The sequence below is a fragment of the Holophaga foetida DSM 6591 genome, assembly GCF_000242615.2.
Taxonomy (GTDB): Bacteria; Acidobacteriota; Holophagae; order Holophagales; family Holophagaceae; genus Holophaga; species Holophaga foetida.
Genome location: NZ_KI912269.1, coordinates 230,566 through 341,087, shown reverse-complemented (window position 1 = coordinate 341,087; position 110,522 = coordinate 230,566). Strand labels below are relative to the sequence as shown.

At 64.5% G+C, this 110,522-nt stretch carries 102 protein-coding genes, 1 tRNA gene and 1 riboswitch (1 of these 104 running past the window's edge); of the genes, 39 read left to right on the top strand and 64 right to left on the bottom strand.

What is annotated here, in order from left to right; genetic code table 11:
- Both HOLFODRAFT_RS0216950 and HOLFODRAFT_RS0216945 read left to right on the top strand, forming a co-directional pair.
- On the top strand, window positions 1-203 hold the 3' end of the coding sequence (locus HOLFODRAFT_RS0216950) for a protein-glutamate methylesterase/protein-glutamine glutaminase (protein WP_005033460.1). It extends 898 nt beyond the left edge of the window; only the last 203 of its 1,101 coding nucleotides appear in the window; its start codon lies off the left edge, out of view; the stop codon is at window positions 201-203.
- Entirely contained in the window at window positions 204-2,030 is a 1,827-nt protein-coding gene (locus tag HOLFODRAFT_RS0216945) for a hypothetical protein (protein ID WP_005033461.1), read from the top strand.
- Here the strand turns inward: HOLFODRAFT_RS0216945 and HOLFODRAFT_RS0216940 are convergent.
- Window positions 2,027-2,803: a class I SAM-dependent methyltransferase gene (locus HOLFODRAFT_RS0216940; protein ID WP_005033463.1), complete on the bottom strand. Its 777-nt coding sequence runs from the start codon at window positions 2,801-2,803 to the stop codon at window positions 2,027-2,029. The two genes, HOLFODRAFT_RS0216945 and HOLFODRAFT_RS0216940, sit on opposite strands and share 4 nt — an antisense overlap.
- Before the next feature lie 32 nt (window positions 2,804-2,835).
- On the opposite strand from HOLFODRAFT_RS0216940, the gene gluQRS reads away from it, so the two are divergent.
- The 5 genes from gluQRS to ccsB all read left to right on the top strand — a co-directional run bounded on the left by gluQRS (window position 2,836) and on the right by ccsB (window position 7,009).
- A complete protein-coding gene (gene gluQRS, locus HOLFODRAFT_RS0216935; RefSeq protein ID WP_005033465.1) occupies window positions 2,836-3,762 on the top strand; it encodes a tRNA glutamyl-Q(34) synthetase GluQRS in 927 nt (308 codons plus the stop codon).
- A gap of 168 nt (window positions 3,763-3,930) precedes the next feature.
- Window positions 3,931-4,197: a hypothetical protein gene (locus tag HOLFODRAFT_RS0216930; RefSeq protein WP_005033467.1), complete on the top strand. Its 267-nt coding sequence runs from the start codon at window positions 3,931-3,933 to the stop codon at window positions 4,195-4,197.
- 111 nt (window positions 4,198-4,308) lie between these two features.
- A complete protein-coding gene (locus tag HOLFODRAFT_RS0216925; RefSeq protein WP_005033468.1) occupies window positions 4,309-4,803 on the top strand; it encodes a DUF2155 domain-containing protein in 495 nt (164 codons plus the stop codon).
- Window positions 4,800-6,161, top strand: a complete 1,362-nt coding sequence (gene resB / locus HOLFODRAFT_RS0216920) for a cytochrome c biogenesis protein ResB (RefSeq protein WP_005033470.1) — start codon at window positions 4,800-4,802, stop codon at window positions 6,159-6,161. Before HOLFODRAFT_RS0216925 ends, resB begins: the two co-directional genes overlap by 4 nt.
- Window positions 6,158-7,009 (top strand): c-type cytochrome biogenesis protein CcsB, encoded by an 852-nt coding sequence (gene ccsB / locus HOLFODRAFT_RS0216915; protein WP_005033472.1) that lies wholly within the window; start codon window positions 6,158-6,160, stop codon window positions 7,007-7,009. Before resB ends, ccsB begins: the two co-directional genes overlap by 4 nt.
- A 64-nt stretch (window positions 7,010-7,073) precedes the next feature.
- Here ccsB and HOLFODRAFT_RS0216910 read toward each other — a convergent pair whose 3' ends face one another.
- The 16 genes from HOLFODRAFT_RS0216910 to HOLFODRAFT_RS0216835 all read right to left on the bottom strand — a co-directional run bounded on the left by HOLFODRAFT_RS0216910 (window position 7,074) and on the right by HOLFODRAFT_RS0216835 (window position 22,600).
- Window positions 7,074-7,688, bottom strand: a complete 615-nt coding sequence (locus tag HOLFODRAFT_RS0216910; RefSeq protein WP_005033474.1) for a hypothetical protein — start codon at window positions 7,686-7,688, stop codon at window positions 7,074-7,076.
- Window positions 7,689-7,701: 13 nt separating this feature from the next.
- On the bottom strand, window positions 7,702-9,414 hold the full coding sequence (locus HOLFODRAFT_RS0216905) for a cytochrome b/b6 domain-containing protein (protein ID WP_005033477.1): 1,713 nt from the start codon (window positions 9,412-9,414) through the stop codon (window positions 7,702-7,704).
- A 106-nt stretch (window positions 9,415-9,520) separates the two neighbouring features.
- A complete protein-coding gene (locus HOLFODRAFT_RS0216900) occupies window positions 9,521-10,246 on the bottom strand; it encodes a LytR/AlgR family response regulator transcription factor (RefSeq protein ID WP_005033479.1) in 726 nt (241 codons plus the stop codon).
- Window positions 10,243-11,316 (bottom strand): sensor histidine kinase, encoded by a 1,074-nt coding sequence (locus HOLFODRAFT_RS23560; protein WP_005033481.1) that lies wholly within the window; start codon window positions 11,314-11,316, stop codon window positions 10,243-10,245. Before HOLFODRAFT_RS23560 ends, HOLFODRAFT_RS0216900 begins: the two co-directional genes overlap by 4 nt.
- Window positions 11,317-11,346: 30 nt before the next feature.
- On the bottom strand, window positions 11,347-12,165 hold the full coding sequence (locus HOLFODRAFT_RS0216890; protein WP_005033483.1) for a MipA/OmpV family protein: 819 nt from the start codon (window positions 12,163-12,165) through the stop codon (window positions 11,347-11,349).
- Window positions 12,162-13,556 (bottom strand): efflux transporter outer membrane subunit, encoded by a 1,395-nt coding sequence (locus HOLFODRAFT_RS0216885; protein WP_005033486.1) that lies wholly within the window; start codon window positions 13,554-13,556, stop codon window positions 12,162-12,164. Before HOLFODRAFT_RS0216885 ends, HOLFODRAFT_RS0216890 begins: the two co-directional genes overlap by 4 nt.
- Complete coding sequence (locus HOLFODRAFT_RS0216880; RefSeq protein WP_005033488.1) at window positions 13,553-14,494, bottom strand: efflux RND transporter periplasmic adaptor subunit; 942 nt, start codon at window positions 14,492-14,494, stop codon at window positions 13,553-13,555. The genes HOLFODRAFT_RS0216885 and HOLFODRAFT_RS0216880 overlap by 4 nt, the downstream gene beginning before the upstream one ends.
- A gap of 193 nt (window positions 14,495-14,687) precedes the next feature.
- Window positions 14,688-15,395, bottom strand: coding sequence for an ABC transporter ATP-binding protein (locus HOLFODRAFT_RS0216875; RefSeq protein ID WP_005033490.1), 708 nt, complete (start codon window positions 15,393-15,395; stop codon window positions 14,688-14,690).
- A gap of 3 nt (window positions 15,396-15,398) precedes the next feature.
- Window positions 15,399-16,562: an ABC transporter permease gene (locus tag HOLFODRAFT_RS0216870; protein ID WP_005033492.1), complete on the bottom strand. Its 1,164-nt coding sequence runs from the start codon at window positions 16,560-16,562 to the stop codon at window positions 15,399-15,401.
- 160 nt (window positions 16,563-16,722) lie between these two features.
- A complete protein-coding gene (locus tag HOLFODRAFT_RS25140; RefSeq protein ID WP_005033494.1) occupies window positions 16,723-17,454 on the bottom strand; it encodes a hypothetical protein in 732 nt (243 codons plus the stop codon).
- 132 nt (window positions 17,455-17,586) lie between these two features.
- On the bottom strand, window positions 17,587-18,540 hold the full coding sequence (locus tag HOLFODRAFT_RS0216860; protein ID WP_005033496.1) for a PstS family phosphate ABC transporter substrate-binding protein: 954 nt from the start codon (window positions 18,538-18,540) through the stop codon (window positions 17,587-17,589).
- 78 nt (window positions 18,541-18,618) lie between these two features.
- Window positions 18,619-19,296 (bottom strand): leucyl/phenylalanyl-tRNA--protein transferase, encoded by a 678-nt coding sequence (gene aat / locus HOLFODRAFT_RS0216855; protein WP_005033499.1) that lies wholly within the window; start codon window positions 19,294-19,296, stop codon window positions 18,619-18,621.
- Between the two features lie 11 nt (window positions 19,297-19,307).
- Complete coding sequence (locus tag HOLFODRAFT_RS21985; RefSeq protein ID WP_005033503.1) at window positions 19,308-20,270, bottom strand: PstS family phosphate ABC transporter substrate-binding protein; 963 nt, start codon at window positions 20,268-20,270, stop codon at window positions 19,308-19,310.
- Window positions 20,271-20,356: 86 nt separating this feature from the next.
- A complete protein-coding gene (gene cobT, locus HOLFODRAFT_RS0216845; RefSeq protein ID WP_005033506.1) occupies window positions 20,357-21,394 on the bottom strand; it encodes a nicotinate-nucleotide--dimethylbenzimidazole phosphoribosyltransferase in 1,038 nt (345 codons plus the stop codon).
- A gap of 38 nt (window positions 21,395-21,432) precedes the next feature.
- A riboswitch (cobalamin riboswitch) is annotated at window positions 21,433-21,600 on the bottom strand.
- 34 nt (window positions 21,601-21,634) lie between these two features.
- Window positions 21,635-22,246, bottom strand: a complete 612-nt coding sequence (locus HOLFODRAFT_RS0216840) for a hypothetical protein (protein WP_148300522.1) — start codon at window positions 22,244-22,246, stop codon at window positions 21,635-21,637.
- Window positions 22,247-22,366: 120 nt separating this feature from the next.
- Window positions 22,367-22,600, bottom strand: coding sequence for a zinc finger Ran-binding domain-containing protein (locus HOLFODRAFT_RS0216835; protein WP_005033511.1), 234 nt, complete (start codon window positions 22,598-22,600; stop codon window positions 22,367-22,369).
- Between the two features lie 95 nt (window positions 22,601-22,695).
- Between HOLFODRAFT_RS0216835 and HOLFODRAFT_RS0216830 the strand changes: the two genes are divergently transcribed.
- A complete protein-coding gene (locus HOLFODRAFT_RS0216830; RefSeq protein ID WP_005033514.1) occupies window positions 22,696-23,940 on the top strand; it encodes a nucleoside recognition domain-containing protein in 1,245 nt (414 codons plus the stop codon).
- A 391-nt stretch (window positions 23,941-24,331) separates the two neighbouring features.
- Here HOLFODRAFT_RS0216830 and lepA read toward each other — a convergent pair whose 3' ends face one another.
- Window positions 24,332-26,152 carry a translation elongation factor 4 gene (gene lepA, locus HOLFODRAFT_RS0216825; protein ID WP_005033516.1) on the bottom strand — a complete coding sequence of 607 codons (1,821 nt, stop codon included), beginning with the start codon at window positions 26,150-26,152 and terminating at the stop codon, window positions 24,332-24,334.
- Between the two features lie 135 nt (window positions 26,153-26,287).
- Here lepA and HOLFODRAFT_RS0216820 point away from each other — a divergent pair, with 135 nt between their 5' ends.
- Both HOLFODRAFT_RS0216820 and HOLFODRAFT_RS0216815 read left to right on the top strand, forming a co-directional pair.
- The gene (locus HOLFODRAFT_RS0216820; protein WP_026939429.1) at window positions 26,288-27,091 is read left to right on the top strand and encodes a response regulator; all 804 of its coding nucleotides are present in this window, start codon (window positions 26,288-26,290) and stop codon (window positions 27,089-27,091) included.
- Window positions 27,091-28,563 carry a carboxypeptidase-like regulatory domain-containing protein gene (locus HOLFODRAFT_RS0216815; RefSeq protein WP_005033519.1) on the top strand — a complete coding sequence of 491 codons (1,473 nt, stop codon included), beginning with the start codon at window positions 27,091-27,093 and terminating at the stop codon, window positions 28,561-28,563. The genes HOLFODRAFT_RS0216820 and HOLFODRAFT_RS0216815 overlap by 1 nt, the downstream gene beginning before the upstream one ends.
- Before the next feature lie 58 nt (window positions 28,564-28,621).
- Here HOLFODRAFT_RS0216815 and HOLFODRAFT_RS0216810 read toward each other — a convergent pair whose 3' ends face one another.
- Window positions 28,622-29,314 (bottom strand): tetratricopeptide repeat protein, encoded by a 693-nt coding sequence (locus HOLFODRAFT_RS0216810; RefSeq protein WP_005033522.1) that lies wholly within the window; start codon window positions 29,312-29,314, stop codon window positions 28,622-28,624.
- 180 nt (window positions 29,315-29,494) lie between these two features.
- On the opposite strand from HOLFODRAFT_RS0216810, the gene HOLFODRAFT_RS0216805 reads away from it, so the two are divergent.
- Together HOLFODRAFT_RS0216805 and HOLFODRAFT_RS0216800 are read left to right on the top strand one after the other, a co-directional pair.
- Window positions 29,495-30,850, top strand: coding sequence for an aminotransferase class I/II-fold pyridoxal phosphate-dependent enzyme (locus HOLFODRAFT_RS0216805; protein ID WP_005033524.1), 1,356 nt, complete (start codon window positions 29,495-29,497; stop codon window positions 30,848-30,850).
- Between the two features lie 25 nt (window positions 30,851-30,875).
- Window positions 30,876-31,628: a hypothetical protein gene (locus tag HOLFODRAFT_RS0216800; protein WP_005033526.1), complete on the top strand. Its 753-nt coding sequence runs from the start codon at window positions 30,876-30,878 to the stop codon at window positions 31,626-31,628.
- A 6-nt stretch (window positions 31,629-31,634) separates the two neighbouring features.
- Here the strand turns inward: HOLFODRAFT_RS0216800 and aroF are convergent, their stop codons facing one another.
- The 14 genes from aroF to ppdK all read right to left on the bottom strand — a co-directional run bounded on the left by aroF (window position 31,635) and on the right by ppdK (window position 46,984).
- Window positions 31,635-32,651, bottom strand: a complete 1,017-nt coding sequence (gene aroF, locus HOLFODRAFT_RS0216795) for a 3-deoxy-7-phosphoheptulonate synthase (RefSeq protein WP_005033528.1) — start codon at window positions 32,649-32,651, stop codon at window positions 31,635-31,637.
- Between the two features lie 119 nt (window positions 32,652-32,770).
- Window positions 32,771-33,556, bottom strand: coding sequence for a tryptophan synthase subunit alpha (gene trpA, locus HOLFODRAFT_RS0216790; RefSeq protein ID WP_005033531.1), 786 nt, complete (start codon window positions 33,554-33,556; stop codon window positions 32,771-32,773).
- Window positions 33,557-33,558: 2 nt separating this feature from the next.
- On the bottom strand, window positions 33,559-34,749 hold the full coding sequence (gene trpB / locus HOLFODRAFT_RS0216785; RefSeq protein WP_005033533.1) for a tryptophan synthase subunit beta: 1,191 nt from the start codon (window positions 34,747-34,749) through the stop codon (window positions 33,559-33,561).
- Window positions 34,750-35,094: 345 nt separating this feature from the next.
- Window positions 35,095-35,739: a phosphoribosylanthranilate isomerase gene (locus HOLFODRAFT_RS21980; protein WP_005033536.1), complete on the bottom strand. Its 645-nt coding sequence runs from the start codon at window positions 35,737-35,739 to the stop codon at window positions 35,095-35,097.
- On the bottom strand, window positions 35,726-36,520 hold the full coding sequence (locus tag HOLFODRAFT_RS0216775) for an indole-3-glycerol phosphate synthase TrpC (RefSeq protein ID WP_005033538.1): 795 nt from the start codon (window positions 36,518-36,520) through the stop codon (window positions 35,726-35,728). Before HOLFODRAFT_RS0216775 ends, HOLFODRAFT_RS21980 begins: the two co-directional genes overlap by 14 nt.
- 2 nt (window positions 36,521-36,522) lie before the next feature.
- Entirely contained in the window at window positions 36,523-37,533 is a 1,011-nt protein-coding gene (gene trpD, locus HOLFODRAFT_RS0216770) for an anthranilate phosphoribosyltransferase (protein ID WP_005033540.1), read from the bottom strand.
- Window positions 37,530-38,117 carry an anthranilate synthase component II gene (locus tag HOLFODRAFT_RS0216765; protein ID WP_005033542.1) on the bottom strand — a complete coding sequence of 196 codons (588 nt, stop codon included), beginning with the start codon at window positions 38,115-38,117 and terminating at the stop codon, window positions 37,530-37,532. The genes trpD and HOLFODRAFT_RS0216765 overlap by 4 nt, the downstream gene beginning before the upstream one ends.
- 156 nt (window positions 38,118-38,273) lie before the next feature.
- Complete coding sequence (locus tag HOLFODRAFT_RS21975; RefSeq protein WP_005033545.1) at window positions 38,274-39,695, bottom strand: anthranilate synthase component I family protein; 1,422 nt, start codon at window positions 39,693-39,695, stop codon at window positions 38,274-38,276.
- 272 nt (window positions 39,696-39,967) lie between these two features.
- Window positions 39,968-40,324, bottom strand: a complete 357-nt coding sequence (locus HOLFODRAFT_RS0216755) for a BrnA antitoxin family protein (RefSeq protein ID WP_244432683.1) — start codon at window positions 40,322-40,324, stop codon at window positions 39,968-39,970.
- Window positions 40,218-40,451 carry a BrnT family toxin gene (locus HOLFODRAFT_RS25855; protein WP_425280016.1) on the bottom strand — a complete coding sequence of 78 codons (234 nt, stop codon included), beginning with the start codon at window positions 40,449-40,451 and terminating at the stop codon, window positions 40,218-40,220. Before HOLFODRAFT_RS25855 ends, HOLFODRAFT_RS0216755 begins: the two co-directional genes overlap by 107 nt.
- A gap of 137 nt (window positions 40,452-40,588) precedes the next feature.
- On the bottom strand, window positions 40,589-41,155 hold the full coding sequence (locus tag HOLFODRAFT_RS0216745; protein ID WP_005033550.1) for a DUF4136 domain-containing protein: 567 nt from the start codon (window positions 41,153-41,155) through the stop codon (window positions 40,589-40,591).
- Entirely contained in the window at window positions 41,152-43,209 is a 2,058-nt protein-coding gene (locus HOLFODRAFT_RS0216740) for a molybdopterin-containing oxidoreductase family protein (protein WP_005033553.1), read from the bottom strand. The genes HOLFODRAFT_RS0216745 and HOLFODRAFT_RS0216740 overlap by 4 nt, the downstream gene beginning before the upstream one ends.
- Window positions 43,210-43,217: 8 nt before the next feature.
- On the bottom strand, window positions 43,218-44,177 hold the full coding sequence (locus HOLFODRAFT_RS0216735) for a hypothetical protein (protein ID WP_005033555.1): 960 nt from the start codon (window positions 44,175-44,177) through the stop codon (window positions 43,218-43,220).
- Window positions 44,178-44,257: 80 nt separating this feature from the next.
- Window positions 44,258-46,984: a pyruvate, phosphate dikinase gene (gene ppdK, locus HOLFODRAFT_RS0216730; protein ID WP_005033557.1), complete on the bottom strand. Its 2,727-nt coding sequence runs from the start codon at window positions 46,982-46,984 to the stop codon at window positions 44,258-44,260.
- A gap of 192 nt (window positions 46,985-47,176) precedes the next feature.
- Between ppdK and HOLFODRAFT_RS0216725 the strand changes: the two genes are divergently transcribed.
- Window positions 47,177-48,166 (top strand): pseudouridine synthase, encoded by a 990-nt coding sequence (locus HOLFODRAFT_RS0216725; protein WP_005033559.1) that lies wholly within the window; start codon window positions 47,177-47,179, stop codon window positions 48,164-48,166.
- 103 nt (window positions 48,167-48,269) lie between these two features.
- On the opposite strand, the gene nuoB is transcribed toward HOLFODRAFT_RS0216725, so the two are convergent.
- Genes nuoB through HOLFODRAFT_RS0216690 form a run of 7 tightly spaced genes read right to left on the bottom strand, consistent with a single transcriptional unit; the run spans window position 48,270 to window position 57,456 of the window.
- Window positions 48,270-49,034, bottom strand: coding sequence for an NADH-quinone oxidoreductase subunit NuoB (nuoB, locus tag HOLFODRAFT_RS0216720; RefSeq protein ID WP_005033561.1), 765 nt, complete (start codon window positions 49,032-49,034; stop codon window positions 48,270-48,272).
- A 7-nt stretch (window positions 49,035-49,041) separates the two neighbouring features.
- Window positions 49,042-50,556 carry a hydrogenase large subunit gene (locus HOLFODRAFT_RS0216715; protein ID WP_005033563.1) on the bottom strand — a complete coding sequence of 505 codons (1,515 nt, stop codon included), beginning with the start codon at window positions 50,554-50,556 and terminating at the stop codon, window positions 49,042-49,044.
- Complete coding sequence (locus HOLFODRAFT_RS25610) at window positions 50,553-51,986, bottom strand: proton-conducting transporter transmembrane domain-containing protein (protein WP_005033565.1); 1,434 nt, start codon at window positions 51,984-51,986, stop codon at window positions 50,553-50,555. The genes HOLFODRAFT_RS0216715 and HOLFODRAFT_RS25610 overlap by 4 nt, the downstream gene beginning before the upstream one ends.
- A gap of 2 nt (window positions 51,987-51,988) precedes the next feature.
- Window positions 51,989-52,624 (bottom strand): hypothetical protein, encoded by a 636-nt coding sequence (locus tag HOLFODRAFT_RS0216705; protein ID WP_005033567.1) that lies wholly within the window; start codon window positions 52,622-52,624, stop codon window positions 51,989-51,991.
- 9 nt (window positions 52,625-52,633) lie between these two features.
- The gene (locus HOLFODRAFT_RS0216700) at window positions 52,634-53,560 is read right to left on the bottom strand and encodes a respiratory chain complex I subunit 1 family protein (protein ID WP_005033569.1); all 927 of its coding nucleotides are present in this window, start codon (window positions 53,558-53,560) and stop codon (window positions 52,634-52,636) included.
- A 3-nt stretch (window positions 53,561-53,563) separates the two neighbouring features.
- Entirely contained in the window at window positions 53,564-55,504 is a 1,941-nt protein-coding gene (locus tag HOLFODRAFT_RS0216695) for a proton-conducting transporter transmembrane domain-containing protein (protein ID WP_005033571.1), read from the bottom strand.
- Window positions 55,501-57,456: a proton-conducting transporter transmembrane domain-containing protein gene (locus HOLFODRAFT_RS0216690; RefSeq protein ID WP_005033573.1), complete on the bottom strand. Its 1,956-nt coding sequence runs from the start codon at window positions 57,454-57,456 to the stop codon at window positions 55,501-55,503. The genes HOLFODRAFT_RS0216695 and HOLFODRAFT_RS0216690 overlap by 4 nt, the downstream gene beginning before the upstream one ends.
- Before the next feature lie 525 nt (window positions 57,457-57,981).
- Here HOLFODRAFT_RS0216690 and HOLFODRAFT_RS0216685 point away from each other — a divergent pair.
- From HOLFODRAFT_RS0216685 to HOLFODRAFT_RS23545, 4 genes are all read left to right on the top strand, one after another.
- On the top strand, window positions 57,982-58,608 hold the full coding sequence (locus HOLFODRAFT_RS0216685) for an MBL fold metallo-hydrolase (protein ID WP_005033575.1): 627 nt from the start codon (window positions 57,982-57,984) through the stop codon (window positions 58,606-58,608).
- A 23-nt stretch (window positions 58,609-58,631) separates the two neighbouring features.
- The gene (locus HOLFODRAFT_RS0216680) at window positions 58,632-59,057 is read left to right on the top strand and encodes an ExbD/TolR family protein (protein ID WP_005033577.1); all 426 of its coding nucleotides are present in this window, start codon (window positions 58,632-58,634) and stop codon (window positions 59,055-59,057) included.
- Window positions 59,054-59,863 carry an energy transducer TonB gene (locus tag HOLFODRAFT_RS23550; RefSeq protein WP_005033579.1) on the top strand — a complete coding sequence of 270 codons (810 nt, stop codon included), beginning with the start codon at window positions 59,054-59,056 and terminating at the stop codon, window positions 59,861-59,863. Before HOLFODRAFT_RS0216680 ends, HOLFODRAFT_RS23550 begins: the two co-directional genes overlap by 4 nt.
- 63 nt (window positions 59,864-59,926) lie before the next feature.
- Entirely contained in the window at window positions 59,927-60,352 is a 426-nt protein-coding gene (locus HOLFODRAFT_RS23545; protein ID WP_005033580.1) for a universal stress protein, read from the top strand.
- Here HOLFODRAFT_RS23545 and HOLFODRAFT_RS0216665 read toward each other — a convergent pair.
- Window positions 60,333-60,776: a hypothetical protein gene (locus HOLFODRAFT_RS0216665; protein WP_005033582.1), complete on the bottom strand. Its 444-nt coding sequence runs from the start codon at window positions 60,774-60,776 to the stop codon at window positions 60,333-60,335. The two genes, HOLFODRAFT_RS23545 and HOLFODRAFT_RS0216665, sit on opposite strands and share 20 nt — an antisense overlap.
- A gap of 74 nt (window positions 60,777-60,850) precedes the next feature.
- Between HOLFODRAFT_RS0216665 and HOLFODRAFT_RS0216660 the strand changes: the two genes are divergently transcribed.
- Window positions 60,851-62,041 (top strand): class I SAM-dependent rRNA methyltransferase, encoded by a 1,191-nt coding sequence (locus HOLFODRAFT_RS0216660; protein ID WP_005033584.1) that lies wholly within the window; start codon window positions 60,851-60,853, stop codon window positions 62,039-62,041.
- Window positions 62,042-62,096: 55 nt separating this feature from the next.
- Here HOLFODRAFT_RS0216660 and HOLFODRAFT_RS0216655 read toward each other — a convergent pair whose 3' ends face one another.
- The 5 genes from HOLFODRAFT_RS0216655 to gatA all read right to left on the bottom strand — a co-directional run bounded on the left by HOLFODRAFT_RS0216655 (window position 62,097) and on the right by gatA (window position 65,538).
- Complete coding sequence (locus tag HOLFODRAFT_RS0216655) at window positions 62,097-62,615, bottom strand: L,D-transpeptidase family protein (RefSeq protein ID WP_005033586.1); 519 nt, start codon at window positions 62,613-62,615, stop codon at window positions 62,097-62,099.
- Complete coding sequence (locus HOLFODRAFT_RS0216650; protein ID WP_005033588.1) at window positions 62,612-63,322, bottom strand: methyltransferase; 711 nt, start codon at window positions 63,320-63,322, stop codon at window positions 62,612-62,614. Before HOLFODRAFT_RS0216650 ends, HOLFODRAFT_RS0216655 begins: the two co-directional genes overlap by 4 nt.
- Window positions 63,323-63,394: 72 nt before the next feature.
- Complete coding sequence (locus HOLFODRAFT_RS0216645; RefSeq protein WP_005033590.1) at window positions 63,395-63,583, bottom strand: hypothetical protein; 189 nt, start codon at window positions 63,581-63,583, stop codon at window positions 63,395-63,397.
- A gap of 42 nt (window positions 63,584-63,625) precedes the next feature.
- Window positions 63,626-63,976, bottom strand: coding sequence for a zinc ribbon domain-containing protein YjdM (locus HOLFODRAFT_RS0216640; RefSeq protein WP_005033593.1), 351 nt, complete (start codon window positions 63,974-63,976; stop codon window positions 63,626-63,628).
- 119 nt (window positions 63,977-64,095) lie between these two features.
- Complete coding sequence (gene gatA, locus HOLFODRAFT_RS0216635) at window positions 64,096-65,538, bottom strand: Asp-tRNA(Asn)/Glu-tRNA(Gln) amidotransferase subunit GatA (protein ID WP_005033595.1); 1,443 nt, start codon at window positions 65,536-65,538, stop codon at window positions 64,096-64,098.
- Between the two features lie 119 nt (window positions 65,539-65,657).
- Between gatA and HOLFODRAFT_RS23540 the strand changes: the two genes are divergently transcribed.
- From HOLFODRAFT_RS23540 to HOLFODRAFT_RS0216620, 3 genes are all read left to right on the top strand, one after another.
- Window positions 65,658-67,004: a GGDEF domain-containing protein gene (locus HOLFODRAFT_RS23540; protein ID WP_005033596.1), complete on the top strand. Its 1,347-nt coding sequence runs from the start codon at window positions 65,658-65,660 to the stop codon at window positions 67,002-67,004.
- A gap of 294 nt (window positions 67,005-67,298) precedes the next feature.
- Window positions 67,299-67,532 (top strand): 4Fe-4S dicluster domain-containing protein, encoded by a 234-nt coding sequence (locus HOLFODRAFT_RS21950; RefSeq protein WP_005033598.1) that lies wholly within the window; start codon window positions 67,299-67,301, stop codon window positions 67,530-67,532.
- Window positions 67,533-67,551: 19 nt separating this feature from the next.
- The gene (locus tag HOLFODRAFT_RS0216620) at window positions 67,552-69,291 is read left to right on the top strand and encodes an FAD-dependent oxidoreductase (RefSeq protein ID WP_005033600.1); all 1,740 of its coding nucleotides are present in this window, start codon (window positions 67,552-67,554) and stop codon (window positions 69,289-69,291) included.
- A gap of 83 nt (window positions 69,292-69,374) precedes the next feature.
- On the opposite strand, the gene bshB1 is transcribed toward HOLFODRAFT_RS0216620, so the two are convergent.
- Window positions 69,375-70,097 (bottom strand): bacillithiol biosynthesis deacetylase BshB1, encoded by a 723-nt coding sequence (gene bshB1, locus HOLFODRAFT_RS21945; RefSeq protein WP_005033602.1) that lies wholly within the window; start codon window positions 70,095-70,097, stop codon window positions 69,375-69,377.
- 31 nt (window positions 70,098-70,128) lie between these two features.
- Window positions 70,129-71,310, bottom strand: coding sequence for a bacillithiol biosynthesis protein BshC (gene bshC, locus HOLFODRAFT_RS25605; protein WP_005033605.1), 1,182 nt, complete (start codon window positions 71,308-71,310; stop codon window positions 70,129-70,131).
- Window positions 71,311-71,363: 53 nt separating this feature from the next.
- Between bshC and HOLFODRAFT_RS0216605 the strand changes: the two genes are divergently transcribed.
- On the top strand, window positions 71,364-72,611 hold the full coding sequence (locus HOLFODRAFT_RS0216605) for a YhjD/YihY/BrkB family envelope integrity protein (protein ID WP_005033607.1): 1,248 nt from the start codon (window positions 71,364-71,366) through the stop codon (window positions 72,609-72,611).
- Here the strand turns inward: HOLFODRAFT_RS0216605 and HOLFODRAFT_RS0216600 are convergent.
- The 3 genes from HOLFODRAFT_RS0216600 to HOLFODRAFT_RS21940 form a co-directional block, all read right to left on the bottom strand.
- Window positions 72,553-74,961 carry a HEAT repeat domain-containing protein gene (locus HOLFODRAFT_RS0216600; protein ID WP_005033609.1) on the bottom strand — a complete coding sequence of 803 codons (2,409 nt, stop codon included), beginning with the start codon at window positions 74,959-74,961 and terminating at the stop codon, window positions 72,553-72,555. The two genes, HOLFODRAFT_RS0216605 and HOLFODRAFT_RS0216600, sit on opposite strands and share 59 nt — an antisense overlap.
- A 115-nt stretch (window positions 74,962-75,076) precedes the next feature.
- Entirely contained in the window at window positions 75,077-76,072 is a 996-nt protein-coding gene (gap, locus tag HOLFODRAFT_RS0216595; protein WP_005033611.1) for a type I glyceraldehyde-3-phosphate dehydrogenase, read from the bottom strand.
- 81 nt (window positions 76,073-76,153) lie between these two features.
- The gene (locus HOLFODRAFT_RS21940) at window positions 76,154-76,381 is read right to left on the bottom strand and encodes a helix-turn-helix domain-containing protein (protein WP_005033613.1); all 228 of its coding nucleotides are present in this window, start codon (window positions 76,379-76,381) and stop codon (window positions 76,154-76,156) included.
- A 137-nt stretch (window positions 76,382-76,518) separates the two neighbouring features.
- On the opposite strand from HOLFODRAFT_RS21940, the gene pyk reads away from it, so the two are divergent.
- From pyk to murB, 12 genes are all read left to right on the top strand, one after another.
- Entirely contained in the window at window positions 76,519-77,940 is a 1,422-nt protein-coding gene (gene pyk / locus HOLFODRAFT_RS0216585; protein WP_005033616.1) for a pyruvate kinase, read from the top strand.
- Window positions 77,940-78,101 carry a hypothetical protein gene (locus tag HOLFODRAFT_RS24940; RefSeq protein WP_005033618.1) on the top strand — a complete coding sequence of 54 codons (162 nt, stop codon included), beginning with the start codon at window positions 77,940-77,942 and terminating at the stop codon, window positions 78,099-78,101. Before pyk ends, HOLFODRAFT_RS24940 begins: the two co-directional genes overlap by 1 nt.
- Complete coding sequence (sfsA, locus tag HOLFODRAFT_RS0216575; RefSeq protein ID WP_005033619.1) at window positions 78,098-78,841, top strand: DNA/RNA nuclease SfsA; 744 nt, start codon at window positions 78,098-78,100, stop codon at window positions 78,839-78,841. The genes HOLFODRAFT_RS24940 and sfsA overlap by 4 nt, the downstream gene beginning before the upstream one ends.
- A 171-nt stretch (window positions 78,842-79,012) precedes the next feature.
- The gene (gcvT, locus tag HOLFODRAFT_RS0216570) at window positions 79,013-80,104 is read left to right on the top strand and encodes a glycine cleavage system aminomethyltransferase GcvT (protein ID WP_005033621.1); all 1,092 of its coding nucleotides are present in this window, start codon (window positions 79,013-79,015) and stop codon (window positions 80,102-80,104) included.
- 25 nt (window positions 80,105-80,129) lie between these two features.
- A complete protein-coding gene (gene gcvH, locus HOLFODRAFT_RS0216565; protein ID WP_005033623.1) occupies window positions 80,130-80,516 on the top strand; it encodes a glycine cleavage system protein GcvH in 387 nt (128 codons plus the stop codon).
- 3 nt (window positions 80,517-80,519) lie between these two features.
- Window positions 80,520-82,247, top strand: a complete 1,728-nt coding sequence (locus HOLFODRAFT_RS21935; protein ID WP_005033625.1) for a LysM peptidoglycan-binding domain-containing protein — start codon at window positions 80,520-80,522, stop codon at window positions 82,245-82,247.
- A gap of 61 nt (window positions 82,248-82,308) precedes the next feature.
- Window positions 82,309-82,384: transfer RNA gene (locus HOLFODRAFT_RS0216555), tRNA-Ala, on the top strand.
- 128 nt (window positions 82,385-82,512) lie between these two features.
- Window positions 82,513-84,459 (top strand): ATP-binding cassette domain-containing protein, encoded by a 1,947-nt coding sequence (locus HOLFODRAFT_RS24935; protein WP_005033627.1) that lies wholly within the window; start codon window positions 82,513-82,515, stop codon window positions 84,457-84,459.
- A gap of 23 nt (window positions 84,460-84,482) precedes the next feature.
- The gene (locus HOLFODRAFT_RS0216545) at window positions 84,483-85,634 is read left to right on the top strand and encodes an iron-containing alcohol dehydrogenase (RefSeq protein ID WP_005033629.1); all 1,152 of its coding nucleotides are present in this window, start codon (window positions 84,483-84,485) and stop codon (window positions 85,632-85,634) included.
- Between the two features lie 388 nt (window positions 85,635-86,022).
- Window positions 86,023-87,231 (top strand): type IV pilus twitching motility protein PilT, encoded by a 1,209-nt coding sequence (locus tag HOLFODRAFT_RS0216540; protein ID WP_005033631.1) that lies wholly within the window; start codon window positions 86,023-86,025, stop codon window positions 87,229-87,231.
- A gap of 79 nt (window positions 87,232-87,310) precedes the next feature.
- Window positions 87,311-88,627 (top strand): phosphoribosylamine--glycine ligase, encoded by a 1,317-nt coding sequence (gene purD, locus HOLFODRAFT_RS21930; protein WP_084053828.1) that lies wholly within the window; start codon window positions 87,311-87,313, stop codon window positions 88,625-88,627.
- Between the two features lie 6 nt (window positions 88,628-88,633).
- The gene (gene murB, locus HOLFODRAFT_RS0216530) at window positions 88,634-89,647 is read left to right on the top strand and encodes a UDP-N-acetylmuramate dehydrogenase (RefSeq protein WP_005033634.1); all 1,014 of its coding nucleotides are present in this window, start codon (window positions 88,634-88,636) and stop codon (window positions 89,645-89,647) included.
- A 129-nt stretch (window positions 89,648-89,776) separates the two neighbouring features.
- On the opposite strand, the gene HOLFODRAFT_RS0216525 is transcribed toward murB, so the two are convergent.
- The 6 genes from HOLFODRAFT_RS0216525 to HOLFODRAFT_RS0216500 all read right to left on the bottom strand — a co-directional run bounded on the left by HOLFODRAFT_RS0216525 (window position 89,777) and on the right by HOLFODRAFT_RS0216500 (window position 96,694).
- Window positions 89,777-90,697: an AEC family transporter gene (locus tag HOLFODRAFT_RS0216525; protein ID WP_005033638.1), complete on the bottom strand. Its 921-nt coding sequence runs from the start codon at window positions 90,695-90,697 to the stop codon at window positions 89,777-89,779.
- 83 nt (window positions 90,698-90,780) lie between these two features.
- The gene (locus tag HOLFODRAFT_RS0216520; RefSeq protein WP_005033640.1) at window positions 90,781-92,055 is read right to left on the bottom strand and encodes an MFS transporter; all 1,275 of its coding nucleotides are present in this window, start codon (window positions 92,053-92,055) and stop codon (window positions 90,781-90,783) included.
- Window positions 92,056-92,096: 41 nt separating this feature from the next.
- Complete coding sequence (locus HOLFODRAFT_RS21925) at window positions 92,097-93,371, bottom strand: (Fe-S)-binding protein (protein ID WP_005033642.1); 1,275 nt, start codon at window positions 93,369-93,371, stop codon at window positions 92,097-92,099.
- A 2-nt stretch (window positions 93,372-93,373) separates the two neighbouring features.
- Entirely contained in the window at window positions 93,374-94,762 is a 1,389-nt protein-coding gene (locus HOLFODRAFT_RS0216510; protein WP_005033644.1) for an FAD-binding oxidoreductase, read from the bottom strand.
- Between the two features lie 309 nt (window positions 94,763-95,071).
- The gene (locus HOLFODRAFT_RS23535) at window positions 95,072-95,779 is read right to left on the bottom strand and encodes a DUF4339 domain-containing protein (RefSeq protein ID WP_005033647.1); all 708 of its coding nucleotides are present in this window, start codon (window positions 95,777-95,779) and stop codon (window positions 95,072-95,074) included.
- Window positions 95,780-95,806: 27 nt separating this feature from the next.
- Window positions 95,807-96,694, bottom strand: a complete 888-nt coding sequence (locus HOLFODRAFT_RS0216500) for a LysR family transcriptional regulator (RefSeq protein ID WP_005033648.1) — start codon at window positions 96,692-96,694, stop codon at window positions 95,807-95,809.
- A 200-nt stretch (window positions 96,695-96,894) separates the two neighbouring features.
- On the opposite strand from HOLFODRAFT_RS0216500, the gene HOLFODRAFT_RS0216495 reads away from it, so the two are divergent.
- On the top strand, window positions 96,895-97,680 hold the full coding sequence (locus tag HOLFODRAFT_RS0216495; RefSeq protein ID WP_005033650.1) for a hypothetical protein: 786 nt from the start codon (window positions 96,895-96,897) through the stop codon (window positions 97,678-97,680).
- 107 nt (window positions 97,681-97,787) lie between these two features.
- Entirely contained in the window at window positions 97,788-99,071 is a 1,284-nt protein-coding gene (locus HOLFODRAFT_RS0216490; protein WP_005033653.1) for an MFS transporter, read from the top strand.
- A 145-nt stretch (window positions 99,072-99,216) separates the two neighbouring features.
- On the opposite strand, the gene HOLFODRAFT_RS23530 is transcribed toward HOLFODRAFT_RS0216490, so the two are convergent.
- The 5 genes from HOLFODRAFT_RS23530 to metG form a co-directional block, all read right to left on the bottom strand.
- Window positions 99,217-100,212 carry an AraC family transcriptional regulator gene (locus HOLFODRAFT_RS23530; RefSeq protein ID WP_005033655.1) on the bottom strand — a complete coding sequence of 332 codons (996 nt, stop codon included), beginning with the start codon at window positions 100,210-100,212 and terminating at the stop codon, window positions 99,217-99,219.
- Window positions 100,213-100,259: 47 nt separating this feature from the next.
- Window positions 100,260-101,036: an exodeoxyribonuclease III gene (locus HOLFODRAFT_RS0216480; RefSeq protein ID WP_005033658.1), complete on the bottom strand. Its 777-nt coding sequence runs from the start codon at window positions 101,034-101,036 to the stop codon at window positions 100,260-100,262.
- Window positions 101,033-101,380 (bottom strand): hypothetical protein, encoded by a 348-nt coding sequence (locus HOLFODRAFT_RS24665; RefSeq protein WP_005033660.1) that lies wholly within the window; start codon window positions 101,378-101,380, stop codon window positions 101,033-101,035. Before HOLFODRAFT_RS24665 ends, HOLFODRAFT_RS0216480 begins: the two co-directional genes overlap by 4 nt.
- A 40-nt stretch (window positions 101,381-101,420) precedes the next feature.
- Window positions 101,421-102,344, bottom strand: a complete 924-nt coding sequence (locus HOLFODRAFT_RS0216470; RefSeq protein WP_005033662.1) for a DMT family transporter — start codon at window positions 102,342-102,344, stop codon at window positions 101,421-101,423.
- 140 nt (window positions 102,345-102,484) lie between these two features.
- Window positions 102,485-104,464 carry a methionine--tRNA ligase gene (gene metG / locus HOLFODRAFT_RS0216465; RefSeq protein WP_005033664.1) on the bottom strand — a complete coding sequence of 660 codons (1,980 nt, stop codon included), beginning with the start codon at window positions 104,462-104,464 and terminating at the stop codon, window positions 102,485-102,487.
- A gap of 185 nt (window positions 104,465-104,649) precedes the next feature.
- On the opposite strand from metG, the gene HOLFODRAFT_RS23525 reads away from it, so the two are divergent.
- Complete coding sequence (locus HOLFODRAFT_RS23525) at window positions 104,650-105,045, top strand: bacteriohemerythrin (RefSeq protein WP_005033666.1); 396 nt, start codon at window positions 104,650-104,652, stop codon at window positions 105,043-105,045.
- 50 nt (window positions 105,046-105,095) lie between these two features.
- Here the strand turns inward: HOLFODRAFT_RS23525 and adhE are convergent, their stop codons facing one another.
- Together adhE and HOLFODRAFT_RS0216450 are read right to left on the bottom strand one after the other, a co-directional pair.
- On the bottom strand, window positions 105,096-107,729 hold the full coding sequence (gene adhE / locus HOLFODRAFT_RS0216455) for a bifunctional acetaldehyde-CoA/alcohol dehydrogenase (RefSeq protein ID WP_005033668.1): 2,634 nt from the start codon (window positions 107,727-107,729) through the stop codon (window positions 105,096-105,098).
- Window positions 107,730-107,808: 79 nt separating this feature from the next.
- Window positions 107,809-108,477 carry a redox-sensing transcriptional repressor Rex gene (locus HOLFODRAFT_RS0216450; RefSeq protein ID WP_005033669.1) on the bottom strand — a complete coding sequence of 223 codons (669 nt, stop codon included), beginning with the start codon at window positions 108,475-108,477 and terminating at the stop codon, window positions 107,809-107,811.
- Between the two features lie 116 nt (window positions 108,478-108,593).
- On the opposite strand from HOLFODRAFT_RS0216450, the gene HOLFODRAFT_RS21905 reads away from it, so the two are divergent.
- The gene (locus tag HOLFODRAFT_RS21905; RefSeq protein ID WP_005033672.1) at window positions 108,594-109,241 is read left to right on the top strand and encodes an RNA polymerase sigma factor; all 648 of its coding nucleotides are present in this window, start codon (window positions 108,594-108,596) and stop codon (window positions 109,239-109,241) included.
- Entirely contained in the window at window positions 109,238-110,143 is a 906-nt protein-coding gene (locus HOLFODRAFT_RS0216440) for a hypothetical protein (RefSeq protein ID WP_005033674.1), read from the top strand. Before HOLFODRAFT_RS21905 ends, HOLFODRAFT_RS0216440 begins: the two co-directional genes overlap by 4 nt.
- The last annotated feature ends 379 nt before the right edge of the window (window positions 110,144-110,522 follow it).

Genomic DNA, 110,522 nt, shown 5'->3' with positions numbered 1-110,522 from the left:
CCATGATCCTCACGGGCATGGGTGCGGATGGCGCCAAGGGCATGGAAATGCTGAAGGCCAGGGGGGCCCACACCCTGTCCGAGGCCGAGGAATCCTGTGTGGTCTACGGCATGCCCCGGGCGGCCTTCGAGCGGGGCTGTGTCGATCAGGTCGCCCCCCTTCCGGAAATGGCGGCCATCCTCCGTCGGCACTTCCAGATCTGAATGGACGCCGCACCCCTCACTGCCCTTGTGCAGCCCCAGGCGGTGCGGGCTCTTCTCGCCCAGGTCGGGGCGGGGACCCAGCAGAATCTTCTCGCCCTCATGGGGCAGAGCCTGGAAATGACCTTCCAGGGTATGGGTCCCCAGGGGGCCCAACTGGTCCTGCCCAGCGGTCAGGTCTTGGTGGCCCAGGGGGAACTCCCCTTCGCCCAGGGAACTCAGTTGATGGTCAGAGTCCTTTCGGAAGTCGAAGGGGCGGTGCGTCTCCAGATCCAGGAAGCGAAACCTCCGGCTTCTCCGGCGCTGTTGCAGCCTCTCCTCACGGGGGAGGCCCAGCCCCTTCTGAGCCGCCTCATGGGGGATGAGCACGCTGAAAGCTTGGCACCTACGGTTCGCATGCTTCAGCAGGTACTGGCGTCCGTGACATCCACGGTTCCATCCCGGTCTCTGGCCCTGCCCCTGCCCCTGACCCAGATCGAGGAGGCCGTGGCGGCCCTGCCCGCGGAACTCGCCCAGCCCTTGCGGCAGGCCCTGGGGCTTCCCTCAGGGCAAGCCCTTGGCCAAGCCCTGAAGACCTGGATCGAGAGCCCGGCGGCCCTGCCGAAGCCTGGGGCCGGAATGCCGGATGGCAGTCCTGTGGGCCAGTCGACTCCAGCAACTCAGGCGTCCTCCGCGGCGCTTCCCGATGCGAGTCAGGTTCTGGCTGTTGTGGTGCAGGCGTTCACCGGGATGATGCATCAGGCTTCGACGGTGCCTGAAGCCCAGCAGGACTTCCTGTCTGCTTGGTTCCGGGGACTTCTTTCCAAGGCCGGGGGGCAGATGGTGCCGTCTTCTGAGTTCGCCGCGCCCTCGATGGCCTCTCCTGTGGCAGTCCAGTCCCCGGTTCCCCTTCCTTCGGCACTCCTCGCCAAGCTCCCGGAGGCGGTAGCCTCCCTGCCGCCGAAGATGGCCGAATTCCTCCGCCAGGCCCTGAACATCCCTGAAGGGCAGCCCTTGGCTTTGGGGCTGAGGTCCTGGATGGAGTCCACCTTCTCCGAAGCCCTGGCGGTGCCCCAGGAGCTCCCTGATCCAAGGCTTCGGGAGGCCGGTTCGGTGACCCTCGAACTGGCTCAGCGTTTCGAGGCCCTGGTCCGTCAGGCTCCGGACTTCCCCAAGTCCCAGCGGGCCCTGCTCACATCTTGGTTCCGGGATTTGCTGGTCAGGGCCGGTGGGGGGGAATCCACTGCCCGGGCTTCTGGTTCTGAGGCGTCGCGATCCCTCGTTCGGTCCTCTGCCGCCGCCCAGGATGCGCCGAGCCCCGCGATCATCCAGCGTGCCGTGGAAGGGTCAAGCCCAGGGGCGGCATCGGCTGCCCAAGCTCCCCTGGAGGAGCCAGCCTTCTGGAATAAATGGATTCGGGGCACGGTCGAGGCCCTGGCGGATCCCCAGGTCTCACCTCGGGAAGCCCCTTTTCACGCCCTCCAGGCCAAGGAGGGGACGGCCTATTTCGAACTTCCAGCCCCCTGGCTGCCCCAGGGGGTGGTGCAGCTCTGGGTGGAGTCCGACGCCCCTGATGAGGGGCGCCCTGAGGACGAGACCCGGCGGGTATTCATGGGGCTCCATCTCTCCAATCTGGGAGATACCCGCCTGGGCCTGGAACTCTCCGGGACGAATCTTCGCGCGAGGGTCTGGACTGAGCATCCCGAGCGCCTGGCGACCCAGGAGGAGGCCCTGGCCAAGGAGCTGGAGGAGACAGGCTGCCAAGTAAGCCTGCGTATCCTTCCCCTGGGAGCGGGCACCGCTGGCCTGCGCTCCATGGTGGTCGGCAACTCGTGGCAAGGGTTAGGTTAGCCCATCCGGTAGACCAGCAGGCAAGCCCCGGGCCTGCCGGGCAGGGGGATGCTGCGCTCGGGCCGCAACTCCGGGATGGGGAAGGTGTGGCTTAGCAGGAGGGAGCCCGGGGCCATCTCCGCGAGGGCCTTGCGCCCCAGCTCTGGCATGGGGGCTGGGGAGAGGAAGGCGTAGACCACTTCGAAAGCCCCCAGGTCCTCCTTCCAGAGGCTGCCCAGGCGCATGGTGCAGTTGGCGCGCACGGGACGGGTTCGGAGCCAGGCCAAGAGCCATACCAGGGGCGAGGCTTCCACCCCCAGGAAGCGGGCTTCGGGGCGATGCTCTGCCAGGAAACGCAGGGGGCCCCCGAGTCCTGCCCCGAGATCGACCATCCGCAAGGGCTCGCCTTCTGGAAGGAGGGCGAGCAGGGCCTCCCACGCCGCCCGATTGGAGTTGTAGAGGGGAACCCGGGTCAGAAGTCCTCCGCCATAGACGAGGAAGAGGAGGGCCAGGGCGGCTGGATAGAACCAGGGGGAAACCTGATGCATGGCCTGCCAGCTCAGGGCGAAGGGCAAGAGCAGCTGGAAGGCTCTCCACCAGGGGCCAAGGCCCCAGAATAGCCCGAGGGCGGCGGCCCCTCCGCCCTGAGCGAGAAGCCAGACCCAGGCGGGCAGGGCCCGGAGGGGCGGGAAGAGCCGACTCAGCGACAAGAGGGCGAGGAAGACCAGGGCCTGGGCGCCCAGGGCCCGCACGACAGGGGGGCTTTCTGTCCAGATGCGCTGCAGACGTGGCATTGCAGAGGGTCTCCGAAGACTACTATAGACCCATGCCTTCCTCCTCCCCTTCCCGCCGCCCCACGGGTCGCTTCGCCCCCTCCCCCACGGGCATCCTCCACCTCGGGAACCTCCGTACGGCCCTGGCATCCTGGCTTTCGGTGCGCTCCCGAGGGGGCACCTGGATTCTCCGCATGGAGGATGTGGATACCACACGTTCCCGCAGGGCATTGGGGGAGGCCCAGATACGGGATCTTGCGGCTCTAGGGATGGAGAGCGATGTGCCGGTGCTCTGGCAGTCCGACAGGGTTGAGCTCTACCGGATGGCATTGGCGCGTCTGGAGAGGGCTGGCCTGCTCTATCCCTGTCAGTGCTCCAGGAAGGACCTGGCCCTCCTGGCTGCTGCGCCCCATGAGGGGGATGGGCTCCGCCCCTATCCAGGGCGCTGCCGTGGCGCAGAACTGAGGGGCGGCGAGGGTGCGGCTCTGCGCTTCATGCTTCCGCCGGGGCAGGTGGCCTGGGTTGACCTCCTGCTGGGCTCCCAGCTGGACGACCCGATGGGACTGACGGGGGATCCCCTCCTCTTCCGGCGGGATGGCTGTTATGCCTACCATCTGACGGTGGTGGTGGACGATGGTGACCAGGGGGTGTCCGAGGTGGTCCGGGGGGCCGATCTCCGCTCGGTTACCGCCACTCAGATCCGCCTCCAGGAAGCCCTGGACCTGCCCCGACCCGGCTATGCCCATCTGGGGCTGGTGACTTCGCCCGATGGCTCCCGTCTGGGCAAGCGGGAAGGGGCCTTAGGGGTCCGAGCCCTGGTGGAGCGGGGCGTTGGAGTGCGGGAGCTCCTGGGGTGGCTGGGTTGGAGTCTGGGGTGCCTGGATTCCCCGGTGCCGTGCCTCGCCGAAGAACTCATTCCCGGCTTTTCATGGGGGCGAGTGCCTACCGGACCTGTGGCCATCCCCATGTCCTGGCGTTGAGGGCTGAATTGCCGCGTTCTGCAACAGGTTTGCCGACGTCTGTTGTTTTCTGCCTCGGATTATCTGGTCATATGGTGCGATCTTTCTTGAAAAATGGGTCGCCAAGCGGGGGCCAGGTGTGGCACTGTATATGCGTTCCCATCCCCTGACTCTATTGGAGGGTTTTCTATGCGCGCCCTGCGTTTCCCCCTTATTGCTGTGGCCGTCCTGGCCTTTTCCGTCGCTGCCCAGGCCAAGGCGCCATGGACTGCCAAGGGCAAGGCCGTCGATGCCGGTGTGAAGACCTGTGCTTCCTGCCACGTCACCGGTGCCAAGGCCAAGAAGGGCGACCCCCTGACCGAGCGTGGCAACTGGCTCGTGGCTGAGAAGGGCAAGAAGAAGGCCGCCGAAGTCGATCCCTCCTGGTTGGCGAATTACCCCAAGAAGGGGAAGTGAGCCAGGTTTATTGAATGGTTTTGCAGCTCTGCGTGAACGTGAAAGGGGCAGTGGATCTCGTATCCGCCGCCCCTTCGTGTGTTTAGGGGGGTAGGCCCCGTAGGAGGTTGTGTGAAGGCTCGGATCGGATTCCTGGTGTTGGCGGGTCTGCTGCTTGTCGGCTGTCGTCGGCGCGAGGAAAAGCCCGCTGCCCCAGCGGGAGGCATGCCCGCGGGCCATGGCAGCATGGCCTCCCGGAAACCTTCGGTGGTCCAGGTTCCCGATGCCATCAAGGAGCGGTGGAAGGCCGGGCGCTTCTCCGTGCTGGATACCTCCACCAAGAAGACTGCGACCTTCACGGCCAAGCTCGGGCAGGATACGCCGGTCCCCGGCACTGGCCTGAGCCTCAAGCTGGAGGCCCTGCTTCCGGACTTCACCATGGGGGATGGAGTCATCACCAGCAAGAGTGACAAGCTGGCCAATCCCGCTGCGAAGGCCTCCATTTCCGATGGGAAAGCGGAATGCTTCAACGGTTGGCTCTTCTCCATGTTCCCCGAGGCCCATCCCTTTGAGCACCCCAGGTATCAGATCCGGCTCGTGGAATTCGTCTCTGAGGGTGCCCATTGAGCCGCAGAACGCCCAAGCCGGAAGCCCTCTCTGTCTGGCAGCTCTTTTGTTCCGTCAAGCTGACCCTCTTCCTGCTCTTCCTTATCGCAGCTGGCTCCGTTGCCGGAACCCTGATCCAGCAGAACCTGCCCAAGGAGGATTATTTCCGCGTATGGGAGCCCGGGACAGCTAACTTCTTCCTTCGCTCGGGCCTCACGGATGTATACCACTCCTGGTGGTTCCTGGGGCTCATGGGGCTTCTGGCCTTCAATCTCATTGCCTGCTCGGTGGACCGCTTCCCGGCCATTCTGGCGGCCTACCGGGGCCAGCCGAACCCAGCCTCCGAGATCCTGAAGGCCCAGGCTTTCCACCGCAGCTTCGTCCTGCCTGGAACCCTCGTGGAGGCGCGGGAGTTGGCCCGGAAGGCCCTCGGCCACGGGGCCGTGGATGGGAAGCTGCTCTACCTCAGCAGGGGGGCCTACGCCCGCTGGGGGGTCTTCGTCGTCCACTCCAGTCTCCTGGTGATCTTCCTGGGGGTCATGATCGGCTCCCTGTGGGGTTTCAAGGGCTTCATCAACATCGTCGAGGGCACCTCGACCCGCGAGGTGGTGCTCCGGGGCGGGGCCGATGACGAGCACGAGCATCGCAAGGCCATCCCCTTCGAACTCCACGTGGACAGCTTCAAGGTCTCCCGCTACGAAACGGGTCAGCCCAGTGACTTCGTCAGCCACGTGCGGGTCTTGGAGAATGGCCAGACGGTCAAAGAGAAGGATCTGCGGGTGAATGATCCCCTCTCCTACCGTGGGCTCACCTTCTACCAGTCCAGCTACGGTCCGGCACCCGAGGCCACCTTCCTGCTGCAGAACGCCAAGACCGGGGCGCTCATCCAGGTCCCCATGGCCCTGAATGAGGTCCGGATGCTGGAGGGTGGCATCGCCCTGGCCTTCGATGCCTTCGCCGAGGACCACAATCGCATGGGACCAGCCTTCCAGTTGCGGATGCAGGTGCCTGGACAGGAAGCCCAGGAACTCATGCTCTTCCAGCGCCTGCCGGATTACGACCGCCAGCGGGGGGATGTGTGGACCCTGAAGGTGGGAGATCTGCGTCTCAAGCAATACACCGGGCTCCAGGTTGCCAAGGATCCTGGGGTGCCCTGGGTCTGGGCTGGCTGCGCCTTGATGATCCTGGGCATGATGGGGGCCTTCTTCTGCTCCCACCGCCAGATATGGATCCGCCTGGAAGAGCGCAAGGATGGGGTTGCCTGGACCGTGGCGGGCGCCACAAGCCGCAATCGCCTGGCTTTCGAAAAGGAATTCCAGGTCCTGCTGGAACGGATCGGGGCCCCTGAGGCGTCCAAGAGCAAAGAGGGCAAGGCATGAACAGCGTGATGGTATTCAATATCTCCCTGGGGATCTTCGTTCTTGCGGAACTGTTCTATATCCTCTATCTGGCCAAGCGGACCGAGGGGGTTGGCCGGATTGCCACGGTGGTGGCCTGGGTGGGATTCGGCGTGGAAACGGTGGCCTTCCTCCTGCGGACCTTCGAGTTCATGCTGGCCAAGCAGATGCGTCTGCCACTGACCAATCTCTACGAATCCCTGCTCTTTTTCGCTTGGTCCATGGCCCTGGTCTACCTCCTCTATGAGCGGAAATACAAGCTCAGGGCCTTGGGGGCTTTCATCCTGCCCCTGGCCATTCTGGCCCTGGCGGCGCCCTATTACATCCCCGGGGTGACCACCACCATCCCCAAGCTGCCCCCGGCCCTTCAGAGTGCCTGGCTGGAGTGGCACGTCATGACCTGCTTCCTGGGGTACGGCGCCTTCGGTGTAGGGGCGATCCTCAGCCTCCTCTATCTGGTGAAGGCTCCCCGAGAGGCCAGGGGCGGGATGGGGGCCGTGATGCGCATGCTCCCCTCCGCCGATATGCTCGACGAGATCTGCTACCGCGTGATCCTGGTGGGCGTGCCCCTGCTCACCGCAGGGATCGTCCTGGGCGCGGTCTGGGCCAACCAGGCCTGGGGCACCTACTGGAGTTGGGACCCCAAGGAAACCTGGGCTCTCATCGTCTGGATCATCTACGCCGCCTATCTCCATGCCCGCATCACACGCGGCTGGCGGGGCCGCAAGGCTGCCTACCTGGCCCTTCTGGGCTTCGCTGCGACCCTCTTCTGCTACCTGGGCGTGAACCTGCTGCTGTCGGGACTGCACAGCTACGGGGGGCGGGGGTAGTTTCACGCTGACGTAGAAAGGGGCCGGAATCCGGCCCCTTTCTACGTCATACGACTGCTGGTGGTCACTCCTTTGCCATTCCGCGCTCCACTGAGAGCGCGAAGTAGTAGTCCCTTGATGCCACCGAGCTTGAGATCGTATGCTGCACGATCCGATGGGAGCCCGGGGTCCTGGGGATCTCCACCGTAGCCGCCTGGGTGCCTGTGATCTCGACACGGAGGGGGGACTCACCCCCGGGATCCCTCACCGCCAGACAGAGCTTCCCGAAGTGCCTGGAGTCGTGGATGGTCAGGGGTTCCCTGCCCAGGGTGATCCACTGGGAGCTGGGGGTTCCCACGCCCTGGGGGATCTGCATGGCCTTCATGGCCTGACGGATCCATTCCTCCTCGGGGGCACTGCCTCCGTCCGGGGTCATCACCTTGACCTTGACCATCACAGAACCTGTGGATGGGAGGTGCTTGCGGCACTGCTCACACTCCCTGAGGCGCTCCGAGCAGGCCTTGCAGAGCTGGAACTGGCCGCTTGAGGTCATGCTCTTGCAGAGCGTGCAGGTTCCGATGTCCTTGGTATGGGATTGCTGTCGGCGCTCCGGGCACAGCTCCGCGAAAGCTGGGGCTGCGCTGCCGAGGCAGAGAACCAGGGCCATGGCAGTCATCGAGAAGGGGTTTCGGACTGCCATGGCCGCTCCTTGATCAGTGTCCCGTTTCCTCTGAGCCCTTCTTCGGATCGATCACCTCGGGGTGCTCGTCCAGGCCGTGCTCGTGTTCGTAGTGCTCAGGCGTGGTCCGGCCGTCGAGGAAGGTGAGGTTCACGGGATAGACCTCTGGATCGAAGATCACGAAGTAGAAGTGCCAGACGATGATGGCCAGGGTGGCCAGGATGGCTTCGTAGAGGTGGATCGTGGTGGCGATGTCCACGATCCAGCGGGGGAACCAGGCCGAGAAGAAGATCTTGAACCAGATCAGAAGGCCGGTGACGGCCATGACCGCCGTGCCCCAGACCAGGGCCCAGTACTCGGCCTTCTCGGCGTAGGTGAAGCGGGCGAACTTGGGACGGGGACTATCCTTGCGGACGAGGTGGAGGAGATTGCGCAGGGCGTCCAGGGCATCCTGGGGCTTGGGGAAGATGTCTGCCAGCACCTTGCGTCCCTCACGGGTGAAGGCCACATAGAGGATGTGGTAGGCCGAAGCGCCCATCATGACCACGGCGGCGATCCGGTGGACCAGGCGGCGGATGGCCTCATTGGCGCCGAAGATGGCCCCAACCCAGGAATCCGGGTATTTGAGGGCGAAGCCCGTCAAGGCCAGGATGATGAAGCTGAGGGCGAAGCAGCCGTGCTGGATCCGCTGGCCCAGCTTCATGCGGAGGACCGTGCGTCCGCGGTCCTTGTATATGCGGCGGATCTTCTTGAACCAATCCAGGAGGTTGTGTCCGCCCATGGCGACGATGGTGAGGACGATCAGGACGATGTAGATGCGACGGACCCAGTGGTTGATCCTGGCACCCAGGGTGGAGGTGTCCTCGTAGTCCGTATGGATCTTGCCTGTGATGAACTTGTCGTTTGAACCGGCATGGCACTTGCCGCAGGTCTTCACCAGATTCGCCTGGTTGACCTGGGATTCAGGGTCGGAGGAGGGGAGGATCTTGTGGGCGCCGTGGCAGCTGGCACAGTTGGCGGCGGACTTGTCCCCCAGCTTGGCGGCGAGGCCATGGTAGCTCTGGTAGAAGCTGCTGATGCGATTGGCGGGGTTGTCGAACTTGGCGTTGAAACGGGCATCCCCGTGGCACTTGGCGCAGACGTTGGCCGCCGCCATGGTGGACTGGCTCGGCTTCAGGCCCGTGATCACGTGCTCACCGTGGCAGTCCGTGCAGGTGGGGGCCTCATGCACACCCTTGGCCATGGCGGCTCCGTGGGTGCTGGCCTTGTAGTCCTGCATCTGCTGGGTGTGGCAGGTCCCGCAGGTGTCCTCCACCTTGCTGCGCAGCAGAGGGGAAGCGGGGTCGGTCATGGGGGTGATATCGTGCTTGCCGTGGCAGTCGCCGCAGGAGGCTGCCCCCGCCTTGCCCGCGCGCTTGGCAATGGCATGATGGCTGGCGTTGTAACTGGCGTCGGCCTTCTCGTGGCAGGTGACGCAGGCGGCAGGCTTGACAGGGGTTCCGGGGTGGGAGGCCAGATCGACATCGGCGTGGCAGCTCTCGCAGCCATTCCCGCCGTGGATGGAAGCACCGAACTTCTTGGCGTCCACGAATAGGGAGATCTCCTTGCCGTCCGGGGCCTGCTTGGTCATGCCCGCCTGGCCGTGGCACCCAAGGCAATCCTTGTCCTCCGCCCGCAAATCCAGGGATGTGCCCATCAAGAGCGTGAACAAGGTCAGAAGGATGGCGCGGGGCCTCAGGGCAAGCATGGACAACTCCGGATGGGCTGTTGAGCACAAAACCGGCCAGCAATTGACTGGTCAGACCAGGGAAGGGATCAGGCCCATCATAGCAATCCTTGGAATCGAATCACCATCATTCGATTCTCAGGGCTGCCTTGAGCTTGGGGGTTGCCCCTCGGCTGGCTTCCAATTCTACACCGCCGATCATGCGGACCATAACCCGGCTGCCGCCTCCGGATGAGCGGATGCCCAGGACCGCCTCGGGGCGGATCAGGAGGTGGCGATGGATCCGAAGGAGCCCTGCGTCCGGGAAGAATGCCTCGACCTCTCCCAGGGTCTTCCACTTGGTGCGGAAACGCTCTCCGGCAAAGGCCCAGACCACCTGCTCCTCCACCTCGAAGTAGGCGGTTCTGGACAGTTCCATGAACACGACCCCGGTGCCTGCGTTCACCGGATAGCGGGTGACCGGGGCGCTGCGCCCACCGTCGCGGCGTTGGCCCAGGGCCCGGCGGATCTTGGCCAGGGATTTCACCAGGCGATCCGTGGTGACGGGTTTCAGGAGGAAGTCCACCGCGTCGAGGCTGAAGGCCTCCACGGCGTGTTCAGCGTAGGCCGTGACGAAGACCACCGGAAGATCTGGATCGATGGAGGCCCTGAGGCTCATGCCATCCAGGCCGGGCATCTGGATGTCCAGGAAGAGGGCGTCCACCTCCGGGTTGGTGCCCAGCCACTCCTCCACCTCCAGGCCGTTGCCGAAGGTGGCCACCACCTCGCAACCGCATTCCTGGAGCAGGCGCAGCAGGCGCCGCTGGTTCATGGGCTCGTCCTCGGCCACCGCGACGCGCAGGGGGTTCGTCATGCGGGCCACCTCCAGGCCAAGGCTAGCTGCGCCACCACCCAGGCCCCCTCCTGGGCCAGGGTGAGGGTCGGTCTATAGGTCGGCATCAGGGTGAGCCGCTCCCGCAGGTTCCCGAGCCCGGTGCCCTCCCGGTAGTCGGCCCTGAGGGGCTTGCCTGTGTTGGCCACTCTCAGGACGAGGCTGTCCGGGGTGCGGTGGATCTCCACCCGGAGGGTTCCTCCTTCCGGGGCGGTCGAGATGCCGTGCTTGATGGCGTTCTCCACCAGGGGCTGGAGCAGGAGGGGGGGGAGTTCCAGGGCGTCCGCCCAATCCGGCCAGGCCCACTCGACCTTCAGGCGTTCGCCCAACCGGATCGCTTCGATGCCCAGGTAGCGCTTCAGGAGCGCCCGCTCCTGCTTCAAGGGATCCCGCAGGGTGGTGCCGTGCTTCATCAGGTCCCGGTACATCTCCACGAGCCCTACCAGGGCCTCCTCGGCCGCATCGGGATCCTCATGAACCAGTTCGGTGAGGCCTCCGAGCACGTTGAAGAGGACATGGGGGTTGAGCTGGGCCTGGAGGGCCTGGGCCCGGGTGCGGTCAGCCAGGATCTGGAGCTCCCGTTCCGACGCCTCTGCCCGTTCCTTGTCCGCCAGGAACCAGCCCAGGATGAGGGCGAAGGGGTAGTTGAAGAAAAAGAGGCCCCACTCCGGGCGGAGTACAAAATGCCGCCCCAGGAGGAAGAGATGGAGGTTCTGTTGCTGGCCCAGTGGCATGGGGGCCATCTGGATGAGCAACCAGGTGAGGCCCAGCAGCCAGATGGCATTCCATGGGAGGCACTGCAGGAATCCCCGGAGGGGAGGGGCCTGTTTACGGGTATCGCCTGTCCAGAGCCAGGGCAGGGGCGCCAGGGCGACGTTTCCCCCAAGCAGGAGGAACGGCACGAGGATTTCCGTCCCCAGGGAGAGCCCCCTGGGCAGGTCCGTCATGAATCGCAGCGCCGTCCAGAACAAGCCGTAGGCGAAGATCGCACCCCAGGTGGAGGGGGTGCGGAACTTTCGCAGGGTAACGGTTGGGAAGTCTTGGAGTCTCATGGCGCTTTGCGGATGCCTCTGGTCAGTGACCTAGAAATGGTAGTTGATGCCCATACCTGCGGATACGGTGTTCTGCTTCCGGACCAGAGGGCTGTCTGCCGCGTTTTTCATTAGGTGACTCGCATTGACCGTGCCCATCAAGCCCCATCCTCGGCCCAGCTGGTAGCCCAGCATCAATCCCAATCCCGCATCGCGGAGCCCGCCACCGGGGTGGTATTCCCTTCCCTCATCCCCCCTCAGGCGGGTATCGCCAGCGGCGATCATGGCCTGGCGTTTGGCGGCCTGGGTGGAGTCCACGCCGAATTCGTAAGCCATTCCCTTGCTGTCGGAAATTCCGAGCGAGGCCTGTGCGCCCATCAGCCAACGCGGGCCCAAGGGCAGATGGCTGCCCAGGTTGAGCTTGAAGCGGTTGCCTGCCTCCCCATAGAGGCCATGGGCTCCGGCAATCCCCATTTCAAGGGGGCCCAGACGATAATGGACAGCTGTCCCGGCCCAGATGCTACCGGTCTGGTTGCCCATTCCCGCCAGGACATTCGCCAGGCTTTCCTTGCGTCCCTCCATGTAGCCCACGCCAAAATCCCAGGAAAGCGGGCCCTTTTCCAGGGCACGCACAGCCAGTCCCAGTCCCAGAACTGCCGGGTTGCTTCCTATGAACAGCTTCCTGTCATAGCTGGCCTTGAGGAAAGGGAGGACCCGCCTGGACTGTTGGTCAGAACCAGGGCTGGCGGGTGCGGCAAGCCCCATGGCGCCTAGGCTGATGTCCCAACCTCTACGGGGAGGCGGTGGTCCGGCGGGAGCGTCCTCCGCCGCGAGGAGAGCGGGCAGGAGGGCGATGAGAATGATCCTCATACGGCTTTCCAGCCGCCGCCGAGGGCCTTGTAGAGGGCCACCATGTCCGTGAGAAGCCTGGCTTTGGACTGGCTCAGACTGCTCTGGGCGGTGTGCAGGGAGGTCTGGGCCGTGAGGACGTCCAGGAAGCTGGTGAGGCCCCGTCGATAGCGTTCCTGGGCGAGGCTGAGGGCCTCCTGGTTGTGGCGAAGGGAATCCTCCAGGCTCTGGTGGCGTCCTTTTTCCGCGTAGTAGCTGGTCAGGGCGTTTTCCACATCCTCCAGGGCGGTGTGGTAGGAAGCCTGGAAGGCGGCCAGTTTCTCTTCGTAGACGGCCTGCTTCTGGGCCACCTCGGCCTTGACCTGCCCCCGGTTGAAGATGGGCAGGCTGATGCCCGGAACGATGGACCAGTAGCGACTGGCGGCCTTGGTGAAGCTCGATGCCTGGAGGCTCTGGAGCCCCAGGCCCAGGGTGAGGTCGAACTTGGGATAGAGATCGGCCTTGGCCACCCCCACATCCGCCATGGCGGCGGCCAGGTTGCGCTCGGCCTTGCGCAGGTCGGGGCGGCGGGAGAGGAGTTCCGAAGGAAGCCCCGTGGCGATGAGCCCCTGGGCTGAGGGAAGCGCGCTGCTCTGGGAGAGCTCGCCCGCCAGGGCCGTGGGTTCCTGACCGAGCAGGATGCCCAGTCGGTGGATGGACTGCTTGACGGAGGCCTCCAGGGAGGGGATCTCAGAGGAGGTGGTGGAGAGCTGGGCCTTGGCCTGGGCCACATCCAGGTAGCTGGTGAGCCCCAGGCGGTATCGCTCCTCCGTGACCTCGGCGGTCTGGCGCTGGGATTCGGCATTCTGCCGGGTGATCTCCAGCAGGGCCTGATTGCTGCGCAGGGCGATGTAGTTGGTGGCCACATCCCCCTGGAGGGTGAGGATCACATCCCCCAGATCCTCCACGCTGGCCTCCAGGCGGGCCTGGGCGGCCTCCCGGGCCTTCCGCTTGCCGCCGAACAGGTCAAGCTCCCAGGTGGCGTCGAAGCCTGCCTGGTAGAGGCTGGTGGTGGGCGTTGCGTAGCCGTAGGCGTTGTCGCTGGTGTTGCTGCGGGTGCCGGAGGCGGTGGCATTCACCGCAGGCCATTGGTCGGCCTTGGCGCTGCCCAGGGTGGCACGGGCCTGGAGAACCCTGGCCTGGGCCTGCTGGATGCTCAGGCTGCCCTGGATGGCGCGGCTCAAGAGGGTGTCCAGGGTCGGATCCCCGAAAGCCTTCCACCAGGCGTTGCTCTCCAGGCCCTTGGCCTCGGTGGTACTGCCCTGGCTGAACTTGGCGGGGATTTCCAGCTTGGGTTTCTGGTAGGTGGTCTGGACCTTGCAGCCCGTGAGGAGCAGGGCCACACCCAGCGAGGCAGGGAGGAGGGGTTTCACTTCTGGCCTCCTTCAGGGGTCTCAATGAAGACGTCCATCTGCTGCCCCACGTAGACCGGCAGGGCGCTCCGCTCGAAGCTGTAGATCACCTGGAGGACCCGGGTATCCACCCGCTCACTGCTGCTGCCGGTGAGGGAGGTTTTGGGGGTGACGTAGGGCTCCACCCTGGCGAAGGTCACTGCGGCCTTGATGTCCCGGTTCCCTCGCAGGAAGGCCGTGGCCCGGGTCCCGGGCTTGAAGCGCCAGGCGTCGTTCTCATCGATATCCACCCGGATGTGGAGCTGCTCCAGGCTGCCGAGGCGGACCAGGGGGGTGTCCAGGACTCCTGTGGCGGCGTATTCCCCGGGGCGCACGTTCACCTGGAGCACCTCGCCCGCCATGGGAGCGCGTACCGTCAAACGCTCCAGGGCGGACTGGGTGGTGGCCAGGTTGGCCCTGGCATATTGGACCGCCGCCCGGGCGCTCTGGACCTTGGCGTCCCCGAGGATTGCGGCATTCTGGCGCTTCTGGATGTCGTCCACGCTCACGGCGGAACCCTTGGCATCCTTCACCAGGGCGAACTGGGCGGCGGTGTCCTTCTGGGAGGCCAGGGCCTCCTGGAGGGCGGCCTCGGCCTTGGCCAGATCCCCCTGCTTGACCGCCATATCCGCGCGCTGCTCCCGATCATCGATCTGGAAGAGGGACTGGCCAGCCTTGACCTTGTCTCCAACCTTGACGGAGACAAGCTTGACGATGCCGGGCAGGGATGTGCCGATGCTGATGTTGTCGTTGCTGGCCTCCACGAGACCCGCGCCTCCGAGGTAGGAGGTGTACGGGGCCTCGGCGGGTTGGGCGATGGGGATGGCCGCAGGCTTCTTGGTGTTGGAGCGCAGGGCGACGGCTGTGGCGAACAGCAGTCCGACGCCGGCGACGATGGGGAGGATTTTGGGTTTCTTCATGGGAGACCTCTCGATTACAAAGCTGAAAAGATCACGCCAGAGGCACAGAGGAAGGCTGTGCTCCGGGGCTCGGGTGGTTGGCGGGGTGATGGGGGCCGCAGGGGGTTTGCGCAGTCGGAACAACCAGACTGGTCTTGCTTCTTGCTTTTCCTCTGCGCCCTCTCTTTTCCATCTCTGCGCCCTCCGCGTTGACTCAGTTGTCTTTCGCCGCCCGGGCTTCCACCCGTTCGATGTGGCCGTCGTCCATGTGGGCGATGCGGTCGGCGAATTCGAAGATCCGGGCGTCGTGGGTGACGATGACCAGACTGCGCTTGCCGTCCATGGCCAGACCCTTCAGGATCTCCATGACCTTGGTGCCGGTCTGGTGGTCCAGGGCGCTGGTGGGCTCATCGCAGACCACCAGCTTGGGGTCGTGGACCAGGGCCCGGGCGATGGCCACCCGCTGCTGCTGGCCGCCGGAGAGCTGGCTGGGGAGAGCGTCGATCTTGCTCTCCAGGCCAACCTCCTTCAGGCACTCCGCGGCCCGGGCCAGGGCCCTCTCACGGTTCTCTCCGTTGATGAGGAGGGGGATGGCGGTGTTCTCGGCCACCGTGAGGGTGGGGATCAGGTTGAAGGCCTGGAAGACGAAGCCGATGTGCTTGCCCCGGAAGCGGACCCGGTCGGTGGAGGGGAGCTGGCGCAGGTCCTGGCCGAAAAGGGAGCAGTTGCCTTCGGTCTGGTCCAGGATGCCCGCGATGATGGAGATGAGGGTGGTCTTGCCGCAGCCGGAGGGCCCCACGAGCATGAGAAGTTCGCCAGGGTGGACCTCCAGATCCACGCCCCGGAGGGCGTGCACCTGGGTGTCACCGGTGCCGTAGATCTTCTTGATTCCGTTGCAGAGGATTGCGGGGGTATCAGACATGGTTCAGCCCTTGAAGACGATGGCGGGTTCGAGTTTCATGACCTTGCGGATGCTGAAGAGGGCCGCCATGAGGACGATGAAGAGCACGGCGCCCCCGCTGGCGGTCAGGAGCTGCCAGTTGAGGGTCATGCTGAGATCCGTGCTATCGGCCTTCATGTAAGCGAAGAGTCCGGTGATGCCCGCCCCCAGGCCGAAGCCGATGAAGCCCACCACCAGGGCCTGGAGCAGGATCATACGCCGCAGCACGCTGTCCGGCGTGCCCATGGCCTTGAAGACCCCGAAGTGCCTCAGGTTGTCGAGGGTGAAGTTGTAGAAGATCTGCCCCGTGACGGCGGCCCCGACGATGAAGCCCACCAGCACGACGAAGCCGAAGTTCACGATGATGCTGGTGTGGTTGATCATGAAATCCAGGTTCTTGGCCTTGAACTCCTCGGAGGTGAGGGCCATCAGCCCGGTCTCCTTGGTGATGCGCCGGGCCACCGCTTCCGGAGTCTCCCCGTCCTGGGTCTTGGCCAGGACATAGGTCATCATTTTCCGCTCGCTCGTGGCATAGCTTTTGGCCCGGGTGTAGGTCGTGTAGATGGTGGGCTGGGAGGCGAAGGTCTGGGTGGCCTGGGCGATGCCCACCACCACCGCGCGCTTGTCGTTGATCTCCAGGGTGTCTCCCACCGTGAGGGGGGTCGACTTGCCTCCGGGAATGGCCGATGGCTTGGCCAGACGTCCCTCGGCCCCCGCCTTGTCCACGATGATGCTGTCCGGCTGGCGGAGGTCCTCCAGCCTCCCCTTGAGGAGCTTGGTCGGGCCACCGATGAGGGTCGCGTCATCCATGCCCTGTATGACGGACTGGACCGTTTCGCCGTTGGACATCCTCACCTTCTGGGAGCCCCGGTAGAAGGGCAGGGCCCAGGCGACGCCCTTCACGCCCCGAACCCGGTACATCTGGGTGTCCATCATGGGCTTGGCGTCATCCACGCTCTTCACCATGGGGTCCATGACCCAGAGGTCCGGCCCGGACATGTCCGTGATGAGCCCGTTGACGGTCTTGAGGATGGAGATCATGATCCCCGGTTGGTTGATCATCAGGACGGAGGCCAGGGCGATGCCGATGACGATGCCGAGGTACTTCCCCCGGTCTCCGAAGAGCATTTTCAATGCGACCCGAAACACGGCAGATCCTTTCCTTGGGATGGGGCTTGGTTCTCGTAAGACTACGAATCCCATCCTAGGAATGGCTTGGAAGCCCCGGCACCCCCCTGTTTCCAGTGGCAGGGGCGCATGGACGAACTGCAGTCCCCGATGGATGAACGGCTGACTTGCCGTTCATCCATCAGGGACGAAGAACCGCGAACTCCTGCCTGACCGCTTCGGCACAATCCGGGCAGATGCCGTGGGTGAACTCGGCCTCGCTGTGGGCCTGGATGTAGCTCTCGACCTGTTCCCAGTAGCCGCCGTCGTTCCGGATCTTCTTGCAATGGGCGCATATGGGGATGAGGCCGCCGAGGGTCTGGACCTGCTGGAGGGCTTGGCGCAGGTCCTGGAGGGTCTGGCGCTGACGCTCCAAACGCCGCAACAGGGCGATATTCATGCGGGAGAAGAGATGCTGGAGGCAGAAGGCCAGGACGCCCGCCAGGACGATATCGAAGAGCCATGTGGCCGTTCCCGTCCAGCCAGCCACGTGGGTGGCCAGGGAAAGCCAGACGGCGAGCAGGATGCACTGGAACGCAGCCAGGAAAACGCGGCGCTGCAGTACCCCCCCGCTCACCAGGGAGACCAGCAACGTGCCGGCTGTCTCCTGGATCCGACCGTAGAGCCAGAGTTGGGTGCCCGTGACCCCGAGGCCGAGGACCATCAATCCGAAGGCTACCCATTCGGCGTTGCGGATCCGGTTCCGCATGCGCTTCAGCAGCCAGGCGAAGGCCAGAAGGATACAGGCCCAGACCCCGGCATGGAGCGCCAATTTGGACATGGGCCCAGGTCCGGGAATGCCGCTCAGGCGCCAGGGCACCATGCAGGCGAGGAAAGCCGCCACAGCGAGTGCAGCGGTGTGAAGACCGCGCATACGCTGGATCTCCATCCTTCGTCTTGCGTCCATAAGCATTCCCGGAGCATGCGCCCCTGCACCTCTACCTCAAGTCTTCCCGCAACTCAGCTCTCTCGCCTGTCTGACTGGGGGCGAGGAAAACACGGGGGATCAGTTTTCCAGCCGCCTCAGACCCATGGAGGCCAAGTTTTCGGGAATCGAGACGAATCCGCTGGCGGGGACTAGCCTCTGGCCTTCCCTGGAGAGTACGAAGGTCATGAAGCTCTTGATCGCTGGGTCAAGAGGCTTCCGGGTGGGCTTGTTGATGTAGAAGTAGAGGACCCGCCCCAGGGGGTAGGAACCATCGGCAACTGCGGTCTGGCTTGCTTCGACAGCGTTTTTCCCGCCCTTGGAAATCAGGGGGATGGCCTTCAGCTCAGAATAGGTCTGGCTGATGGACCCATAACCAATGGCGGCCTGATTGGCCATGAGACTTTCGATCATGGCCATGATGTCGCTACCCCGTTTGGTGTCGGACTTTCCCCTGCCTCCCAGTTCGACAACTTCCTTGAAGAAGTTACGGGTGCCTGAGCCTTCAGGGTGGCCCCAGCGCTCAATGGGGCGGGAGGCCCAGTTCCCGGATGTGAGCCCCAGATCTCCCCAGGTCTCGACATCCTTTGGCCAGCCCTGGAGCCGTGTCGTGCTGAAAATCGCGTCCAGCTGCTCGATCTTGATTTCCTTGATGGGGTTGTTCTTGTTCACCAAGGCTACGAGGGCGTCCATGGCAACGGCAATGCGGGTGGGGGGGTAGCCCCACTTGGCTGTGAACGCGGCAACCTCTGCCTCGGACATCTCTTTAGCGCAGGGCGCGATCGGAGTCTGGCCCTCGATAAAGGCCTTTACCGTAACGGAATTCATGGTTGAACGATGGTTGACCCTGAACAAGGGGTGGTTCTGCTGGTACGCGTTTCTCCAATTCAGGAAAAGGGGTTCGACCAGCTCCGCGACCACCACTGAGAGCTCACCCGATTCCTGTGTGGCCTGTTGGGCCATCAGGGGGTGGCTCCCTGAGAAGACACCGAGCAAGCCTGCCGTCAGGGCCAAGGATAGTGACATGCTGCGCATGAATGCCTCCAGAGACATGAAGTATGATTGTGTCCCCACGGCCTTGGGAAGGCTATGTAATAAAGTGTGAGGAAATCCTCATGCCCGGCTCCATCCGGCCCCGCCAGGGAGTCGTGCTTTCTCCAGGTGATTCATGTATTCCATGCGGCTGATGGTTCGGGCACCCAGAGCGGTCAGGTTGTCATTGGGCAACTGGCCGTCGATGAATTGGAAGCCCCGGATCCACAGCCGTTCGCAAAGGGCCTGGAAGGCGGCCCGGCTGGCGTAGTCCTCAAGGGAGAACATGCTCTCGCCGCAGAACGCCGCTCCAACGGCCAGGCCGTATAGCCCCCCGACGAGACGGCCTCCCCTGTAAGCTTCCACGGAGTGGGCGTGGCCCAGGTGGTGCAGGGCCGAATAAGCATCCTGCATCCCGGGGGTGATCCAGGTCCCACCCTGATCCTGGCGGGGGACTTCGGCACAATGCCGGATCACCTCCTGGAAGCGGGTGTCCCAGCGGATCTCGAAGGCGCAGGATCGGAGGGCCCGCAGTGTGCGCCTTGAGAACCGCTCATCCCCCGGGAGGAAGATGGCCCGCTTCGGAGGGGACCACCAGAGGATGGGACTGTCCGCGCCGTACCAGGGAAAGATGCCCTGGGTGTACGCCAGCAACAGCCGCTCTGGCTTCAGATCTCCACCCACCGCCAGGAGGCCATCGGGGTCTGCCTGGCGGGGGTCTGGGAACTGGAGGGCGTCGGTGAGCTGGAAGACCGGCATGGCGTAGGGTATCAGTTCTCCAGCCGCCTGAGGCCAAGGGTCACCAGATCCTCGGGGAGGGGGACAAATCCGCATGTGGAAACCAGCTTCTGACCCTCCGGGGAGAGGGCGAAGAGGAGGAACCACTTGAACATGGGGATCATCGGCTTGCGGAGGGGCTTGTTCACATAGATGTAGAGAACCCGCCCCAGGGGGTAGGACCCGTCGGCCACCGTGGCCGGGGTGGCCTCGACGGCCTCCTTTCCACCTTTGGGGACCAGGGGGATGGCCTTGAGGCTGGAATAGGCCTGGCACATGGAGCTGTAGCCGATGGCGGCCTGGTTGGCCATGAGGCTTTCTATCATGGTCATGATGTCCTCGCCGTGCTTCGTACCGGGCTTGTTACGGCCTTCCAGTTCCACCGTTTCGCGGAAGAATGCACCGGTGCCCGAGCCTTCGGGATGGCCCCAGCGTTCAATGGGGCGGGATGCCCAGTTGCCACCCGTGAGGCCGAGATCACCCCATGTCGCGACATCTTTATGGGAGCCCTGGAAACGGGTGGTGCTGTAGATGGCGTCCAATTGCTCGAGGCGGATCTCCTTGATGGGGTTGTTCTTGTTCGTCAAGGCCACCAGGGCGTCCATGGCAACGGCGATGCGGGTGGGGGGGTAGCCCCACTTGGCCGTGAATTCCGCGATCTCCTCGTTGGTCATCTCCTTGTCGCAGAGGCCGATGGGGGCTGTCCCTTCCAGGAAGGCCCGGATGACCTTTGAATTCATGATCGCCCGATGGGCACCCTTGAAGGTCGGCTGCTGCTGTCTCTGGAAGGTGTCCCTCCAGGCGATGAAAAGGGGCTCCATGAACTCAGCCATGGAGATGGCCTGGGCGTCGATGGGGGCAATGGCGGCGGGTTCCTGGGCTGCGAGGGTGGGGCGGGCCTGGCCCAGCCCCAGCAAAACGCCCAGCAGGGCGATGAGTAATCGCGTGTATCGCATAGAGACGCTCCGTGAATCGAGATTTTTTTCACTATAATCTCTTCTCACGGAGGGGCGTCTTTTATTCTGCTCAGATGTGGATTGGATCACACGGCGGTGCTGACTCCGGCTCCGGAGAAGGTGAGCATTTCCCGCATGATGGCGCAGGCGCTGCGGAGGACGGGGACGGACATGGCAGCGCCGGTGCCCTCGCCCAGGCGGAAACCCAGATCCAGGATCGGCTCCTTGCCGAGCTTCTCCAGGAGCTTGGTGGCCCCGGGCTCGGCGCTGCGATGGGACCAGACCATGAAGTCCTTGACCTTGGGGTCGAGGGCCATGGCCAGGCAGGCGGCGGCGCCAGCGATGTAGCCGTCCACGATCACCGCCCAGCCTCGGGAGGCGGCGGCCAGCATGGCGCCGGCCATGGCGCCGAACTCCGTTCCGCCCACGGCGGCCAGGACGCCGATGGGGTCCTTGGGGTCGGGGCGGTGCTTTTCGATCACCTGACGGATGACCTTCCGCTTGTTCTCCAGGGCGCTGCCCTGGACCCCGGTGCCTGGGCCCGTGGCCGCATCAGAATCAACTCCCGTGAAGACGCTGGTCAGGATGGCCGCCACGGCGGAGTTGGCGATGCCCACCTCTCCCACGCCCAGCAGGGCGAAGGGGTGCTGGGGCAGGGCCATCACCATGTCGATGCCCACCTGGAGGCAGGCCTCGGCCTGCTCCCGGCTCATGACCGGACCGGCCAAGGGGTCGCCGGTGCCCCGCATCACGTTGCGCTGGACCACCTTGGGATGCTCGCAGGGTACGGCCACGCCCACATCCACGATGGCGTGGTGGACGCGGTTGGCGCGGCAGAGGACGTTGATGGCAGCGCCGCCCAGGGCCATGTTGACGACCATCTGGGGGGTGACCTCCTGGGGAAATGCACTGACGCCATGCTTGGCGATGCCGTGATCGCCGCCGAAGGTGAAGATGTAGGCCTCGGGATCATCGATCTTGATGGATCCCGCGATCCAGGCCATCTGGTTGCCCAGGGCCTCCAGGCGGCCCAGGCTGCCCTGGGGTTTGGCGAGGTCGTCCTGGTGGGCCTGGATGGCAGTCTTCTTGGCAGGGTCCAGGTTGGGAAGAACAGGTAATTGCATCGTATGCTCCTTCTCGCTCCCGCGGCGAGGGATGGGGGCCGGTCTCCGGACTCGCGCGCGACAGGTGAGTGGGCACCTCCCTCGCCTTCCCAGGATGCATCCCAGTGGCTTGGGTCAGAGTCTCCCGGCTGGGCCGGGGCGCTTACCGTTGCGGGGCAGTGCAGGCATTCCACCTGCTTCCCGGCTTCGGGGTTGATTTGACCCTATGGTTTCACGGAGCGGCCTCTGCAGGCAAGGTGGTCAGACCAGATTGATCCCGCCGCGTCCCAGAAGCCGCTGCCACTCCTGATCTTCCATCACCTCGAAGGGGCCGGAATCCCCTCCCAGGAAGAGCAGGCTCTCGCTGGAGAGGCGCACGGGGATGCCCCGGTCCTGGCAGCCCCGGAGAACCTGGACGGCGGTGGGATCCTCAAGGAGGTCGATGCCCTGGTGGGCCAGCCCGATCCAGGGGATCTCCCTGCTCAGGGTCTGGAGCACCCCCAGGAGCAGGCGGCGACCCAGGGCTGGATCGCCGGGGGTGAAGGCGCTGCGCAGGAGGAGGATCGGTTTATGCGCTGGGGCAACGGGGATTGCCAGCGGAGGGGGGACTGGCAGGGGAATGGCGACTGGCGGCGGGTGTGGAATCCTTGCTTCCGTGGACGCCACATCCAGCTGCCAGAGCGAACCATGGCGCCGGGACTCCACGCGCCGCCCGCTGCGTTCGAGGATTCTCAGCAGGTTGTGGCGGATCATCTCATCCGGCCCGAGCAGGATCTGGATCGGGTCGAGTGGGTGCTGACTCAGGGCCGCCTGCAGCTCCATCACCGCCTGGCTGACGGTGACATCAAGGAGTTCCAGAGTCAGGGTTTCCATGGAGGGAGTGTACCGAAAACGCACCCCGAAGGGCGCGTTTTCGCGGTAGAACCCCATTTACTTCAAGGGTTCGGACCTCTCCCGGGAGGCCGTGGGCCTGGCCCGGGTCGCGATTCCGCGCTAACCCCTGAAAAGTGGTGCGCTGCAGCTCCGGCAATGGGTCAGGTGATGGGGATTCCGCTTGCCGCAGTGGGGGCAGACCAGATCCCGCTTCCGGCGGCGCAGCGCGAGTCGCAGGTACAGCACGCCCAGAATGATCACCAGCAGGATGCCCTTCTGCAGCCCCGAGAACGCAAAGCCAGAAGGGCTCGCTGGGGTGGGCTGGGGGGATTCGGTGATCTGTACCGTCTGCATGGCTACAGGATGCCACCGCCCAGGGGAAGGTGGCATCCTGTCGCTGACCATGGCGCTATGACAAGTGCCAGGGAGAGCGATAGACTGACTGCCGCGTGCTCAATTTCATCTGGATCGCCTTCATTCTCATCGGTTTCCTCGCTGCGCTGGGGCAGGCGCTGCATGGGGATCTCGAAGTCTTCTCCCGGGTTCTCGCGGGCCTCTTTGATTCGGCCAGGACCGGTTTCGATATCTCCCTCGGCCTGGTGGGCGTGATGAGCCTGTGGCTAGGCCTCATGAAGGTCGGTGAAGGTGCCGGGATCATCCAGCTCTTCGGGCGGGCACTCGGACCCTTCTTCCGCCGCATCTTTCCGGATGTGCCGACCGGTCATCCGGCCATCGGCAGCATGGTCATGAACTTCTCGGCCAACATGCTCGGCCTCGACAACGCGGCGACACCCCTTGGTCTCAAGGCCATGGGCGAGCTTCAGGAGCTCAACCCGAAGAAGGACACGGCGAGCAATCCGATGATCATGTTCATGGTCCTCAATACGGCGGGCATCACCCTGATTCCCACCTCGGTGATCGCCATCCGTGCCAGTCTCGCTGTGAAACAGGGGCTCACGGGCTTCAACGCCGCCGACATCTTCCTGCCGACCCTGCTGGCGACCTTCATCTCCTTCACCACCGGTCTCGTCACCGTGGCCCTCTGGCAGCGCATCAGCCTCTTCAGCCGCCCGGTGCTCGCCGCCTACGGTGGCTTCTGCGGCCTGTTGGCGGCCCTCTACCTCGGGCTCCACCGCCTGTCGCCGGAGCGGATGGCCCAGGTGATCGGGCTCCTGGGGAGCGGGCTGATCGTGTCGATCATCGTCCTCTTCATCGCCGTGGCCGCCCTGCGCCGGATCGACGCCTACGAAGCCTTTGTGGAAGGCGCCAAGGAGGGCTTCGGGGTGGCGGTGAAGATCATCCCGTACCTGGTGGCCATGCTCGCCGCCATTTCGGTCTTCCGCACTACAGGCTGCATGGGGTACGTGATTGAGGGGATCCGCGCCGCCGTGGTCGCCCTGGGCCTAAACAGCGACTTTGTGCCAGCCCTGCCCGTGGGCCTAATGAAGACCCTGAGCGGCAGCGGTGCCCGGGGGCTGATGGTGGATGTGATGACCACGTACGGCGTGGGTTCCTTCCAGGGCAGGCTCGCCGCCATCATCCAGGGCTCCACCGAGACCACCTTCTATGTCCTGGCGGTCTACTTCGGCAGCGTGAACGTCACCCGGACCCGCTACGCCCTCGCCTGCGGCCTGATCGCCGACGCGGTGGGGCTGGTGGGCGCCATTGGCATCGCGTACCTGTTCTACCGCTGAGCAGCTCCGCTGTGCGGGGCTGCTCAGCAGAACCCGATTATCGGTTCGCTTCAGCCAAACCCGAGGGGCTAGGAAGGCCTTTGGCAGGCATCGAAAAACAACGAATTAGCTGGGATGCAAAGGATGAACAGGATAAAGGAATCAGCGGGCAACGATGGCTCACAAAGGCGATCTGGCCCGCCCCGCGATGCGGGGGCGCGCGGCAAAGCCGCACGCGTTCAGGAAGGGCAAGGGGGCTGTGGCACGTAGGCGTGCCTACGCCCCCTTGCCCTTCCTGAACCTGGCCAGAGCGCCGAGCCTCCTGTCAGCGGCTTTTCATCCCTTTCATCCTGGGCATCCCAGCTCATGTCTTTTTCGGCTGAGCAAAGCCGATAATTGGGCAGCAGAATGGCTACTCGTCCCCGACCTTGAGGATCGCCAGGAAGGCTTCCTGGGGGATATCCACGGAGCCGATGGACTTCATGCGCTTCTTGCCTTCCTTCTGCTTGTTCAGGAGTTTCTTCTTGCGGCTGATGTCGCCGCCGTAGCACTTGGCGAGCACGTCCTTGCGCCTCGCCTTGACGTTGGTGCGGGCGATGATCTTGGCGCCGATGGCGGCCTGGATGGCCACATCGAACATCTGCTGGGGGATGACTTCCTTCATCTTCACCGTGAGCTGCTGGCCCAGGGTCTGGCTCTTGGAGGTGTGCACCAGGACGCTCAGGGCGTCCACGGCTTCGCCGTTCACCAGGATGTCCATCTTCACAAGGCTGGATTCCCGGTATTCCTTCATGTGGTAGTCGAAGCTGGCGTAGCCCTTGGAGATGGACTTGAGCTTGTCGTAGAAGTCCAGCACCACTTCGTTGAGGGGCAGTTCGTAGACCAGCATGACGCGGTCCTTGCCGACGTACTCAAGGCGCTGCTGGATGCCCCGGCGATCCTCGCAGAGCTTGAGCAGGCCGCCCACGAAATCCGGACGGGTGAGGATGGTGGCCTCGATGATGGGCTCTTCGATGCGGTCGATCTTAGGGAGGGCCGGCAGCTTGGCGGGGTTGTCCACGTCGATCTGGGTGCCGTCGGTCTGGAAGACGTGGTAGCGCACCGAGGGGGCCGTGGTGATGAGGTCCAGGTTGTACTCCCGCTCCAGGCGCTCCTGCACAATCTCCATGTGGAGCAGGCCCAGGAAGCCGCAGCGGAAGCCGAAGCCCAGGGCCTGGGAGGTCTCGGGCTCGTAGTGGAAGGAGCTGTCGTTGAGCCGCAGCTTGTCCATGGCGTCCCGCAGGTCCTCGTAGTCGTCGCTCATAGTGGGGAAGATCCCGGCGAAGACCACGGGCTGAAGCTCTTTGAAGCCCTTCAGCATGACGGTGGATGGCTTGGTGTTGTGGGTGAGGGCGTGGGTGATGGTGTCGCCCACCTTCACGTCCGCCAGTTGCTTGATGCTGCCCGTGAGGTAGCCCACTTCGCCCACGCCGAGCTCGTCCACCTTGGTCATCTTGGGGCTGAATACGCCGATCTCGTCTGCCCGGTACTGATTGCCGGTGCTCATGAACTGGAACTGCTGCCCAGTCTTGAGGGTGCCATTCACGACTCGGATCAGGCTCACTACGCCCCGGTAGGCGTCGTAGTAGCTGTCGAAGATGAGGGCCTGGAGAGGGGCACTGGCGTCCCCCTGGGGGGCCGGGACATATTTGATGATGTTCTCCAGCACCTGCTCGCAGTTCTGGCCGGTCTTGGCGCTGATGTTGACGGCGTGCTCGGTGTCCACCAGCCCGATGACCTGATCGATCTCTTCCAGCACCCGCTCGGGCTCCGAGGAGGGCAGGTCGGTCTTGTTGAGGACCGGGAAGATCTCCAGCTCGTTTTCCAGGGCCAGGTAAGTGTTGGCCAGGGTCTGGGCCTCCACGCCCTGGGTGGAGTCCACCACCAGGATGGCCCCCTCGCAGGCCGCCAGGGAGCGGCTGACTTCATACGTGAAGTCCACATGCCCGGGGGTGTCGATGAGGTTCAGGGTGTAGGTCTGGCCGTCCTGGGCAGGGTACTTGAGGGTGACGGCGTGGGCCTTGATGGTGATGCCCCGCTCCCGCTCCAGGTCCATGTCATCCAATATCTGGGCCTGCATCTCCCGCTGGCTGATGGTGTGGGTCAGCTCCAGCAGGCGATCCGCCAGGGTCGACTTGCCATGGTCGATATGGGCGATGATGGAGAAATTCCGGATGAGTTTGGGATCGGTCACGCACTACCTCGAACCGGTAATTGTATCCAAAGCCATGGGGTCCGTCCCGGATGAATCACAGAGTCCCAGGCGCAGGGTATGATGGGGCGTCGGATCTCTCTCTCCGTATCCCCCCAATATTCTTAGGTGTACCCCTTGAGTGCTTCTTCCAATCCCTACCAGATCCTTCTGGTTGATGATCTTGCTCTGTTCCGCAGATCGATGCAGGCCCGCCTGGGTGCCTTGGGGGTTCCCATCTCCTCGGTGGCCTCCGTTCCGGAGGCCCGCCTATGGATTGAGACGCAGCTCCCCTCGCTCATCCTGCTGGACGTGGTCCTGCCAGGGGTGGACGGTTTCACCTACTGCCGGGAGCTGAAGGCGGATCCTCGGACCCGTCCTGTTCCGATCATCATGCTCACGGATCTGAGGACCAACGCCTACGAGCGGAGCCTGGAGGCCGGGGCCGACGACTACCTGCCCAAGCGGGTGGATGACGCCATCATGCGGATCCGGGTGAAGCTCCATCTTCAGCTGGCTGATCTCCGAAAACGGGATGGCATGCAGCCTCCTCCCGAGCTCCCGGCCCATATCCTTCTGGCGACGCCATCTTCCATCATCCAGGCCCAGATCCCTGTCCAGTTCTCCGGAACCCATCACGCCTTCCGAGTGGTGGATGGGGCCGAAGATGTCGTTTCCGCGCTGCAATCCACTGACACTTTGGTGATCATGGACATGGCCCTGGGGATCGAGGGGGTCCAGGAAGCTCTCACCGTGCTGCGGATGGATCCGGCCACTTCCCACATTCCGGTCCTCCTGCTCATGGAGAAGGATGAGGCGGAACTGCTGGCCGGGATCGAATTCATGATCGACGATGTGATCTGGAAGCCCCTCAAGGCCCAGGTGAATCGCGCCCGTTTCATGCACTTGGTGGAACTGGGACTGCGCTCCCTCCCCCGCTGATGCGCCAGCTCCTCCTGTCCCTGATCTGCGCGGCCAGCCTGGGGCTCAACGGGGCGGCTGTGGAGGGGCGGATCACCGATGGTCAGCGAGGCCTTCCCGGTGTGCGTGTCTATCCCGCCCGGGTTCCCAGGGTGCGCATTGAGGCGCCCCTTCCGCTTGCCGTGACGGATGCCGATGGCCGCTTCCGGTTGGATCTCCCTGAGGAGGACCGGGTGCTGGTGGTTGAGAAGGAGGGGTGGCGGCGGGACTTCCTGCCCCGGCTGGAGCCTTCCTGGGTTCTCCGCCCCGCATGGGCTGGTGTCCGTTCGGCCGTGATGGTGGTCCGTCTTGATTTTGTTGACGAGCGGGCGGGTCGCTCTGACGAGGAACTCCGGCGCATCCTCTTCAGTCGCAAGCCCGGCGAAGCCAGTGTCGCCAACTACTTCTATGAGATCTCCAAGGGGGAACTGGAACTGGTGGAGGGGGAGATCCTTCATCTGACGGACACTGGGCATCCCCGTCCCCGCACGGACGCCCAGCGCCTCGCCTTGGTCGGCCGGGTGCTGGAGGCCCTGAAGGCGCGGGATCTCACGTCTTTCGATCGCATCAACAACGCCACCGGGATGCCAGGGGGCGACGGCAAGCCGGATCACCTCTGGATCATCGCCCCTGGGGCACCGGGGAATGTGACCGGGCAGGATGAGCATCTCAGCGCCAGCAGCTTCCTGAATCCCCTGCCATGGAAGCCCGCGGTCCAGTGGTCCGTGCTCTTCATGACCGAGGAGACGCCCCTGGGGATTCTGGTCCACGAAGCCATGCACGGCATGGGAGAGCATCGGGTGGACGACTTCTACATGGATCCGAAACATCCCCTCACCGCCGGGACCTGGGACGTGATGGATGCGGGGCAGTTCCGAGGGTGGGATCGCCAGCACCCCCTGGAGGGGCCCTGGCAGCAGGACATGGGCTACAGTCCCGCCCAGCCCATGGGGTGGACCCGCGCGGAACTCTGGTACCGGGGGCGTTTCAGGAATACCGTCTCCACACTCAAAATGGAGACCAGGGCCTGGGAGGGCTGGCTGGATCCCCTGGAGCGGGCGCCCGGGGCGCACCCCCAGCGTCTGCTGGTGCCGGATCCTCGCCGACGTGGTCATTTCTGGGAATTCTCCGTACGCCGCCCCTGGGGTTTCGACGGCGGCCGGGTCGGAGGGCGCTGGGGCGCGGGCTTCGAGGGGCTGCTCGTGGCCAGGATCCGTCCAGAACGCCTTTCCGTTGACGGCGGATCCCGGGGCCCTGTCCAGGTGATCGATGCGCATCCGGGCACCCCGGAACCTCCCAAGCCGCGATACCCGTGGGGCCGATGGCAGCTGGATGACGCCGCCTTCAATCTGGGGACTGGCGAGGTTGGCCACGGCCAGGACGGGCCTCTGCGGTGGAGGGTGCTGGAGATCGATGGGGCTGGCCGGATGAGGGTGGCTGTCAGGGTTCGGTAGGATTGAATGACCCCCTCGGAAGGCCTGGGGCTTTGCCGTGTGCCCCGTCTCGGACGGCTCACACTGAAGGCCCCCCGGCTCTGTTGCTCGATGTTCTGGTCATTAACCAAGAGAGGGCGGCCCGGTCGCTGAACCAAGCCTCCCCGATCAGGTCCAGCACATGGAGGGCCTCCTCCTCGCTGCCGGGGGCTCCTGACTCCTGGCAATGGCGATGCCTGGGGATGCGGCATCGCGAGGTGAGGAAGTCTTCCACATGGGCATTGGCCCGCCGGGCCTCTTCGAGCGCCTGTTCCAGGCCGCTCTGCTCTCCGGATTTCTGGAGCTCCAGCAGACGGATCCAGGCCGTGAGAGCGCTAGGCTCTTCGTGGAAGCGTTCCAGGAGTTCCTCCAACTCTTTGAGCCTGCGAAGGTCCAGCAGGCAGCGAGCCAGATGGTGTCGGATCTCCAAAGCGTCCTCGGGGGACGATCGGAGCGCTCTCTCGTAGACCGGAACCGCGTCCTTGCCCTTGCCGCACTGTTCCAGGGTCCGGGCGAGGGCCAGGAGGGCTCGGAGAAGGGGAGGCCCGCAGGCGCCACCTGACTCCAGCTGTTCCACCAGGGTTTTCAACTGGAGCGCCATTGCTCTTGGGGGGAGGCCTTCCAGCAGGATTTTCAACCGCAGGGCATCGGGGCTTCGCGGATCCTGCTCCAGGGCCTGTCGGACCCGTTCGAGGGCCTCGCGTTTGTCGTGGAATTGCTCCAGAATCAACATTTGTAGCTTCCCAAAGGATGCCTGGTCAAGATGTCTGGGGTCTTTCCCATGGAGCGCCCCCGCTCGGTTCATCTTGCCGTTCCAGTCTACTCTTGCATTGATCCCCTGACCCCCTTCCCTCAGAATTGAATATTCGCGGCGGAGTGCTCCGCCGCTTTTTAGAGCCTGGAAGGACCCCTCATGACCATGCAGCTCAAGGATCTTGGCAAAGCCGTTTTGGAGACTCAGTACGCCGTGCGGGGTCCCATCGTGGCTAAGGCCCAGGATATGGAGCGGGAGGGGCGGGAGATCATCTACTGCAACATCGGCAATCCCCAGGCCCTGGAGCAGAAGCCCCTGACCTATCTGCGCCAGACCCTGGCCCTCTGCCAGTATCCGGAGCTGATCCAGCAGGCGGCCCATCTCTTCCCTGCGGATGTGCTGGAGAACTCCCAGCGCCTCCTGGTGGGCATCGAGCATGGCATGGGCGCCTACTCCGACAGCAAGGGCGTCCACTTCATCCGGGAGGCCGTGGCGGAGTTCATCCACGAGCGGGATGGCATCCCGGCCCATCCCGAATCCATCTTCCTGTCGGACGGAGCTTCCCGGGCGGTCCAGACCGTTCTGCGCATGCTCATCAGTGGGCCCCATGACGGAATCATGACCCCCGTGCCCCAGTATCCCCTCTACAGTGCCACCATCACCCTCTATGACGGCAAGCAGATCAACTACTACCTGGACGAAGCCCATAACTGGAAGCTGAGCAAGGCCATGCTCGAGGAGAGCATCTACGAGGCCCGCCGCTTCGGGGTGAAACCCAAGGCCATCTGCGTCATCAACCCCGGCAATCCCACGGGTTCCGTGCTGGACTATGACAACATCGCCATGATCATCGACTTCGCCCGGGAGCACAAGCTCACGATCGTGGCGGACGAGGTCTACCAGGACAACATCTACCTGCCGACGGACAAGTTCGTCTCCTTTGCCAAGGTCATGGTGGAGCGTGGGGTCACGGACGTGAGCCTCTTCAGCTTCCACTCCTGCTCCAAGGGTTATTTCGGCGAGTGCGGTCAGCGGGGCGGCTACATGGAGATACGCAACCTCCCCAAGGATGTGATCGCCCAGATCACCAAGCTGCAGAGTGTCGGTCTCTGCTCCAACCTCACGGGGCAGGTGGCGGTCTATTGCGTGGTGCGCCCCCCCAAGCCCGGACAGCCCTCCTACGACCTCTATGTGGCGGAGCGGGATCACATCCTCAACGGCCTCAAGACCCGTGCGCGGGTGCTGGCGGAGGGACTCAATGCCATCCCCGGGATCGAGTGCAATGTGGTGGCGGGCTCCATGTATGCCTTCCCCAAGATCGATCTGCCGGAAGGCCGCACCGACGAGGAATACGCCCTGGCCCTGCTGGAGGCCACCGGGATCTGCGTGGTGCCCGGGACCGGCTTCGGCCAGATCCCCGGCACCGCCCACTTCCGCACCACCATCCTCCCCCCCACCGAGAAGATCAAGATGGTGGTGGACCGGTTGGCGGGTTTTCATGTGAACTACCGGTAGGGGTTCCGCTGCTGAGGAGTGGTGGATGACCCTTTTGCTGAAGATGTACGGGGAGCGGAACACCAACACGAATTATCTGAGCAGGTTGATTCAAGCCAACCTTCACGTTGAAGAGATCCCGGGAGTCGTTCCGCCTGCTGTGATGAAGCTCCAAAGCATGCTTCCCGGGAATGAGCTTGTCAGGGACATCTACTTTGGCCTGGCCTATGGTCGCAACCTGGGTTGGAAGCATGGCCGTGTGAAATCAGCAGATGATCTCGGGGGGTATTCCCTTGTCCGTAGGAATAACATTGCTTTTTTGAGTATTACAAAGAATCCATACTCATGGCTGCTGTCCCTGCATCGTAGGCCTTATCATCAGTATTATTCGATAAAGCCTGATTTTGAGACGTTTCTTCAGCGTCCATGGAAGACTCTCTTCAGAGACAATGCGGGGAGTGTCCTGAAGAGCCCGGTGGAATTGTGGAATGTGAAGAACCGATCCTACTTGCAGCTGGCTGAGCTGAACGGGTTGAATCTGACGACAGAGGGGATCTTTGAAGACCCTGAATCGGTGATTGAAACGATTCAGGCTAGGTTTTCCGTTGCTCGAAAATCAGGGGAGTTTGTTCAGATTGGACAATCCACCAAGGGGGATGACAAGGACTTCGAATACTATCGGTCTTATTACCTGGACGAGAAGTGGCGGGATGAGCTCTCCGGAAACGCAACCGCAATCATTAACGGAATGCTTGATCGGGACTTGATGTCCGCGTTTGGTTATCGAGTTCTGCCCTGACAGCTCCTACCTGTTCATACCCCGCCCAATCACCTGGGCGATGCCCTCCAGCTCCCTGACGAGCTGGTCCAGCTGCTCGGGGTAGAGGGCCTGGGGGCCGTCGGAGAGGGCCTCCTCGGGGCAGGTGTGGAACTCGACGATGACGCCGTCGGCCCCGGCGGCCACCCCGGCCCGGGCCAGGGGGATCACCTTGTCCCTTACGCCGATGGCGTGGCTGGGGTCCACCACGATGGGGAGGTGGGTCATCTCCCGCAGCACGGGGATGCAGCTGACGTCGAAGGTGTTGCGGGTGGCAGGCTCGAAGGTGCGGATGCCCCGCTCGCAGAGGATCACCTGATCGTTGCCCCCGGCCATGATGTACTCGGCGGACATCAGCCACTCCTGGAGGGTGGCGCTGAGCCCGCGCTTGAGGAGCACGGGCCTGCGGACCTTGCCCAGGGCGGAAAGGAGGGTGAAGTTCTGCATGTTCCGGGCGCCCACCTGGAGGAGGTCGATGGTCTCCAGCATGGCCGGGAGCTGGCTGGCGTCCATGACCTCGCTCACGGTGGCCAGGTCGTACTTCTCACCGGCCTCCTTGAGGTATTCCAGGCCCTTCTCACCCAGGCCCTGGAAGGCGTAGGGGCTGGTGCGGGGCTTGTAGGCCCCACCCCGCAGGACTGGAATGCCCGCCTCTTTCACCAGACGGGCCATCTCCAGGATGTGCTCCCGGCTCTCCACGGAGCAGGGACCGGCCATCATCACGACCTGCCGTCCCCCCACCTGAGCCTTGCCCACGTTGACGAGGGTGGGGGCCGGGTGGAAGACCCGGCTGGCCAGGCGATAAGGCTCCGCCACCGGGACGATCTTGCGGACCCCCGGCAGCTTGGCCAGTTCTGCCTTGGCCTTGGCGCTCACGGTGCCCACGATGCCAATGGCGGTGCCGCCTTCACCCGCCATATGAGGCGAGAGCCCCAGCCGCGCCAGCCCGCTGCGCAGGGCCTCAAGGGTTTCAGGGGTGGCTTGGGGATCGAGGATCAAAAGCATGGGGACCTCAAGAAAAGATGGTTCACGCGGAGACGCGGAGGCGCGGAGTTGAAAGCAAGTGCGGGTGAAAGGGCCTTGGATTGGTTCTCCTCCGCGCACTCCGCGGCTCCGCGTGAGACTTAGGGCTTTTTGTCCATCGCCACCCGGAAGGGTATCAGGAAGTCCTTGGCGGCCTGGACGGGGTCGGCGGCGCCGTCCAGGGCCTTGGCCAGGGCGCTGCCGATGATGAGGCCATCGCAGGCGGGGGCCAGGTCGGGGACCTGCTCTGGGCGGGAGATGCCGAAGCCCGCCAGGACCGGCAGGCCGGTCTTGGCCTTGGTGCGGGCTAGGAAGGCCGGGACGCTGTCCGAGAGGTTCTCCCGGGCGCCGGTGACGCCCAGCACCGCCACGGCGTAGAGGAAGGGGCCGCCGATGCTCCCCAACTCCTTCAGGCGCGCTTCCGGGGTGTTGGGAGCCGCGAAGGGCACCAGGGGGGGCATGCCTGGGGCCGCGAGGTGGTCCCAGAGCTCAGGCAGGAGGTCGGGCACCAGGAGGGCCGCGATGCCCGCTGCTTCGGCCTTGCGGGCCAGGGGCTCGGCCCCCATGGCCAGGAAGGGGTTGGTGTAGCCCATGAGGGCCACGGGCACCTCTGGGCGCTGGGCGTGGAAGGTGGCGGCGGCCTCCAGGGCCTTCTCCAGGGTGGACCCGGCCCTCAGGGCCACCAGGGAGGCCGCCTGAAGGACCGGACCATCGGCCAGGGGGTCCGAAAAGGGGATGCCCAGCTCGATGAAGTCCGCGCCCCCATCCGCCAGGGCGTGGAGCAGGGACACGGTGTGGTCCGGCGTGGGGTACCCGGCGCAGAGGTAGGGGACCAGGAGCTTGCGGCCAGAGGCTACGCGTTGGGCGATGAATTCGGTGAAGTTCATGGCTACTTCCCTTCCTTGTGCAACAGGTATTCCTCCATGTCCTTGTCTCCGCGCCCCGAAAGGCAGAGGAGCACGGGACCCTTCAGCTTGCCGGCGTTGCGCAGGACCCAGGCCAGGGCGTGGGAGCTTTCGAAGGCCGGGATGATGCCCTCCAGGCAGCTCAGGGTTTCGAAGGCGTTGATGGCCTCCGCGTCCGTGGCGCTCTCGTAGCGGGCCCGGCCCGTGGTGTGGAAGTGAGCATGCTCGGGGCCGATGCCCGGGTAGTCCAGGCCCGCCGAGATCGAATGGGCCTCGGTCACCTGGCCTTCGGCATCCTGGAGGAGGTAGCTCATGGCCCCGTGGAGCACACCGGGGAAGCCCTTGGTGAGGGTGGCGGCGTGGCGTTCGGTATCAACCCCTTCGCCCGCGGCCTCGATGCCGATGAGCTCGATCTCGGGGTGGGCGGAGAGGGGATGGAAGAGCCCCATGGCGTTGGAACCGCCGCCCACGCAGGCCACGCCGTAGGTGGGCAGGCCGCCGGTGCGCTCCTGCATCTGGGCCAGGGCCTCCCGGCCGATGCAGGACTGGAAGTCCCGGACCATGGAGGGATAGGGATGGGGCCCCACCACACTGCCGATGAGGTAGAAGGTGGTCTCGACGTTGGCCACCCAGTCCCGGATCGCCTCGTTGGTGGCGTCCTTGAGGGTGCGGCTGCCGGAGAGGGCGGGCTTGACCGTGGCTCCCATGAGTTCCATGCGGCGCACGTTGAGCTTCTGGCGGCGGATGTCCTCCTCGCCCATGTGGACCATGCATTCCAGGCCGAAGCGGGCCGCCACGGCGGCGGTGGCCACCCCGTGCTGCCCGGCGCCGGTCTCCGCGATGATCCGCTTCTTGCCCATGCGCCTGGCCAGGATGATCTGCCCCAGGGCGTTGTTGACCTTGTGGGCCCCCAGGTGGTTCAGGTCCTCCCGCTTGAGGTAGACCGGGACACCCACATGCTCCGAGAGGCGCTCGGCGTGGTAGAGGGGGGTGGGATGGCAGGAATAGGTCGCCAGGGCCTCCGCGAACTCCGCCTGGAAGCTGGGGTCATCCTTGGCCACGGCGTAGGCCACGCTCAGTTCATCCAGGGCGGGCTTCAGGGTCTCAGGGACGAAGCGCCCCCCAAAGGCCCCGAAGAAGCCCCGGTCATCAGGTTGGGTTAGGGGTCTGGTCATGGTTGTCGCCTCAAACAGATAAAGAACAAAAGATCAAAAAGAGTTAACGCAGAGGGCGCAGAGGAGGAAAAGAAAGGGCGCGGAGAAAAACAAAAGAAAGAAAAGCTGGAAGAAGAGAGTGGGTTGGACCCAGCATCAGGCGCCCCGGCCCAGTTCCGGGAGGGTGCGACCCCGAAGGCGCGCTTGCGCGCCGAAGGGAGTGCATCCTCCCGGAACGCGTCCGGCGAAGCCGGTCGCCCCCGCGCAGCGGGGTGGCCGGAGTGCCGTATGTGGGCATGTTGTTGTCCCAAAAATCTCTGTGCCCTCTCTTTTTGCTTTTCTCTGCGCCCTCTGTGTTGACTCTTTTCATTTCCGGAACCCCCGGACAGAATTTTCGGATTCGAGTCCCGTGAGGGTCTGGAAGAGGGCCCTCAGCTTGGCAGGATCCTTGACCCCCGGCGATGCTTCCACGCCACTGGCGAGATCCAGGGCGGCGGGGTGGACGCTGTCCCAGGCTTCCCTGGCGTTGAGGGGGTTCAATCCCCCGGCCAGGATCAGGGGATGGCGCTGCGCCAGCTCCCGGGCCAGGGCCCAGTCGGAGCGCAGGCCCGTGCCGCCGGGCAGGGTGGGGTGGGAGGCGTCCAGGAGGAAGGCCGCCACCTCGTAGGCCCTCAGCAGGCCTTCGTCCCGGGCTTCCTCCTCCCAGATGACCTTGATGACGGGCACCTGGATGCGGGCCGCAAGCTCGGGGCCTTCGTGGCCATGGAGCTGGGCCAGGCTGAGCCCGGCCTCCTGCACTGCCTCGTTCACCCGCTCCGCCTCCCAGTCCACGAAGACGCCGACGGTAATGGCCTCTGGGGGCAGGGCTGCACGGATGGCGGCCACCTGGGCCGCCGTCACGGCCCGGGGGCTCCTGGGGTGGAAGATGAAGCCCAGGGCCGAGGCCCCCAGCTCCCAGGCCAGGAGGGCGTCCTCGCTGCGGGTGAGCCCGCAGACCTTAACGGGCGGCACGAAGCTCCTTCAGGAGCTGGGCCAGCTCCAGGCCGGGCTGGGGCTGGGACATGAAGCGGGTGCCCATGAGCACCGCCTGGTAGCCCAGGCCGACCATGCGCTCCAGGTCTTCGGGGGTGTTCAGGCCGCTCTCGGAAACGCGGACCCGGGCGGGGGGCATGTGGTCGGCGAGGCGTCGGCTCAGGTCCATGTCCATCACCAGGGTGTCCAGATCCCGGTGGTTCACGCCCACCAGGTCCAGTTCCAGCCCTTCGGCCTTCTCCAGGTCATCCTCGCCGTGGAGTTCCAGGAGGGTCTGGAGTCCCAGTTCCCGGGCCGTGCCCAGCATGGTCTCCAGCTCCGCACGGGAGAGGGAGCGGGCGATGAGCAGGGCGGCATCGGCGCCGCTGGCCCGGGCCTCCAGGAGGTCGTAGGGGTCGCAGAAGAAGCCCTTGGCCAACAGGGGCAGCTCGCAGGCACCGCGGGCCCGGTCCAGGAAGGCCCAGTCACCGTCGAAATGGCGGCCGTCCACCAGCACGGAAAGGCAGGAGGCCCCGGCCTGCTGGTAGCTCTGGGCCACCACCTCCACATCCTTGGCGGGACGCAGGCTGCCCTTGGAGGGGGAGCGGAACTTGACCTCGGCGATGATCCCTGGGGCTGGAACGGCGAGCAGGGCCCCGGCGAAGTCCCGGCAGGGACCGCGCTGGGCGATGCGCTCCCGGAGTGTGGCCTCGGGCTGCTCAAGGCGGCGCTGGGCGCTCTCCTGGCGGCGGAAGGCGTTGTGATCGGTGAGAAAGCCCATGCCTACTCCTTCCCGAAGGCCCGGAGGGCCTGTAGCTTGGCGTAGGCGGCGCCGGAGTCGATGGAGGCTTCGGCCATGCGGAATCCCTCGGCCAGGGTGTCGGCCTTGCCCGCGACCACGATGGCGCAGGCGGCGTTGGCGCAGACGGCTTGGCGCACGCCGTCCTTCTGGCCCTTCAGGAGGGCTTCGATGCGCGCGGCGTTCGAGGTGGCGTCCTCGCCCGCCAGTTCGCTGGGCTCCAGGGTGCGGGAGCCGAAATCGGCGGGTGCGAAGGTGCGCTCGGTGATCTTGCCGTTCGAGACCTCCAGCACCATCGCCGGGGCGGTGAGGCTCACCTCGTCGTAGGGGCCCGGGGTATGGACGATGAAGGCGCGTTCCGTGCCCAGGGCCGCCAGGACATCGGCGATGAGGCGCATGGCTTCAATGCTGAAGGCGCCGATGATCTGGCGCTTCACCTGGGCGGGGTTGCACACGGGGCCCAGGAGGTTGAAGGCGGTGCGGAAGCCCAGGGCCCGGCGCACGGGGCCGATCTTGGCGAAGAGCGGGTGGTGCGCGGGAGCATAGATGAAGCCGATCCCGAGCTCACGGATGCAGCGGGCCACAGCCTCGGGCGCCAGCTTCAGGGGCAGACCCAGGGCCTGGAGCACGTCGGCGCTGCCGGTCTTGCTCGAAACGCCGTGGTTGCCGTGCTTGGCCACGGGCACGCCCGCGCCCGCCACCACGAAGGCGGCGGCGGTGCTGAGGTTCACCGTGGACTGGCAGTCGCCGCCGGTTCCACAGAGGTCCACCGCCGGAAGTCCTGCCAACTCCACGGGAATGTATTGCTCGCGTAACACTTCGGTGAACCCGATGAGTACCTCGGCGGATTCGCCGCGCATGCGCAGGGCCGTGAGGGCGGCGGCGAGCTGTTCGGGCAGGGCCTCGCCTTCGGCAAAGGCGCGGAGCAGTGTGGAGGCGTGCTCGCGGGTGACGGGATCTCCGGCGATGGTGCGGTGGAGGAGATGGTGGCTCATGCGTTGACCTCGCGGCGGCGGTAGATACGGAGGAAGTTGCGCAGCATCTGGGTGCCCTGGGGCGTGAGCACCGATTCCGGGTGGAACTGGACTCCCTGGATGGGGAATTCCCTGTGGGCAATGGCCTGGAGGACTCCATCGCCGCTGTGGGCCAGGGCCGTGAAGCAGGCGGGAAGGGTATCCGCGTCCACCATCAGGGAGTGGTAGCGGCCCGCCTCCATGGGGTTGGGCAGACCGGCGAAGATGCCTTCGCCGTTGTGGTAGACCGGGCTGGCCTTGCCGTGGACGAGGCTGGGGGCGGGTACCACCTGGCCCCCGAAGGCCTGGGCGATGGCCTGCTGTCCGAGGCAGACCCCGAAGGTGGGGATATGGGGACCGCACTCCTTGACGATATCGAGCAGGTTGCCTGCCTGGGAGGGGTTGCCGGGACCCGGCGAAAGGATCAGGTAGTCCGGATTCAGGGCCAGGATCTCCGCCGGGCTCATGGCGTCGTTGCGTACCACCCTGATCTCGGGATGCAGGCCCCCCAGGAGCTGGACCAGGTTGTAGGTGAAGGAATCGTAGTTGTCGATGACCAGGATCATGGGGACCTCAGCGGGAGAGCAGGGGAGACGAGGCGGGTTGCATGCGTGAGGAGAGTTGAAGAGCGACTTCCACCGCGAGCAACGCTTTTCTTCGTGCCCCCTTGGTGCCCTTCGTGACTTGGTGGTGGAATTTTGCTTTTTGCATGCTGAGGACCATCAGTGCACCAGCGAGGTGGCGGTGGAGGCGATCTTCTGGCGGCACTCGTCGAACTCGCGGTCGGGGATCGAGTCCGCCACGATGCCCGCCCCGGCCTGCAGCTGCACCATGCCATCCTTGACGATGGCGGTGCGGATGGCGATGCAGGTGTCCAGGTTGCCCCGGTAGTCGAAGTAGCCCACGGCACCGGAGTAGACGCCGCGGCCCGGACCCTCCAGGTCGTGGATGATCTCCATGGCCCGGATCTTGGGGGCGCCGCTCACGGTCCCGGCGGGGAAGCCCGCGAAGAGGGCGTCCACGGGATGGGCATCGGGGCGGAGGTGCCCCACCACGCTGCTGACGATGTGGAAGACGTGGCTGTAGGCCTCGACGGTGCGGAAGGCCGCGACCTTGACGCTGCCGAATTCGCAGACCCGGCCCACATCGTTGCGCCCCAGGTCCACCAGCATCACGTGCTCGGCGGCCTCCTTGGGATCCTCCAGCAGCTCGGAGCGCAGGGCCTCGTCGGCTTCGGGAGTGGCGCCCCGGGGCCGGGTCCCGGCGATGGGGCGCACTTCCATCTGGCGATCCTCCACCCGCACCAGCATCTCGGGGCTGCCCCCCAGGATCGTGGCCTCTTCCTGGTCCAGGAAGAAGTGGTAGGGCGATGGGTTGCTCATGCGCATCCGGCGGTAGATGTCCAGGGGATCACCCTCATAGGGGGTGAGGAACTGGGTGGAGAGCACCACCTGGAAGATGTCGCCCAGGCGGATGTGTTCCTTGGCCTTGGTGACGGCGGTGGCATAGGCCTCGCGGCCCGGCAGATTGGGCAGCTCGGGCTTGACGTCCCCGCAGTCCAGGGGGGAGGCCCCGGCGCTGGCGATGAGGGCGGCCAGGCGCTCCAGGCGGCTCTGGGCCTCGGCGCGGGCTTCCGGCTCGCTGGCGTGGTCTTCCAGGACGGCATTGGCCAGGAGGGTGACCCGGCTGCGGACGTGATCGTAGATGATGATGTCGTCGAAGCGCTCCAGGACGGCATCCGGCAGGCCGAAGGGATCGGGCTTCACCGGCAGGCGCTCCACAGAGGCGGCGCAGGCGTAGCCCAGGTAGCCCACATAGCCCCCGGCGAAGCGGGGCAGCTCGGGCACTTCCTGGGGGCGGAAGGCGGCCAGGCGGGCCTTGAGGGCCTCGGGAAGGGAGCCGGGCAGGCATTCATCCCCTGTGGAGGTGCGGCGGAAGAGCTTGCCCTCCCGGGAGAAGAGGCGCTCCCGGGGTTCGAAGCCCAGGATGCTGTAGCGGGCCAAGTGGCTTCCGCCCTCGACGCTCTCCAGGAGGAATCCCTTGATGCCCTGCTTGCGGGCGGCCACCAGGATCCCCACTGGGGTCAGGGTGTCGGCGGAGAGGGTGCGGGTCAGGGGCAGCACGTTGGGTGCGGGCTGGGACATGAGAGCTCCATGAAAAAAGGAAAGGGTGCATGCGAAAAGGCCCGCCGGTGGGAATCCGACGGGCCTTGATATGGGGTGTCTTGATTTGTGTTTAGAGCTTCCTGAGTCCAAGCACACCCTGCCCGTTGGAGTTGGGCCACCAACGCCAAGCAGAAAGGGTCATGAGAACGGAACGGGACAAGGAAACTCCTGATGGATCCAAAATGACAGAGGGGGAACTGCTGGTCAAGGCTTCAGAAGGATATGGGCTGTCCTTCTCCTCCCAACTATCCTTACGCAGGCTTGTGCGCCTTCAGCCAGTCCTTCAAAGCCTCATCAATTCGTGTCTGCCACCCGTTGCCCGTGGCACGGAAACTTTCCAGGACCGACTTGGAAAGGCGGATGTTGATCTGCTCTTTGGTGGGGGCTTTCTGGGGGCCGCGAACCCCCAGCTTTTTCAAAAGGGAGGGGGGGGCCAACTCCTGGATCGGGTGAAATGCCTTCAAATCCTCCAGGGTCAGCTCGCGAACCTCACCTTCCTTGTCAATCAATGGTTTGCGCCTGGTCATATCTCCTCCTTTCCCTTTCATTGGCCTTGCGAAAGCTGATAACTCTGATGCCATTCTCGGTTTCCAGAAAGACCAGGACATGCAGCCTTGCATCCAGAAAACCAAGGGCAAGCCACCGGGTCTCTCCGTAATCGCTCCGATCGTCCTGGAACAATAAAGCTCGATCCCAATCCAGCTCGGGCGCCCTGTCAAAGGACAACCCCCTCATCTCGATATTTCGAGCATTTTTGGCAGGATCGTATTCCACGTCCACGGTCTAATTGTATCCCCATAAAAAGTTGCGGCAAGTTTGTAGTTGCATGTTTTAATCCTGGCATGCTTGCCGGGCTTGGGGGGGGCAACGGTCTACTTCTTCTCCCCGTGGGGTGGGAATTTTTCCAGCATCCGTTCGACGGCATCGGCCACCACCTCATCCGCGTCCTCGGGGGTCCGGAGGTCCGTCAGGGCGCCATCTGCCACGGCCTGCCAGATCATCTCGTTGGTCTTGTAGTCCACGATCTCCAGGATGATGGAGCCTTCTTTGATGTTACGGACCTCGCTCACGGCCGAACTCATCCCGTAGTGGAAGGGGCGCCAGAAAAGGCCGCCCCCCATGTTGGTGGTGGTGACCACCTGGCGATTGCGGTAGACGGGGTAGTAGGTGACCAGGAAATCCGGCTCGGCCTTCTTCTCCAGCTGGAAGCCCTTGGCTGTGAGCTGCTTCTCAACTGCGTGCCGGACTCGGCGGTCCATGATGGCGCTGGCACCACCATCGGTCTTGCCCTTGGCATACTTGCTGGCGGCGTACCAGTCGAAGGTCTTGTAGGCCGTGTAGTTGGCACTGGTATCGTAGTCAGCCCGCACGGAGTAGGTGGCGCAGCCGGTGAAGAGGGCCAGCCCCAGGGCGATGGGCAGGATGGGACTCAGCTTCATGATGTCCTCCGGGAGGTCTCCATGGTGAATGGATGGACTCCGGAGGGAAAGGGTTTAACCACTTCCACGCGGCAATCGTAGAAGGTGGGCCCTCCTCCGAGGTCCGTGAGGGCCATGCTCGTGAGCTCATTGGCGTTCTTGTGGTCGGAACTGCGCTTCCTCCACCAGATGGAGGGGGTCACGACCACGCCGGGCTGGACTCGCTCCGTCAGCACCGCCTTCAAGGCGATCTCCCCCTGGGCATTGAAGACCCGGACCTCGTCGCCTTCCTGGATGCCCCGCAGACCCGCATCCATGGGATGGATCTCCAGGGTGGGGACGCCCGCCTTCGGCTGGCAGCCCGCCAGATTGGCGAAGGTGGTGTTGAGGAAGTCCCGGGAGGGAATGGAGAGCAGGGTCAGGGGGTAGCGCAGGTCGTGGATTTCGCCTGTCCACGAGGGCAGGGGATCCAGGCCCTGGGCCTCCAGGCCCCCGGCGAAAAGCTGGCAGCGGCCCGAGGGGGTCGGGAAATGGCCTTCGGCGAAGGGAGCCTCCGGCAGGGGAAGAGCGGCCCAGCCTGTCGTCTTGAGGGTCTCCCAGTCCGTGCCCGTCCGCTCCCAGTGGAAGGCCTGTCGGGCGATCTCCTCGTCGCTCTCCCGGAAACAGGGCTCCTCGAAGCCCAGGCGCCGGGCCAGACGGCGGAAGATCTCGGCGTTGGGCAGGGCTTCCCCGGGGGCCTCCACGGCGGGCAGATTGACCGCCAGACAGGTGTGCCCATAGGACTTGTGGATGTCCAGATGCTCCATCTGCATGGTGGCCGGGAGCAGGAGGTCGGCGTAGTCGGCGGTGTCCGTCTGGAAATGCTCCAGGACCACGGTGAAGAGGTCCTCCCGGGCCAGGCCCTGGGCCACCTTCCGGGAGTCCGGGGCCACGGCGGCGGGGTTTGAGTTATAAACAAATAGTAATTTTATCGGGTCGTCCTGGTCCACCAGGGCCTCCCCCAGGAGGCTCATGTTGATGGCCCTGGGATTGCCCTTCAGCAGGTCAGGACGGGTCAAGGCCGCGCTGTTCGCCGGGAAGAAGCCCGAGGAGGACAGCAGGAGGCCACCGGCCCGGTGGCGCCAGGCCCCCACCAGGCTCGGCAGGCAGCAGATGGCCCGGGTGGCCTGACCTCCGTTCCGGGTGCGCTGCATTCCGTAGTTGAGGCGGATAGCGGCGGGCTTGGTGTGGCCGTATTCCAGGGCCAGGTTCTCGATCTGGGAGACATCCAGCCCGCAGATGCGCGCGGCCTCCTCGGGGGGATAGGCGGCGGCGCGCGCCTTCAGGGCCTCGAAGCCCTCGGTGTAACGGGCGATGTAGTCCTGGTCCAGGAGCTGCTCCCGGATCAGGACATGGATCATGGCCAGGGCCAGGGCGGCGTCCGTGCCGGGGCGGATGGGCAGGTGCAGGTCCGCCTTTTCGGCGGTCTGCGTGCGGACCGGATCGATGACCACCACCCGGGCGCCCCGCTTCTGGGCCTCCTGGACCTTCATCCAGAGGTGGATGCCCGACACGATGGGGTTGGTGCCCCAGAGGAGGATGAGGCGCGCCTCCGCGAGGTGCTGAGCGTGCATTCCCATGCCCGCGCCGTAGGTGTGGAGCAGGCCCTGGAAGCCAGCCTCCGCGCAGATGGTCTTCTGGAGGCGGGAGGCCCCCAGCTTGTGGAAGAGGCGGGCGGACATACTGTCCCCCTGCACCAGGCCCATGGTGCCGCCGTAGTGGTATGGCAGGATGGCTTGGGGATTTCGGGTCGCCACGGTATTCAGGCGTTCCGCCGCGAGGTCCAGGGCCTCATCCCAGCTGATCCGTCGGAAGCGGCCTTCCCCTTTGGGGCCGATGCGTTTCATGGGGTGGAGCAGGCGATCCGGGTGGTAGAGGCGCTCCGCATAGCGCCCCACCTTGGCGCAAGGTAACCCGCAGGTCAGGGGATGCTCGACGTTGCCTGTCACCTTCACCACCCGACCCCCCTCGACATGCACTCGCAGGGCGCAGGTGTCCGGGCAGTCATGGGGGCAGGCGGCGTGGATGATCGACATGGGATTGCCTATCTGAGGGGTTGGACCCGTCTTTCGTGCCAGAGCATGAAACGGCCTTCGTGGGCCCAGGGGAGGGCTGTGCCGTTGGCCTCGACCTCGTAGGTGTGGAAATGGCCGGTGATGAAAGATGCTTCCGGCTGTTCCTGGGCGGCTGAGCGGAAGGCCTCCCGGGGGAACTGCAGGCGATATTCCTGGTTCACGGTCCGCATGGCCTTCTCCAGCTTCATCAACCTTCCCTTGACCCAGGCAGCCGGGAGCAGTCTCCCCCCGAGCCAGAAGAATCCGCTGCGGGAGACGAGGTTCCAGACCCGGTAGCGCCAATCCCGGCCATTGATCAGATCCCCGTGTTCCCATGCGAGGCCCTCCTTGGGCAGGGCGCCGCCGATGCCCTCCCCCATCAGATCGAAATGGGAGGCCAGGCTGTCCAGGGCATACTCTCGGTTGCCCATCCAGAAGCCCACCCAGCGGCCCAGGTGGCGGCGCTCCCGGACCCACCAGAGGAAGGAACGCTGGGCTTCGGTCTCCATACCTGGCAGGCCCACCCAGAGGTCGAAGATATCCCCCAGGAAGAGCCAGTCCGCGTCGGGGTGGGCCAGGGTGGCTTCCCGCAGGCCCGTCAGCTCTTCGCCCCAGTGGGCATCGGCCACCAGGATGAGGGGGCGCTCCGGGTCGGGCCTCTGCTCGGTTCCCCTCTGCCAGGCAAAGCCCCGGAGCCCGCGGCTGCGGAGGAAGGGGAGGCAGCTCAAACTGAGGGCGGAGAGGCTGCCCAGGGCCCCGGCGACAAATGCGGCGACAGGGCGCGGTGCCCTGAGCCCCCAGCCCAGGCTGGCCAGGAGGAAGAGGGACCACAGGAGGAGGTGGCGCCGGTAGAGGGGCAGGGTGTTCCGTCCGCGGCGCGACAGGAGCTCCAAGCCGAGGGCAAGGGCGAAGGTGAGCAGGGCCAAGGGGAGGGGGTGTTCGAAAACCATGCCTTTATCTCACCATGAAAAGCGAAGCACCCGGAAGGAACCAGTCCCACCGGGTGCTTCGCTTGCGGAAAGCTCAGGGTCTACTTGTCCTCGAGGGTGGCCTGCGCGGCCGCCAGGATGGCGACGGGCACGCGGTAGGGGCTGCAGCTCACGTAGCTGAGGCCTACCTTGTGGAAGAACTTGACGGAGCGGGGGTCGCCGCCGTGCTCGCCGCAGACGCCCAGCTTGAGCTCGGGCTTGGTGGCGCGGCCCTTTTCTGCAGCGATGCGCACCAGTTCGCCGATGCCCTGCTGGTCAAGGCTCTGGAAGGGATCGTCCTCCAGGATCTTCTTGGAGACGTATTCGGGCAGGAAGGAGCCGGAGTCGTCACGGGAAAATCCGAAGCCCATCTGGGTCAGATCGTTGGTGCCGAAGGAGAAGTAGTCGGCTTCAAGGGCGATCTGGTCGGCGGTGAGGGCGGCGCGGGGAATCTCGATCATGGTGCCGATGGGGCAGGAGAAATCGGTACCGTTCTCCTTGTTGATCAGCGCCAACTCGTCCAGCATCTCGCCCTTCGTGTAGGTCAGTTCCTTCACGTGGCCGATGAGGGGAACCATCACTTCGGGGAGAGCCACGATGCCCTTCTTGGCGACATTGATGGCGGCCTCGCAGATCGCGCGCATCTGCATGCGGATGATCTCGGGGTAGGTGATGCCGAGGCGGCAGCCGCGATGCCCCATCATGGGGTTGAACTCGTGGAGCTTCTCGACGCGGTGCTTCACTTCCTCCAGGCTCACGCCCAGGACCTTGGCCATCTCCTCCTGGCCCTTCTCGTCATGGGGAACGAACTCATGGAGGGGGGGGTCGATGAGACGGATGTTGACGGGCAGGCCGTTCATGGCTTCGAAGATGCCCTCGAAGTCGGAGCGCTGCATGGGCAGGATCTTGGCGAGGGCGGTCTTCCGGCCTGCTGCATCCTTGCTCAGGATCATCTCGCGGAAGGCCAGGATGCGGTCGCCTTCGAAGAACATGTGCTCGGTGCGGCAGAGGCCGATGCCCTCGGCCCCGAAGGCCCGGGCAACGTCCGCATCGTGGGGGGAATCGGCGTTGGTGCGGACCTTCATGGAGCGCACCTTGTTGGCCCAGCTCATGATGGTCGCGAAGCGCTGGTAGGTCTCGCTCTCCTCGGCCTTCATGATCTTGTTGACCAGGACCTGATTGACCTCGGCGGGGTGGGCGGAGAGCTGACCGGCGAAGACCTCACCGGTGGAGCCATCAATGGAGATGAAGTCTTCCCCGGCCTTGAGGCAGACCTCACCCACGGTGACGGTGGCCTTGGCCAAATCGATTTCCAGGGTGGAGGCACCGCAGACGCAGGGCTTGCCCATGCCGCGGGCCACCACGGCGGCGTGGGAGGTCATGCCGCCACGGGCCGTCAGGATGCCCTCGGCGGCCACCATGCCCGCCAGATCCTCAGGGGAAGTCTCGAGGCGCACCAGCACCACCGGGCCGGACTGGGCCATCTCCTGGGCCTCTTCGGCGGAGAGGGCGATGCGGCCGGTGGCAGCGCCGGGGCCAGCGTTGAGGCCCTTGGTCATGAGCTTGCCAGCCTTCTCGAAGGCCTTCTTCTCCTTGGGGTCGAAGATGGGGGCCAGGAGTTGCACCAGATCGTCGGCGTTGATGCGCTGCAGGGCGGTGGCCTCGTCGATCATGCCCTCCTTGACCATGTCCAGGGCCACACGGATGCCGGCCATGGCCGTGCGCTTGCCGTTGCGGGTCTGGAGCATGTAGAGCTTGCGCTGCTCGATGGTGAACTCGATGTCCTGCATGTCCTTGAAGTGCTGTTCGAGGCGGGTTGCGGTCTCCAGCAGCTCCTTGAAGGTCTCGGGCATGGCGTCTTCCAGGCTCTGGAGGCCCGTGCCGTTGGCCTGGAAGTTGGTGATGGGCTGGGGGGTGCGGATGCCTGCCACCACGTCCTCGCCCTGGGCGTTGATCAAATACTCGCCGTAGAAGTAGGGCTCGCCGGTGCCGGGGTCGCGGGTGAAGGCCACGCCGGTGCCGCAGTCATCGCCCATGTTGCCGAAGACCATGGACTGCACGTTGACGGCGGTGCCCCAGTCGTCGGGGATGCGGTTCATGCGGCGGTAGATGATGGCGCGCTCGGTCTCCCAGCTGTTGAAGACTGCGGCGATGCCGCCGAAGAGCTGTTCCATGGGGTCCTGGGGGAAGTCGTGTCCCAGCTTCTCCCTGACGATGGCCTTGAACTCGCCGCAGAGCACCTTCCATTCATCGGCGGTGATCTCGGTGTCACTCTGTTTGCCGGTCTTGGCCTTCAGGGCCTCGATCCGGTGCTCGAAGTTGTCTTTATGGACATCCAGCACCACGTCGGAATACATCATGATGAAGCGGCGGTAACTGTCCCAGGCGAAGCGGGGGTTGTTGCTGGCCTTGGCCAAGCCCTCAACGGTCTGGTCATTGAGGCCCAGGTTCAACACCGTGTCCATCATGCCGGGCATGGACACCCGCGCACCGGAGCGCACGGAAACCAGCAGTGGGTTGGCGGCGTCGCCCAGCTTCTTGCCCCGGACGCCCTCCAGCCATATGAGAGCCTCCTTCACCTGCGCCACGACCTCGGAGGAAAGCTTTTTCCCCTCCTGGTAGTAGAGGGTGCATACGTCGGTGATCACCGTGAAGCCCGGGGGAACAGGAATATTCAGCCCGGCCATCTCGGCAAGGTTGCAACCCTTGCCTCCTAGGGTGTTGCGCATCGAGGCACTGCCCTCGTTGCGGTTGCCGCCAAAGGAGTAGACATACTTGGTCATGGTCATGTGAAGTCCTCGCAACATGCTTTATAGCACAAGCGTCACGCGGCCGGAACTACGCCAGCCGCAGCTTATCTACGCATAAGAGGTTCTGTTGGCTGGGGATTGTAGCCCGACTTTTACACAAATGGAACACCTTGAATGGGGTCTGTGAGAGAATAAATTTTTCGCGTCGGGAGACGCCACAAGGAGCAGGCCATGGCCCAGGAACGTACCTCGAAATCCAGTCCGAAGCGTCGCGTCGGAGCCACCTCATCCAGGCCTGCTCCCGCCCCCAGGGGCGAGGGATCCACCGCTCCCCGGCCGGTTCGCGCCCCCCGGACGGAAGGCGCTGCCTCCAGGCCAGAGCGTTTTCCCCGGCGTGAGGGAGCTGCTGCCCCCAGGCCGGATCGGGTCACCCGGAGCAAGGGGGCTTCTCCCAAGACCGTGCGGACCTCCAGCCCCCTGCCTGCGAAAAAGCGGCCGATGTCCAAAGCCTCGGACGGCGACCGCCTCCAGAAGATCCTGGCCCACGCCGGGGTGGCCAGCCGCCGCGCCTGCGAGGAACTGATCCTGGAGGGCCACGTCCAGGTGAACGGCGTCACCATCACCGAACTGGGGGCCAAGGCCGATCCCTACCGGGACGAGATCACCGTGGACTTCAAGCCCATCCAGAAGGAACAGCCGGTCTACATCCTCGTGAACAAGCCCAAGGGCTATGTGACCACCGTCAAAGATGATCAGGGGCGGCCCACGGTGATGGCCCTGCTCAGCGGCATTTCGGCCAGGATCTACCCCGTGGGGCGTCTGGATTTCAATTCGGAAGGCCTGCTGCTCATGACCAATGACGGTGAGTTGGCCCAGCGCCTGACCTCGCCGGACTACCACATCCCCAAGGTCTACCTCGTGAAGATCCATCGGAATCCCCGTCCCGAGACCCTGGACGAGCTGCGGGGAGGCTTCCGGCTGGATGGCCGCCGCCTCAAGCCCTGCGGCATCGAGCTGCACGAGAAGGCGGAAAACCCCTGGATGAAGGTGACCCTCATCGAAGGCAAGAATCAGCAGATCCGCAAGATGTTCGCCGCCGTGGGGCACCCCGTCTCCAAGCTGCGCCGGGTGCAGTTCGGCCCCCTGGACGACCCCTATCTCAAGCCCGGCGCATGGCGCTTCCTCACGGCTCAGGAGTTGGCGGCGCTGAAGAGCCTGTAGGCGCTTCAACGGACAAGGCAGATCTCACGCGGAGACACGAAGACGCGGAGGAAAAGCAATCTCGCTTTTCCTCCGCGTCTTCGCGCCTCCGCGTGAGCATTCTCTAATCCCTCACTTTGTCCTGCAGCCTCAGCAGTCCGTCCAGGATCGTCAGGGGGTGCGGTGGGCAGCCGGGGACGAAGAGATCCACGGGCACGACGCTGGAGGTCCCTCCGAGCTGCTCTTCCTGGTGGCGATAGGGGCCTCCGCTGATGGCGCAAGCGCCTATCGCGATGACGAGCTTGGGATCGGGGATCGCATCGTAGGTCTTCCGGACGGCCAGCTCCATGTTGGCCGTGACGGGGCCGCACAGGAGCATGCCATCGGCGTGGCGGGGGGATGCGACGAACTGGATCCCGAAGCGGCCCAGGTCCCAGGCCAGGGTGCCCAGCACGTTCGTATCGACCTCGCAGCCGTTGCAGCCCCCGGCGCTGACGACCCGCAGCTTGAGGGAGTCCCGGAAGATGCTCAACGGCTCGCCCTCCAGCGCCTCCGCATGGCGAAGCTCTTCGTCGCCCTTCAGGAGGAGATCCTCCCGTGTCCGCGTGGCCAGGCGGTGATCCGGACTGAAATGAAGGGCCCCCTTGGGGCAGATTCCGGTGCAGTCGAGGCAGAAGAGGCAGCGTCCGAGGTCGAAGCGGGGACCCTCTGGCCCTGCTTCGATGGCCTGGGTGGGGCAGGCCTCGGCGCAGCCGCGGCAATCCGGCGGGCAGGCACCCTTCCCGACACGGGGCAGTCCCCGGAGCCGCGGGGGCAGGGGCGGCAGCTCCTTGGGGTAGGGAAGGGTGCGGTGTCCTTGACGCCAACGGGACAGCATTATCTGGATCATGGACGCCTCAAAGATCGTGTCCGCAGTAGGAGAGATTGAAACTCTTGTTGATGAGGGGGAAGTCGGAGATCTGCTCCCCCCGCAACGCCAGCGCCAGTCCGAACCAGTTGTGGAAGGATGGGTCGACGATCTTGTACCGGGCGAAACACCCCTTCCCATCGGTGATCGCAAGATGCAGCACCTCGCCCCGCCAGCCTTCCACCAGGGAGATGCAGAGGGCATCCGGCATCAGCGCGGGAAGGGGGGCTGGCTTGGCGTCGACCGGAAGGTCCGCCAGGGCATCCAGGGCCTCTGCGAGGAAGCGGCGGCTTTCCTGGAGCTCCTTCCAGCGGACCCAGCCCCTGGACAGGACGCGGCCCCTTTCGGCCAGGCTGATGGTGACAGGGTGTTCGCCGTAGGGGCCGAAAGGGTGGTCCACACGCGAATCCCGGCGGATGCCGCATGCCCTGGCGGCAACTCCCACCAGACCAATATCCCGGGCCTGCTCCGGGTCCAGGAGCCCGGCTGCCTCGAAGCGGTTGAGGACCGAGGATGCCCCCCAGAGGAGTTCCAGGGCGTCGTTCGTGTCATACCAGGCCTGGGCGAGCCTGGGAGACAGCTCCCGGGCCAGTTCCGGCTCCAGATCCTGCCTCAGCCCCCCGGGCTTCAGCCAGTCCCTGCCAAGTCGGCTCCCGCAGACCGCGGCGCTGAGGTTCAACCAGTCCCCCCGGATGCGCCCGCAGTAGGAAGAGGTCGGCAGAAAGCCCACATCCCCCGCCATGGCCCCCAGATCCCCGGTGTGGTTGGCGGCCCGTTCCAGTTCCAGGGCCACACCCCGGACCCACTCTGAACGGGGGGGCACCGTCACACCCGCCAGTCCTTCAAGGTTGCGGCAGTAGGCCCAGGCGTGGGCGATGGTCGAGTCGCCGGAGGCCGTTTCGGCATGCTTCAGGCTGAGGGGATGGGGCCCCCCGATGAGGGCTCTCTCGATGCCCCGATGCTGGTAGCCCAGGGCGATCTCCAGGTGGAAGACGGTCTCGCCGTGGCACTGGAATCGGAAGTGGCCGGGTTCGATCACCCCGGCGTGGACAGGTCCGACGGATACCTCGTGGACCTCATCCCCTCCCACCTGGAAGAAGTCCGTCACGCCCGGCACCGGGGCTTCGGTCCGTCCCCAGGCGTCCCGGGTGCCCCAGGAGCGGTGGTAGCGCACCGGTTTCAGCCAGGGATGGCCCGCTGGCACGATGCCGAACTGCTCGGCCATCTCCCGTTCGAAGAGGTGGGCCTGGGGACACTGCGGAGTGATGGAGGGGAAGCAGGGCTCTTGAAGGCGGGTCTGGCCGACCCACAGCCGGTCCCCCTGGTCCTCCGCAAGAACGGCGAATACCCGCAGATCGGGAGTCGCACAGAGGCAGGCCAGGCGCTGGCCTTCCTTGACGGACTGGAGGATCTCGTCCCGGAAGGCATCGATATCGAGCTCCTCCAGCCTAGCCAGGGGCATGGCCTGGCCGTTGCGGAGGGGGGTGAATCTGCGCTGGCTCATGGCTGTCCCTCCACCCTGGCTGCGGCGTTATGGAGCATGTCGGACAGGGGCCTGGGCAGCCAGACGCCCAGCACCAGCGCCAGGACCAGGGCTCCGACCAGGGGGGCTGTCAGTGGGACGGTGTCCCGGTAGGGGGTTCGCTCCCGGCGGGCGCTGGGGGTGCCCAGGACCATCTGGAGCACCGTATCGCTCATGGCCAGGAAGATGCCCCCCAGGAACACCAGGAAGAGCACCCCCAACCAGAGGGATTTTCCGGAAAGGGCCGCCGCCGCGATGTTGAACTCGCTGATGAAGGGCGCAAAGGGAGGCATGCCGGTGATGGCGAGGAAGCCCAGGATGAGGAGCCAGCCCGACACGGGGGTGCGCCGGATCACGCCCGTGACGTGGGGCAGCTGTCTGCTGGCGTAGCAGCGGTGGATGTTGCCTGCGGACAGGAACAGCACGCTCTTCACCAGGGCATTGGCGGCCAGGTGGAAGAGGGCGAAGCGAGCCGCCAGGCCCCCGATGCCGATGCCGAAGATGAGGATTCCCATGTGCTCGACGCTGGAGTAGGCCAGCATGCGCTTCAGGTCGACCTGGCGGACCATGAAGACCATGGCCCAGGCCATGGAGAGCAGGCCGAAGCCCACCATCAGTTCCTGGGCGAAGCGGATCTCCCCCGCCGCCGCAAGGATGGCGTAGATCCTGAGCAGCGCGAGGAAGGCGCAGCTTGTCACGCCGCCCGCCAGGAGGGCTCCGACCACGCCGGGCGTCTCGCTGTAGGCATCGGGTTTCCAGGTGTGCAGCGGGGCGATGCCCATCTTGGTGCCGTAGCCGATGAGCGTGAGCACGAACCCGGCCCTGAGCCAGGGCTTGGAGAGCTGGAGGGCCTTGCCCATCAGGTTCTGATACTCAAGAGGATCCCGCACCCCGCCCACATGGGCTGAGTAGGCGATGAACATGGTCCCGAGGAGTGCGAAGGCGATGCCGACCGAGCCGATCATCAGGTACTTCCAGGTGGCCTCCACGGAGCGGGGATTGTGGTTGAAGTAGATGAGGCGGGCCGTGGTCAGGGTCAGGGTCTCCATGGCCACCCACACCAGGCCTGGATGCCGGGCCTGGGTCACCAGCGAGGCCATGCTCAGGAAACCCAGGAAGCACAGGATGAACTTCCTGTGGGGCCGTTCCGGGCGAAGGGCGAGGTAGGCGGGCACGTAAAATGAACAAATCATAAAAACAGCGCTGATGATCAGCATCACCCAGCCCCCCAGGGCATCCAGGGCCAGCCATGAAGTGGGAGGTGCCGTGCCCCACCCCCGCAGGGCGATGAGGACTCCCAGGAATTCCAGGACGGCGGTGATGGGCAGCAGGCGGATGCGCCAGGTGTCAGAGGGGATGAGGTAGGCGATGAGGGCGGCCAGCAGGGGAAGGATGATGAGGTACCAGGCCATGGTCAATCCTTCAGCTTGGACAGGTTGTGGGTGTCCATGGAATCAAAGGCTGCGCTGATGTGGTGGATCACGATGCCCATGATGAAGATGCCCACGAAGAGATCGAGGAGGATCCCCGTCTCCACCAGAAGGGGCATTTCTTCCACCAACAGCAAGCCGAAGAGATAGATCCCGTTTTCGAGCACCAGGTATCCCACCACCTGTGTAATGGCCTTCTTTCGGGACACCAGGAGCAGGCAGCCCGTGAAGAGCGTTGCCATGGATGCGGGCAGCAGCAGGGGGTGGGGGGTGTCAGGTGGCAGGGGCAGGTGCTGCGCCATGAGCAGGCTGAGTCCCGTCCCCAGGGCGCAGAGGATCAACGACGCCGGATAGGAGATATAGGGATCGACCTCCCGCTGGATCTTGGCTTCCTTGAATGCCCGGCGGAAGAGGAAAGGGATCAGCCACCCCTTCACGACGATGGCCGCCAGGGCCATCAGGAGGATGTGGAAATGGCGTCCCAGTCCCATGGCGATGGGCATCAGGCCCAGGAGGACGCCCTGGAAGACGGCCATCTGGATCACCTTGTTGATGCGGCCGGAAACCGCCAGTGAGAAGTTGGTCAGGAATGCGAGAGCCAGCAGGAAATCACAGAACATGGCGTTCCCCTACGCAAACAGGAGGGTGAAGGCGAAGGCCGAGGCCACCACGGCGGCCAGGAGGAGCTGGGGCACCTTGTTCATCCGGAACCTCGCCATGATGCTTTCGACGATGCCCACGGCTACGGCCAGCGCAGCCAGGGCTCCGAAGAAAGCCACCCAGTCCAGCCACCAGTAATGGGTTCTGGGGAGGAAGGGACCCAGGATCAGTGCGCCGAGCACCAGGAGCTTGAGGCTGGATCCATAGAGCACCAGGGCGAAGGGGCGTCCCGAATGATCCAGCACCATGACCTCGTGGATCATCGTCAGTTCCAGGTGGGTGTTGGGGTCGTCCACCGGGATGCGCGCGTTCTCCGCGAGGTAGACGATGAACCAGGCCGTAAGCACCAGGATGTGGGGCGCCATGACCCTGGAAAGGGTGAACTGAGGGGAAGCCAGCATGCCGGAAAGGGAGATGCTGCCGGAATACTTGGCCAGGGTTGCAAAGCCCAGGAAGAGCGCCGGTTCCGCAAGGGCCGAGAAGGTGAGCTCCCGGGCCGACCCCATGCCTTCGAAGCTGGAGCCCGTGTCGAGGGCCGAAAGCACCGTCAGGAATCGCGCCACCCCGAAGAGATAGGCGAAAAAGATGGCGTCCCCCTCGAAGCGGATGGGGGCGGGGAAGTGCCCGAAGGGCACGATCAGGGCGGCGACCCAGCCCACGGTCACCGTGGCAATGGGCCCCAGCAGGAAGACCCAGGTGGTGGTCCGGCTGAAGACCGCCCGCTTCCGGATGAGCTTGGCCAGATCGTAGTAGAGCTGGAGGATCCTGGGGCCTTGGCGTCCTGCCACCAGGGCCTTGACCTTGTTGATCAGCCCCGGGATCAGGGGGGCGACCAGGAGTGCGGTCAGCCCATGCAGCAGGAGGTGAACGAGGCGGATCGGCAGGATATCTTCCATGGTTCAGACCACCATCCAGACAAGAAGAAAAATCAGGGTGAGCATGACGTAGAGCAGGTAGACCGCCAGATAGCCCCGCTGCAGGATCCGGAAGAGGATCAGGAAGCGGCTCAGGAGATCCAGGCCCGGGGAGGCCACCCGGTCCAGCACCGGGTCCGGAAGGTGGCTGTGGAAGCGCCGGGGCGAAGGGAAGATGGCCAGGATGCGCCGCCATCGGACCTTCGGCAGGAGCACGATCCTCATCCCCGAAACCAGGCCATCGGCGAGGGAAGAGGCGGTGTACTGCATCCTCGGAGTGGCTGCGGCATAGCCGCAATCCCAGGTGGGGACTTGGCGGGCCGAGGGCATGGCGCGGGCCCATCTCCAGAGGAGACAGGCAAGACCCAGAAGGGGGATGGCGAGCACGCTGAGCGCGGGGAGGTGGGCCAGTTCCCCGATCCCAGGCAGGACCTGCTGGCCCGCCAGGTCCGCCACCAGGCGATCCAGGCCCGGAAGCCCCAGGAAGGAGAAGAGCCCGATCAGGATGCAGGCTCCGCCGAGGATTCCCATGGGCACCAGCATGGTCCGGGGGGATTCGTGGGCATGGGTGGCGTGTTCGGAGCGCGGCTCCCCCAGGAACACGATGCCGAAGGCCTTGCAGAAGCAGGCCAGGGCCAGGGCCCCGATGATGGCCAGGGCCGTGAGGGTGAGGATCGGCCAGGGCGAACGGGTCAGGATCAGACCCCGGAAGGCCGCGAGATAGATCAGCCATTCGCTGATGAAGCCGTTCAGGGGCGGGAGCCCGCAGATGGCCCAGGCTCCGGTCAGGAAGCCCGCCGAGGTGCGGGGCATGGAACGGGCAAGCCCTCCCAGTTCCTCAAGGTTCTGGGTGCCCGTCGCGTGCACCACGGAACCCGCAGCGAGGAAGAGCAGCCCCTTGAAGAGGCTGTGGTTGAGCACGTGGAGCAGGCCCCCGCCATAGCCCAGCACCATGATCTCCAGGTGGCCAGTGCTCTTTCCGATGCTGCCGATGCCGATGCCCAACAGGATGATCCCGATGTTCTCGATGGAGTGGTAGGCCAGAAGCCGCTTGAGGCTGTGCTGCCCCAGGGCGAAGGCGACTCCCAGGATCCCCGAGAGCGCTCCGAGGATCACCAGCACCCCGCCCCACCAGAGCGGCGGGTCGGGTACCCAGGCCAGGAATCGCACCAGGCCCAGAACCCCCATCTTGATGAGCACCCCGGACATGAAGGCGGAGACGTGGCTGGGGGCGGCCGCATGGGCCGGAGGCAGCCAGAAGTGCAGGGGGAAGGCGCCCATCTTGAAGCCGAATCCCAGCAGGAAGAGCACGAAGGCCGCCGTGAGCCTCCCGGTCCCCGCGAGGCCCGCCGGGAAGGCGGAGAAGGCGAAACTGCCGGTGGCGGCTGATACCAGCGCAAAGGCACCCAGGAGGCAAAGGGTTCCCGTATGGGTGGACACCAGGTAGATCCATCCCGCCCGCCGGGTCTCGGGGTTCCGGTCCTCGGTGATCACCAGGAAGAAGGCCGCCATGGCCATCCCCTCCCAGCCCAGGAGGAAGGTGAAGGCGTGGGAGGCCGCCACCAGCAGCGCGAGGAAGGCCGTCAGCAAGCCATACAGCAGATGCAGGCGGCTCGCATTCTCATCGCGGTCCCTCCAGTAACCCACGCCGAACAGGCTTCCGCAGGCGGGGACCAGCAGGACCGGGATCAGGAAGAAGGCCGCAATGGCGTCGAAGTGCAGGAGTCCCGCGCTGCCGAGGGGCGTGGCCGGAAGGGAGAGGGTCCACGGTCGGCCACCGCAAAGGAGGTGGAGCGAGGCCGTCAGTCCTGCCAGTGCGCCCAGTCCCTGGAGGATCGCCGCAATCCTCCCCCCTCCTTTCTGGAGGAAGAGTCCCGGGATGCCGGAGAGCGCCACCAGGAGGAGGGCCAAGCCATAGGGGATCATCCCAGGAGCCTCCGCCGCACCAGCATCCATAGGAAGACTGCCACCAGTGCGATGAGGATGTAGAGGATGTAGATCGACAGGTAGCCCCGCTGCAGCCTGCGGAAGCGCAGGAGCCGTGTGGCGAGGCGATCGATGCGCGGGGCGAGCCAGGCATCTCCCACCGCGTCCTGGAACCCGGTGTGGAAGGTCGTTCTCCCGGGGAAGATGGCCCGTATCCTCCGCACCCGGGTCTTCACCATCGGGAAGAGGGCGGACCAGCCATCGGAGAATGAGTCGGCGGTGTACTGCATCCGGGCCGTGGGGGCTGCATAGCCGCAATCCCAGGTCCCGGGCCGTTCAGGAACGCTGTGCGAACGGCGCAGCCAGAGGAAGGCCCCCGCTCCCATGGCAATCAGAAGGATCGACATCCCGGAAAGGAAGGAGAGGTCTCTGCCCAGGCCGGCAGCCAGCAGCTCAGGGCTGCCGGGGGCGAGCACACTCACCACCCGGTCCAACAGGGGCAGGAGCAGGGGGCTTCCCAGGCTCATGAAGAGGCAGATCGCCCCCAGGATGGCCATGGGCACCCACATGGAGGGACCCGGGTCGTGGGCGTGCTCGGCCGCAGCACTGTGGGGCTCCCCCAGGAACAGGAATCCGAAGAATTTGGCAAAGGCCACCCCCGCCAAGCCACCGGTGAGCGCCAGGGCGAAAATGGCCAGGACCGCCCACCAGGGGCTGTCGTGGAGCAGGGAGGCGAAGAAGCCCCGGTAGAGGAACCATTCGCTCACGAAGCCATTGAAGGGGGGCAGGGCGCTGACGGCCATGACTCCCGGGAGGATGGCCAGGGTGGTGATGGGCATGCGCTTCCCCAGGCCGCCCAGGGCATGGAGTTCCCGGGTGCCCGTGGCGTGCAGCACCGATCCCGCGCCGAAGAAGAGGAGGCTCTTGAAGAAGGCGTGGTTCCAGACGTGCAGGATCGCTCCGCCGAAGCCGAGGGCCGCCAGCCAAGGGTTTCCAAGGGCGCGTCCGGTCCAGCCGAGCCCGATCCCCATGAAGATGATCCCGATGTTTTCGACGCTGGAGTAGGCGAGCAGGCGTTTGTAATCTCGCTGGGCCAGAGCGCAGGCCACCCCATAGAGGGCTGTGATGCCCCCCAGGATCATGAGGATGCCCCCCAAGTGGGGGACCGGTGGCAGCAGGCTCGAAATCCGGAGAATCCCGTAGACACCGCTCTTCAGCATGACGGCGGATAGGACCGCCGAGATATGGCTCGGGGCTCCGGCATGGGCCCCAGGCAGCCAGAAATGCAGGGGGAAGGCCCCAGCCTTGAACGTGAAGCCCAGGATGGCGACCAGAAGGATGACAATCTCGCCAGCGTTCGCGTGGGTCCCCGGTGTTGGCATCCCGCTCCAAAGCAGGCTGCCGGTGTGCCGGAACAGGAGCACCACCAGGGCGATGAGGCACAGGGTCCCCGTATGGGTGGACACCAGATAGATCCAGCTGGAGCGGCGTACCTCGGGGCGCTCGTGCTCCGTGCCCACCAGGAAGAAGGCTGAGATCGCCATGAGCTCCCATGCCACCAGGAAGATCATGCCCTGGCGGCAGATGAAGACTGCGGTGAGTGCGGTGGCCAGAAGGGCATAGAAGAAACGGACGAAGGTGCCGGTCCTGGGGGTGGAGGCGGGCCAGTAAGTGGAGGCGTAGACGCAGCCCAGGCCCACCACCACCTGGAGGGGCAGGATGAAGGCCGCGGACAGGGCATCGAGTTCCAGGCATACCGCGGCACCCCAGAACTGGAACTGCATCTGGGAGACCTGACCGTGGATCAAGGTGTGGGTGGCGCCTCCAAGGGCGAGGCCGGCCCCGAGAAGCCCGAGCCCGATATAGAGCCTTCCGCCCGGGAGCCGGGTCAGGGCCAGGACTGAAGCCGCCAACCAACATCCCATGGCCGAAAGGATTAATGCCAGATCCATTGCCCAAAAACTCCAGAAGACACAGGGCCGCGTTCCTGTTCCACGTACGCGTGCCCTGTGGCCAAAGACACGAAGGCCCGGATATTCCAGGCGATTCGACACATCAGAACCAGATGGAGATACACAGGCCTGATGATGAAATGGCGTTGCGGAACGATTACCGCAAAGCGATGTGCTTTGGTTGCAACGATATATTTAATTTTCAACTGAATCGATACTGTGGGGACAGTCTCCTCCTGGTCGATCCGGGTTGTCAAGGAAAGGTCTGGGGCGGGTGGTCCGCAACTGGCATAAATGGAATTGGAATCGTCTGATGGCAACGATGGACGGACTGATGATTCGAGAAATGCTTTTATGGCAGACCATCAATGGATATCGCTGACCTTTTTCCCCTTCGTTGGGTGAAGCAATCTGAAACTCGTGATTTCAACCCATCCCGGAAGGCGCCCCGGATCGGAACCCTCTTGTGCCGAGGAAATGAAACCAGCAGCCCGCTGTGTCAAATTGGAAGGGTTGGAGGATTCCATGCTGAAGTTCGAGACCTTTCCCGCCGGTGCCCTTGGCGTCAACTGCTCCCTGGTGTGGGATCCCGCAGCGGCCAAGGGGGTGGTGATCGATCCCGGAGGGGATGCGGCCCGCATCGCCCGCCGTGTCAAGGAGTTGGGCTTCCAGGTGGTGGAATTGCTTCACACCCACGGGCACTTCGATCACATCGGCGCCACCAAGGCTCTCCAGACGGCCTGGGGCTGCCCAGCCTACCTGCACGAGGCCGACAACTTCCTCCTGGTGGATCTGGATATGCAGACCGGGCTCTTCGGGATGCCCTCCGTGGAGCGTCCCGATATGCTTCCCCTCCCGATGGGAGAGCCCCGCTTCGGCTTCAAGGTGCTGCATACGCCCGGCCATTCGCCAGGGGGCTGCTGCTTCCTGGGGGAGGTGGAGCAGGGTCCCATCGTGTTCACCGGTGACAGTCTCTTCCAGGGGGGGGTGGGTCGCACAGACCTGATGGGAGGTCACTGGGAGCAGCTGGAGGCCAGCATCCAGCGTGAGCTCTTCACCCTGGACGATGCCACCCTCGCGGTGCCCGGGCACGGGCCCATGACCACGATCGGGAGAGAGGCCCGAAGCAACCCTTACGTCCGACGGGGGTAGACTGTTCTCTGAACGGAGGCAACATGGCGTTCACGCCGGGTTCCAAGCACGGACAGATGGCCGATATCAACATGACGCCCTTGATCGACGTCATGCTGGTGCTGCTGATCATCTTCATGGTGGCGGCCCCCATGCTCACCACCGGGGTGGATGTGAGTCTGCCTGAGAGCCGCACCGGCAAGAGCCTGGAAGCCGAGGCTCTTACGGTGACCCTGGCCCGGGACGGCCAGATCGAATTCGAGAGGCGCTTCGTCCAGGAGGGGGTGCTCAAGAAGGAACTCCGGGAGCGGGCCGCCGCCAACCGGAAGCGGCCTGTCATGGTGCGGGCCGATCACAACATCCCCTACGGGCGGGTGATCGCCGTTGTGGACGCCATCCGGGAGGCCGGGTTCACCCAGGTGGGCTTCGTCACCCAGGGGGCGCCCAGCGTTCCCGAGAAGGAATCGTGAGCCAGGATCTCGCCAGCATTCTCCACGAGCGCGCCCGCATCGGGCAGATGCGGTGGCCTGTGGGGCTGGGCTTGAGTCTGGCCTTCCATGGGCTCGTCGCGGGACTTCTCGTCCTTGGCGCTCGGCACAGTGCGGAGAGTGTCCCGGAGGTCAAGGTCACTTGGGTCAGTCTTCCCGGCGTGGGCGGGGTCTCGGGTGGATCCGGAGCACAGGAAGAGGGCACCCAAGGGGAACGCCAGCGCCGGGTGGAGGAGGTGGCGCCCACGTCCGATGCGCCCCACAGTGGCCCCACGCCGGATACCTGGGGCACCCGGTCCCGCAACCCGGCCAAGGGGACCAACCCCAATCCCCTCTCCACCGGCACCGCACCCGTGGCGGCCAAGGGCAGGAATCCCAACCCCAACGCCACCCGCGGCGCTGCTGGAGAGGGGGGAGGCGGGGGGGTCGGCATTGGCAGCGGTGTCCCGGGTCTCAAGGCCAGTGGCGGTGTCCAGGGCGGTACGGGCCTCGTGGGGGAGCTGGACGGCAACTTCCCCTTCGTCTGGTATCTCCAGAACGTCCAGAACACCATCACCGGCAACTGGAACCGCTTGAGCAATGTCCAGGGGCGGGTCCAGGTCTACTTCCGTATCCGTCGGGACGGCTCCCTTGAGGGCATCCGGGTGGAGATCCCCAGCGGGAACGCCGCGCTCGATCAGGGCGCCCTCCTGGCGGTCAAGCGTTCCGACCCCTTGCCCCGTCTCCCGGACGGCTTCGAAGGCCGATCCCTGGGCGTGAGGTTCTGGTTCAGCTATCTGGGCAACTGACGCTGGCTCAAGGCGATTCCGGCCCTATGTTGGGGGTGTTCCCCAATCCACAAGGAGCCAGCCATGGTTAAGCGCATATTGGTCGGTGTTGATTTCTCCGAGGCCTCCAAGACCGCGTTGGCGCAGGCCCACGAGTGGGCCAACCGTCTGGGGGTCCCGATGGTGGCCATCCACATCCTCCAGCCCCCGGCACCCATGCTGCCCGAGGCCCAGATGGCCCTGCCGGACCCGGCCTGGCTGGACACCATCGAGATCCATGCCTTGGAGCAGTTGAGGCTATGCATCCAGGACTATCCCGGGGCGAGCGCCCTGGTGAAGTGGGGAAGCCCCGCCGAAGAGATCGTGGCCGAGGCCGACCTCGACACCCTGATCGTTGTGGCCCACGTCGGACATTCCGCCTTCGAGCGGATCCTTTTTGGCAGCACCGCCATCAAGGTTGTCAAGCACGCCCCCTGCGATGTGCTGGTGGTCAGGGCACCCAATTCCTGACCCGTGGTGAGAAGGCGAAGAACATGACCGGTACGACGGCGATGTAGGACCGGGCGTGGCGCGTCCCGCTGGACCCGGCAGCGCCGAAGTAGAGGGGGCCCAGCAGGGAGCACGCGCCGAAGATGATTGAGGCGAGCAGGGTCTCCCGCCGCAGGGAAGCGATCCGGGATGGGAGGCTCTGCCCCGCCAGGGCACCCTTGGCCCTGCGGATGCGCCAGAAGACATAGGCCGCCGCCAGGAAGGTCAGCCCCGTGAAGGTGTGGCCCAGGGTCTGCACCGCAGCCGGGTCTGAAGGCTCTCCCTGGGGGAGGCGGGTGAGGAGGAGTTCCAGGGCCAGGGGCCAAAGGACGCAGACGACCAGGCCGAAGGCGTATGGCCATCGGCGAGCTTGATGCAGGGACTGGTTCTCGGGGTTTGTTTCCATGGGGCTTCCGCAGGCTTTACATCATCTCGCAAGATCGGGAGCAACTGTCCAGCCCCCTGTCTTACGATGGAGGGATGAGTGAAATCCGCTGGCCCTATCCCGTCCTCCGCCTCAAGCCCGGCAAGGAGGCTCTCCTCTCCAAGCGACATCCCTGGGTCTTCTCCGGAGCCCTGGGCGAGACGCCCTCCGCTCCCCTGGTCCGTCTGGCCGATGCCTCGGGGAACGTCTTGGGCGTGGGCACGGCCTCGCCCTCCAATCCCCTGGCGGTGCGCATCTTCCGCTTCGAGGACGCCCCCCTGGATGAGGCTTGGTTCCAGGAGCGGCTCCAGAGGGCTCTGGACTTGCGGGAGACCCTGGGGCTGGATGGCCCGGAGGCCGGGTGCCGCTGGATCTTCGGCGAGGCCGATGGCCTGCCGGGCCTGGTGGTGGATCGCTACGCTCAGGCCCTGGTGCTCCAGGTGGGGACGGCGGGGCTGGAGGCCCTGCGCGACACTTGGTGGCCCCTGCTCTTTGATCTGGGCAAGTCCCGTGGCCTCTCTATCTTCGTGGAGCGGAGCCAGTCCGGGCGCAAGGAGGAGGGCCTGGCCCCCGTCAATCGCCTCCTGAAGGGTTCCCTGGGGGGGGCCATCGCCATCCGGGAGGGACAGGCCCTCCTCAGCGCCGATCTTCTCAAGGGGCAGAAGACCGGTTTCTTCCTGGACCAGCGTGAGCATCGCCTCGCCCTGGGTCGGGTTTCCAAGGGTTGCCGGGTCCTCAATGCCTTCGGCTACACGGGAGGCTTCTCCATCCATGCCGGTCTGGGAGGCGCCCTCGAAGTCGCCACCCTGGATATCTCCGGCCCTGCTCTGGATCAGTGCGAGCGGGACTGGGTCGCCAACGGCCTGGACCCTGCCCGGCACACCCGGATGCAGGGAGATGCCTTCGAGTTGATGCGGAACCTGGAGCCCGGGGCCTGGGACCGGGTCATCGTGGATCCTCCTGCCTTCGCCAAGGCCCGCAAGGATGTGGACAATGCCTTCAAGGCCTACAAGGACGTCTTCCGCCTGGGGGCCCGCGCCACTGCCCCAGGCGGCCTCCTCTGGTGCTTCTCCTGTTCCCAGCACATCGACCGGGGCCGCTTCCAGGAGGCCGTATGGACCGCCCTGCTGGAGGTCGGCAGGGAGGCTCAGGTCCTGGCCCACCTCGGCCAGCCCCTGGACCACCCCTACGCGCTGAACCATCCTGAAGGGTTTTATCTCAAGGGGGTGTGGTTGCGTGTGAACTGAGGATGAAAGGTGGTGGAAGTGGCTTTTTGTTGTATTTATTTATTTAAAACGGGTATCAGGGCTTGATGTGGATGGGGGTGCCGTCTGGGACGATCCGCCAAAGCTCTTCGATCTCCGGGTCGGTGACGGCGATGCAGCCATGGGTCCAATCCATGCTGGTGTGCAGGCTTCCGACCCATCCCTGGCCGTTCTTGAGTCCATGGATCATGACGGCACCCCCGGGATTGAATCCACCGGCCTTCGCCCGTGCGATGTCAGAGGGCGAAGGGTAGGAAATGTGCAGGGAACGGTGGTATTGGCTATTCTTCATGCGGCCATCAATGGTGTACGCGCCTTCGGGTGTCCGCTTGTCTCCTTCCCGTTCCTTGGGGCCAATCGGCGATGCCCCGAGGGCAACGCGGTAGGACCGGATGGGCTTTCCCTTTGCGTAGGCCGTCATCAATCGCTTGGCCTTCTCCACGACGATGAGGTCAGCCCTCGTGCCGTGGGGGGAGCGCGGTGAGGCCGCGCCACAGAACTGGACGGCCAGGGTGGGCAGCATCAGGATGATTGCCAAGTTTGCGGGGATTCTCATGGCTTGAACCCTGGGGCTGGTGGGCATTGATACGGATCTTCGTTGCCCTGACCGTCCGGTTCGGCCATCAGGAGCCTGTTCATGGGTGTTATGTCTTCCGGAATCCGCTGGGTGAATACCTGATACCCCTGGAATCGCAGTCGGGAGGCGCGGGCGGCATCCATTGCCAGCGGACCCTCCAGCCAACCCTCCAGGCCACCGAGATCGCCCCTCTTGAGGTCGTGACAGCAGGGCAGCACCGCAACGCGAGCCCCGACCTCCACCGCCCGTTCCAGGATCAGGTCCGTCAGCCCGCCGCACGCATGGGCCGAGACGACCAGGTCATCGCGATGCAATGGCACATTCTTCAGATCGGTCTCGATGAAACTGACCCGGCCTGCCAGGCGCGGCCACGCTTCACACAGCGAGGCCTCCAGGGTTGCGGCACTCTTCGGAAGTCTCAGGTCAACGGCCAGGGCTCCGGGGGAGCTGTCGTCGAGCAGCAGGAGGATCTGTGCCAGCAGACCGTGGCCACAGGCCAGATCCACGATCCGCCTTCCCCTGAACCTGCGTCGGACCCTGCGGGCGACCTCCCAGGCTTCGTAAAGCTCCTTGCGCGGCAGGCAACCGGCACGGCAGACGACCCTGGCGATGGCGTCGAACAGGGTGTCTCCAGCAAATTGGTGGAGGAGCTTTTCGGTAAGACGATTGCGGGAGGAACGGTCCATGAAATCAGCAGAGCCTATGCCGGGGATCAAGTCGATGGGAAAGGAGGGCACCCTGGATTCGCAAGGATGTCCTCACTTCCCCTTGTTCCCGCCCCGTTGGTGGGCGATGGCGGTGCGGGCGGGACGGATGCTCTGGATCTCCTTGGCCCCGGTCTTGGGATCGGCTTCAGTGCGCTTGGCCCCCTGGAGGGGGCCCTTGCCGGTGGCATTGGCCGTTGCGATGGTCTTGAGGAGCTCGGGGGGGACGATGGGTTTTGCCATGGTCCATTCTAGGGCCTGTAAGGGCGTTCAGCGCGACGAGTCTCAGCTCTTCTTGACGAACTCCGACTTCAGGCTCATGGCGCCGAAGCCCTCGATCTTGCAGTCGATGTTGTGATCGCCTTCCACCAGGCGGATGTTCTTGACCTTGGTGCCCATCTTGAGGGGGGATGGGCTGCCCTTGACCTTCAGGTCCTTGATGAGGGTGACGGAATCCCCGTCCTTCAGGACATTGCCGTTGGCGTCCCGCACAACCAATTCCGCTTCCGGCTGCTGGTCTTCCCCTGCCAGGGCCCATTCGTGGGCGCATTCCGGACAGACGAACATGCCCTCGCTCTCGTAGGTGTATTCAGAACCGCATTTCGGGCACTTGGGCAAGCTGGTCAAGAGGCACATCCTTAGCTGGGTGAGGGGTAAGGCCTCGCGGAGGCCTCCTGGAGTCTACCGTTTGGATCTGTCGGAGGCCATGGGCGCGCCGAAGTTGTTTTCGCGGGAAGGGGGCTGGGAACCGGGATTCACGATCTTTTCCTATGGAAGTCGCTGATCCCCTGCCAGGCCTCCGTGATCTCCAGGAGTTTCACGTCCGACAGGCTGGGCCCCACGAACTGCAGCCCCACGGGCAGCCCTTCGCTGAAGCCCGCCGGGGCGGCCACCACCGGGAGGGCAGCCAGGGGCATGGTCACGGTGAAGACGTCGGCGAGGTACATGGCCATGGGGTCCGCCAGGTTCGCCCCCAGGGGGAAGGCCGTGCCGGGGCTGACGGGGGTGGCCAGGATGTCCACTTGCTTGAATGCCTCGACAAAATCCCGGGTGATGAGGGTGCGGGCCTTCAGGGCCTTGAGGTAGAAGGCGTCGTAGTAGCCCTTGGAGAGGCAGAATGCCCCCAGGAGGATGCGCCGTTTCACCTCGGCTCCCAGCCCGGCATCTCGCGTGCCGGAGATCATCTCCTGCAGTTCTCCGGCCTCTCGACGGAGGCCAAAACGGACGCCATCGTAGCGGGAGAGGTTGCTGGAGACCTCGGACGTGACGATGAGGTAGTAGGTGTCGATGGCGTAACGGGTGTGGGGCAGGGACACGGGAACCAGTTCGGCGCCCTCCGCTGCCAGACGCTGGAAGGCCGCCTCCAGGACGCCCCGCACCCCGGGCTCGATCCCTTCGCCGAAGTACTCCCGGGGCAGGCCGATGCGAAGTCCCCTGAGGGTGGCGGGGCGCAGGTCTGCCAAGCCTTTGGTACCCGGAAGGTCAAGGCTGGTGCTGTCCAGGGGGTCCCGGCCTGTCAGCACGGAAAGCCCGAGGGCCAGATCCCGGGCCGAGGCCGCCACGGGTCCCACCTGGTCCAGGGAGGAGGCCATGGCGCTGACGCCGTAGCGGCTGAGGGCGCCGTAGGTGGGGCGCAGGGCCGTGATGTTGCAGAAACTGCCGGGGAGGCGCACCGAGCCGCCGGTGTCCGTGCCCAGGGCGAAGGGGGCGTAGCCCGCCGCCACCGAGACGATGGAGCCCGAGCTGCTGCCTCCGGCCACCCGTGAGAGGTCCCAGGGGTTGCGGGTGGGGCCGAAGGCGCTGTACTCGCCGCTGGAACCCATGGCGAATTCGTCCATGTTGGCCTTGCCCATGGGGACCGCCCCGGCTTCCAGGAGGCGGTTCACCACGGTGGCGTTGTAGGGGGCGGTGTAGCCCTGCATGATCCGGGAACCGTTGCTAAGGGGGGCGCCCTTCCAGTGAAGGTTGTCTTTGAGCACCACGGGGATGCCCAGCATGGGGGTGCGCTCCCCGGCCCGCAGGCGGCGATCGGCTTTTCTTGCGGCGTCCAGGGTCAGCTCCCGGTCCCGGAAGAGGATCGCGTTCAGATCGCCTTCCCGCTGGTCCATGCGGTCCAGGGCCTCCATGGCCAGGAACTCCGCAGAGAGGTCTCCCGCATCCAGTCCCGTCCGCCAGTCCATCAGTGTTCCAACGCTCATTCGAGGCACTCCTGCTGCATCGAGTTTGCCATCTTTTATAAAAGCTCGACGCGATTGCTCTCGGATCCGTATTCCTGTCCGATACTTCCAGATATGCTCGATGGGACCCCATCCAAACCATGAACATTCTCGCGATCACCAGACACGATGCCCTCATTGAGCGGTTGCGAGCCGCCTTTGAGTCGTCGGGGCATCAGGTTCATTGGGTGTCGGACCATCTCCAGGCACTGGTGACGGAGGCCTGGAACCAGGCCCACGTCATTCTGGTGGACGCCAGTGGGGATCCTCTGGATGGCTACCGTTTCTGCATGCTCCTGAGAGGGGAGTCCCGGGTTCTCTTCCAGAACCTGCCCATTTTTCTCGTCATGGATCATCCCCCCACGGCGGAGGAGGAACGACGTCTCTGGGATATGGGTGCCGATGGCTTCATCCTGGCCGGGGATGGGCTTCAGAAGTTGTTGAGCCACCTCGGCCCGGCCCTGGAAGGGGGACAGAGCCGCACTGGTGGGCCCCCCATTCCGGTCCTGGCTTGTGGCCTGGGGGCTGGAGTCATGCGCAAGGCTCGGGCTGTTCTTGAACACTTCGGATATGATCTGCAGGCTGCCGATGCGGAGATGCTGCCTGAGGCTCAGCGAAGCCTCAAGGCTCCCCTGATGCTTCTCGGACTGGCGGGGGATGGGGAAGGGGCGCTCTCGGTTCTCCAGGGGATGAGGGACCACGATTACCGCCCCTACGCGATCCTCATGGGGCGCACCCCTTCGGAAGCCCTCATGCGGAGGCTGCTTCTGTTAGGGGCCCGGGAGATCCTGCCGGCAACCCTTTCTCCCTCACGATTGCTGCACGCCTGCCGCCGGGGCATGGAGTGGCTCCACGTCAAGCGGATCCAGCACGAGTTCCAGATGCATCTCAATGACCTGAGGGATCGCCGGGTGCTTCTGGAAATGGAAACCGCCACCCTGCGCACGGAGGTCCTGACGGATCCCATGACTGAGCTGCTCAACCGACGGGCCTTCAATCAGCATCTGGAGCACGCCCATCGGCAGTGGGAACGGCATCGTCGGCCATTCGTCCTGATTCTGGGGGATCTCGACTACTTCAAGCTCATCAATGATCGTTTCGGTCACCTGGTGGGGGATCAGGTGCTGCGGGCCGTGGCGATGCGGGTGAAGGGCGCTCTGCGGCGCTCGGATCTGGCCTTCCGGATCGGTGGCGAAGAGTTTGCCATCCTGCTGGCGGAGACGGGGATTGTCGCTGGCATGGAGGTTGCCGAAAAGATCCGGGCCAGGATTGATGAAGATCCTATTGTGCTCGCCGAGGGACAAACGATTTTTCCCACCATGAGCTTTGGGGTGGGTGCTCCAAACGGACAGGATGTCGCCAACCTCTTCCTTGCTGTCGATGAAGCACTTTATGCGGCCAAGCACTACGGCCGCAATCGGATTGAAATGGCCAAATCCCGTTCCTGACCTGTGTTTTTTGGACAGGGTGCGATCGTGAAATCAATGTATTCCTGGGCTTTATTTCTTTGTTTGTGACGCTTGGCACAACGATAGGCGTGACTGTTTCTCCGCGATTGACACTGGATTTCGTAGGGGTGAAAAATGGATCGTTCCACACAAAGAAAAGGGCGTCTATCTATTTGTGGTTTTGATGGCTTGGCATTTCTTTGGCTTGTAAGTGTTGAAAATCGTCTTTTGATCAGAATTTTTGATTGATTCTGCCCTACATAAACCTGCTTCCCATGAAAGGAGCGAAAGCCCATGAACGTCATCAAGGTCGACGACGAAAAATGTGTCGGCTGCAAGACCTGCTACAAGGCTTGCTGGCTCGACGTCATCCGGTGGAATGAGGAGACCAAGCGTCCCGTCATCGCCTATGCCGAGGACTGTGTGGAGTGCAACTTCTGCGAGATCAGCTGTCCCACGGACGCGATCTTCGTGAACGTTGACTACACGCGCCAGTTCCCCAGCCCCTACATCCCCCGCGTGAACTAGGAATAAGGAGACCAACGAAATGGCTACTCTGGAACAACTGGGTACGGTCGTTGAGACTGACCTCCTCGTGGTGGGCTTCGGCATCTCCGGTCTCGCGGCCGCCATCACCGCCAAGGAAGAAAACGCCGGCCTCAAGGTCCTGGCTGTGGACAAGGGCTGTGTCGGCTACGCCGGCAAGGCCAACAAGGGTGGCGGCCACGTGGCCTTCATCCCCGAAGGAGCGGAAGAGCTCTACGTCGAGTACCACACCAAGAACTGTGGCGACTACCTGAACGATCAGGATCTTATCCGCAAGTACGCGAGCCACACCGTCAAGACCATGGATCGCTGGGCCTCCTGGGGCGTGAACTTCATCGGTCGCGAGCACGCCGGCCAGGCCCACGCCGTGATTCCCTGGAAGGTCTGCATCGTCGACAACGACCTCATGATCCCCATGGCCAAGACCGCCCGCAAGCTGGGCGTGGAGTTCTGCGAGAAGATCACCATCACCGATCTCCTCAAAGAGGGTGACAAGGTCGTGGGCGCCTTCGGCTTCAGCCTGCTGACCGGCGAGACCTACATCTTCAAGGCCAAGGCTGTGGTCCTGGCCTGCGGTGACCAGAACTTCCGCATCATGCGCATGTGGAACTCCGGCCGCGGCGACGGCATTGCCGCTGCCTACCGCGCTGGCGCCAAGATGCGCAACGCCGAGTTCGGCAGCTTCATGAACATCATGAGCGCTGAGCACAAGCTGGTGGCCTACGGTGCCGAGGATGCCCTGGTGAACGCCAAGGGCGAAAACTGCTCCGAGCGCGCTGACCTGGACCCCTCTCTGAAGTCCGTGGTGGGTGGCGTCGATCTCGGTGGCTCCCAGTCCGTGCTGATGTATCTGGAAGTCCGGGACGGCAAGGGCCCCATCTTCGAGGACAGCTCCAAGAACGGGTTCCCCACCAGCTTCGTGGGCCGGAACCTCTGCAACCTGACTGGCCCCCCCGATCCTCCGTTCCGCCGCCCCTGCTCCGAGAAGTTCTGGGCGCGTATCATGGAGAAGAAGCACGCCGGTTACCGCAATGACGGTCCCATGAAGGAAGTCATCCCCGGCGTGGTGGGCGAGTTCTCTCCCCTCTACGTGGATCATGACTACGCCACCAGCGTGACCGGCCTCTTCGCCTCCGGCGACATCTGCGGCTGTGGCGGCGGCTGGGCCGGCGCCGTTCCCACCCCTCCGGGGCGGAACCGTGGGTCAGGCCTCATGCACGCCGTGATGACCGCCATCTTCGCGGCCACCAGTGCTGCCAAGTTCGTTGCTGCTACCCCCGCCCTGGGCAAGGTCGACGCGGATCAGGTGGCCAAGCTGAAGGAGGAGACCTACGCTCCCCTGAAGCGCATGAAGATGGGCACCACCACCCACGAGATCGTCCGCGAGATCGGGGAGATCATGCAGCCTGTGGGCTACTCGGGCTACAAGTCCGCTGACCGCATGCAGGAGGCCCTGGATCGCGTGCTGGTCCTCAAGGCCAAGCTGGCCAATCTGGTGGCCCTGGATCCCCACGACCTCTCCTCCGCCAACGAGTGCCGCAGCATGGTGCTCTGCGCCGAGATGTTCTACCGGACCTCCATGGAGCGCAAGGAAAGCCGCGGCTGGCACATGCGCGAAGACTTCAAGACCCGCGACGACAAGAACGGCGCGAACTGGATCGTGGTGCAGGACAAGGGCGGCGAAATGAGCCTCACCCTCGATCCCCTGCCCATGGACCGCTACAAGTACAAGCCCGAGTAGGGGTTTCCGGGGCCACGCTCCCGGATGGATGCAGAACGCCCGCACTCATCGTGCGGGCGTTCTCACGTACGTACCCCAGCCGTTCAGGGCTTCAGCTTTGCCAGGAGTTCCAGCAGGGCCGGTGCCACGGGCTTCTCGCACCAGATGCCTTCGGCATGGTTGCAGCCCAGGAGGCTGCCCCAGTGCATGGAGCGGCCCTCAATGCCGCGGCGGAAGGAGGGGTGCGCGATGCGGGTGGCGGGCAGATCGGGGTTCTGGGTGAACTGGCTGCCGAAGGCATCGAAGGCGGCCATGCGCTGCTCCCAGACCTCGGAGACATCCACCACCAGGTCCGGCGCCGTGGGCGGGTTGACGCCGCCGACCCAGGCCACGGCGCTGGGGCGGAAGGGCTGGCCTTCACAGGGGTAGTTGCGGAGTCCTGCGTAGTAGGCTGCCTCCCGACCGATGCGGTGGATGCGGCGGTGGTCGGGGTGGTGGTCCTCGGGGTGGGGCAGGATCAGCACCTGGGGACGCAGGAGGCGGAACTGCTCCATGAGGGTGATGCGGTAAGCCTCGCTTTCGTCGAAGCGCGCATCGGGGAAGTCCAGGATGATCCGGTGGACCCCCAGGATCCGGGCGGCCTCCATGGCCTCCTGGTGGCGCAGGGCAGCGGTACCTCGTGTGCCCAGATCCCCGGCCGTGGCGTCGAGGATGGCCGCTTTCAGGCCCCGCTTGGCGGCCAGGGCCAGGAGGCCCCCAGCGTGCACTTCGGCATCGTCGGGGTGGGCACCCAGGACGAGGAGATCGAGGTTGGCTTCATGGCTCATGGCAGACCTGCTTCAGGTAAGGACGCGGGTTTCAAAGAAAAGAAAGAGTGTCCACGAAGACGAGGGACTCTCCGCTCTCCAGCCCTTCCATGATGCGCTGGAGGAGCTGTGGATCGCGGAGCCAGTGGATTCCGGGAAGCACCCGTTCCTGGGGCCGATCGAAGGGGAAGAGCTGCTGGCGCAGGCGCTCCGGGTCTCCTCCGAAACGATGGGCGGCGGCGTCCCGGAGGAGGCGGCGGTCCAGTTTCTCGAGGCGCCGTTTCGTCCGCGCCATCTCCCTTTCGAATCGTTCCGTCAGGGCCTTGCCCCAGGCGGGATCCGGGGGAAGGAAGCCGAGCCTCTCTGAGGGCTGGGGCAGGGGGGCATCCCGGAAGGCCTCCCAGCGACCCGCCTGGATGGCGGCCAGGGCCTCCTGATCCAGGTTGAGACCCGGCGGGACCAGGTAGACCGTGGGGCGGGGGATGATGCGGGGGGCCTGGAGGCCGACCCGTTCCCAGAGGGGTTCCGCCAATCGCCAGTAGGCCCGCTCTGCTGGGCCCAGCACCGCTCCCTCCACAGGAAGCAGGAGGGACTGCATGAGAGGGCGCAGGGCCGCTCCCGGGCTCAGCCACCAGCCTCTGGGACAAAGCTCCCCCCTGTCGAGGCGGCGACGGATACCGCTTCGGGGATCCAGGCGGAACCACGCGGCCTGGTTGCGGGGATCCAGCGGCAGGGGGGCGCCTTCGACGACAAGGCGTTCGGCTTGGCGGAAGAGGTCACTCTCCAGGTCCAGGGCTCGCCAACGCTCCAGTTCCGCCTGGATGGAGGCCCTGGCCTCCGTCCTGGTCGGCGAGAAAGGTTCGATGCCAAGGTCCCACAGGGGCTGGCCCAGGGCCAGGGCGTGGCCCCGCAGATCGGGGCTGGCGGGTTGGGGAAGGGGACCCCACAGGGTCTCGGCCTCTCCCTGGTGGGACTCCATCCAGGGCAACCAGCCCGTGGCGGTTCCCTCCGGGGCCTGGAAGCGGAATCGGTGGGGCACGAGGCGCTGGCCCTGGAGCCCGACGGTCTGGGCCACCTCCTGGCGGTCGTGGTCTTCGTCCGCCATCCAGTAGATGGCCCGGAGGCCCTTCCGGCGGGCTTCCACCAGGGCGGTGAGGGCCTTGACGACGGAAAGAGCCGGCGTCCAGCCCGCGCCGATCTGCTGCCCTGTGAGGATGGCCCGTTGTGGCTCCATTCGCCCAGGGTATCCGTTGCCGTGGCAGGATGGAAGCTGACTGGAGGCATTGCTTGCGGGAAACACGGGAAGGCATGGACCTTCAAATGGTATGGGAGGCTATCCGGGCGGGCTGGAACCACACCTGGGTCGTCCTGCGGGAGACTGTTGCGGCCTTCCTTCGCAATGACGACTGGCGTCAGGCCTCCTCCCTGGCCTTCTACACCTCTCTCGCCATCATTCCCGCGCTCCTGCTCCTGACCTTCGTCCTGGGGTTGGGGATCGGATCGTCCCAGAAGGCCATGCAGAAGACTGCGGAGCTGGTCAACGAGCTCCTGCCAGATTTCGGGGGGGTGATCCTCAGGGAGGTGGGTGCCATCGCTCGCCACAAGCGCGGGGTCGGTACGGTGAACCTGCTGCTTCTTGTCTGGAGCCTCACGCCCCTGGTGGCGGCCTTCCGCAGCATCCTGAACCACATCTTCAAGGTGCGTCCCTCCAGGCCCCTTTGGATCTCCAAGGGGGTAGATCTCGGTGCGTCCATGGTTGTCATCCTCGGTGCGGCCGCGCTGGCCAGCGCGGGGGTGGCTCTCAACTTCCTGAACCGCCTGGGGGTGCCCCTGGTCCCCCCGCTCTGGCTCAAGACCCTCGGCCCCTACCTGCTGACGGTGCTGCTGTTGTTGGGGCTGTATGCGGCTTTTGCCCCCAGGATCAAGCGCCTGCACCTCCTGGCCGGGGCCCTGACCACAGCCTTCCTCTGGTTCCTCCTGAAGCCAGGCTTCACGCTCTTCCTGCTCCACAATCCGGGGTACGGCCTGGCCTTCGGGTCCTTCAAATCCCTCTTCGTCATCTTCATCTGGATCTACTACTCCATGGCGGTCCTGCTCCTGGGAGCCGAGGTGATGGCCGCACTGAACCGCAAGGAGGCTCTTCTCCTCCGGCGATTCTTGGAGGGCACGGCCGTCCCTTCCCGCTTCGGGCAGCATCACTTCCTGCTGCAGGTGCCCTTGGGCCAGGTCTTCTTCCGTGAAGGGGAACGCGGGCAGGAGATGTTCTACATCCTGCGGGGGCGGGTCAGCATCCAGCGGGGAGATCAGGAGATCGCCGTGCTGGAGCCCGGGGGCTTTTTCGGCGAGATGAGCTTCCTGCTGGGTCAGGAGCGATCCGCCACGGCCATCGCCCTCGAACCCTGCGAATGCCTGCTGGTCCACGAGCAGAGCATGGATACCCTCATGCGGGAGTTCCCGGACATGGTCCGGGATATGCTCACTGAGATGGCGCTTCGCCTGCGGGCGATGGACGAACGGCTCCAAGGAACTCCGTAAGGGCCTTCTGGAGGGCCTGCTGCTCTGGGCCCTTGGGCTCGGTATCCAGAATCCTTGATACGATCGCCTGGGCTTCCGGGCTCTCCTGGATGAGGAGAGCCCGGAGGGCGGCGAGGCGGATGTTGAGGGGCTCCTTGCTTTCCATGAAGAAGCGGCGGTGCCGCGAAAGCAGCCCTTCCAGAACGTGGATCACGGAGGGAGATCTGAGGATCCCAAGCACCTCGATGGTCTTCTCCCGCACTTTCTCCTGGCTCGGGTTTCCCTTGGCCTTGAAGGTCCTGAGGAAGTGCAGCAGTCCGGGAACGGCGTTTTTGCTGTTCAGTTCCGCAAGGGTGAAGAGCACCTCGATCTGGGTTTCTGGCTCATTCTGGAAGAGCAGGGGGAGGATGGCGTTCTCGGCGGATCGGCCCCCCAGGCGCCCGATGGCGCGGACCGCGGCCCGCCTGACCCGGGCATCTTCGTGGGTGAGACAGGCCTGAATATCCGGAATCCGATCTGGTCCTGCCACTTCCGCCAGGACGATGAGGGCGTTACGGACCACGAACCAGTCTGGGGAGTGGAGGGACTCCAGGAGGGGGGCTTCCGAGACGGACCCACAGGCCTTCAGGGTCTCCAGGAATCGGCTCCGCCGGGTGCGGTCCGGTTCCTGGGCCAAGCGTTCCACCAGCAGGTTCACTCCTGTGGCTCCCAGCATCTGGAGGTAGGGAAGCACCTGGTCAGCGACGTCCCTGCGGTCAATTCCAGGAATGCGGTCGAGAATGGCTCCCACACGTTCCGGGCTGCCCAGGCGACTCAGCAGATCCCGGGTCGCCTCGGACTTCCAGGACGCGGGAGGACTCAGTTCCGTGGACACGTCCTGCAGCTCGCCCAGGAGGGTTGCCATGCGGTGCGGATCCCCCTGCTGGACCCAGTGCCACAGGAGGTGTTCCACCGCCTTGGAGGTCAAGGTGTGGACCACGGGATCCTTTTCGCGGCTCCAGGCTTGCGCCATAAGGAGCTCCAACTCCTGGACCGCCCCGAGGGGCATGCCCGGGATATCCACCCAGTCGGTGATGGTGACGAAGGCCTCGGCTACCATTTTGCGACGGGCCAGGGCGGGGGCCGTGAGGCCGCTGCCGTAGTGGCGCAGCAGGCGCAGGAATTCGGTGATCTTTCCCCCTTCCAGCAGCTCCCGAAGGAAGGTCAGGACCTTTTCCGTGGGGATCTCGAAGACCCGCTGGTCCTTGAGAAGCTTGGCGAGTTTCGTTTCCGGGGGCTGGGAATCCCAGGTCAGGACCTCCAGCAGATCTTTCAACTGTTCCTCGGACACGCCTCCCTGCTGGAGGGCCTGGGCGAGCTGGTCCCCCCATCGCTCCGGTGAGGGGCTCATGGTCCGCAGTTTGTCGGAGTGGCTGCCCAGCTCCTCGAGGGTGAGGGAGCCCTTGAGGTAGGCCTGGGCGAGGGTGGAAACCCCCTGGGTGCCGGCCAGGCGCCCCAGGGTGTTGCGAAGTGGGCCGGAGCGCATTCCTGCCGCTCCCAGGAGCACCCCCAGGCGGGGGCCCGATGGCAGGCCCGTGACCGCCTGATTGAGGACCCCTTGTGTGGTGGGTTGGGCACCCTGGCGGTCCAGGCCCTGGCGTTCCATAAAGTCCCCCAGTCCCGAAAGGTCTGCAGGGCCCTGGCCGACCCCGGCCAGGGCGAGGAGGAAGGACTGCATCTGTTCCACGAGAGTGGGGATGGGGCGGCCCGTCTGGGCGGCGGCCATGGTGCTGCGCATGGGGACCGGGCGGGGCATGCCTGGATCGCTTCCCTCGGGGGCTCCCCCGCCTCTTCCGAAGGCCCAGGTGGCCCGCTGGGCTTCCTCGCCGGTGGGCATCTCTCCGAAGTGGCGGGCGCTGGTCAGGTCTGCGACGGATTCCAGCAGGGCGGCAGCCACTTCGCCCGCCTCAGTCACCTCTTCCAGGCGGGTGGCCAGTATCCGGATATGGGTGACCCCCCGGTCTTCCAGCACCCGCTTGGCGCCTCCGGCCTCCCGCAGGTCCCCAGGCTTCTGTCCGAGGACCTGGAGCAGGGCCTGGAGCTCCTCCACGGTGGCCCCGGGATAGAGCATGAGGGCATGGACGGAGCGCTCTTCAAAACCCTTGGCCATGGCCCCGATCTGGAGATTGCCCGCGTCCTCCGGGACCTTGTCCACGAACATGCGCCCATTTCGGGCGGCGAGCTGGACCTGGGCGCGTCCCCGAAGGAACTCCGCATACGCGGCCTCCAGGGCCCGCATGAACTCGAGGTTGCGGGGGTGATGAGGCCCGTACATCTGCGAGGCCTTGATACTCCGCTGGAAGGCCACGATGAAGTCCTGGAAAGGGGTCATGCGGGTCTCCAAAGCTGGGAAGGAATTGCCTCAAGTCTGCCTGGGCTGTGCGCTTGGATCAAGGCATGAAAAAGCCGACCCTGGGGTCGGCTTTTTCATTGTTGACTAATGGATATTACTTGGCGATGACCTTGACCATCTCCAGGACCTTGTTGGAGTAGCCCCACTCATTGTCATACCAGGACACAACCTTGACGAAGGTGGGGTCCAGGGCGATACCGGCCTCAGCGTCGAAGACGGAGGTGCAGCTCTCGCCGCGGAAATCCGTGGAAACGACCTTCTGGGTGGTGTAGCCCAGGATGCCCTTGAGGGGGCCTTCCGACGCCGTCTTCATGGCGGCGCAGATCTGGTCGTAGGTGGCCTCCTTGTTCAGCTCGACGGTGAGGTCCACCACGGAGACATCGGAGGTGGGCACCCGGAATGACATGCCGGTGAGCTTCTTGTTGAGCTCGGGGATCACCTTGCCCACGGCCTTGGCGGCGCCGGTGGAGCTGGGGATGATGTTCTCCAGGATGCCCCGGCCGCCGCGCCAATCCTTGTTGGAGGGGCCATCGACGGTCTTCTGGGTAGCGGTGGCGGCGTGGACGGTGGTCATGAGGCCGCGCTTGATGCCGAAGGTGTCGTTCAGCACCTTGGCCACGGGGGCCAGGCAGTTGGTGGTGCAGCTGGCGTTGGAGATGATCTCCTGCCCGGCGTAGGTCTTGTCGTTCACACCGTAGACGAACATGGGGGTGTCGTCCTTGGAGGGGGCCGACAGGATCACCTTCCTGGCGCCAGCCTTGAGGTGCTTGGAGGCGCTTTCCTTGTCGAGGAAGAGGCCGGTGCTCTCCACCACGATGTCCGCACCCACCTCGTTCCACTTCAGCTCGGCGGGATCCTTCACGGCGGTCAGGCGGATCTTCTTGCCGTTGACGATGAGGTTCGTGCCTTCCACGGAGACCTCACCCTTGAAGCGGCCATGCACCGAATCAAACTGGAGCATGTAGGCGAGATACTCTGGCTCCAGCAGATCGTTGATGCCCACGACCTCGATGTCAGGGAAGTTCTGGATCGCTGCGCGGAAAACCATCCGGCCGATGCGTCCGAATCCGTTGATGCCAATCCTGGTCATGGCTCTGCCTCCTGTGTATAAAGGGTCCGGGCAGATGTCATTCTGGCCGGATTTTACCAAAGGGGTGCGACCATGTTCCCGTCAGCACACCCTGGCAGCAGGATAACGCAGGCTGGCCAAACGGGGCTCGAGCTTCTTGGACAATGTGTTCCGATGGATACCCAGGCGCTTGGCGGCGGCACTCTGGTTGCCGTCGTGGGCCTCCAGCACCCGCAGGAGGTAGGCGCGCTCGAATTCGCGCACAGCCATATCGAGGGGGATCTCCTTGCGGACCATTTCGGTGACAAGATCCTCCAACTGCTGGCGCATTCTGAAATCTCCATGGATAGACAGGGTGGAGTAAGGTATCACCCCGAAGGGTTCAGGCGAAGGGGGAATTTTTTGCGGGAAGCCTTGCGGGCTGTGGAAAAAACTGTGGAATGCTTGTGGAGAATTCGGAGGAGATCATGCGCAAGACCAAGCTGGTGACAACGGTAGGTCCGGCTCTTCTCAACGGGGGGCCGCTCCGCGAGGTGCTTGAAATTACAGATGCCATCCGGATCAATGCCAGCCACTCGACCCCCCAGGATCGGACTGCGGTGCTTGATCTGGTCCGTCGGACGGCGGAGGAGGTCGGCAGGCGGATCCCGGTCTTCCTGGATCTCCAAGGGCCCAAGTGGCGTATCGGGATCCTGGATAATCCCCTGGAACTGGAGCTTGGCACACTGGGCGTCTTCTTCCGCGAGGGGCAGTCCGTCCCTTCCGGCTTCTCCTGGGCGGCGCCGCTCCCCCACCCCGAACTCATGGAGGGGGCCCGCCCTGGCCAGAAGTGGCTCCTGGACGATGGCAACCTCTCGGTGGAGATCCAGGAATGCCGAGGAGATCACCTGATAGGCAGGGTGCTGGTGGGGGGGGCTCTCAAGAGCCGGAAGGGGATCCATCCCCTGGGGATCGACGTGGCCATCGAACCCCTCACCAGCAAGGACATCGAGGATGTGAAGTGGGGGGTGGAGCAGGGGGTGGACCTCTTCGCCCAGAGCTTCGTGCGCTCCGGGGCGGATATCCAGGCCCTGACGGCCACCATCCGGGCCTTCGGGGGCAGCCAGTTCATCATTGCCAAGATCGAACACCCCAAGGCCCTGGACAACCTGGATGAGATCCTCGCCGCCGCCTGGGGTGTCATGGTGGCCCGGGGCGACCTGGGGGTGGAGCTGGGGGTGGAGAAGGTGCCCCACGTCCAGAAGCACATCATCCGCCAGGCCCGCCTGGCCATGAAGCCCATCATCACCGCCACCCAGATGCTGGAAAGCATGATCGAGAGCCCCCAGCCCACCCGGGCGGAGTCCTCGGATATCGCCAATGCCATCTGGGATGGCACCGATGCCGTGATGCTCAGCGCCGAGAGTGCTGCGGGCAAGTTCCCCCTGGAGGCGGTGCAGTGGTTGGCCCGCATCGCCGAGGATGCCGATGACCATGCCGAGCCCCATACCGAGAGGCGAGTTGATCGCCTGTCCGATGGGATGCTTCTCCAGACGGATGCCGCCGTGGCTTTCGCAGCCTGCCGGGCGGCGGAGGACCTCAACGCCAAGGCCCTTCTCGTCTTCACCGAGAAGGGGGGGAGCGTCAGGCTGGTGAGTCGCCTGGCAGGGAGTGTGCCGGTCTTCGGGGCCACCACGAACGAGCACAACGCCCGCCTGATGGGGCTCCTGCGGGGGGTCCAGAGCCTTATCGTGCCCAGGACCCAGCACCTCAGCGAGATGGTGGCCTCCGTGGAACCCCTCCTCAAGGAACGCTGTGGTATCCAGCCCGGAGACAAGGTGGTCATGACTGTGGGCCACCCCCTCTGGACCGCCGGTTCCACCAACACCATGCGGGTGACGACCTTCTGATGAAAGGCCTGCTGGGCATGATCGGCACGATCCTGGGGGGCTGGCTTGGCTGGTGGCTGGGCTCCCTGGTGGGGATCACCACCGCCGTCGTTCTCAGTGGCATCTTCTCGGGCGTGGGGCTGTATGCCGTCCGGCGTCTGGGGCAGGAATACCTCGAATGATCCAGACTCCGATCTACCGGCGTTCGGGCTTGGTGCTGGGCCGCATCCTCAAACGCTACAAACGCTTTCTTGTGGATGTGGAGCTGGAGGACGGCTCCCTCGTCACCGCCCACAGCACCAACACCGGCACCATGGCCACCTGCTGGGAGCCCGGGGATCCGGTGCTCCTCGAACCCAGCCCCAACCCCAAGCGGAAGCTGCCCTTCACCTGGCTGGCCTGCCGACGAGGTGGTGTCTGGATCGGTGTGGAGACGGGGATTCCCAACAAGGTGGTGGCGGAAGCCGCCCGCCGGGACTGCCTGCCCGGCCTTCCTGGCCTCCGGGAGGTTCGCACTGAGGTCCCCTACGGAAGCGAGCGGAGCCGCATCGATGTCTGGGCCCGGGATCCGGAGGGCAGGGGGGTCTACATCGAGGTGAAGAACGCCACCCTTCGCCTGGGGGACCAGATCTGCTTTCCTGACGCGGTTACGGAGCGGGGCCTCAAGCACCTTCGGGAGCTCCAGGCCATGGTCCGGGAGGGGCACCGGGCGGCTCTGGTCTTCTTCATCCATCGTGGGGACGGCCTCAGCTTCGATGCCGCCCGGAGGATCGATCCCGCCTATGCCGCCGAACTGGACCGGGCCGCCGGGGCCGGGGTGGAGATCCTTCCCCTGCGGGTGTGCATGGAGGCCCTGGAGGGGGAGGGCTGGGGCCTGGAGTGGAGCCTGGAGGGGCTGCTGCCCTGGGTGCGTGCACGCTAGGTTGGTGCTTTGGGGGCACAAGCTCAGCCTAAAGATCATAAAGAGTCATGGCAGAGAAAGGCGAAGGAGATCAGGTTCCCCGGCGGTACCGAGGCTCGTGTCGTTCCTGGTTCCCTCTTCCCCAGCCTTGCCGGGGACCCATACTCCAGGAGCCACCCTCACGGAGCCTTCATGTCCGATCTGAAGCGCACACCCCTCTTCGATGCCCATGTGGCCCTTGGTGCCCGCATGGTGGACTTCGGGGGCTGGGAGATGCCCCTGCAGTACCCCACGGGCATCCTGGCAGAGCACCATGCCGTGCGAAAGGCGGTGGGGCTCTTCGATGTGAGCCACATGGGGGAGATCCGGGTCCGGGGGCCCCAGGCCCTTCCCTTCCTGGATTGGCTGACGCCCAACGGCGTGGCCGCCCTTCGGCCCGGGAGGATCCATCTCACCGGGCTCCTCACAGAGCAGGGCACCTTCGTGGACGATCTCCTGCTCCACAAGCTCAGCGACCAGGAGTTCCTGCTGGTGGTGAACGCCTCCAATGCGGCGAAGGATCTCGTCTGGGTCCGGGAGCGCGCCGCGAAATGGGAGGTGGAGATCCTGGACGAATCCGTCGCCACGGGGCAGGTGGCCCTGCAGGGGCCCTTGAGCCTCGATGTTCTCCAGCCCCTGGTGGACATCGATCTGGCAGGCATCCCCTACTACGGCTTCGCCTCCGGGGGCTTCCGGGGGGTCCCGGTCCTGATCGCCCGCACGGGCTACACCGGAGAGGACGGCTTCGAGGTCTACTGCCCGGCGGGGCGGACCCCTTGGGTATGGGAGACCCTCCTGGAGGCTGGGCGCCCCCAGGGGCTCCTTCCCACGGGGCTGGGCTGCCGGAATACCCTGCGCCTGGAGGCCAAGATGGCCCTCTACGGCCATGAGATCGACGACGGGATCACTGCCCTGGAGGCCGACCTGTCCCGGATCCTGCGCTTCGGCAAGGGGGATTTCCTGGGCCGGGAGGCCCTTGCCGCCCAGCGGGAGCATGGACCCGACCGCGTCCTGGTGGGCTTCCGGATGCTGGCGAAGGGGGATATCGCCCGGGATCACATGCCGGTGCTGGAGGGGGGCCATGTCACCAGTGGGGCCCCCAGCCCGACCCTGGGGTGCAATATCGGTCTGGCCCTGGTTCCCGTCGCCCACGCTGGCCTGGGTTCCCGTATCCAGGTGGAGATCCGTGGCAGGGCCTGTCCGGCCGAGGTGATCCCCACTCCCTTCTATGCGAGATCCCGCTGATAGAATGCTGTTTGATGGAGGCCCAATGTACCCAGCCGAGCTGAAGTACACCAAGAACCATGAATACCTGAGGCCCCTCGGGGATGGTACGGCCCTCGTCGGCATAACCCACTACGCCCAGGAGGCCCTGGGGGACGTGGTCTTTGTCAGCCTTCCGGAACCGGGCACTCGCCTGGAGGCCGGGGAGGAACTGGGCACGGTGGAATCCGTGAAGACGGTCTCAGAGATCTACATGCCTAGTGCTGGCGAGGTGCTGGAAGTCAACGGGGAGCTTGAAGCCCACCCCGAATACGTCAATGAGGATCCCTACGGTCTGGGTTGGATGGTCAAGCTCCGCTTGGAGGGCGATCTGAGTCCTGAACTCCTGGATGTCCCTGGGTACGAAGCCCTCATCACTTCGGAAAGCCGCTGATACATGCTGTTCAATCCCCATTCCCTCAGCCGTGTCCTCCTGCTTCTGGTGGCCTGTCAGCTCGGGAGGGCCAAGGTGGCCCTCCCATCGGCTCCTCGCACCTCTGTTTACGTCTCTCCGTTGGAACGTCTGGAATCCTTGGTCAAGGCCGCCGAGAAGGCCCTGGAGGCGGAGGATGAGGACAAGGCCGCCGACCTCTGTGACGAAGCCGAGGCCCTGGTGGCCGATTGGCCAGAGGATGCCCGGGCCAAGCCAGATGTCGCCCCCCTTCTGGAGCGGCTTCAGGTGGTCGAGGATGACCTGGAGGGCGAGGAGGAGGTCACGGATCCCAACGAATTGAGCCCCAGCGAGGAGGTCGTGGTCCTGAAGGGGCAGGATCTCAAGACCGAGATGGAGCTGGTCAAGACCGCCGAGGCTGGTGTGGACTATGATCTGGCCATCGACCTCAATGACAAGGTTCTGAGTTGGGTCCACAGCTTCACCCACGACAAGCGGGGTTTCATGGAGCGTTCCCTGGCCCGGGCGAGCCGCTACCTTCCCATGGTGCGACAGGTCTTCGCCGAGGAGGGGATCCCCCAGGATCTGGCCTACTTGGCCCTCATCGAGAGCGGATACACCAACAGGGCGCGCAGCACCGCGTCGGCCGTGGGGATGTGGCAGTTCATCCGCTCCACGGGGCGCATGTTCGGCCTCTACGGCAATGCCTGGGTGGAGGAGCGTCAGGATCCCGTCAAGGCGACTCGGGCCGCCGCCCGCTACCTCAAGAGCCTGTACCAGCGGGATAAGGACTGGTATCTGGCCCTGGCCAGCTACAACGCTGGTCCTGGCACCACCGACAAGGCCTCCAATGGCACCGGCTCCCGCAACTACTGGGACATGCAGCGCTCCCGCTTCCTCCGCACGGAGACCAAGCACTATGTGCCCAAGCTCTGTGCCGCCGTGCTGGTGGGCCGTAATCCCGAACGCTACGGTCTCAAGTTCGAGCCGGAGGCGCCCTACACCTACGAAACTGTCCAGGTGGATCGCATGACCAGCCTGGCGGTGCTCTCCCGTCTCTCCGAGACTCCCTTGGAACAGCTCCGGGAACTCAACCCCGAGCTCCTGCGGGGTACCACTCCTCCTGGGGCCTACCAGCTCCGGGTTCCCCCTGGCACCTCCATGGCCACCGCCCGGGTGCTGGCCAATCTCCCCGTCAACCAGCGCCTGGACTTCACCTCTTACACGATCCGGCGCAAGGACACCCTCGCCAAGGTGGCCGCCCGTTTCAAGCTTTCGCCCGAGGATCTTCTGACGGCCAACAACATGAGCTCGGCCCAGTTCCGGGTGGGGCAGACCATCCAAGTGCCACCTCCCCCGGCGATGCCCATCGATGACCAGGATCTGGTGTCCAACGGCGGGCGCCGGAAGGCCACGCCCCTGGAGCGCACGCCGTCCATTCCCGCCACTGCGGCTGATGAGCCCAGCCTGCCACGGGAGAAAGTGGAGGCGCCCGTGGAATTGCCGAGCGCCCCGGAGCATGAGGCCAAGCCCAGTCGCGAGACCGTGGCCAAGGCTCCTGCCCGCCGGAAGGCCGAGCCTGTCAAGCCGAGGGTACACGCGGTCAAGCGCGGCGAGACCCTCTTCTCCATCTCTGAGCGTTACGGTCTGGAGATCAGCGAACTTCGCAAGTGGAACAAGCTCCGGAAGGGGAAAATCCAGGCAGGCCAGAAGCTCCGGCTCACAAAGCCCTGAACAACCCCGGAAATAGTGCTTGCAATGATCCGGAAAGCGTGGGAGACTAGAGATTCCCCTGGGGGCTATAGCTCAGCTGGGAGAGCGCCTGCATGGCATGCAGGAGGTCAGCGGTTCGATCCCGCTTAGCTCCACCAAAAACGCCGCCGAAAGGCGGCGTTTTTTTGTCTGCTCGCGGCCCAGGCCATCTGATCAGGCGCAGAACCCACCGGGCTGCGGTAACCTGAAAGATCCGCCTGTCGCGGCTTTTCGGGACTTACGATCCATGCTTGCATCCCTGAACCATGCCCACCTGAGTTTCGGGCCCCACGAAATCCTCAAGGACGTCACCTGGGTGCTGGATGAGGACGAGTGCTGGGGCGTCATCGGGCGTAACGGCGCCGGGAAGAGCACCCTCTTCAAGGTGCTTCTGGGGGAGCTGGAACTGGACGGGGGCACCGTGGTGCGTCCCACCAGGGAGCGCGGGATCCGTCTGGGGCACTACGCCCAGGATCTCGTTCCAGAGACCGACGGCAGCATCCTGGAGGAGGCCCTGGCCGCCTTCGGTGATGTGGAGGCGCTCCAGCACGAGATGCGGGAGCTGGAGCACCGCATGGGGGAGGGCGGGGATCTGGATGCGGTGATGGACCGCTACCAGAAGGTCCAGGAGGCCTTCGAGCGCATGGACGGCTTTGCCATCCGGGCCAAGGCCGAGAGCATTCTCCTGAATCTGGGCTTCCCTCTGGAGATGCACGGGAAGAACATCCACGAGCTGAGCGGTGGCCAGAAGTGCCGCGTCATGCTGGCCAAGGCCATCCTTCAGGGCCAGGATCTGCTGCTCCTGGATGAGCCCACCAACCACCTGGACCTCCCCAGCCTGCGCTGGCTGGAGCAGTTCCTCCAGGACACCACTGCCACGGTGGCGGTCATCAGCCATGACCGCTACTTCCTGGACAAGGTGGGCACCAGCATCCTGGAGATCGAACTGGGACGCAGCCGGGTCTACGAGGGCAACTACACCGAGTTCATGGAGAAGAAAGAGCAGGAGTTGGAGATCGCCGAGCGGCACTTCGAGCGCCAGCAGGACTACATCAAGCAGCAGGAGGAATACATCCGGCGCAATATCGCCGGCCAGAACACCAAGATCGCCCGGGGGCGGCGCACCCACCTCCAGAAGCTCCAGCGCATGGACAAGCCCCTGCGGGACCGGCGCAAGGTCAAGTTCAGCTTCCCCGAGACCCTGCGCAGCGGTGATACAGCCCTGGTGATGGATGATGCCTCGGTGGGCTGGGAAAACACCCCCCTCTTCGAACCCATCGAGCACCTTCAGGTGAAGCGGGGCCAGAAGCTGGCCATCGTGGGCTTCAACGGCACCGGCAAGTCCACGCTGCTGAAGGCCATCGCCGAGGAGATCCCCTTCCTGAGCGGTGGGGCGCGGCTGGGCAGCCAGGTCAAGTTGGGCTACTTCGACCAGCACCACCGAAATATCGATGCCCGCAACACGGTCTACCAGCAGATACACGCCGTGAACCCCATGGCCGCCAAGCAGGATGTCCTGGGCTTCCTGGCGAAGTTCCAGTTCCGGGGCGATGACGTGGACAAGGCCACGACGGTCCTCTCCGGGGGTGAGCGGGCCCGCCTTTCCGTGGCCACCCTGATCCGCCAGGGCGTCAATCTCCTGCTCCTGGACGAGCCCACCAACCACATGGACATCCATTCCATGGAGGCCATGGAGGACACCCTCCTGAGCTTCGACGGAGCCGTCATCCTGGTGACCCATGACCGCTACCTGCTGGGCCGTTTCGCCGACAGTCTCCTGAGGGTCCACGATGGGAAGGCCGAATTCCGGGAAGGCAGCTACGAGGAACACCAGGCCTGGGTGGATCTGGATCTGACTGCCGAAGATTCCTCAGTGGAGGAGCCGGTCAAGGAAGCCCCCAAGGCGCCCAAGGAGGCTCCCAAGCCTGTTCCCGCCAAGCCCACGGCCATCGACAAGGACAAGCAGAAGGCCGTCAAGCGCTGGGAGCGCAAGGTGGCCGAAGCCGAGGCCAGGGTCGCCGAGGTGGAGCAGCAGCTCTCCGTCCTGGCCGAGGAGCTGGCCGCCATGGACCCCTCGGACTGGCAGGCCTTCGGGGCGAAACTGGATGCCCAGAAGGCATTGGAGGCCGATCTGGCCTACGCCATGGCGGAGTGGGAAGAAGCCCAGACGGCCTTGGAGGAAGTAGGGCTATAATCTAGGCCTTCTCGGAGAGGGTCATGAAGAATTTCGTCCTGTACAACCCCACCAAACTCATCTTCGGTGCGGGGCAGATCGCCGCGCTCGCCAGGGAGATCCCCCAGGGGGCCAAGGTCCTCATGACCTACGGGGGCGGAAGCATCAAGGCCAACGGGGTCTATGAGCAGGTCAAGAAGGCTCTGGAGGGCCATACGGTTCTGGAATTCGGCGGAATCGAGCCCAATCCATGCTATGAAACACTTATGAATGCAGTGGCGTTGGCCCGTTCGGAAAAGGTGGACTTTCTTTTGGCGGTGGGCGGCGGCTCCACCCTGGATGGCACCAAGTTCATCTCCGCCGCCATCGGCTTCGAGGGGGATCCCTGGGAGATCCTCACGGGCGCCCGTCCCAAGACCGCCGTGCCCCTCGCGTCAGTCATGACTTTGCCCGCCACGGGCTCCGAGATGAACTCGGGCGCGGTCATTTCTCGCAAGTCCACCCTGGAGAAGTTCGCCTTCTCAACGCCCCTGGTCTTCCCCCGCTTCTCGGTGGTGGACCCCGAAGTGACCTACTCCCTGCCCCCCCGCCAGATCGCCAACGGGGTGGTGGACGCCTTCGTCCATGTGTTGGAGCAGTACCTCACCTATCCGGCGGATGCCCCTATCCAGGACCGCTTCGCCGAGGGCATCCTCCAGACGCTGCTGGAGGTGGGGCCCAGGACCCTGGCGGATCCCAAGGACTACAACGCCCGCTCCAACATGGTCTTCAGCGCCACCATGGCCCTCAATGGCCTCATCGGGGTGGGGGTGCCTCAGGACTGGATGACCCACATGATCGGTCACGAACTGACGATCCTGCACGGCCTGGATCACGCCCAGACCCTGGCCATCGTGCTGCCCAACCTCCTGTGGGTCCAGCGGGAATCCAAGCGGGAGAAGCTGCTCCAGTATGGGGAGCGCATCTGGGGTATCCGTGAGGGCAGCGAGGCCCAGCGCATCGAGCAGGCCATCATCAAGACCCGCGCCTTCTTCGAGTCCATGGGCAATCCCACCCACCTCTCGGACTACAGCCTGGGGGACGATTGCTTCGATGAAATCGTAAGGCGCTTCAAGGGGCGGAACATGCTCCCCTGTGGCGAGAAGCGGGATCTGGACGAAGCGAAGCTCCGGCAGATCCTGGCCATGTGCCGCTGACAGACCCTGCGGGTTTCGAGCTTCCGGAATCGCTGAATTGCCAAGCCCTCCCTGCCCCCGTTACGGGCGGCCTGGAGGGCTTGTTTCTGTTTTTTCCCGAACTTGGTGAAGAATCAAAAAAAGGGAGGAAAAAGATTGGCTTGTAATATAAAATCACAATACGCAAGGGGCAGCTGCTCTGGTGCGTCTCCATCCCGATAACTTGCATTGGCAAGTAAATATGCCGGTTCTGCAAAGGGTAATGGGGCGGGTCAGGCCGATCCCTGGGGACCCCTTTCCCCGGTTGGGTGAATCCCTTGTTCTATTCCGACTGATGAAGTCTGTATTCAAGGTTTTGCGGAAACGAGTTGATGGCGCTGAAACGGCGGGATGATACCGAGGTCAAATGATGGAACTGGAGAAAGTGCTCGCCGTTGCGGCCAGGGTTAAGGGCTCCGATATTCACATCAAGTCCGGCCTTGTGCCGACCATTCGGGTGGATGGCCACCTGCGTCCGATTGCCCACGCCGCGAGCTACACACCGGAATTCGTTGCCAATACCGCTCTATCCATGATGAATGAGCGGCAGTTGCGGGTATTCGAGGAGAATCGTGAAGTCAATTTGTCGCACACGGCGCCGGGGCTTGGGCGATACAGGGTCAGCATCTACCGTGAGCGGGGTTCGGTGGCGATGGTGCTGCGTCCGATTTCACAGGAGATTCCTACCCTGGAAGAGCTGAATCTTCCCCCGGTCCTCAAGAAGATCTGCAGGGAAGAACGGGGGATGATCCTGGTGACCGGGACAACCGGCTGCGGAAAATCCAGTACGCTGGCCGCAATGATCGACATCATCAATACTCATCAGACCCGCAACATCATTACCATCGAAGATCCGATCGAATTCCTGCACCAGGACAAGAAAAGCATCATCAGCCAACGCGAGATCGGTGAGGATACTCCGGATTACTCCACGGCGCTGCTTGGGGCTCTGCGACAGGATCCGGATGTCATCCTGGTCGGAGAGATGCGGGATCTCGAGACGATCCAGACCGCCATGATCGCTGCCGAAACGGGTCATCTGGTCATGGCAACGCTGCACACGCTGGACGCCGCAGAGGCGATCAACCGCATCATCAGTGTGTTTCCCCATTCTCTTCAGCGTCAGGTGCGCTTGCAGCTGGCCAGCATTCTGAAGGGCGTCATTTCCCAGAGGCTGGTCCCCAAGGCGGATGGGAAGGGGCGCGTTCCTGCGGTCGAGATCATGTTGACTTCGGCCCGCGTCAAAGAGTGCATCGACGATATGGAAAAGGCCAAGTACCTCAGTGAGGCGATCGCCCAAGGGGCCTCATACGGGATGCAGAGCTTTGACCAGTCACTGATGCGGCTTCATGCCAGCCAGCTGATCACCTACAAGGAGGCGCTTCGTCAAAGCTCGAACCCGGACAACTTTTCCCTCAAAGCCTCCGGTGTTTCTTCGACCTCAGACGCCTCTATGGAAGGATTCGTCGGTGCGATGGTTGATCGTAGCCAGGGGACTGAAAAAGTGGAGATTGAAATCGAGGACCGTGGTCGGCCCAGATCTCGAGCGTCTCGCCCTTGGTCGTCCACTCCCCACTGACGGATGGCTGGAGCCCCAGTCAGCCTGAGTGGCCTCCCCGTTTTGCCGCTTCCTCGGCGATACTGGAAGCTGGAGTGTGATGATGAAGATTCTGCTGGTTGGTTCAGGGGGACGCGAATACGCCATGGCGCTGAAGCTCCGGGAGGGGGCGGAGGCTGTGGAGCTCTTCGCGGCGCCGGGAAGCGATGGCCTGGCGGAGCTGGGCACCTGCCTGTCCTACGGCGTCGAGGATGTGGAGGGCATCGCTGCCTGGGCCTCAGAGCACCGGCCTGACCTGGCGATCCTCGGCCCCGAGGCGCCCCTGGTCGCCGGTGTGGGCAATGCCCTCCGGGCCCTGGGGGTCCCTGTTTTCGGCCACAATGCCGCCACGGCCCGCCTGGAGGGCTCCAAGGCCTTCGCCAAGGACTTCATGGAGCGCCATGCCATCCCCTGCGCCGCCAGCGAAACCGTGACCGATCTGGCCCAGGGCGAGGCCCTGATCCACGCCTGGCCCCACCCCTATCCCATCGTCCTCAAGGCCGACGGCCTGGCGGCGGGCAAGGGTGTGGTCCTGGCTGCCACGCGCGAGGAGGCGCTGGAGACCTTCCGCAACTTCATGGCCGGCCAGTTCGGGGAGGCCTCCAAGACCGTGGTCTTTGAGGAACCCCTGGTGGGCATGGAACTGAGCTTGCACGTCCTGGTGGACGTGAAGGCTGACCATGCCCATTACGCCCTCCTGCCCGCCTGCCAGGACCACAAGCGCATCTTCGAGGACGACCTGGGTCCCAACACCGGCGGCATGGGCGTCTTCGGCCCACTCCCCTTCCTCAAGGCCGAGGACGTGGAGCGCATGCGCCGGGAACTGGTGATCCCCACGGTCCAGGGTCTCCAGAAGGACGGCCTGGACGCCCAGGGGGTGCTCTTCCTGGGCGTCATGTGGACCCCCCAGGGCCCCAAGCTCCTGGAATACAACGTGCGCTTTGGGGATCCCGAGACCCAGGTGCTCATGCAGCTTCTGGACGAGGACCTGGCCCAACTCCTGCTCTCCGTGGCCCAGGGGCGCATGGAGCGGGATTCCGTGACGCTCAAGCCTGGATGTGCCATCGCTGTGGTGCTGGCTGCCGAGGACTATCCCGAGGGGGCCAAGAAGGGGGTGCCCATCGCCATTCAGTCTCCCAGGAGCCTCGTAGTCCATGCCGGAACCCGCAAGCAGGACGGCCAGTGGGTGACCAATGGCGGACGGGTGCTCAACCTCGTGGCCCAGGCGCCGGATCTGGCCCAGGCCCGGGCCCAGGTGGAGGCGGATCTGGACCAGGTCACCTGGCCCGGTCGCCAGGTGCGGCGGGATATCGGCCTCAAGGCCCTCTGTCATGCCCAGGCCGGCAAGGGTGTGGCCGACGCCTGGGGCCAGGCCTAGGGCGACATGCTGATTCCCAACGCCTCGCTGGAGGCTCTCAACACCCTTCACCTCCCCGGGAAAGCACGGCGTTTCGCGGAGATCAGCTCGGCGGATCAGCTCCAGGCCCTGATCCGGGGGGGGGAACTTTCGGCGGGGCCCGTCGTGGTCCTCGGCGGCGGCAGCAACGTGGTGATCTCCGGAGATCTGGAGGCCACGGTGCTCCACATCCGCATCCCGGGCCGGGAATTGGTGGGCGAGGACGCCGAGGCGTTCTACGTCCGCGCCGGGGCCGGTGAGGACTGGCCGGATTTCGTGACCTGGACCCTGGAACAGGGCTGGGGCGGCCTGGAGAACCTGGCCTTCATCCCCGGAACGGTTGGTGCCGCCCCGGTCCAGAACATCGGCGCCTACGGCCTGGAGGCCAAGGACCGCTTTCATAGCCTGGAGGCCCTGAACCTCCACTCGGGATGCACCCTGAGCCTGGACCGCGGGGCCTGCCGCTTCGGCTACCGGGAGAGTCTCTTCAAGACGGAAGAGGGAAGGGGGTTGGTGGTCACTTCCGTCACCTTCCGCCTGCCCAAGGGCTGGAAGCCCGAGGCCGCCTATCTCGATCTGGCCCGGGAACTCTCCAGCAGCGGTTTCGAACATCCGACGCCCCTCCAGGTGGCCCAGGCCGTCACCGCTGTGCGCCGCCGCAAGCTGCCGGACCCCCTGGAGATCGCCAGCGCCGGGAGCTTCTTCAAGAATCCAGTGCTGGATCCGAAGAGCTTCGCCTCTCTGAAGGTCGAGCACCCTCAGCTGCCCAGCTACCCCCAGGCCGATGGCCGCTTCAAGGTCGCGGCTGGCTGGCTCATCGAGCAGTGCGGGTGGAAGGGCCGTTCCCTTGGCCCCGTGGGCATGTTCGCCCATCAGGCCCTCGTCCTGGTGAACCATGGCGGTGCCACTGGAGCCGATGTGCTACGACTGGCGGAAACGGTCCGAGCCGATGTTCGGACCCGGTTCGGGATCGAGCTGGAGATGGAGCCAGTGGTGCTGTAGTCGCTTGCTGCTGGGCGAAGGCGGACCACGAAGCACACGACTCAAAATTTGCCGTCAAACCTCGCGTAATCCCACGCTGGGATGCGATGGCAAATCATGAACTCAGCAGCCTTTGTTGAGGATTTGGTCTCAGCCCCCGAAGCGCTCCAGGATCTTCACCACCAGCGGAATGGTGAGGATGGAAAGCAGGGTGCTGAGGAAGGTGCAGCGGGAGACGAAGGCCCGGTCGCTGCCGTATTTCTCGGCGAAGGCGGCCACGATGGTGGCCGCGGGCAGGGCCTGGAGGATCACCAGGATCTTTTCCAGGACCGGGTCCACATGCAGCATGCGGCAGAGGAGCAGGGTGAGCAGGGGGGCCACCAGCAGACGTACGGCGCACAGGAGGTACTCGACGGGGGAACCCAGGATATCCCGGAGCTTCATGTCGCCCAGCATGGCCCCGATGATGAGCATGGAGAGGGGGCTGGTCATGCCTCCGATGATCCCCAACGTGTTCATGATCGGTGTCGGGAGCTTCACTGACGCCAGGAAACACGCGATGCCCGCGAGGGTGCTCAGGATGACGGGGTTCAGGAAGAGCTGACGGGGGCTGGGACGGGAGTTCCCGGGGCTAAAGAAGGCCACCCCGGCCGTGAACATGAAGACTGTGAAGGCGATGCTGTAGACCGCTCCGAAAAAGACTCCCCCAATGGGGAAGAGCATGGCCAAAAGAGGCAGGCCCATGAAGCCCGAGTTGGAGAAGACGGTGATGAACTGGAGCCCGGGGCGCTTGGCAGCCGGGGCCTTTCGGAAGATGATCCAGGCCAGCATGACCAGCAGGAGGTGGATCGCCAGGGCGTAGCCCAGCATGCGTCCGGCGGTGGCCAGCATGCCCATGTTGAAGGGCCTCAGGAAGGAGGAGAGCACCATCATGGGCATGCAGAAGTTCATCAGGAAGGCGGACATGCCCCTGCTGACCTCGGGCGTGAACTGGCCCAGGCGGCGGGCCGCCAGGCCGACCCCCATGAGGATGAAGAGGGTGAGGACTTGGGTGAAGATGAGCTGGTTCAATGCACTGCCTTGCAGAATGGGAATAGAAAAACGCTCCGTCTCCAGGGAGTCGGAGCGTCCGAAGTGAAGTCAAATGCTGTTGATCAGGCTTCCAGGGCAGGGCTCTTGGCCTTGCTCTTCTGGACCAGCGGCCTGAGGAACTGGGACAGGATGGCGCCCAGGATGGCCACGCAGGTCACGATGGTGATGGAGCCATGGTAGTTGCCGGTCTTGGAGAGGACCATGGAGCCGACGATGATGCCGGGGATGCCGGCGTAGAGGCCGATGCCGAAGGCCAAGCCGGTGATGCGGCCGATGATGGTGTGGTGGTAGTTGATGGAGATGAAGGCCACGGCGGTGGGCATGACCCAGGCGGCGAAGAATCCGCAGATAGGCAGGATGATGCTGAGGTTGGAGGGCTTGCCAGCGATGACGGGCAGCATGATGGAGGCGATCAGGCACGCGGAGACCACGAAGCCGATGCCGATGGTGGCGCGGGCGCTCTCATGGAAGAGCTTCTCGAAGATGAGGCCGACGAGCAGACCGCCCAGCATGAAGAAGATCTGGTAGAGGCCCATGAGCTTGCCCGCCATCATGGGGCCATAGCCCAGGCCGGTGGGGGGGGCGATGGCGATGTAGCCGGGGGTCAGGTCGTTGGTGCCGGTGAAGAACCAGCAGCTGATGAAGACGCAGGCGATGAGGAGCCAAGTCGTGGGGGTCCTGAGGGCCTTGGCGAAGGCACCCTGGGCCACGGCCTGGGCTTCGGCGGACAGATCGTCGTGGAAGGCGGGGGGCTTGGGGCCAAAGGGGATCGCGGCGCAAAGGATGAGGGCGATGACGGGAGCGATGGTCATCCAACCCATGGTGACCGTCCAGCTGTGGGTGTGGGCGAAGGTGGAAGGGGAGACCAGGAAGCCGATCAGCACACCACCGGAGGTGGCCACGCCCTGGAGGCCGGCCACGGTGCCGCGCTGGCTGGCGGGAAACCAAGCCGCCGCCAGGGAGCCCAGGATGGAGGTCACGGGGCCCACACCGCAGGCCTGGATGGCGCGGAGCAGGATGATCAGCCCGAGGTTGTTGCCAGCCATGGGGAAGAGGAGGGTGGGCACGATGAAGATGACGCAGCCGATAATCATCAGCTTGTTGACGCCGTACTTGTCCACCAGGAAGCCCGCCACCAGGCAGGAGGTGGCACCCAGGATGTTCCAGAGGCCCATGATGATGCCCGTGGCCTTGCCCGGATCGATGCTCAGTTCCTTGGAGATCTCACCCATCAACGGAGCTGGGGCGATCATGAGGATGGTGGAAGCGGCTGTGACGACCAGAAGGGCCAACAGCACGAACCATCGGAAGTTCGGGTAGGTTTGCGTTTGTTCCATGGGACGCTCCTATGGACGGGGCCTGATCTCCGGGATGGGAATCAGGGCATGGGTGGTGGGATGGGATTCCCCATTATTGCCTGTCGCAACAACTGTGCAAAGTGTATAACATTTATTTTTGATTCATACTTGTGTAACCCGTCTTTTAACTGCATGATGCAGCCTGGGCATCCAGTGACGACGGTATCTGCTCCCGAGTTCAGGATGTCTTCGGTCTTGCGTCCATTGATCTTAAGTGTCAGGTCATAGTGGGTCAGGCTGAAGCTTCCCGCAGCTCCGCAGCAGCGGGCCGGGGCCTCCATCTCCTGGAACACCAGTCCGGGGATGGCGCGGATCAGGTTCCGGGGCTCCTTCGTCACCCCCATGCCCCGGGCCAGGTGACAGGAGTCGTGGTAGGTGACCTTGCCCTTCAGGGGGCCGAGGGAGCCCAGCAGACCCTGTCCGTCGAGGTACTGGGCGAAGTCCTGCACCTTCTCTGAAAGGGCCTTGGCTCTTCCGGCCAGTTCGGGATCCGGGGCAAACCAGTGCCGGTATTCCTGCTTCAGGGTTCCGCCGCAGCTTCCGCACAGGGTGAGCACGGCGTCCACGGGGTATTTCTGGAAGACACCCAGGGTCGCCCGGCCCAGTTCCAGGGCCGTATCGGTGTCCCCGTTGGCGAAGGCTGGGAGGCCGCAGCAATGCTGGTCCGGCGGGATCACCACCGAGATGCCCTGCTTCAGGAGCACCTCGATGGCGGCCACACCGATCTCCGGGTAGACGTGGTTCACCATGCAGCCGGTGAAGAGGGCCACTCTTCCCCGGGCCATGGGGGCTTCCAGCACCTCGGGATAGCGTTCCCGGAGGCTGCGGCTTGCCAGCTCCGGAACCAGTCGGCGCTTGTCCAGGCCCATGGGGAGCCGGGGCAGGCAGCCCTTGGGGGTTCGGCGCAGTACCAAGCGCTGACCCAGGGGGCCCAGCTTCATGCCGACGCGGAAGATGCCCTTGTGCTTGAGGAAGAACCGCAGGGCGAGCCGCTTGATGAGGGGAAGCCCCCGACGTTCCACCAGTCGCTGACGGGCTGCCAGAACCAGCTGGTCCCCCTGGACGCCGCTGGGGCAGTTGGCCGTGCAGGCCTTGCAGGCCAGGCAGAGGGACATGCGTTCGGACAGACCTTCCGTTTCGGACACCCATCCGTGGATGGCCGAACGGATCAGTCCGATCTTGCCCCGGGTCGCCGAGGCCTCGGTACCCAGCTCCCGGAAGATCGGACACACCTGCTGGCAGGCTCCGCAGCGGGAGCAGCGCACCACTTCGGCTTCAAGATCCCTCCATTCCACGGTCAGGCTCCCAATCCGATGGTGGGGTTGAGGATGTTGTTGGGGTCGAGGGCCCGCTTGATGCTTCGCATCACCTTCAGGCCAGCCTCCCCGGTCTCCAGGTGGAGGAAGCGGCTCTTCATGCGGCCGATGCCGTGCTCGCCGGAAAGGGTGCCCCGGAGGGCCAGGAACGAGCGGAAGATCTCCTCCACGGCCAGTTCCACCCGTCTCATCTCATCAGCATCCCGCTCGTCGGCCAGGATCGAGGGGTGCAGATTCCCGTCCCCGGCGTGGCCCATGACACCGATGGTCAGGTTGTGGCGCGCCGCGATGGCCTGGACCTCCCGCACGGCCTGGGGGATGGCCGCCCTGGGCACCGTGGCGTCTTCGCCGATGATGTTGGGCTTGATGCGGCAGACGGAGGCGAAGGCCGAACGCCGGGCGATCCAGAGCTCTTCGGCTTCCGCCGCGTCCTTGGCGACCTGGGTGCGCGTGGCCCCCTGCTGGTGGCAGATCTCGGCGATGCGATCGGCCTGGCGGTCCACGGACTCGGCCTCGCCGTCCACTTCGATGAGCAGAATGGCCTCGGCCTCCCGGGGCAGGCCGATCTGGCGATAGTCTTCGATGGCGTTGATGAAGGTCTTGTCCAGCAGTTCCATGGTGGTGGGCACCATGCCCGCCGTGAAGATCTTGGCCACCGTCTGGGATGGCTTCTCCAGATCGGGGAAGATGGCCATCAAGGTCTTTTTGGCGGCAGGAAGCGCCAGGAGCCGGACCGTGATGCGGGTGATGATGCCCAGGGTGCCCTCGGAGCCCACCATGAGCCGCGTCAGGTCCAGACCTGCCACGCTCTTCATGGTGCGCGCCCCGGTGTGGATGATCTCACCTGTGGGCATGACCACTTCCAGGGCCAGGACATAGTCCCGGGTGACGCCGTACTTGGCGCCCCGGGGGCCGCCAGCGCATTCGGCCACATTGCCGCCCATGGTCGAGAAGGCCTTGCTGGAGGGGTCGGGAGGATAGAATAGGCCGAGCTTCTCGACGGCGGTCTGGAACTGCTCGGTGATGACCCCCGGCTCCAGATCCGCCGTCATATTGGCCTGGTCGATCTCCAGGATGCGGTTCATGCGGGAGAGGACCATGACCACCGCATCCCGGTCGGGAATGCTGCCTCCGCTCACATTGGATCCCGCTCCCCGCGGGTAGATGACGAAGCCTGCGTCGTTGGCCAATCCGACGATCCGGGAGACTTCTTCGGCATTGGCGGGAAAGAGCACCATGCATGGCAGGTGGGCCGGGTCCATGGCAATGGGAGAGGCGTCATAGGCATAGCAGAGAAGATCCTCGCGGGCTTCGAGGACATGCTCCGGGCCGACGATATGGATCAGGGCGAGACGGGTTTCTGGCTTCATGATGGAAAAGGATCCCGATACGGCATTAAACAGAGCAGTTTGCTGGGATACTTCCCGTTGCGTACCATATGGAAATGGCAACGGGAATATCCGCAGGGTGCGAGGTGTTTACCGATCCTAATCCCGCCCGGCGGCGACCGTGATCCGGATCCGGCATGGGCTATCCAAAGGCGGCAGATCGGGGGGAGTGAAAAGATGGTTTCACGCGGAGGCGCGGAGCCCGCGGAGATGGAGCGGAAAGCCTCGCTGGCTCCGGCGCTCGATACTCCGCGCTCTCTGTGTCTCCGCGTGAGTCGCTGTTCCTCTCCGCTAGTGCCGTAGCCCCCCCATGATCAGTCCCATCCCCAGGGCGGCGATGAGGCCCAGGATGTAGAGGATGATCACCACCAGGGTGAGGATTCCGAGATACTTCCAGAAGCTCTTCTGGGCGCGGAGGGCCTCCTCCAGATCCAGCGTCGCCCCGGAGCGAAGCAGGCGACCGATGCGGTTGGCATAGCGATTGAGCAGAAGGAGGGGCGGGAGATGGAGGGCCAGGATGAAGAGTCCTGCGGCCAGCGGGAGGATGCGGACGAGGCTGGCGGGTGCGCCGGGCAAGGCCTCCGCCGTCAGGCCCAGAGCGGTGATGGCGGCGACGGAGAGGGCGGTTGCCACCAGTCCGAGCACCGCGAGGAAGCGCACCCAGGGCTTGGTCCGGCGCAGCCATTCCAGCGTCTGGAGAGAGACCTCCTGGGGACCTGTTGCAGCCCTGGTCATGGCATCCGGGCGATCATCAAGCTGGATGGGCACCCGGGAAGGGATTGCGAAGGGCAGGGGCTTCGCCGGAGGCGGCGGTGGGGAAGGCGGGGCTCCCACCAGTTCCGTGACCTGACGGGCCGGCAGCCAGTCCGCCATCCCTTCCCGCCAGATCAGGTCGTCCCAGTAGAGATCGCCGGAAGCCAGCATGGCCCGGAGCTGCTCCTCGGGAACAGGTCCCATGGCTTGGCCTCGCTGGACATAGTTCCAGAGCCTGGTCTGCATGGAGCCCCCGCTGAAAGATGATGTTACCTACAATGTAACATCCATGGCTTGCAGGAACAGCTGGACATTGGCGTTGGAGGTGTCCCCTCGCCAGGCCACCGCGAAATCCACATTGAAGTCTTCGTCATCCAGCTCCACGCTGCGGATTCTCGGGCCGGCGTTCTCCTCGACGATGTGGCGGGAGTGCACGGAAATGCCCATGCCTGTCTCTACGGCGAGGGAAAGGGAAGAGAAGTCCGAGAAGAGATGGACGATGTTCAGGTTGAAGCCCCTCTTCCGAGCGTTTTTCTTGAGCCATTCCAGGGGGATGCCAGCGACATCGGCCCCGAGGGTGACGATGGGCTGCTTTTTCAGATCGGCGAAGGAGATGTGTTTTCGAGTGGCGAAGGGGTGCTCCGGCGGCACCATGACCACGGAATGGTCCTTGAATATGGCGTGCGTCTGGATTTCGGGAGATCGATCCTCGTTGAAGAGCAGCGTGAATCCCAGATCCACGTCCCCGTTGAGGATGGCCTGATCCATGTTCATGATGTTCTGGTAGCTGAACTTGATCTCGATATGGGGGTAGGCGCTCCGGAACTTCTCGATGAAGGACGGCAGGAGCTTCATCTCGACTCCCCCGACGAAGCCGATGGTGAGGCTTCCCAGTTCCCGGGAACTCAGCTTCTTGGCTTGCCTCATGATGCTTTCGTATTCATCCACCAGCTTCCTGACATGACGGTGGAAGAACGCCCCGACCTCCGTGAAATGCACGGACCTTGAGTTGCGGACAAAGAGCTTGGCCTCCATGGCCTTCTCCAGGGCAGAGATCTGATAGCTGATGCCCGACTGCGTCATCTGCAGTTCCTCAGCGGCCCTGGTGAAGTTCATGCGTTCGGCTACCGCCAGAAAGCATTGGAGCTGTTTGATGTCCATTTAATTGGTGTCCTTGCCTTGCAGGTTGTGAATGGTTTGCTTTGGGCTTTGTATCTAATTGTTATAATTATGCCACTTGTGTGTTGGTGAAAAAAATCTGGACTTGGGCCGTGACTCCTATAATACTCGTCTCAAATGCTTGTCGCGACATGTAAGGACTGTATGACATCGCACACTTCCCTTGATGGAGGAACCTCCTTATGTCTACCATCCTCAAAACCCTCATTCTGCACAAGCTGCTGGATGAGAATGATCGTCCAGGCCTGGAGCGCTGGTTCGTGCGGGACCACTGCCGTGAGGTCCTGATGCAGATGCCCTGGCTCAAGCGCTACCTGCTGTACCGGGGCGTGCCGATTCCCCAGGGCGCAGATGCCTTCGGCCTCTACAACTATCGTATCCACGAGAACTGGGTGGGGGCGGAAGGTCGTCGTGGCATCAATGGCACGCTCTCCATGACTCCCGAGCCCGGAGAGAAGGGGATGGAGGCTACCGTGGTCACCATGCCCGGGGAGCCCACGGACGATTTCCTGGGAGCCGAACTCCGATACAACGAAAAGACCATCCTTCGCTGGCTGACGGTCTTCAGCTACCCCGAGGGGGTTTCCCTGGAGGAGGGGGAGGACTGGTATCTCAATGTCCATGTTCCCGAGGTCATGAAGCAGCCGGGCCTGATCCGCTTTTTCAGCACCAAGGCCATCATCCGTCCCGCCGGCCTTCCTGGGCATTCCTCCAAGCAGCGCCCCTTCACCCACCACCCCAGCCCCCTCATGGGGCATCAGTGGCACCGGGTCTCCGAGCTCTGGTACGAGAACAACAACGGGTGGGTCGACTCCATCCTCAAGAACCCCCCTGTCTACAGCAAGCCCTCCTGGGCCACCCAGGATGCCTATCCCTTCGTCAAGCCCGACCAGGACTTCGTCAGCGCCTTCATTCTGGAGCGCCCCGACCAGGACATGCTCAGGGACTACGATCGGGCCTACGTCTGAGCACCCGGTGCCGGGCGGAGCCGCTCGGCCCAAATAGTTGTCGCGACAGTGGGTGTTGTGACATTTACACTGCCCTCCCTCCCCCCTACTTTTTCTAGGAGACTCCCATGTCCCAGAATCAATACCCCGCGTTCAGGTGGTTCGTCCTGTTCGCCCTTCTCTTCGGCACCATCGCCAACGGTGTCATCCTCATCTGGCCCGCGCCCCTGATGCAGCACATCGCTGAGGCCCTTCATGCGGATCTTGGTGCGGTGACCGGAGCCCTGATGGTGGCCTTCACTATCCTGGTGTCCGTCTTCGCCGTCATCGGAGGCATCTGCCTCGACAGGTTCGGCTTCCTCCCCACCATGCTGGTCAGTCTCGGTGTCATGACGGTGGCTACCCTGCTGGTGCCCTTCTGCAGCCACAGCTTCGGCGCCATGGTGCTGGTCCGCATGCTCCAGGGTGCGGGCGGTGGTCCCACCATGGCCGCCGTGGGCGTGGTGGCGGTCAACTGGTTCCCCATCAATCAGCGGGGAATCGTGACCGGCATCCAGGGTGTGGGCATTTCCCTGGGCATCGCCCTGGGCTTCGCCTTCGTCCCCATGGCCTTCCTGAAGACCGGTTCCTTCGCTGCCGCCGGGACCTGGATGGTGCTCTTCCCCATCATCAGCATCCTGCTCTTCCTGGCCGTCGCTTTCGGTCCCAAGCCCCCTGTCCATAACGCTTCTGAAGACGGCCTTGCGCCCGATACCGAGGGCGACTTCAAGGTGGCCAGCAAGCTCCCCGTGTTCTACCTCGGCATCGTGCTCATCTTCCTCTTCAGCTGGCTCGGTCAGGCCTTCAATGACCTGACTCCCGTCTACCTCTCTGCCCCCGCGCCCCTTGGCATGGGCCACGGCATGATGGTGGCCGGCAAGTTCATGGGCATGGTCCAGATCGCCAACATGATCGGATCCGTGATCGGTGGTCTCCTCATGGCCAAAGTGCTCAAGGGCAACGCCAAGATCGCCGTTTGTGCGGGCTTCCTCCTGGTTGCCGTCGCCGCCTACGCGGTGAAGTCCCCCGCCATCGCCGGAAACCTCGGCATCCTGCCCCTGGCCATGTTCGCCGCCGGCTTCTTCCAGGGCTTCATCGCCCCCAACATCCTGGCCTTCGCCTCCATGCACTTCCCCTCCCACATCGTCGGCAAGATCTGCGGTCTCTGGATGGGCCTGGGCATCTTCGGGGGCACCGTGGGTGTGGTGGTCGGAGCCACCCTGCTCCACAAGACTGGTGGTTACCAGGCCTCCCTTACCATGGTGGCCCTGGTTTCCCTGGTGGGCCTCGTCGGCTCCCTCTTCCTGAACCCCCCGGCGGTCTTCAGCACCGCCAAGAAGGGCAAGGTCGGCCTTTCCCTGGGCGCCCACTAGCTCCTGGTTCTGCCACAGACGTGATGGTCGGGCTTTGCCCGGCCACCACGTGGGGGTCAAAGGGGGGACATCGCGAGCGCAGCGAGCAGGCGGTCCCCCCTTTCATGGCAGAAGAAAGCCCCCGGGATTCTCCCGGGGGCTTTTGCTATCGTCGCAGGGTCTCCGAGGGTGTCTCCCCGAATCGCTGGCGGTAGGCCTCGGCGAAGCGCCCCAGGTGGGAGCACCCCCAGGTGCTTGCCACCTCTGCCACCGTGGTGCCGGGCTTGGCGGAGCGGAGATCGCTGTGGGCCCCTTCCAGGCGAATATCCTTGAGGAAGCCCATGGGGGTGGATTGGCGGAAGTCCCGGAAGCCCTGGGTGAGGGTGCGGATGCTCACATCCACGGCTTCGGCAATGGAGGAAAGGGTGAGGGGATCCCCTGCGTGGGCCCGGATGTAAGCTTCGGCACGGCGCACATGGACCGGGGCCCAGGGAGCCGGGGAGTGTAGTTCCTGGGAATAGGTGTGCTCGTGTTCGTTCAGGAGGATCAGGAGGGCTGTCTCCTCCAATTGACGCACCATGGGGGCACTCAGGCTGGAGGGGCTGGTGGGATCCTGCTCCACATAGGTCAACAGGAGCTGGAGCAGGGCCATCCAGTGGCGGTGGGTGGCGGCTGCATCGGGAATGAAGGGGGAGAAGTGGACCGGCCGCTCCAGGCCATGCCCCAGGAGCCGCGCGCAGCAGGCCTCCACGGCCTTGGTATCGAAGCGGAGGTGGATTCGGCGGCTGTCGGCGCTGAATCGCTTGATCACTGGCAGGTAAGGGGAATCGATCACCACCATGCCGGACCCCCCCTCGTAGGCGCGGTCGGCGCATCTGACCTCCGCCGAACCCTGGGTCTGGGTGGAGATCAGGAGATAGTTGGGATCCGGATCCTGGGCCAGCTCCACTTCCGTATCGAAGGCCAGGGTGCTGAGCCGCAAACTGCCGAGCTGCAGGGTCTGGATCTGCGCCTTGAAGCGGTTCGGAACCCCCAGCACGTTCATCTGGTGATGGGTGAAGGCCCGCTGCATGTAATCCGAAGCCCGCCGGGGATCCCGGCAGACAAACTCCTGCATCCCCGGAGCCGAGGAAGCTAAGGGTGAAACGAGGTCCAGGGGCATATACCTTTTTTCCAAACCCGATTATACGCCCGGAGGGGGCAGCCTCGTCAGTCCAGTTCCAGGCTGATGGGGCAGTGGTCCGAACCCAGGGTGTCGGGGTGGATTCGGGTGTCCTTCACTCGGCCCATCAGGCCCTCGCTCACGAGGAACAGATCGATCCTCCATCCGACGTTCTTGGCCCGGGCACCTCCCCGCTGGCTCCACCAGGTGTACAGGCCCGGGGTGCCGGGGTTCTGCTCCCGCAGCACATCCCGAAGGCCGCTGGCCAGGTAGCCCCTGAAGTCCTCCCGCTCCTCGTCGGTGAATCCGGGACTCATGCGATTGTCCTTGGGGCGGGCCAGATCGATCTCCTCGGGAGCCACATTCATGTCCCCGGTGACGATGAGCTGCCGACCCTGGGCGAGGACCTGGCGCACCCGCTCCGCCAGATCCAGGGCGAACTGGCGCTTGTAGGGCAGGCGCACCAGGCCGGAGGATGCATTGGGGAAGTAGCCCGCCAGGAGGGTCAGATCCCCCCGTTCGCTCTGGACGATGCGGCCTTCACAGTCGTAGTCCTCGATTCCCAGCCCCGGGGTGTGGATCCAGCCCAGCCCCTTGCGGCTCAGGGTGGCTGAACCGGCGTAGCCTTTCTTCCGAGTGGCGGGGAACCAGCAGATATCGTAGTTGGCCTCCAGCATCTGGCGCACGCCCAGATCCACTTGGTCCCACTCCGCTCGGATCTCCTGGAGGCTGAGGACATCGGGATCGGTATCCTCCAGCCAGTCCATGAAGCCGTTCTTCAGGGCCGAGCGGAAGCCGTTGATGTTCCAGCTGACGAATTTCATAGGGACTCCACAAAGCGTTCCCAGATTCGATGCGAACGGAGCCGCCAGTATCCCATCAGAAGGAGCACCGGCCAGCCCTTGAAGCGGGCGTGGTAGCTCAGCAGGAGACGGTCATCGTGGGGCTCCACCCGGTAGAGGGCCTGTTCCTCCACGCCCCAGATGGGATTCTCCAATGCTTCCATGGCCAGATGGTCTTCGGATTGCTCCAGGATCTTCCACTGGCCTGCCCCAGGCCGGGGGTGCCAGAGGGGCCGCTGATCGCGATCCATGAGGGCCTTGACCACCACCTCGAAGGGGGCGTTGGTGGTGCGTTCGATCTGCAGGTGCCAGAGGGGAGATCTCATAGAACCAGTGTAAGCGGGGCGGTGTCATCCCCTGGCTTCTCTATTGATTGCTGGGGGGTGGCCCCGATTTGCGGATCTGCCGCACCGCCAGCGGACCCACCAGGGCCAGGGACAGAACCACCAGACCCATGCCCAGGGCCTCGAATCCGCTGGGGCGCTCGTGGAGCTCGATGGCCCCGGCGGCGATGCCCACCAGGGGGGAGGCCAGGACCGCGAGGCCAGCCACCGAGGCGTCCACCCGCTTCAGGAAGAAGGTCCACAGGAGCCAGCCCAGGGCCGTGGCGGGGATGATCTCCCAGAGCATGATCGGGATGAAGAAGGGGGCATGCCACAGGGTGGGGCGGCCCGGGACTAGGACGGCCACGATGGCCAGCATGAGGCCCGCGAAAAGCATCTGCCAGGAGGTCAGGGTAAGGGGGTCCATGCGGTGCCTGGTCAGCAGGCGTCGGGTGATCACGGTGCCGATGGCCCAGCTGAGGCCCGACAGAAGGGCCAGCACGGCGGCATCCACCCGTCCGTGGGTGCTCTTGGAGAGGAAGAGGCAGACGATGCCGAGGGCCGCGAAACCCGACGCGATCCATTGGATCCGCATGGGCCGCTCCCTCAGCAGGGGCCAGGACATGAGCACGACCCAGATGGGCATGGCGTAGTTGAGGATGACCCCTCTTCCCACAGGGCCACCCCTCAGGGCCCACATCACCAGGCCCATGTTGGCCGCCGTCTGAAAGAACCCCACCGCGAGGACGCTCAGGGGAGCCTTGAGGGTCAGGGGGCGCTTCATGGCCGCCAGGATGGCGAAAAGGAACAGGGCTCCAGGAATGAAGCGCCAGGCCGCGAACTCGAAGGGCCCCATGAAAGCCAGGGCCTTCTTCATGATGACCCAGTTGTAGCCCCACACCAGGGGCAGCACGATGAGCACGAGCACGGCCCAGAGGGTCTGGCGGCGGGGGGTGGGTTCAGGCATGGGGGCTCGAAGGAAAGGACGGTTTCACGCGGAGGCGCGGAGCCGCGGAGTGAAGAAAATGAAAGGAATGGACAAGTGCTGCCCGGTCCTTGCCTTTGTTCTTCTCCGCGTCTCCGCGCCTCCGCGTGAGATTTAACTCTTCAGCGCACCACAAACCCGGGCTTGGCGTCCTCGGGGGGGGCGATGAGGTAGGGCTTGGAGGCGTTGTCGCTGGCGCAAAGGAGCATGCCGTGGCTCTCGATGCCCATCATGGCCCGGGGGGCCAGGTTGGCAACGACTACGACGCGGCGTCCCACCAGGTCGGCGGGGGCATAGGCCTCCTTGATACCGCCCAGGATGGTGCGCTGCTCGAAGCCCAGGTCCACCTTCATCTTGATGAGCTTCTTGCTCTTGGGGACCTCTTCGGCCTCCAGGATCAGGCCCACCCGCAGATCGGTCTTGGCGAAGGTGTCGTAGTCGATGTTCTCCTTCATGGGGGGGACATCGAGGGAGGGTTCGGCGGGAGTGGCGGGTGCCATCTCGGCGGTTTTGATGGCTTCGATCTCGGTCATGGCGGCATCCTTGTCGATTCGGGCGAAGAGGGGCTTGGGGTCGTTGACGGGGGCGGCGGCGGGGGCCTCAAAGGCCAGATCGGCGAAGCGCTGCTCCGAAACCTGTCCCGTCATGCCCAGGCTTTCCCAGAGGAGCTGGGCCATGCCGGGCATCACGGGGGCCGTCAGCACCGCCGTGGCCCGGAGGGCGCGGTAGAGCTGGCACAGCACCGTATCCAGCTTTTCCTTGTTGGCCTCGTCCTTGGCCAGCTTCCAGGGCTCGGCCTTGACGATGTATCCGTCCAGGTGGCGCAGGTAGACCCAAAGGCCATCCAGAGCGCCGTTGAAGTCGTTGGCTTCGGCCTTGGCCAGGTAATCGGCGCAGAGCTTGGCACCCTGCTCAGCCACAACCCGATCCTCGTCATCCCATTTTTGCGGAATCGGAACGATTCCTGAACGGTACCGCTGGAGCATGCTGATGGAGCGGGAGGCCAGGTTGCCCAGGCCATTGGCGAGGTCGGCGTTCAGGCGGTCCATGAAGCTCTCGAAGGTGAAGGCGCGGTCATGCCCGATCTGCATGTCGCGCATGAGGAAGAAGCGGGCGGCGTCGGTGCCGAAGTGCAGGAGTTCCTTGGGGCGCACGATGTTGCCCAGGGACTTGCTCATCTTGGTCTCGCCCATGAGCCACCAGCCGTGGGCCAGCACGGTCTGGGGGAGCAGTTCGCGGATGCGGGCGGGCAGTTCGCCGTTTAGGTCGTCCCCCTCCTGGCGGTACATGGCCATGAGGAAGGCGGGCCAGTAGACGGCATGGAAGCGGAGGATGTCCTTGCCCACCAGGTTGATGGTGGGGGGCCAGTGACCCTCCTTGCAGGCACTCAGGTAGTTGAGGAGGGCGTCGAACCAGACATAGACGACGTGCTTCTCGTCGCCGGGCACGGGGATGCCCCAGGTGATGGAGGTGCGGCTGATGCTCAGGTCCTGGAGGTTGCCCCGCTCGCCCCCGGGGCTCACGAACTGCTTGACCTCGTTGAGGCGGAACTCGGGCTGCACGAACTCGGGATACTTCTCGTAGAGCTGGATGAGCCAGTTCTCGTAGGCCGCCAGGCGGAAGAAGTAGCTTTCCTCCTCCAGTTCCACCAGCTGGTGGGCCAAGCCCTGGGCCTGAAGCTCCTTGGCCTGGGTCTCGGTGACGTAGGCCTCGTCAGAGACGCTGTAGAGCCCCTTGTAGCTGGCCTTGTAGATGTCCCCGGTGCCCAGGAGCTGGGTGAAGCGCTCCTGCACCGTGGCCTTGTGGCGGGCGTGGGTGGTGCGGACGAAGTGGTCCGGCGTGAGGCCCATCTCCTTCCACAGGTTCTGGAAATTGGGAGCCACCTCGTCCACCAGTTCCTGGGGCGTGATGCCCCGCTTGGCAGCGGTCTTTTCGATCTTCTGGCCATGCTCGTCGGTTCCGGTGAGGAAGTAGACATCCTCTCCCAGCATCCGGTGATGACGGGCCAGCACATCCCCCAGCACCGTGGTGTAGGTGTGGCCGATGTGGGGCTTGTCGTTGACGTAGTAGATGGGCGTGGTGACGTAGAAACGCTTGGTCACTAGGGCCTCCGAGCCTTCCAGTGTAGCGCCTCGGGGGCCGGGCCGGAATCCGCAGTTCCCCCCAAAGGACCTCAAGGTCCTTTGCCGCCATTGAAGTAGAATGCTCTGGATGGGAGTTCCGATGAGCCGCGGCAGGTCCAATGACGTTTGATCAAGGTGCATCCCCTCTGGAGGCCGCCCCCTTCATGCCTTGGAGCGCAGATCGTCTGGTCGGTATCCAGCGCTTCGACGAGCAGCATGAGCGGCTGGCTTCCCTCATCACCCATCTCCACTCCACCATGATCCTCCGGCGGGACAAACCTCTCTCCCTTCAGCTATTCGCCCGGCTGATCCTGGAAACCAAGCGCCATTTCGCGGCGGAAATGGATCTCATGGAGGCTTTCGGGTACCCGGATCTGGAGGCCCATGCCCGGGAACACGCCCAGCTGATCCTGGAGGCTGAGGAGCTTGCCCGGCAGTACGAGGAGGGTCATATCAGCGCCCTGGCCCTCCCCAGTTTCCTCAAGAAATGGCTGATCACCCATATCGAGGAATCGGATCGCGCCTACGTAGACTTCTTCAAGGTGCTGGGCATAACCTGAAAGCCGGAGCCCGTTTGAATGGGGCTCCGGCTTCCGTTCCACGGACGGCATCAGGCCTCGGAGTAGGCCCGACCGTAGTAAGAATCGAGCAGGATCTGCTTGAGCTCGGCAATCAGGGGGTAGCGCGGGTTGGTGCCGGTGCACTGGTCGTCGAAGGCCTGTTCGGCGATGGCATTCACCTGGGCCAGGAAGGCCGCCTCGGGCACACCGGCCTCCCGGATGCTGGCGGGAATGCCGATCTGGGCCTTGAGTTCGTCCACCCAGGCGATGAGGGCTTCCACCTTGGCGCCGGTGCGTTCCCCGCCGAGGCCCAGGTGATCCGCGATCTCCGCATAGCGGCGGCGGGCCTGGGGACGGTCGTACTGGCTGAAGGCCGTCTGCTTGGTGGGGTTGTTGTTGGCGTTGTAGCGGATGACGTTGGAAATCAGCAGGGCGTTGGTCAGGCCGTGGGGGAGGTGGAACTCGGCCCCCAGCTTGTGGGCCATGGAGTGGCAGACCCCCAGGAAGGCGTTGGCGAAGGCGATGCCCGCGATGGTGGCGGCGCTGTGGACCTCTTCCCGGGCCTTGGGATCCTGGCTGCCCCTCTCGTAGGCCGAGGGCAGGTGGGCCTTCAGGAGCTTGAGGGCCTGGAGGGCCTGGGGATCGGAGAACTCGTTGGCCATGACGGAGACGTAGGCCTCCAGGGCGTGGGTCACGGCGTCGATGCCCCCGAAGGCCGTCAGGCCCTTGGGCATGTCCATCACCAGGTTGGGGTCGATGATGGCCATGGCGGGGGTCAGCTCGTAGTCGGCGATGGGGTACTTCATGCCGGTGCGCTCATCGGTCACCACCGCAAAGGGCGTCACCTCGGAGCCCGTCCCGGAGGTGGTGGGGATGGCCACCAGGGTGGCCTTCAGGCCCATCTTGGGGAACTTGTAGATGCGCTTGCGGATGTCCATGAAGCGCATGGCCAGCTCCTCGAAGTGGACCTCGGGGTGCTCATACATGACCCACATGATCTTGGCGGCGTCCATGGGGGAACCGCCCCCCAGGGCCACGATGGTGTCGGGCTTGAAGCCGTTGAGCATGGCCACGCCCTTGCGCACCACCGCCAGGGTCGGGTCGGCCTCCACCTCGTGGAAGACCTCCACCTCCAGGCCCATGTCCTTTAGGATGCGGATGACCTGATCGGCATAGCCGTTGTTGAAGAGGAAGCGATCGGTGACGATGGCGGCCCGCTTGCGCCCGGCCAGTTCCTCCAGGGCGAAGGGCAGGCATCCCCGCCGGAAGAAGATGTTCTTGGGGAGCTTGTGCCACAGCATGTTCTCGGCCCTCTTGGCGACGGTCTTCTTGTTGATGAGGTGCTTGGGGCCGACATTCTCGGAGATGGAATTGCCGCCCCAGGAGCCGCAGCCCAGGGTCAGGGAGGGGGCCAGGTTGAAGTTGTAGAGGTCGCCGATGCCGCCGTGGGCCGCCGGGGAGTTGATCAGGATGCGGGCGGTCTTCATGCGCTCGCCGAAGGCCCGGACCCGGTCGCAGCGCAGGTCCTGGTCGGTATAGAGCACCGAGGTGTGGCCGATGCCCCCCAGGGCCACCAGCTTCTCCGCCTTGGCCATGGCCTCCTCGAAGTCTTTGGCCCGGTAGAGGGCCAGGGTGGGGGAGAGCTTCTCGTGGGCGAAGGCCTCCTCCTCCCCCACCGAATCGACGGCGCCGATGAGGACCTTGGTGTCCTCCGAGGTCTCGAAGCCCGCCATGGCGGCGATCTTCCGGGCGGACTGGCCCACGATGTCCGCGTTAAGGGCACCACTGGGCGTAAGGATGACCTGGCGCACCGCCTCGCACTCCTCGGGGCTGAGGACATAGCCCCCCAGGGTGGCGAAGCGCTCCCGCACGGCCTCGTAGACCTCGTCCACCACGATGACGGACTGCTCGGAGGCGCAGATCATGCCGTTGTCGAAGGTCTTGGACATCATGATGGAGGCCACGGCCCGCTTGAGGTCCGCCGTCTCATCGATGACGACGGGGGTGTTGCCCGCGCCCACGCCGATGGCAGGCTTGCCGGAGCTGTAGGCCGCCTTCACCATGCCGGGGCCCCCCGTGGCCAGGATCAGGTTGATACCCTCGTGGCGCATGAGCTGGCTGGAGCGCTCCAGGGTGGGTTCCTCGATCCAGCCGATGATGCCCTCGGGGGCCCCCGCCGCCACGGCGGCCTCCAGCACGATGCGGGCGGCTTCGCAGGTGGAGCGCTTGGCCCGGGGGTGGGGACTGAAGATGATGCCGTTGCGGGTCTTCAGGCTGATGAGGGCCTTGAAGATGGCGGTGGAGGTGGGGTTGGTGGTGGGGACGATGCCGCAGATGATGCCCACGGGCTCGGCGACGGTGGCGGTGCCGAAGGCGTCCTCCACGGACAGGAATCCGCAGGTCTTCTCATCCTTATATTTGCTGTAGATGTACTCGGAGGCGAAGTGGTTCTTCATCACCTTGTCCTCCATGACGCCCATGCCGGTTTCGTCGGCGGCCAGGCGGGCCAGGGGGATGCGGGCATTGGCGGCGGCCAGGGCGGCGGCGCGGAAGATCTCGTCCACCTGCTCCTGGGTGTAGGTTGAGAAGAGTCTCTGGGCCTTCCGGACACGCTCTACGAGCGCATCGATGGATAGAACTTCTCCTGCCGCAGACAGCTGCGGGGTGGCTTCGACGGGTTGCATGAGGATGCTCCTATTCAGAGATACAGGACTCCTGCGGGGCAGGGGGCTCCGTGTGGAAAGGGGTTATGGGGCAGTGGGATCAGGCTGGAGGCTTTGACTCGGCCTCGATGGCCTCCCTGGCGCGGGCGGTGAGCTTGGCGGAAAGGACGGCCAGCCCGATGGCGATGTCCTGGTCCTGGACGACGATAGGCTCGGGCAGGAGAAGGGTGCGGCCGGTGAAGTTCCAGATGCCTGTGATCCCGGCCCGGACCAGCCTCAGGGCGACCTCCTGGGCCGATTCCGGCGAGACCGTAAGGATGGCCATCTTGGCGTCCATGAACGGCTTCATCTCATCCAGGTGCTGCACCTGGACCCCATTGATGAGGGCCCCGACCCGGTCCGGGGCGATATCGAAGGCGGCTTTGATTGCCAGGCCGTGATAGCCGAATCCCCTGTAGTTCAGGAGGGCGGTGCCCAGATGGCCTGTGCCCACCAGAATGGCGTCGGAAACCCGGTTCCAGCTCAGGCCATGCTCCATGGCCCCGATCAGGTCATCCACCTGGAAGCCCGTCTTGGGGCGGCCCGTGATCCCCAGATAGCCGAAGTCCTTGCGGACCTGGATGGCCTCCAGGCGGAGCATTTCCGCCAGGCTGGCACTTGATACGACGGAACGGCCCTGGCGTTGCATGTCCCGCAAGGCGGGGAGGTAGCTGGCAAAGCGCTGGACGGTCGTGAGGGGGATGCTTCCGATCTTGTAGCCGTAGGCCATCGGTCCGCTCCTGTGTGAGAGATGGTATCGATAAAAAGGTATCGATACTGTGGTAACGAATATACGCAAGTCCGTGGGGGTTTCCAGGCCTTTTCTGAATTTCCTCCCATGAGGTGATGGGTGTCACTTCGATCGGGTGGCGCGTCGGGCGGGCTGTCACGCCATGCGGCTTGCGGCATCCGTGCAAAGACTGCTTCCCCAGCTCCTTCGGGAGCCTCAAACTTCAAGCTGCCGCCACCCTGGAGTCTCCCATTTCCACCCCCCTTTCCCGCGACGAGATCCTGGGCCACCTCCGTGAAAGGATGGTGGCCTTCGCGGCATCCCGTTATGCAAGGGAGGCTTCCGAGGACCTTGCCCAGGAGGTGCTCGTGGTGATCCACGAGAAGTACAGACATGTGGAGGCCCTGGAGGAACTGATGCCCCTCTGCTTCCAGATCCTACGCTTCAAGCTCGCCGCTTGGCAGCGGAAGGTGGTGCGGCGGGGAGAGCACCTCCAGGTTGACCTGGACGAGCATCCCCTTGCGGGTGACCACCCGGGGCCCGAGGAGACCGCGGTGAAGCGGGAGCGTCTGGAAAAGCTGGCCATGGGCTTGGCGCTGCTTGGGAAACGCTGCCAGGAGATCTTCCGCCTCAAGCTCCAGGGCAAGGCCTTTGCCGAAATCCAGAAGGTGCTCGGCGCGGAATCCCTCAACACGGTCTACACCTGGGACCACCGCTGTCGGAAGCAGATGCTGGAATGGATGGGGGGGAGGTGGGACGCATGAGCAACCCGGATCCCGAATACCTCCTGGGGGGCTACGCCACGGGCACCTTGACTCCTGAGGAGAAGGCGCTGCTCCTCCGAACGGCCCTGAAAGACCAGGCCCTCTTCGATGCCCTGATGGACGAGGAGGCTCTGCGGGAACTCCTGGCGGATCCCAAGGCCCGCAAGCGGCTCCTGGCGATCCTGCCCAAGCCCCGGAAACCCTTGTTCCTGCGTCCCCAGATCATGGCCCTGGCAGCCGGTCTGGTCCTGGCGGTGGGGGTGACCTGGATGATGGAAAGGGGCCAGCCCGCTCCTTCCGTGGTGCATTCCCTGGAGCCGCAGGAATCCCGATTGGAGGCACCCCATTCCAAGGACGCCCTTCCGCAGGCCGAACCCGGGACGAGGCGCGCCAAGGCTGAGAGAGAGCCTGAAAGGCTGGCCCCAGGTTCCCCAGGAAGTCTCGGGAAGCGCCCAGACCCCCTGGCCGAGGCTCCTGCGGCGATAGCCCCTGCGTCTTCACCTGCCAAGCCTGTGGAAGTGGAGCTATCGAAGTCCATGGATGCGGTTGGTGAGCTGCGTGCCCCCGCCCCCGCCCCCTCCCCGGCGGCCAAGGCCAAGCGCACGGTATTGGCATCGGCTCGCCCTGCGTTCCGCCTGGAGCGCAATCCTGGCGGAGTCCAGGTCTTCTGGAGCGGTGAGGGGCACCTCTATGTCCTCAAGCGCGGTCCTGCGGGTGTGCGGGTCCTGGGCCCCAGGATGACCCGGGTTCGGGAGGATGGCGGGCTGGCCAGCACCTTCGAATTCACCTTGTCTGGAAAGGAACTCGTGGACATCTACCTCCTTCGGAGCCCGGTCCATGAACCTGCTTCTCTCCTCTCGGAAGCCCCTGCTGACGGGCTCTGGCGCCGAATTGAACCGTAATCCACATCCCCTGCGGATAACCTGCGGAGGGCGGTCCGAGTGCCTTTGAGGCTCAGGAGGCTTTCCCCTGTGCACAGGAAAATGGGCACAACAGTGAGCATTTCGTCGGTGGGGCGTGGGCGAGGCTGCCTCAGGTAGACGGAGCCCCCACCGATGAAATGCGGTGTTGAACAAGCCCGGAGCGGCGGGGGAGTTGGGCGAGGGCTATGGGGAAATCGCGCCTGCTGATCCACTTTTGGGGACGCCAGGTCCCCTGTCGCCCAGGGATTGCTGACTGCTGAGCCCGACAGTCCCGGCAGGGGCTTGGACCGAGTTGGCGTCATAGCAGGGCTTCGCCGTCCCGCCGTGGTGGAGGTCGTGGTGCAGGTGATGGATAGCT

What these genes read in the sequence shown, in the direction of transcription:
- HOLFODRAFT_RS0216945 (WP_005033461.1), top strand. Translation starts at nt 204, where the DNA reads ATGGACGCCGCACCCCTCACTGCCCTTGTGCAGCCCCAGGCGGTGCGG.
- HOLFODRAFT_RS0216940 (WP_005033463.1), bottom strand. Translation starts at nt 2,803, where the DNA reads ATGCCACGTCTGCAGCGCATCTGGACAGAAAGCCCCCCTGTCGTGCGG.
- gluQRS (WP_005033465.1), top strand. Translation starts at nt 2,836, where the DNA reads ATGCCTTCCTCCTCCCCTTCCCGCCGCCCCACGGGTCGCTTCGCCCCC.
- HOLFODRAFT_RS0216930 (WP_005033467.1), top strand. Translation starts at nt 3,931, where the DNA reads ATGCGCGCCCTGCGTTTCCCCCTTATTGCTGTGGCCGTCCTGGCCTTT.
- ccsB (WP_005033472.1), top strand. Translation starts at nt 6,158, where the DNA reads ATGAACAGCGTGATGGTATTCAATATCTCCCTGGGGATCTTCGTTCTT.
- HOLFODRAFT_RS0216910 (WP_005033474.1), bottom strand. Translation starts at nt 7,688, where the DNA reads ATGGCAGTCCGAAACCCCTTCTCGATGACTGCCATGGCCCTGGTTCTC.
- HOLFODRAFT_RS0216905 (WP_005033477.1), bottom strand. Translation starts at nt 9,414, where the DNA reads ATGCTTGCCCTGAGGCCCCGCGCCATCCTTCTGACCTTGTTCACGCTC.
- HOLFODRAFT_RS0216900 (WP_005033479.1), bottom strand. Translation starts at nt 10,246, where the DNA reads ATGACGAACCCCCTGCGCGTCGCGGTGGCCGAGGACGAGCCCATGAAC.
- HOLFODRAFT_RS23560 (WP_005033481.1), bottom strand. Translation starts at nt 11,316, where the DNA reads ATGAGACTCCAAGACTTCCCAACCGTTACCCTGCGAAAGTTCCGCACC.
- HOLFODRAFT_RS0216890 (WP_005033483.1), bottom strand. Translation starts at nt 12,165, where the DNA reads ATGAGGATCATTCTCATCGCCCTCCTGCCCGCTCTCCTCGCGGCGGAG.
- HOLFODRAFT_RS0216880 (WP_005033488.1), bottom strand. Translation starts at nt 14,494, where the DNA reads ATGAAGAAACCCAAAATCCTCCCCATCGTCGCCGGCGTCGGACTGCTG.
- HOLFODRAFT_RS0216875 (WP_005033490.1), bottom strand. Translation starts at nt 15,395, where the DNA reads ATGTCTGATACCCCCGCAATCCTCTGCAACGGAATCAAGAAGATCTAC.
- HOLFODRAFT_RS25140 (WP_005033494.1), bottom strand. Translation starts at nt 17,454, where the DNA reads ATGCGCGGTCTTCACACCGCTGCACTCGCTGTGGCGGCTTTCCTCGCC.
- HOLFODRAFT_RS0216860 (WP_005033496.1), bottom strand. Translation starts at nt 18,540, where the DNA reads ATGCGCAGCATGTCACTATCCTTGGCCCTGACGGCAGGCTTGCTCGGT.
- aat (WP_005033499.1), bottom strand. Translation starts at nt 19,296, where the DNA reads ATGCCGGTCTTCCAGCTCACCGACGCCCTCCAGTTCCCAGACCCCCGC.
- HOLFODRAFT_RS21985 (WP_005033503.1), bottom strand. Translation starts at nt 20,270, where the DNA reads ATGCGATACACGCGATTACTCATCGCCCTGCTGGGCGTTTTGCTGGGG.
- cobT (WP_005033506.1), bottom strand. Translation starts at nt 21,394, where the DNA reads ATGCAATTACCTGTTCTTCCCAACCTGGACCCTGCCAAGAAGACTGCC.
- HOLFODRAFT_RS0216840 (WP_148300522.1), bottom strand. Translation starts at nt 22,246, where the DNA reads ATGGAAACCCTGACTCTGGAACTCCTTGATGTCACCGTCAGCCAGGCG.
- HOLFODRAFT_RS0216835 (WP_005033511.1), bottom strand. Translation starts at nt 22,600, where the DNA reads ATGCAGACGGTACAGATCACCGAATCCCCCCAGCCCACCCCAGCGAGC.
- HOLFODRAFT_RS0216815 (WP_005033519.1), top strand. Translation starts at nt 27,091, where the DNA reads ATGCGCCAGCTCCTCCTGTCCCTGATCTGCGCGGCCAGCCTGGGGCTC.
- HOLFODRAFT_RS0216810 (WP_005033522.1), bottom strand. Translation starts at nt 29,314, where the DNA reads ATGTTGATTCTGGAGCAATTCCACGACAAACGCGAGGCCCTCGAACGG.
- HOLFODRAFT_RS0216805 (WP_005033524.1), top strand. Translation starts at nt 29,495, where the DNA reads ATGACCATGCAGCTCAAGGATCTTGGCAAAGCCGTTTTGGAGACTCAG.
- HOLFODRAFT_RS0216800 (WP_005033526.1), top strand. Translation starts at nt 30,876, where the DNA reads ATGACCCTTTTGCTGAAGATGTACGGGGAGCGGAACACCAACACGAAT.
- aroF (WP_005033528.1), bottom strand. Translation starts at nt 32,651, where the DNA reads ATGCTTTTGATCCTCGATCCCCAAGCCACCCCTGAAACCCTTGAGGCC.
- trpA (WP_005033531.1), bottom strand. Translation starts at nt 33,556, where the DNA reads ATGAACTTCACCGAATTCATCGCCCAACGCGTAGCCTCTGGCCGCAAG.
- trpB (WP_005033533.1), bottom strand. Translation starts at nt 34,749, where the DNA reads ATGACCAGACCCCTAACCCAACCTGATGACCGGGGCTTCTTCGGGGCC.
- HOLFODRAFT_RS0216775 (WP_005033538.1), bottom strand. Translation starts at nt 36,520, where the DNA reads ATGGGCTTTCTCACCGATCACAACGCCTTCCGCCGCCAGGAGAGCGCC.
- trpD (WP_005033540.1), bottom strand. Translation starts at nt 37,533, where the DNA reads ATGAGCCACCATCTCCTCCACCGCACCATCGCCGGAGATCCCGTCACC.
- HOLFODRAFT_RS0216765 (WP_005033542.1), bottom strand. Translation starts at nt 38,117, where the DNA reads ATGATCCTGGTCATCGACAACTACGATTCCTTCACCTACAACCTGGTC.
- HOLFODRAFT_RS21975 (WP_005033545.1), bottom strand. Translation starts at nt 39,695, where the DNA reads ATGTCCCAGCCCGCACCCAACGTGCTGCCCCTGACCCGCACCCTCTCC.
- HOLFODRAFT_RS0216755 (WP_244432683.1), bottom strand. Translation starts at nt 40,324, where the DNA reads ATGTCCTGGTCTTTCTGGAAACCGAGAATGGCATCAGAGTTATCAGCT.
- HOLFODRAFT_RS25855 (WP_425280016.1), bottom strand. Translation starts at nt 40,451, where the DNA reads ATGAGGGGGTTGTCCTTTGACAGGGCGCCCGAGCTGGATTGGGATCGA.
- HOLFODRAFT_RS0216745 (WP_005033550.1), bottom strand. Translation starts at nt 41,155, where the DNA reads ATGAAGCTGAGTCCCATCCTGCCCATCGCCCTGGGGCTGGCCCTCTTC.
- HOLFODRAFT_RS0216740 (WP_005033553.1), bottom strand. Translation starts at nt 43,209, where the DNA reads ATGTCGATCATCCACGCCGCCTGCCCCCATGACTGCCCGGACACCTGC.
- HOLFODRAFT_RS0216735 (WP_005033555.1), bottom strand. Translation starts at nt 44,177, where the DNA reads ATGGTTTTCGAACACCCCCTCCCCTTGGCCCTGCTCACCTTCGCCCTT.
- ppdK (WP_005033557.1), bottom strand. Translation starts at nt 46,984, where the DNA reads ATGACCATGACCAAGTATGTCTACTCCTTTGGCGGCAACCGCAACGAG.
- HOLFODRAFT_RS0216725 (WP_005033559.1), top strand. Translation starts at nt 47,177, where the DNA reads ATGGCCCAGGAACGTACCTCGAAATCCAGTCCGAAGCGTCGCGTCGGA.
- nuoB (WP_005033561.1), bottom strand. Translation starts at nt 49,034, where the DNA reads ATGATCCAGATAATGCTGTCCCGTTGGCGTCAAGGACACCGCACCCTT.
- HOLFODRAFT_RS0216715 (WP_005033563.1), bottom strand. Translation starts at nt 50,556, where the DNA reads ATGAGCCAGCGCAGATTCACCCCCCTCCGCAACGGCCAGGCCATGCCC.
- HOLFODRAFT_RS25610 (WP_005033565.1), bottom strand. Translation starts at nt 51,986, where the DNA reads ATGGCCTGGTACCTCATCATCCTTCCCCTGCTGGCCGCCCTCATCGCC.
- HOLFODRAFT_RS0216705 (WP_005033567.1), bottom strand. Translation starts at nt 52,624, where the DNA reads ATGTTCTGTGATTTCCTGCTGGCTCTCGCATTCCTGACCAACTTCTCA.
- HOLFODRAFT_RS0216700 (WP_005033569.1), bottom strand. Translation starts at nt 53,560, where the DNA reads ATGGAAGATATCCTGCCGATCCGCCTCGTTCACCTCCTGCTGCATGGG.
- HOLFODRAFT_RS0216695 (WP_005033571.1), bottom strand. Translation starts at nt 55,504, where the DNA reads ATGATCCCCTATGGCTTGGCCCTCCTCCTGGTGGCGCTCTCCGGCATC.
- HOLFODRAFT_RS0216690 (WP_005033573.1), bottom strand. Translation starts at nt 57,456, where the DNA reads ATGGATCTGGCATTAATCCTTTCGGCCATGGGATGTTGGTTGGCGGCT.
- HOLFODRAFT_RS0216685 (WP_005033575.1), top strand. Translation starts at nt 57,982, where the DNA reads ATGCTGAAGTTCGAGACCTTTCCCGCCGGTGCCCTTGGCGTCAACTGC.
- HOLFODRAFT_RS0216680 (WP_005033577.1), top strand. Translation starts at nt 58,632, where the DNA reads ATGGCGTTCACGCCGGGTTCCAAGCACGGACAGATGGCCGATATCAAC.
- HOLFODRAFT_RS23545 (WP_005033580.1), top strand. Translation starts at nt 59,927, where the DNA reads ATGGTTAAGCGCATATTGGTCGGTGTTGATTTCTCCGAGGCCTCCAAG.
- HOLFODRAFT_RS0216665 (WP_005033582.1), bottom strand. Translation starts at nt 60,776, where the DNA reads ATGGAAACAAACCCCGAGAACCAGTCCCTGCATCAAGCTCGCCGATGG.
- HOLFODRAFT_RS0216660 (WP_005033584.1), top strand. Translation starts at nt 60,851, where the DNA reads ATGAGTGAAATCCGCTGGCCCTATCCCGTCCTCCGCCTCAAGCCCGGC.
- HOLFODRAFT_RS0216655 (WP_005033586.1), bottom strand. Translation starts at nt 62,615, where the DNA reads ATGAGAATCCCCGCAAACTTGGCAATCATCCTGATGCTGCCCACCCTG.
- HOLFODRAFT_RS0216650 (WP_005033588.1), bottom strand. Translation starts at nt 63,322, where the DNA reads ATGGACCGTTCCTCCCGCAATCGTCTTACCGAAAAGCTCCTCCACCAA.
- HOLFODRAFT_RS0216645 (WP_005033590.1), bottom strand. Translation starts at nt 63,583, where the DNA reads ATGGCAAAACCCATCGTCCCCCCCGAGCTCCTCAAGACCATCGCAACG.
- HOLFODRAFT_RS0216640 (WP_005033593.1), bottom strand. Translation starts at nt 63,976, where the DNA reads ATGTGCCTCTTGACCAGCTTGCCCAAGTGCCCGAAATGCGGTTCTGAA.
- gatA (WP_005033595.1), bottom strand. Translation starts at nt 65,538, where the DNA reads ATGAGCGTTGGAACACTGATGGACTGGCGGACGGGACTGGATGCGGGA.
- HOLFODRAFT_RS23540 (WP_005033596.1), top strand. Translation starts at nt 65,658, where the DNA reads ATGAACATTCTCGCGATCACCAGACACGATGCCCTCATTGAGCGGTTG.
- HOLFODRAFT_RS21950 (WP_005033598.1), top strand. Translation starts at nt 67,299, where the DNA reads ATGAACGTCATCAAGGTCGACGACGAAAAATGTGTCGGCTGCAAGACC.
- HOLFODRAFT_RS0216620 (WP_005033600.1), top strand. Translation starts at nt 67,552, where the DNA reads ATGGCTACTCTGGAACAACTGGGTACGGTCGTTGAGACTGACCTCCTC.
- bshB1 (WP_005033602.1), bottom strand. Translation starts at nt 70,097, where the DNA reads ATGAGCCATGAAGCCAACCTCGATCTCCTCGTCCTGGGTGCCCACCCC.
- bshC (WP_005033605.1), bottom strand. Translation starts at nt 71,310, where the DNA reads ATGGAGCCACAACGGGCCATCCTCACAGGGCAGCAGATCGGCGCGGGC.
- HOLFODRAFT_RS0216600 (WP_005033609.1), bottom strand. Translation starts at nt 74,961, where the DNA reads ATGACCCCTTTCCAGGACTTCATCGTGGCCTTCCAGCGGAGTATCAAG.
- gap (WP_005033611.1), bottom strand. Translation starts at nt 76,072, where the DNA reads ATGACCAGGATTGGCATCAACGGATTCGGACGCATCGGCCGGATGGTT.
- HOLFODRAFT_RS21940 (WP_005033613.1), bottom strand. Translation starts at nt 76,381, where the DNA reads ATGCGCCAGCAGTTGGAGGATCTTGTCACCGAAATGGTCCGCAAGGAG.
- pyk (WP_005033616.1), top strand. Translation starts at nt 76,519, where the DNA reads ATGCGCAAGACCAAGCTGGTGACAACGGTAGGTCCGGCTCTTCTCAAC.
- HOLFODRAFT_RS24940 (WP_005033618.1), top strand. Translation starts at nt 77,940, where the DNA reads ATGAAAGGCCTGCTGGGCATGATCGGCACGATCCTGGGGGGCTGGCTT.
- sfsA (WP_005033619.1), top strand. Translation starts at nt 78,098, where the DNA reads ATGATCCAGACTCCGATCTACCGGCGTTCGGGCTTGGTGCTGGGCCGC.
- gcvT (WP_005033621.1), top strand. Translation starts at nt 79,013, where the DNA reads ATGTCCGATCTGAAGCGCACACCCCTCTTCGATGCCCATGTGGCCCTT.
- gcvH (WP_005033623.1), top strand. Translation starts at nt 80,130, where the DNA reads ATGTACCCAGCCGAGCTGAAGTACACCAAGAACCATGAATACCTGAGG.
- HOLFODRAFT_RS21935 (WP_005033625.1), top strand. Translation starts at nt 80,520, where the DNA reads ATGCTGTTCAATCCCCATTCCCTCAGCCGTGTCCTCCTGCTTCTGGTG.
- HOLFODRAFT_RS24935 (WP_005033627.1), top strand. Translation starts at nt 82,513, where the DNA reads ATGCTTGCATCCCTGAACCATGCCCACCTGAGTTTCGGGCCCCACGAA.
- HOLFODRAFT_RS0216545 (WP_005033629.1), top strand. Translation starts at nt 84,483, where the DNA reads ATGAAGAATTTCGTCCTGTACAACCCCACCAAACTCATCTTCGGTGCG.
- HOLFODRAFT_RS0216540 (WP_005033631.1), top strand. Translation starts at nt 86,023, where the DNA reads ATGGAACTGGAGAAAGTGCTCGCCGTTGCGGCCAGGGTTAAGGGCTCC.
- purD (WP_084053828.1), top strand. Translation starts at nt 87,311, where the DNA reads ATGATGAAGATTCTGCTGGTTGGTTCAGGGGGACGCGAATACGCCATG.
- murB (WP_005033634.1), top strand. Translation starts at nt 88,634, where the DNA reads ATGCTGATTCCCAACGCCTCGCTGGAGGCTCTCAACACCCTTCACCTC.
- HOLFODRAFT_RS0216520 (WP_005033640.1), bottom strand. Translation starts at nt 92,055, where the DNA reads ATGGAACAAACGCAAACCTACCCGAACTTCCGATGGTTCGTGCTGTTG.
- HOLFODRAFT_RS0216510 (WP_005033644.1), bottom strand. Translation starts at nt 94,762, where the DNA reads ATGAAGCCAGAAACCCGTCTCGCCCTGATCCATATCGTCGGCCCGGAG.
- HOLFODRAFT_RS23535 (WP_005033647.1), bottom strand. Translation starts at nt 95,779, where the DNA reads ATGCAGACCAGGCTCTGGAACTATGTCCAGCGAGGCCAAGCCATGGGA.
- HOLFODRAFT_RS0216500 (WP_005033648.1), bottom strand. Translation starts at nt 96,694, where the DNA reads ATGGACATCAAACAGCTCCAATGCTTTCTGGCGGTAGCCGAACGCATG.
- HOLFODRAFT_RS0216495 (WP_005033650.1), top strand. Translation starts at nt 96,895, where the DNA reads ATGTCTACCATCCTCAAAACCCTCATTCTGCACAAGCTGCTGGATGAG.
- HOLFODRAFT_RS0216490 (WP_005033653.1), top strand. Translation starts at nt 97,788, where the DNA reads ATGTCCCAGAATCAATACCCCGCGTTCAGGTGGTTCGTCCTGTTCGCC.
- HOLFODRAFT_RS23530 (WP_005033655.1), bottom strand. Translation starts at nt 100,212, where the DNA reads ATGCCCCTGGACCTCGTTTCACCCTTAGCTTCCTCGGCTCCGGGGATG.
- HOLFODRAFT_RS0216480 (WP_005033658.1), bottom strand. Translation starts at nt 101,036, where the DNA reads ATGAAATTCGTCAGCTGGAACATCAACGGCTTCCGCTCGGCCCTGAAG.
- HOLFODRAFT_RS24665 (WP_005033660.1), bottom strand. Translation starts at nt 101,380, where the DNA reads ATGAGATCTCCCCTCTGGCACCTGCAGATCGAACGCACCACCAACGCC.
- HOLFODRAFT_RS0216470 (WP_005033662.1), bottom strand. Translation starts at nt 102,344, where the DNA reads ATGCCTGAACCCACCCCCCGCCGCCAGACCCTCTGGGCCGTGCTCGTG.
- HOLFODRAFT_RS23525 (WP_005033666.1), top strand. Translation starts at nt 104,650, where the DNA reads ATGCCTTGGAGCGCAGATCGTCTGGTCGGTATCCAGCGCTTCGACGAG.
- adhE (WP_005033668.1), bottom strand. Translation starts at nt 107,729, where the DNA reads ATGCAACCCGTCGAAGCCACCCCGCAGCTGTCTGCGGCAGGAGAAGTT.
- HOLFODRAFT_RS0216450 (WP_005033669.1), bottom strand. Translation starts at nt 108,477, where the DNA reads ATGGCCTACGGCTACAAGATCGGAAGCATCCCCCTCACGACCGTCCAG.
- HOLFODRAFT_RS21905 (WP_005033672.1), top strand. Translation starts at nt 108,594, where the DNA reads ATGGGTGTCACTTCGATCGGGTGGCGCGTCGGGCGGGCTGTCACGCCA.
- HOLFODRAFT_RS0216440 (WP_005033674.1), top strand. Translation starts at nt 109,238, where the DNA reads ATGAGCAACCCGGATCCCGAATACCTCCTGGGGGGCTACGCCACGGGC.